Source organism: Bombella pollinis (assembly GCF_026385485.1).
GTDB classification, from domain to species: domain Bacteria; phylum Pseudomonadota; class Alphaproteobacteria; order Acetobacterales; family Acetobacteraceae; genus Bombella; species Bombella pollinis.
This window is the reverse complement of record NZ_JANIDX010000003.1, coordinates 57,672-173,014: the sequence shown is the minus strand read 5'-3', so window position 1 is coordinate 173,014 and position 115,343 is coordinate 57,672. Positions and strand designations below refer to the sequence as shown.

100 protein-coding genes, 1 tRNA gene and 1 riboswitch (2 of these 102 cut by a window edge) are annotated in these 115,343 nt (G+C 53.8%); of the genes, 42 read left to right on the top strand and 59 right to left on the bottom strand.

Translation table 11 applies throughout. The features are described from left to right. A protein-coding gene (locus NQF89_RS04170; RefSeq protein WP_266137579.1) for an aspartate-alanine antiporter-like transporter crosses the window boundary here: on the bottom strand, positions 1–982 show its 5' portion. Its footprint begins 236 nt before the window's first position; 982 of the gene's 1,218 nt are visible here — the first part of the coding sequence; its start codon is at positions 980–982; its stop codon lies beyond the left edge, outside the window. A 58-nt stretch (positions 983–1,040) separates the two neighbouring features. Beyond that, positions 1,041–1,556 (bottom strand): hypothetical protein, encoded by a 516-nt coding sequence (locus tag NQF89_RS04165; RefSeq protein ID WP_155572864.1) that lies wholly within the window; start codon positions 1,554–1,556, stop codon positions 1,041–1,043. Between the two features lie 331 nt (positions 1,557–1,887). Here NQF89_RS04165 and NQF89_RS04160 point away from each other — a divergent pair, with 331 nt between their 5' ends. Then, a complete protein-coding gene (locus NQF89_RS04160) occupies positions 1,888–3,393 on the top strand; it encodes a globin-coupled sensor protein (protein ID WP_155572863.1) in 1,506 nt (501 codons plus the stop codon). A 105-nt stretch (positions 3,394–3,498) separates the two neighbouring features. On the opposite strand, the gene NQF89_RS04155 is transcribed toward NQF89_RS04160, so the two are convergent. Together NQF89_RS04155 and panC are read right to left on the bottom strand one after the other, a co-directional pair. Then, positions 3,499–4,620, bottom strand: a complete 1,122-nt coding sequence (locus NQF89_RS04155) for a glycerol dehydrogenase (protein ID WP_155572862.1) — start codon at positions 4,618–4,620, stop codon at positions 3,499–3,501. Positions 4,621–4,916: 296 nt separating this feature from the next. Then, entirely contained in the window at positions 4,917–5,750 is an 834-nt protein-coding gene (panC, locus tag NQF89_RS04150) for a pantoate--beta-alanine ligase (protein WP_266137578.1), read from the bottom strand. Between the two features lie 177 nt (positions 5,751–5,927). Between panC and NQF89_RS04145 the strand changes: the two genes are divergently transcribed. Together NQF89_RS04145 and NQF89_RS04140 are read left to right on the top strand one after the other, a co-directional pair. Continuing rightward, a complete protein-coding gene (locus NQF89_RS04145; protein ID WP_407652350.1) occupies positions 5,928–7,169 on the top strand; it encodes a TIGR03862 family flavoprotein in 1,242 nt (413 codons plus the stop codon). After that, complete coding sequence (locus NQF89_RS04140) at positions 7,166–8,632, top strand: ATP-binding protein (protein WP_155579117.1); 1,467 nt, start codon at positions 7,166–7,168, stop codon at positions 8,630–8,632. Before NQF89_RS04145 ends, NQF89_RS04140 begins: the two co-directional genes overlap by 4 nt. On the opposite strand, the gene NQF89_RS04135 is transcribed toward NQF89_RS04140, so the two are convergent. From NQF89_RS04135 to tkt, 8 genes are all read right to left on the bottom strand, one after another. Further along, positions 8,629–10,245, bottom strand: a complete 1,617-nt coding sequence (locus tag NQF89_RS04135) for a glycosyltransferase family 61 protein (RefSeq protein ID WP_266137576.1) — start codon at positions 10,243–10,245, stop codon at positions 8,629–8,631. The two genes, NQF89_RS04140 and NQF89_RS04135, sit on opposite strands and share 4 nt — an antisense overlap. A gap of 172 nt (positions 10,246–10,417) precedes the next feature. Further along, positions 10,418–10,984 (bottom strand): gluconokinase, encoded by a 567-nt coding sequence (locus tag NQF89_RS04130; protein ID WP_155572857.1) that lies wholly within the window; start codon positions 10,982–10,984, stop codon positions 10,418–10,420. Beyond that, complete coding sequence (rpiA, locus tag NQF89_RS04125; RefSeq protein ID WP_155579115.1) at positions 10,972–11,658, bottom strand: ribose-5-phosphate isomerase RpiA; 687 nt, start codon at positions 11,656–11,658, stop codon at positions 10,972–10,974. The genes NQF89_RS04130 and rpiA overlap by 13 nt, the downstream gene beginning before the upstream one ends. After that, the gene (gene pgl, locus NQF89_RS04120; RefSeq protein ID WP_155572855.1) at positions 11,655–12,395 is read right to left on the bottom strand and encodes a 6-phosphogluconolactonase; all 741 of its coding nucleotides are present in this window, start codon (positions 12,393–12,395) and stop codon (positions 11,655–11,657) included. Before pgl ends, rpiA begins: the two co-directional genes overlap by 4 nt. A gap of 29 nt (positions 12,396–12,424) precedes the next feature. Next, complete coding sequence (locus NQF89_RS04115; RefSeq protein WP_266137575.1) at positions 12,425–13,252, bottom strand: Cof-type HAD-IIB family hydrolase; 828 nt, start codon at positions 13,250–13,252, stop codon at positions 12,425–12,427. A 72-nt stretch (positions 13,253–13,324) separates the two neighbouring features. Then, the gene (gene gnd / locus NQF89_RS04110) at positions 13,325–14,329 is read right to left on the bottom strand and encodes a phosphogluconate dehydrogenase (NAD(+)-dependent, decarboxylating) (protein WP_155572854.1); all 1,005 of its coding nucleotides are present in this window, start codon (positions 14,327–14,329) and stop codon (positions 13,325–13,327) included. Positions 14,330–14,331: 2 nt separating this feature from the next. Next, positions 14,332–17,178, bottom strand: a complete 2,847-nt coding sequence (locus NQF89_RS04105; protein ID WP_266137574.1) for a bifunctional transaldolase/phosoglucose isomerase — start codon at positions 17,176–17,178, stop codon at positions 14,332–14,334. A 15-nt stretch (positions 17,179–17,193) separates the two neighbouring features. Further along, positions 17,194–19,260: a transketolase gene (gene tkt, locus NQF89_RS04100; RefSeq protein ID WP_266137628.1), complete on the bottom strand. Its 2,067-nt coding sequence runs from the start codon at positions 19,258–19,260 to the stop codon at positions 17,194–17,196. A gap of 319 nt (positions 19,261–19,579) precedes the next feature. Here tkt and NQF89_RS04095 point away from each other — a divergent pair, with 319 nt between their 5' ends. From NQF89_RS04095 to NQF89_RS04075, 5 genes are all read left to right on the top strand, one after another. After that, a complete protein-coding gene (locus NQF89_RS04095) occupies positions 19,580–20,086 on the top strand; it encodes an ankyrin repeat domain-containing protein (protein ID WP_155579112.1) in 507 nt (168 codons plus the stop codon). Further along, positions 20,083–21,147: a histidinol-phosphate transaminase gene (hisC, locus tag NQF89_RS04090; RefSeq protein ID WP_266137573.1), complete on the top strand. Its 1,065-nt coding sequence runs from the start codon at positions 20,083–20,085 to the stop codon at positions 21,145–21,147. The genes NQF89_RS04095 and hisC overlap by 4 nt, the downstream gene beginning before the upstream one ends. Positions 21,148–21,184: 37 nt before the next feature. Continuing rightward, complete coding sequence (locus NQF89_RS04085; RefSeq protein ID WP_266137572.1) at positions 21,185–22,423, top strand: aminopeptidase; 1,239 nt, start codon at positions 21,185–21,187, stop codon at positions 22,421–22,423. A gap of 21 nt (positions 22,424–22,444) precedes the next feature. Continuing rightward, entirely contained in the window at positions 22,445–22,888 is a 444-nt protein-coding gene (locus NQF89_RS04080) for a hypothetical protein (RefSeq protein ID WP_266137571.1), read from the top strand. Positions 22,889–23,369: 481 nt separating this feature from the next. Beyond that, a complete protein-coding gene (locus NQF89_RS04075) occupies positions 23,370–24,134 on the top strand; it encodes a response regulator transcription factor (RefSeq protein WP_155572847.1) in 765 nt (254 codons plus the stop codon). Positions 24,135–24,201: 67 nt separating this feature from the next. Here the strand turns inward: NQF89_RS04075 and glmM are convergent, their stop codons facing one another. The 15 genes from glmM to secA form a co-directional block, all read right to left on the bottom strand. After that, entirely contained in the window at positions 24,202–25,572 is a 1,371-nt protein-coding gene (gene glmM / locus NQF89_RS04070; RefSeq protein WP_266137570.1) for a phosphoglucosamine mutase, read from the bottom strand. A 142-nt stretch (positions 25,573–25,714) separates the two neighbouring features. Continuing rightward, positions 25,715–27,607 (bottom strand): ATP-dependent zinc metalloprotease FtsH, encoded by a 1,893-nt coding sequence (gene ftsH, locus NQF89_RS04065; protein ID WP_266137569.1) that lies wholly within the window; start codon positions 27,605–27,607, stop codon positions 25,715–25,717. 169 nt (positions 27,608–27,776) lie between these two features. Beyond that, the gene (tilS, locus tag NQF89_RS04060) at positions 27,777–29,150 is read right to left on the bottom strand and encodes a tRNA lysidine(34) synthetase TilS (RefSeq protein WP_266137568.1); all 1,374 of its coding nucleotides are present in this window, start codon (positions 29,148–29,150) and stop codon (positions 27,777–27,779) included. Next, the gene (locus NQF89_RS04055; protein ID WP_196424572.1) at positions 29,128–30,093 is read right to left on the bottom strand and encodes a tetratricopeptide repeat protein; all 966 of its coding nucleotides are present in this window, start codon (positions 30,091–30,093) and stop codon (positions 29,128–29,130) included. The genes tilS and NQF89_RS04055 overlap by 23 nt, the downstream gene beginning before the upstream one ends. A gap of 108 nt (positions 30,094–30,201) precedes the next feature. Beyond that, positions 30,202–30,690: a peptidoglycan-associated lipoprotein Pal gene (gene pal / locus NQF89_RS04050; protein WP_266137567.1), complete on the bottom strand. Its 489-nt coding sequence runs from the start codon at positions 30,688–30,690 to the stop codon at positions 30,202–30,204. An 85-nt stretch (positions 30,691–30,775) separates the two neighbouring features. After that, positions 30,776–32,143, bottom strand: a complete 1,368-nt coding sequence (gene tolB / locus NQF89_RS04045) for a Tol-Pal system beta propeller repeat protein TolB (RefSeq protein ID WP_266137566.1) — start codon at positions 32,141–32,143, stop codon at positions 30,776–30,778. 24 nt (positions 32,144–32,167) lie between these two features. Continuing rightward, the gene (locus NQF89_RS04040) at positions 32,168–33,136 is read right to left on the bottom strand and encodes an energy transducer TonB (protein ID WP_155573471.1); all 969 of its coding nucleotides are present in this window, start codon (positions 33,134–33,136) and stop codon (positions 32,168–32,170) included. 64 nt (positions 33,137–33,200) lie between these two features. Further along, positions 33,201–33,629 (bottom strand): protein TolR, encoded by a 429-nt coding sequence (gene tolR / locus NQF89_RS04035; protein WP_266137564.1) that lies wholly within the window; start codon positions 33,627–33,629, stop codon positions 33,201–33,203. 5 nt (positions 33,630–33,634) lie between these two features. After that, positions 33,635–34,366, bottom strand: a complete 732-nt coding sequence (gene tolQ / locus NQF89_RS04030) for a protein TolQ (protein WP_266137563.1) — start codon at positions 34,364–34,366, stop codon at positions 33,635–33,637. A gap of 111 nt (positions 34,367–34,477) precedes the next feature. Beyond that, entirely contained in the window at positions 34,478–34,906 is a 429-nt protein-coding gene (locus NQF89_RS04025) for a YbgC/FadM family acyl-CoA thioesterase (RefSeq protein ID WP_099026213.1), read from the bottom strand. Positions 34,907–34,918: 12 nt separating this feature from the next. Then, on the bottom strand, positions 34,919–35,977 hold the full coding sequence (gene ruvB, locus NQF89_RS04020; protein WP_370513414.1) for a Holliday junction branch migration DNA helicase RuvB: 1,059 nt from the start codon (positions 35,975–35,977) through the stop codon (positions 34,919–34,921). Beyond that, entirely contained in the window at positions 35,974–36,612 is a 639-nt protein-coding gene (ruvA, locus tag NQF89_RS04015) for a Holliday junction branch migration protein RuvA (protein ID WP_155572842.1), read from the bottom strand. Before ruvA ends, ruvB begins: the two co-directional genes overlap by 4 nt. Then, positions 36,609–37,115, bottom strand: a complete 507-nt coding sequence (gene ruvC / locus NQF89_RS04010; protein ID WP_155572841.1) for a crossover junction endodeoxyribonuclease RuvC — start codon at positions 37,113–37,115, stop codon at positions 36,609–36,611. The genes ruvA and ruvC overlap by 4 nt, the downstream gene beginning before the upstream one ends. Continuing rightward, complete coding sequence (locus tag NQF89_RS04005; protein WP_099026216.1) at positions 37,112–37,861, bottom strand: YebC/PmpR family DNA-binding transcriptional regulator; 750 nt, start codon at positions 37,859–37,861, stop codon at positions 37,112–37,114. Before NQF89_RS04005 ends, ruvC begins: the two co-directional genes overlap by 4 nt. 14 nt (positions 37,862–37,875) lie before the next feature. Then, entirely contained in the window at positions 37,876–40,530 is a 2,655-nt protein-coding gene (secA, locus tag NQF89_RS04000) for a preprotein translocase subunit SecA (protein WP_266137627.1), read from the bottom strand. Positions 40,531–40,889: 359 nt separating this feature from the next. On the opposite strand from secA, the gene NQF89_RS03995 reads away from it, so the two are divergent. The 5 genes from NQF89_RS03995 (at position 40,890) to NQF89_RS03975 (ending at position 45,971) form a co-directional block, all read left to right on the top strand. Next, positions 40,890–41,879, top strand: coding sequence for a peptidylprolyl isomerase (locus NQF89_RS03995; protein ID WP_266137562.1), 990 nt, complete (start codon positions 40,890–40,892; stop codon positions 41,877–41,879). Positions 41,880–41,882: 3 nt separating this feature from the next. Further along, complete coding sequence (gene argJ / locus NQF89_RS03990) at positions 41,883–43,118, top strand: bifunctional glutamate N-acetyltransferase/amino-acid acetyltransferase ArgJ (protein WP_266137561.1); 1,236 nt, start codon at positions 41,883–41,885, stop codon at positions 43,116–43,118. A 158-nt stretch (positions 43,119–43,276) separates the two neighbouring features. Next, on the top strand, positions 43,277–44,533 hold the full coding sequence (locus NQF89_RS03985) for an NAD(P)/FAD-dependent oxidoreductase (RefSeq protein ID WP_266137560.1): 1,257 nt from the start codon (positions 43,277–43,279) through the stop codon (positions 44,531–44,533). A 143-nt stretch (positions 44,534–44,676) separates the two neighbouring features. Beyond that, positions 44,677–45,405, top strand: coding sequence for a 2OG-Fe dioxygenase family protein (locus NQF89_RS03980; protein ID WP_266137559.1), 729 nt, complete (start codon positions 44,677–44,679; stop codon positions 45,403–45,405). 53 nt (positions 45,406–45,458) lie between these two features. Beyond that, entirely contained in the window at positions 45,459–45,971 is a 513-nt protein-coding gene (locus NQF89_RS03975; protein ID WP_266137558.1) for a hypothetical protein, read from the top strand. Positions 45,972–46,019: 48 nt separating this feature from the next. Here the strand turns inward: NQF89_RS03975 and NQF89_RS03970 are convergent. Further along, positions 46,020–46,093, bottom strand: a tRNA-Gly gene (locus tag NQF89_RS03970). 121 nt (positions 46,094–46,214) lie between these two features. Next, positions 46,215–46,295, top strand: a riboswitch (SAM riboswitch). An 80-nt stretch (positions 46,296–46,375) separates the two neighbouring features. Between NQF89_RS03970 and metZ the strand changes: the two genes are divergently transcribed. From metZ to ispF, 3 genes are all read left to right on the top strand, one after another. Beyond that, complete coding sequence (metZ, locus tag NQF89_RS03965) at positions 46,376–47,590, top strand: O-succinylhomoserine sulfhydrylase (RefSeq protein ID WP_266137626.1); 1,215 nt, start codon at positions 46,376–46,378, stop codon at positions 47,588–47,590. Positions 47,591–47,728: 138 nt separating this feature from the next. After that, the gene (gene apaG, locus NQF89_RS03960; RefSeq protein WP_155572836.1) at positions 47,729–48,205 is read left to right on the top strand and encodes a Co2+/Mg2+ efflux protein ApaG; all 477 of its coding nucleotides are present in this window, start codon (positions 47,729–47,731) and stop codon (positions 48,203–48,205) included. 27 nt (positions 48,206–48,232) lie between these two features. Continuing rightward, complete coding sequence (gene ispF, locus NQF89_RS03955; RefSeq protein ID WP_155572835.1) at positions 48,233–49,450, top strand: 2-C-methyl-D-erythritol 2,4-cyclodiphosphate synthase; 1,218 nt, start codon at positions 48,233–48,235, stop codon at positions 49,448–49,450. Between the two features lie 13 nt (positions 49,451–49,463). Here the strand turns inward: ispF and NQF89_RS03950 are convergent, their stop codons facing one another. The 8 genes from NQF89_RS03950 to aat form a co-directional block, all read right to left on the bottom strand. Next, positions 49,464–50,162: an ATP12 family protein gene (locus NQF89_RS03950; RefSeq protein ID WP_155572834.1), complete on the bottom strand. Its 699-nt coding sequence runs from the start codon at positions 50,160–50,162 to the stop codon at positions 49,464–49,466. Positions 50,163–50,179: 17 nt separating this feature from the next. Beyond that, complete coding sequence (locus NQF89_RS03945) at positions 50,180–52,909, bottom strand: AsmA family protein (RefSeq protein ID WP_266137557.1); 2,730 nt, start codon at positions 52,907–52,909, stop codon at positions 50,180–50,182. Between the two features lie 59 nt (positions 52,910–52,968). Next, positions 52,969–53,940, bottom strand: coding sequence for an RluA family pseudouridine synthase (locus NQF89_RS03940; protein ID WP_155572832.1), 972 nt, complete (start codon positions 53,938–53,940; stop codon positions 52,969–52,971). After that, positions 53,937–55,301: a replication-associated recombination protein A gene (locus tag NQF89_RS03935; RefSeq protein ID WP_370513413.1), complete on the bottom strand. Its 1,365-nt coding sequence runs from the start codon at positions 55,299–55,301 to the stop codon at positions 53,937–53,939. The genes NQF89_RS03940 and NQF89_RS03935 overlap by 4 nt, the downstream gene beginning before the upstream one ends. Positions 55,302–55,355: 54 nt before the next feature. Next, positions 55,356–58,598, bottom strand: a complete 3,243-nt coding sequence (locus tag NQF89_RS03930) for an AsmA-like C-terminal region-containing protein (protein ID WP_266137556.1) — start codon at positions 58,596–58,598, stop codon at positions 55,356–55,358. Positions 58,599–58,638: 40 nt separating this feature from the next. Then, positions 58,639–59,136 (bottom strand): thioredoxin-dependent thiol peroxidase, encoded by a 498-nt coding sequence (gene bcp, locus NQF89_RS03925; protein ID WP_266137555.1) that lies wholly within the window; start codon positions 59,134–59,136, stop codon positions 58,639–58,641. Positions 59,137–59,139: 3 nt separating this feature from the next. Next, the gene (locus NQF89_RS03920; RefSeq protein ID WP_155572828.1) at positions 59,140–60,006 is read right to left on the bottom strand and encodes a hypothetical protein; all 867 of its coding nucleotides are present in this window, start codon (positions 60,004–60,006) and stop codon (positions 59,140–59,142) included. Positions 60,007–60,101: 95 nt separating this feature from the next. Further along, positions 60,102–60,776, bottom strand: a complete 675-nt coding sequence (gene aat / locus NQF89_RS03915; RefSeq protein ID WP_155579098.1) for a leucyl/phenylalanyl-tRNA--protein transferase — start codon at positions 60,774–60,776, stop codon at positions 60,102–60,104. A 31-nt stretch (positions 60,777–60,807) separates the two neighbouring features. On the opposite strand from aat, the gene NQF89_RS03910 reads away from it, so the two are divergent. After that, positions 60,808–61,008: a hypothetical protein gene (locus NQF89_RS03910; protein ID WP_266137554.1), complete on the top strand. Its 201-nt coding sequence runs from the start codon at positions 60,808–60,810 to the stop codon at positions 61,006–61,008. Here NQF89_RS03910 and NQF89_RS03905 read toward each other — a convergent pair. Continuing rightward, positions 61,005–61,844 (bottom strand): EcsC family protein, encoded by an 840-nt coding sequence (locus NQF89_RS03905; RefSeq protein ID WP_266137553.1) that lies wholly within the window; start codon positions 61,842–61,844, stop codon positions 61,005–61,007. The genes NQF89_RS03910 and NQF89_RS03905 overlap by 4 nt on opposite strands. A gap of 65 nt (positions 61,845–61,909) precedes the next feature. Further along, complete coding sequence (locus tag NQF89_RS03900; protein WP_155579095.1) at positions 61,910–62,326, bottom strand: EVE domain-containing protein; 417 nt, start codon at positions 62,324–62,326, stop codon at positions 61,910–61,912. Positions 62,327–62,489: 163 nt separating this feature from the next. Here NQF89_RS03900 and ccmC point away from each other — a divergent pair, with 163 nt between their 5' ends. The 10 genes from ccmC (at position 62,490) to NQF89_RS03850 (ending at position 71,059) form a co-directional block, all read left to right on the top strand. Further along, entirely contained in the window at positions 62,490–63,230 is a 741-nt protein-coding gene (gene ccmC, locus NQF89_RS03895; protein WP_155572824.1) for a heme ABC transporter permease CcmC, read from the top strand. Continuing rightward, positions 63,227–63,397, top strand: coding sequence for a heme exporter protein CcmD (gene ccmD, locus NQF89_RS03890; protein ID WP_180794174.1), 171 nt, complete (start codon positions 63,227–63,229; stop codon positions 63,395–63,397). The genes ccmC and ccmD overlap by 4 nt, the downstream gene beginning before the upstream one ends. A 27-nt stretch (positions 63,398–63,424) precedes the next feature. After that, positions 63,425–63,952 carry a cytochrome c maturation protein CcmE gene (gene ccmE / locus NQF89_RS03885; protein ID WP_155573465.1) on the top strand — a complete coding sequence of 176 codons (528 nt, stop codon included), beginning with the start codon at positions 63,425–63,427 and terminating at the stop codon, positions 63,950–63,952. A gap of 1 nt (position 63,953) precedes the next feature. Continuing rightward, positions 63,954–65,987 carry a heme lyase CcmF/NrfE family subunit gene (locus NQF89_RS03880; protein WP_266137552.1) on the top strand — a complete coding sequence of 678 codons (2,034 nt, stop codon included), beginning with the start codon at positions 63,954–63,956 and terminating at the stop codon, positions 65,985–65,987. After that, positions 65,978–66,577: a thioredoxin domain-containing protein gene (locus NQF89_RS03875; RefSeq protein WP_266137551.1), complete on the top strand. Its 600-nt coding sequence runs from the start codon at positions 65,978–65,980 to the stop codon at positions 66,575–66,577. Before NQF89_RS03880 ends, NQF89_RS03875 begins: the two co-directional genes overlap by 10 nt. After that, positions 66,574–67,044 carry a cytochrome c-type biogenesis protein gene (locus tag NQF89_RS03870; protein WP_266137550.1) on the top strand — a complete coding sequence of 157 codons (471 nt, stop codon included), beginning with the start codon at positions 66,574–66,576 and terminating at the stop codon, positions 67,042–67,044. The genes NQF89_RS03875 and NQF89_RS03870 overlap by 4 nt, the downstream gene beginning before the upstream one ends. Before the next feature lie 5 nt (positions 67,045–67,049). Further along, positions 67,050–67,505, top strand: coding sequence for a c-type cytochrome biogenesis protein CcmI (gene ccmI / locus NQF89_RS03865; RefSeq protein WP_155572820.1), 456 nt, complete (start codon positions 67,050–67,052; stop codon positions 67,503–67,505). Beyond that, on the top strand, positions 67,502–67,858 hold the full coding sequence (locus NQF89_RS03860; protein ID WP_266137549.1) for a hypothetical protein: 357 nt from the start codon (positions 67,502–67,504) through the stop codon (positions 67,856–67,858). The genes ccmI and NQF89_RS03860 overlap by 4 nt, the downstream gene beginning before the upstream one ends. Before the next feature lie 84 nt (positions 67,859–67,942). Continuing rightward, the gene (locus tag NQF89_RS03855; protein ID WP_266137548.1) at positions 67,943–69,613 is read left to right on the top strand and encodes an NAD-dependent malic enzyme; all 1,671 of its coding nucleotides are present in this window, start codon (positions 67,943–67,945) and stop codon (positions 69,611–69,613) included. Between the two features lie 39 nt (positions 69,614–69,652). After that, the gene (locus tag NQF89_RS03850; RefSeq protein ID WP_155572817.1) at positions 69,653–71,059 is read left to right on the top strand and encodes a class II fumarate hydratase; all 1,407 of its coding nucleotides are present in this window, start codon (positions 69,653–69,655) and stop codon (positions 71,057–71,059) included. Between the two features lie 126 nt (positions 71,060–71,185). Here the strand turns inward: NQF89_RS03850 and NQF89_RS03845 are convergent, their stop codons facing one another. The 4 genes from NQF89_RS03845 to NQF89_RS03830 form a co-directional block, all read right to left on the bottom strand. Further along, positions 71,186–76,135: an autotransporter domain-containing protein gene (locus NQF89_RS03845; RefSeq protein WP_266137547.1), complete on the bottom strand. Its 4,950-nt coding sequence runs from the start codon at positions 76,133–76,135 to the stop codon at positions 71,186–71,188. A gap of 130 nt (positions 76,136–76,265) precedes the next feature. After that, on the bottom strand, positions 76,266–77,705 hold the full coding sequence (purF, locus tag NQF89_RS03840) for an amidophosphoribosyltransferase (protein ID WP_155572815.1): 1,440 nt from the start codon (positions 77,703–77,705) through the stop codon (positions 76,266–76,268). A gap of 71 nt (positions 77,706–77,776) precedes the next feature. Next, positions 77,777–78,331, bottom strand: coding sequence for a CvpA family protein (locus NQF89_RS03835; RefSeq protein WP_266137546.1), 555 nt, complete (start codon positions 78,329–78,331; stop codon positions 77,777–77,779). 33 nt (positions 78,332–78,364) lie between these two features. Beyond that, on the bottom strand, positions 78,365–78,673 hold the full coding sequence (locus NQF89_RS03830; RefSeq protein WP_155572813.1) for a hypothetical protein: 309 nt from the start codon (positions 78,671–78,673) through the stop codon (positions 78,365–78,367). Between the two features lie 271 nt (positions 78,674–78,944). Between NQF89_RS03830 and NQF89_RS03825 the strand changes: the two genes are divergently transcribed. The 3 genes from NQF89_RS03825 to NQF89_RS03815 all read left to right on the top strand — a co-directional run bounded on the left by NQF89_RS03825 (position 78,945) and on the right by NQF89_RS03815 (position 83,347). After that, positions 78,945–80,600 (top strand): Hint domain-containing protein, encoded by a 1,656-nt coding sequence (locus NQF89_RS03825; RefSeq protein WP_266137545.1) that lies wholly within the window; start codon positions 78,945–78,947, stop codon positions 80,598–80,600. A 147-nt stretch (positions 80,601–80,747) separates the two neighbouring features. Further along, on the top strand, positions 80,748–81,449 hold the full coding sequence (locus NQF89_RS03820; RefSeq protein WP_266137544.1) for a hypothetical protein: 702 nt from the start codon (positions 80,748–80,750) through the stop codon (positions 81,447–81,449). Beyond that, positions 81,449–83,347, top strand: coding sequence for a ShlB/FhaC/HecB family hemolysin secretion/activation protein (locus NQF89_RS03815; protein ID WP_266137543.1), 1,899 nt, complete (start codon positions 81,449–81,451; stop codon positions 83,345–83,347). The genes NQF89_RS03820 and NQF89_RS03815 overlap by 1 nt, the downstream gene beginning before the upstream one ends. Here NQF89_RS03815 and hemA read toward each other — a convergent pair. Further along, on the bottom strand, positions 83,344–84,552 hold the full coding sequence (gene hemA, locus NQF89_RS03810; protein WP_266137542.1) for a 5-aminolevulinate synthase: 1,209 nt from the start codon (positions 84,550–84,552) through the stop codon (positions 83,344–83,346). The two genes, NQF89_RS03815 and hemA, sit on opposite strands and share 4 nt — an antisense overlap. Positions 84,553–84,754: 202 nt before the next feature. Here hemA and NQF89_RS03805 point away from each other — a divergent pair, with 202 nt between their 5' ends. Then, positions 84,755–86,011, top strand: a complete 1,257-nt coding sequence (locus tag NQF89_RS03805; protein WP_266137541.1) for an MFS transporter — start codon at positions 84,755–84,757, stop codon at positions 86,009–86,011. 70 nt (positions 86,012–86,081) lie between these two features. On the opposite strand, the gene NQF89_RS03800 is transcribed toward NQF89_RS03805, so the two are convergent. The 6 genes from NQF89_RS03800 to NQF89_RS03775 all read right to left on the bottom strand — a co-directional run bounded on the left by NQF89_RS03800 (position 86,082) and on the right by NQF89_RS03775 (position 93,084). Next, positions 86,082–87,743, bottom strand: coding sequence for an autotransporter family protein (locus NQF89_RS03800; protein ID WP_266137540.1), 1,662 nt, complete (start codon positions 87,741–87,743; stop codon positions 86,082–86,084). Between the two features lie 77 nt (positions 87,744–87,820). Then, on the bottom strand, positions 87,821–89,386 hold the full coding sequence (locus NQF89_RS03795; protein WP_155579079.1) for an autotransporter-associated beta strand repeat-containing protein: 1,566 nt from the start codon (positions 89,384–89,386) through the stop codon (positions 87,821–87,823). After that, a complete protein-coding gene (locus tag NQF89_RS03790) occupies positions 89,347–89,526 on the bottom strand; it encodes a hypothetical protein (RefSeq protein WP_266137539.1) in 180 nt (59 codons plus the stop codon). The genes NQF89_RS03795 and NQF89_RS03790 overlap by 40 nt, the downstream gene beginning before the upstream one ends. 153 nt (positions 89,527–89,679) lie before the next feature. Beyond that, positions 89,680–90,708, bottom strand: coding sequence for a hypothetical protein (locus NQF89_RS03785; protein WP_266137538.1), 1,029 nt, complete (start codon positions 90,706–90,708; stop codon positions 89,680–89,682). Positions 90,709–90,795: 87 nt separating this feature from the next. Continuing rightward, positions 90,796–91,161: a hypothetical protein gene (locus NQF89_RS03780; RefSeq protein ID WP_266137625.1), complete on the bottom strand. Its 366-nt coding sequence runs from the start codon at positions 91,159–91,161 to the stop codon at positions 90,796–90,798. 291 nt (positions 91,162–91,452) lie between these two features. Further along, positions 91,453–93,084 (bottom strand): NAD(P)/FAD-dependent oxidoreductase, encoded by a 1,632-nt coding sequence (locus NQF89_RS03775; protein WP_266137624.1) that lies wholly within the window; start codon positions 93,082–93,084, stop codon positions 91,453–91,455. Between the two features lie 153 nt (positions 93,085–93,237). On the opposite strand from NQF89_RS03775, the gene NQF89_RS03770 reads away from it, so the two are divergent. The 3 genes from NQF89_RS03770 to NQF89_RS03760 all read left to right on the top strand — a co-directional run bounded on the left by NQF89_RS03770 (position 93,238) and on the right by NQF89_RS03760 (position 96,828). Beyond that, positions 93,238–94,284, top strand: coding sequence for a cation diffusion facilitator family transporter (locus NQF89_RS03770; RefSeq protein WP_266137537.1), 1,047 nt, complete (start codon positions 93,238–93,240; stop codon positions 94,282–94,284). A 4-nt stretch (positions 94,285–94,288) separates the two neighbouring features. Then, complete coding sequence (locus tag NQF89_RS03765) at positions 94,289–95,245, top strand: cation diffusion facilitator family transporter (RefSeq protein WP_266137536.1); 957 nt, start codon at positions 94,289–94,291, stop codon at positions 95,243–95,245. 200 nt (positions 95,246–95,445) lie between these two features. After that, on the top strand, positions 95,446–96,828 hold the full coding sequence (locus tag NQF89_RS03760; RefSeq protein WP_155573462.1) for a chloride channel protein: 1,383 nt from the start codon (positions 95,446–95,448) through the stop codon (positions 96,826–96,828). A 25-nt stretch (positions 96,829–96,853) separates the two neighbouring features. On the opposite strand, the gene NQF89_RS03755 is transcribed toward NQF89_RS03760, so the two are convergent. Both NQF89_RS03755 and NQF89_RS03750 read right to left on the bottom strand, forming a co-directional pair. Beyond that, positions 96,854–97,936: a WD40 repeat domain-containing protein gene (locus NQF89_RS03755; RefSeq protein WP_099026252.1), complete on the bottom strand. Its 1,083-nt coding sequence runs from the start codon at positions 97,934–97,936 to the stop codon at positions 96,854–96,856. Next, the gene (locus tag NQF89_RS03750) at positions 97,933–99,000 is read right to left on the bottom strand and encodes a CobW family GTP-binding protein (protein WP_155572802.1); all 1,068 of its coding nucleotides are present in this window, start codon (positions 98,998–99,000) and stop codon (positions 97,933–97,935) included. The genes NQF89_RS03755 and NQF89_RS03750 overlap by 4 nt, the downstream gene beginning before the upstream one ends. A 164-nt stretch (positions 99,001–99,164) precedes the next feature. On the opposite strand from NQF89_RS03750, the gene NQF89_RS03745 reads away from it, so the two are divergent. After that, a complete protein-coding gene (locus tag NQF89_RS03745; protein WP_266137535.1) occupies positions 99,165–100,154 on the top strand; it encodes an aldo/keto reductase in 990 nt (329 codons plus the stop codon). Positions 100,155–100,443: 289 nt separating this feature from the next. Beyond that, positions 100,444–101,298 (top strand): DUF2272 domain-containing protein, encoded by an 855-nt coding sequence (locus NQF89_RS03740; RefSeq protein ID WP_266137623.1) that lies wholly within the window; start codon positions 100,444–100,446, stop codon positions 101,296–101,298. A 12-nt stretch (positions 101,299–101,310) separates the two neighbouring features. On the opposite strand, the gene NQF89_RS03735 is transcribed toward NQF89_RS03740, so the two are convergent. After that, the gene (locus NQF89_RS03735; protein ID WP_155579072.1) at positions 101,311–101,682 is read right to left on the bottom strand and encodes a rhodanese-like domain-containing protein; all 372 of its coding nucleotides are present in this window, start codon (positions 101,680–101,682) and stop codon (positions 101,311–101,313) included. Positions 101,683–101,830: 148 nt separating this feature from the next. On the opposite strand from NQF89_RS03735, the gene NQF89_RS03730 reads away from it, so the two are divergent. Continuing rightward, positions 101,831–102,838, top strand: a complete 1,008-nt coding sequence (locus tag NQF89_RS03730; protein ID WP_266137534.1) for a cysteine synthase A — start codon at positions 101,831–101,833, stop codon at positions 102,836–102,838. A gap of 34 nt (positions 102,839–102,872) precedes the next feature. On the opposite strand, the gene NQF89_RS03725 is transcribed toward NQF89_RS03730, so the two are convergent. Beyond that, a complete protein-coding gene (locus NQF89_RS03725) occupies positions 102,873–104,201 on the bottom strand; it encodes an RsmB/NOP family class I SAM-dependent RNA methyltransferase (RefSeq protein ID WP_266137533.1) in 1,329 nt (442 codons plus the stop codon). 101 nt (positions 104,202–104,302) lie between these two features. Between NQF89_RS03725 and NQF89_RS03720 the strand changes: the two genes are divergently transcribed. The 4 genes from NQF89_RS03720 (at position 104,303) to NQF89_RS03705 (ending at position 108,775) form a co-directional block, all read left to right on the top strand. Continuing rightward, positions 104,303–104,986: a YggS family pyridoxal phosphate-dependent enzyme gene (locus NQF89_RS03720; protein ID WP_099026260.1), complete on the top strand. Its 684-nt coding sequence runs from the start codon at positions 104,303–104,305 to the stop codon at positions 104,984–104,986. A 155-nt stretch (positions 104,987–105,141) separates the two neighbouring features. Further along, complete coding sequence (locus NQF89_RS03715; RefSeq protein WP_155579069.1) at positions 105,142–107,109, top strand: potassium transporter Kup; 1,968 nt, start codon at positions 105,142–105,144, stop codon at positions 107,107–107,109. A gap of 2 nt (positions 107,110–107,111) precedes the next feature. Continuing rightward, positions 107,112–108,278, top strand: coding sequence for a radical SAM family heme chaperone HemW (gene hemW / locus NQF89_RS03710; RefSeq protein WP_266137532.1), 1,167 nt, complete (start codon positions 107,112–107,114; stop codon positions 108,276–108,278). Between the two features lie 44 nt (positions 108,279–108,322). Beyond that, entirely contained in the window at positions 108,323–108,775 is a 453-nt protein-coding gene (locus tag NQF89_RS03705; RefSeq protein WP_099026263.1) for a DUF1489 family protein, read from the top strand. Here NQF89_RS03705 and NQF89_RS03700 read toward each other — a convergent pair. After that, entirely contained in the window at positions 108,767–109,459 is a 693-nt protein-coding gene (locus NQF89_RS03700; protein ID WP_155573460.1) for a 4-hydroxythreonine-4-phosphate dehydrogenase, read from the bottom strand. The two genes, NQF89_RS03705 and NQF89_RS03700, sit on opposite strands and share 9 nt — an antisense overlap. Before the next feature lie 87 nt (positions 109,460–109,546). Between NQF89_RS03700 and pdxH the strand changes: the two genes are divergently transcribed. Further along, positions 109,547–110,203, top strand: coding sequence for a pyridoxamine 5'-phosphate oxidase (pdxH, locus tag NQF89_RS03695; RefSeq protein ID WP_266137531.1), 657 nt, complete (start codon positions 109,547–109,549; stop codon positions 110,201–110,203). A gap of 29 nt (positions 110,204–110,232) precedes the next feature. Here the strand turns inward: pdxH and NQF89_RS03690 are convergent, their stop codons facing one another. The 5 genes from NQF89_RS03690 to rbfA form a co-directional block, all read right to left on the bottom strand. Continuing rightward, positions 110,233–111,660, bottom strand: a complete 1,428-nt coding sequence (locus NQF89_RS03690) for an NAD(P)H-dependent flavin oxidoreductase (protein WP_155572794.1) — start codon at positions 111,658–111,660, stop codon at positions 110,233–110,235. A 72-nt stretch (positions 111,661–111,732) separates the two neighbouring features. Next, positions 111,733–113,883 carry a polyribonucleotide nucleotidyltransferase gene (gene pnp, locus NQF89_RS03685; protein WP_155579067.1) on the bottom strand — a complete coding sequence of 717 codons (2,151 nt, stop codon included), beginning with the start codon at positions 113,881–113,883 and terminating at the stop codon, positions 111,733–111,735. 197 nt (positions 113,884–114,080) lie between these two features. Continuing rightward, complete coding sequence (gene rpsO, locus NQF89_RS03680; protein WP_155572792.1) at positions 114,081–114,350, bottom strand: 30S ribosomal protein S15; 270 nt, start codon at positions 114,348–114,350, stop codon at positions 114,081–114,083. Further along, complete coding sequence (gene truB / locus NQF89_RS03675; protein WP_266137530.1) at positions 114,334–115,308, bottom strand: tRNA pseudouridine(55) synthase TruB; 975 nt, start codon at positions 115,306–115,308, stop codon at positions 114,334–114,336. Before truB ends, rpsO begins: the two co-directional genes overlap by 17 nt. An 8-nt stretch (positions 115,309–115,316) precedes the next feature. After that, positions 115,317–115,343: the 3' end of a 30S ribosome-binding factor RbfA gene (gene rbfA, locus NQF89_RS03670; RefSeq protein WP_155572790.1), read on the bottom strand. The gene runs 429 nt beyond the window's last position; 27 of the gene's 456 nt are visible here — the last part of the coding sequence; its start codon lies off the right edge, out of view — the gene reads right to left on this strand; it ends in the stop codon at positions 115,317–115,319.

Below are 115,343 nucleotides of genomic sequence, written 5' to 3'. Positions count from 1 at the left end.
GCCCCCCTAATAACAGCAACATAACCCCATGCTCTGCAATCACTGCTACGGCGCGTTGCCCAGTTTGCAGGCCCATCACTGCCACAAACCCCGCTAAGCCAAACATGCTCCAAAAGGCACAAACCGATGAGGGCATAGCCCCATAATGAGGGTGCCGCCCTTGCCACCAGCCAAACACCAAGCCAGAGAGCAACGCTCCGCCCCCGCTCCCTAATGTAAGGGGAATATCCCCCCAATGAACCACCACCAATCCCAGCAACAATCCCGCTGCAACGCCGAACATATTATAAACAAGGTCCGTCCCCACTGGCAGAATAACCGGCGGGATGGCTGAATGTTTTGACGTTCCTAGCAAAGCATCCTCAGTAGGGGTAAGCCCTGTATTACGCGCATCCTCCGCTAAAGACCGGCCCATGCAAAAGGGCAGAATATTCACACAAAAAATGATTGTGCCGATAGAGCCAAAAATGTAGGTCACCGCATAACCAATGGCGACATTACCTTGTAATTGCTGTACTTGCGCTAAAGGCAGACCTAACTTTTCTAAGGCCGATCCTGCGGTGCCAATCATCGCAGATTGGGTCAATCCCCCAGCCGCTAAGCCCGCAGCCATCCCTTTATCTAAATGAAATAACCGGCCTAGGATAACAACCGTGCCAAGGCCGCTCATGGCCATAATCACCGCTAAGGCGATTTCCTTACAGGATTGCCGCCCTAAAGAGCGGAAAAAACCCGGCCCGCTGCGATAGCCCACCGCATAGATGAACAAGACAAAAAGGACCGTTTTAAGGTTGGAGCTAATCTGCACACCATATTGACTGAGCAAAACTGCGACTAATAAAGACCCTGCCACCCCACCAAGCTGGAAGGCTCCGACCTTTATACGCCCTACCAAATACCCCAACCCGATAGAGAGGAAAAAGGCCAGCTCCGGGCTTTCAGCAAATAAATGCGAAAGCCCAGAGGCTATAAAATGCAACATCCTAAACCCTTTTCCTCATCGGCTTAATAGGGGGCATAGCACTACCCCCTTGGCGTCGTTACTCCGCCGCTGTAAAAATTTCTTCTAAATGCTCAAGAGAAACTTTCTCCAAGCTATCGGAGATAGACTTCCCATCATGGTCGAGCTTCTCAATCTCATAAACCACAAAACCATCATTATCATAATGAACATGCGTGACGATAAAGCGATCACTCGCTTCGCCTTCCCCACGATGCTCCTCTGTCTTTTTAAGTATTTGTCCCTTTTGGAAGGGGAACTTCTCTAATTTTTCGTCATCAATTTGTCGGACAGCGTGGTTCCACTCTTTAAAAGTCTGCTTAATGACGGAATAAATCTCCGTAATATTGGGGAACTCCTCCACATCTTCCGTTGTCAAAACCTCAACTGTAGCAAGGTCAGACCCGAAATTGGCTTGGAGCTGATAAATGTCTGGGACCACCGTGCGGACAGCCTCCAAAACACGCTCAAGAAACTCTGGCCCATACATAGATGAGTTAAAATTCAACATCTTAGAACGATCAAGCGTAATAGTAATTTTGGCAGTTGTGGCCATAACGCCCTCCTGGATAAAAAATTGCCAACCTCATTTTACCAAATTGCTACCACCCAGCACAGCCCCTACGCTCATAGAAAGGGCATTATACCCAAAAGGCCCCTCCCCCTTTCACGCCGCCATCACTATGAAGTAGATCATAGAAAAATAAATGTATTTTATCACATATATATAATAATCTTATTGTTAATTGTTAGGTAATAATTCCAAAAATATTAATAAATAACTTCATTTAATCTGAAAATATCCTATACCATCAAAAAATACTTTCAAAAAAATCTTATTCATTCATATTCCCCTCCAAAGCTGTAAAGAACGCTTGGAGTGTTTCATGCCAACAATCTCAACCGCCATCACTCACGACAATAAACCTCTTGATGATTCTGTGAACCTACCGTCTCGCCTTCATTTTCTTGGTCTTACTGAAAAAGAATGCCAAATAATCCGGCGGATTGAGCCTTATATTACCAAAGCCATCCCTCATGCGTTGGATATTTTTTACGACCTTGTTGCTAAAGAGCCAAAAACAAAAATATTCTTCTCTTCTAAACAACATATGCAACAGGCCAAACAGGCACAACTTGGCTATTGGCGTCATATTGCTCTGGCTAATTTTGGGACACAATTTGCCGATACAGTCCGGCGTGTTGGTAAAACCCATGCCCGCATTGGGTTAGAGCCCCGTTGGTATATTGGGGGCTATGCCGTTATTTTAAGCCACATTATCCAAGATGTTACCGCACAACTTGTCCCTGCTGTCCCTTTCTTACCGCCAAAACTCCCCCTACGGGAGCTTGCATCTTCTTTCGCCTGCCTCTTAAAAGCAGTCTTTTTAGATGTGGACCTCACTATCTCTATCTATATTGAGGAGACTAAGAGGAGCAATAAAGAAGAAATGGCAAAGCTTGATAACGCTATTGAGCAAGAGCGTCAGTTCGTCACTCAAAGCTTCGGCCATATCATCAACGCATTAGCCGATAAAAACCTCTCCCTCTCTGTGGAAGGTGACCTCCCCACAACCTATCTCCCCATGCGCGATGACCTCAATCACGCCATCGCTACATTATGCCAAACCCTCAATATCATTAAGGAAACAACTGGCAGCATTGATAATACAGCCGATGAGATAAATAGTGCTGCCCGCGACCTTGCTCGCCGGACTGAAAAACAAGCGGCATCTGTCGAGAAAACAGCCGCCGCAGTGGAGCAAATCACCGCAACTGTGTCATCCACCGCCGCCCGCGTGTTAGAAGCTAATCACTTTGTGAAGGACTGCCAAACTGCCACAGAACATTTCGGCACGATGATTCACCGAGCCCATGAGGCAATGAAAGGAATCGAACGCTCTGCCGAAGCGGTGAATAAAATCACCAATGTGATCTCTAATATTGCTACCCAAACCAACCTCCTTGCCCTCAATACAGGGGTAGAGGCGGCTCATGCAGGAGAGGCGGGCAGCGGCTTCCGCGTGCTTGCCCAAGAAATCCGTAAATTAGCCAACCGTGTCGGTAACGCCTCTGAAGAAGTGAAAGAACTTATCAGCACATCCCAAAACCACGTCACCGCAGGCTCCAGTATTATGAAGGATGCCAGTAATGCCGTGGGTACTATCATCTCCAACGTGGCGAACATTAACTCACATCTCCAAGAAATTACTAAAGCTACATCCGAGCAAGCCTCCGCTTTGAAGGATGTAAATAGTGCCATTGCCACCATCGACCAAGGCACGCGGGAAAATGCCGCCATGGTGGAGGAGACATCCGCCGCAACTGCCAATATGGCCCAGCGTACACGCCAGCTCCGCCACCTACTAGGGGAGTTCACCCTACAGAACTAACCTAACACACCATATACATACCCATATAAAAAAAGCCCGGAGCATCTATCCCCGGGCCTTTTTGCAAGGAGGGTGGAAAACTACCCCCCTTTATAGAGCAGAGCCTTATTTGCCCTGATGCTCTGCGCGATAACGCTCACCTAACGCATTAGCCGCTACCATAGCGTGATACACATCATCTGGCGTCACCTTAAAGGGTAGGTTCCCCATTGTGTCGTTCTTATCGCAAGCGATTTCAGCAACTTTGCGCCAATCTGCCTCAACAAACTCTTTTACGCCAAGTTCCTTCAGCGTCATGGGCAGGCCAGCAACCCGCACGACACGCAAGACTTCCTCAATCTCTTCCTTCGGCGCATTCTCAAGGACGAGCTGGGTCATCAAACCAAAGACCACTTTTTCACCATGCTGAGCGTGGTGGAGGTCCTCAATCGCGGTCATACCGTTATGCACCGCATGGGCTGCGGCAAGGCCGCCTGTCTCCGCCCCGGTCCCACTAAGATAGATAGTCGCCTCGACCATCTCCTCCAAAGCGCGGGTCGGCACTTTATTGCGGACGGCATCCATAGCGAGATCCACATTCTTACAGACAAGGTCGTAACACATGCGTGCTAGGCCCAACCCTGTACGGGACGGACGCTTACAAGAAAGGTTCATCCCATCAGCCTGATGGCAAGCCCGTGCCTCAAAATAGGTAGAGAGCGCATCACCAATCCCCGCAGCGAAGAAGCGTACCGGTGCACCAGCGATCACACTTGTATCAGCCACCACAACATCAGGATTCTGCGGCAGGAAGAGATAACGGTCAAACTCACCGGACTCAGTATAAATCACTGCCAGAGCGATACAGGGGGCATCGGTAGATGCAATGGTCGGGTACAGGATGATAGGCAGTTTGTAGTAATGTGCCACAGCCTTACTGGTATCGAGTGTTTTACCACCACCAATACCCACGATGACATTCGCACCCTGCTTTTTGGCTAGCTCACCCAGACGTTTAATCTCGGCATCTGTACATTCGCGATTAAACTTCTCGGCCTTCCCCTTCAGCCCTGCTTTCTCCAGCCCTGCGACAGATTCCTTCTGCACGCGCTCAACGAAGAACTCATCGCTGATGATGAAGGCATTATCGCCGAAATCCTTTACAACATCATGTAGCTGAGCCAGCAGACCCGTACCGATGACAAATTTCTTAGGGGAAGCAACGGTGCGTGGGATATTGTTAACCATACTCAAACTCTCCTATCAAGCATATGAACAATGCTGAATACCCCCTTACGCTACGCCCTTCTTACGCGCTTGACTAGAGGGGGGAGCGTATTTCCCGGCATGACTGCATGTAGTGAACTGCATAGGTTTTTGACTATTACCCTTCTTTACCTGAAAAACTCTCCCTTTCCTTTAATAATGGGACGAAAATACCCCTATTTATAGGCACTCCGCCCTCTCCCTATTATTTTATACAGGACCATCTACGGCCTCATCACCTCCGCAAGGAGAACATAATATTATCCCCTACATCAACCTCATAATAACGGCATATTATCAATCAAACGCACCGCCCCTAGCCGGACTGCTAATAACGCCAAGGCATGAGGCGGGATAATCTCCCCCTCGGTATGAAATGTCTCTGGGTTTACAATCATCGCATAATCAATGTCTGTCAGCCCTTCTGCCTCTAGGACAGAGCGCATTGCCGCCTCCAACACAGTACGGCGATGCTCCCCAGCACGCACACAGTCCCGCGCATGGCACAAAGCCCGATACAAAGCCGGGGCACGTTTGCGGTCCTCCTCCGTTAAGCGGCTATTGCGGCTAGAGCCAGCCAAACCATCTGCCTCCCGCCATGTGGGGGCGGTGATAATCTCTACAGGGCTGTTCACATCCTCCACCAAACGGCGAACAACCGCACATTGCTGCGCGTCTTTCTGCCCAAAATAGGCCCTTTGTGGTTGGATGATGTTAAATAACTTCGTCAGCACCATCGCGACCCCCGCAAAATGACCGGGGCGAGAGGTGCCCTCTAATGCAGCAGCCACACCGCCAAGGGACATCTGCGTTACAAAGCCTTCTGGATATAATTCTGCCACATCAGGGGCGAAAACACACGCCACACCTTCTTGCTGTAACAAGGCCACATCGCGCTCTAACGCACGAGGGTAAGTTGAGAGGTCCTCTGCCGAGCCAAACTGTATGGGATTGACAAAGATGCTCACAATCACCGCATCATTCTCCGCCCGCGCTTGCCTAACGAGGGAGAGATGCCCCTCATGCAAAAAACCCATTGTCGGGACAAAACCTACCGTCCCTAAAGCAGCACGCGCTTGCCGTATGGCTTGGATTGTTGTGCGGAGTTCCATCTCATCATCCCCTTCATCTAACGGCCCTATAAGCCTAGAGGCTCCTCCTTATCCTGTCTTATAAGACGATTCTATAGAGGGTTGCATAGAAAGCCCATCTTTCCCCTCGCTACAGAACAGGCTAACAACAGCTACAGCCTCCTCCTCACACGATATTATCGCCGGATACGCCCCTCTATGTGCCATCATGCTACGGCTCCTACTGCCCCTATTGCGATTATTGGTGCTGGCCCTGCAGGGCTTTTCGCTGCGGAATTATTGAGCAAGCGCGGCTATCAGGTTCATCTTTACGACCATATGGCGCGGCCGGGGCGCAAGCTCCTTATGGCAGGGCGTAGTGGCCTCAACCTCACCCATAGCGAGCCGCTAGAGACCTTCCTCACCCGCTATGGCCCCGCGCGCCATTGGTTAGAACCCGCTTTACGCGCCTTTTCCCCCACAGACCTCCAAAATTGGGCTGAGGGGCTTGGCACGCCTTGTTTTGTGGGCAGCTCTGGCCGGGTATTCCTGCACTCTCTTAAAGCCTCACCCCTTCTGCGCCAATGGCTTGCGCGACTGCAACAGCAAGGGGTGCAGCTCTTTCCCCATCATAAACTCATCGGCCAAGAAGGGCTAACCCTCACCTTCCAGACGCCAAAAGGGGGTGTAACGCAGCCTGCCTCGGCGGTTATCCTCGCCCTTGGGGGAAGTAGCTGGTCCCGCTTGGGCAGTGATGGCCAATGGGCCTCCCTCCTAACCCCTTATTGCACGCCGTTTGCGCCCTCAAATTGTGGCTTTATGCCCGACTGGCCGGATGACGTCCTCACCCGGCATGAGGGCGCCACATTACGCGGGGTTACGCTCAGCTTTGCAGGCCAGACCAAACGTGGGGACCTCATCATCACCAAACGCGGGCTTGAGGGGGCTCCCCTTTATGCCCTCTCGGCCCCTCTGCGTGAGGCCCTGGCGCAGAACCACCCGCGCCCTATCACCCTGCATCTCTCCTTACGCCCTACCTTAAAGGCGGACGCAATAAGGGAGCGTTTGGCACGCCAACGCCTGCGTGAAAGCCGGAGCAATAAGCTCCGCAAAGCCTTAGGGTTAGACCGCACCATGCGCGAGCTGCTCACCCTCCTCTGCCCCGAAGCCCGCAGCCCTGATGAGCTAACACAAGCGATTACGCATCTCCCCCTCACCCTCACCGCACCAGCCGCATTAGACCGTGCTATCTCAACGGCCGGTGGGGTCAAACAGGATGCTTTGGATGAGCATCTCATGTTCCATCATCAGCCCGGCTTATTCGCCTGTGGAGAAATGCTTGATTGGGAGGCTCCAACGGGGGGATATTTGCTCCAAGGGTGTTTTTCGACCGCTTATCTTTGCGCAGAGGGCGTTCATCTCTGGCTCTCTAGCGCATTGCCCGGTAAACTACCTGCATGAGTTCATCACAGTTTGGCCCCCTTCTCCTTGGCACGACCTCCCGCGGTGAGGATGCCCATATTGACCTCCCCGAATTGCTCGCTACGCGTTTGCTCGTGCAGGGTAATTCTGGCTCTGGCAAATCCCACCTCCTCCGCCGGTTATTGGAGCAGAGTGCGACCCTCGTCCAGCAAGTCATCATCGACCCAGAGGGGGACTTCGTCACCCTTGCTGAAAAATACGACCATCTCGTGATTGAGACAGATACACAATCCGAGGCCAGCCTCCGCGCGGCGGGGGAACGCGTGCGTATGCATCGTGCCTCTGTTGTGCTGAATCTGGAACAAAGTGAGGCAGAAGGGCAACTCCGCTCCGTTGGGGCCTTTCTGAGTGGAATGTTCGATACCCCACGCGCTTATTGGTATCCCGTCTTAGTCGTTGTGGATGAGGCGCAACTTTTTGCCCCCATCGCAGGGGGGGATACCTCTGATGAAGCGCGCCGCCTCTCCCTCAATGCCATGACCAACCTCATGTGCCGCGGGCGTAAGCGCGGTATGGCGGGGATTATCGCTACTCAACGCCTTGCCAAGCTTGCGAAGAATGTCGCCGCAGAGGCCTCCAACTTCCTTATGGGGCGGACCTTCCTTGATATTGATATGGCCCGTGCCGCGGACCTCTTAGGGATGGAACGCCGCGCTGCTGAGAGCTTTCGCGACCTTGCCCGCGGGCAATTTATGGCCCTCGGCCCCGCACTCGCCCGCCGGCCTCAACGGGTCACGATTGGCCCGGTGGAAACCGCAAGCCATGCAGGCGGCCCAGCCCTTATGCCCTTAGAGCAACCCTCCATGCCTGTGGAGGAATTACGCGACCTCATCTTAGAGCCTGTTGCCGAGCCAACACCCCGCCCGCGTAAAGAGCCTGCTGCCCCCAAGCCGGACCTCCTCGCCCAACTTGATGCCTATAGTGCAAACCGTGCCGCAGAGGAACAACAGCAAGCCAGCCTCTCCACCGATCCAGACCCAGAGACCCTCTGGCAACTTGTTGCAGAAACAGGGCAGGATAAAGACGCAGCCTATCGCCCGCTTGCTACCTTGTATCAAGACTTCCAAATGCGGGCGCGTTTAGCAGGATTCTCACGCAATTTACTGCCTATGGCGCGCTTCCAAACCATGCTCAGCACCATCCGATGCGGCCTAACGCGCGAGCAAGCTGAGAGCGAAGAATGGCAGGATATTCAACAACGGGCCGGACGCTTACCGGATGATATGCAGCCTGTTTATTTCCTCCTCGCCCGGGCTGCGATGGAGGGCAAGCCATGCCCTGATGATGCCGCCCTTGCCCGCGCTTACGGCACACACTCCTTAGGACGCGCCCGGCGGCAACTCACTTATCTGGAGACATGCGAGGCCATCATCTTACAAGGGACAGGTCGCCACCGCCGTGTTGCGATTATTGGGCCGGGCTGGCAAACCGCGGCTCTTTAATCACGGCTTGTTTCTTCCACCTCATGGAACATACGGTGCCACGCGGCAGCAAGGCCGGTTTGATGCGCGCTCTGCTCATCCCATGTGCCGGAGCGGCATTTATGCCCTAATAAAGTAAGAACCTGCTGCAACCGCCCGCGCGCCCATGTTACATTATGGGGCTGTAGGGTGAATTGCTCCCAATCAAGACGTTCTGTTCCATCACTATGCAAAGGCAGGCCCATATGGGCGGGCGGAGCCTTTAACCATAAGCCTGTTTTGGGATGTTGCAGGCTCACACGCTCTCCCTCCCGGAGGATACGGTAGGAGAGCAGCGGCTCCCGCTCATCATGGACAATATCCAAGCATGGTAAGCAATCATCCTCTGCACAGAGGAAGGCCACATCCCCCACAATAAGAGCCAGAATAGGTACATGCCAACGATTTGTAGAGCCACAACAAGAGACGATCTCGGAAGCAGTATGCAACATCACCGGCTCACCAAGACCAGAATAAAGCTTGAAGATACCAATCCTCTCCCCAAGGGAGGGCGTGGGAAGCATCGCGCGTGATACACGCGGCGCAGGAGGATGTTTCTCCTCCCGCATAAGCTGCGCTAAGCGTACCAAAAGCGCATTAGCGACATCCTCGGGCTTTTCGAACATACAGGCTTCATGAAAGCCATGTGGCGAAGGGACATGCGTTTGCCCGCTAGGCTTTACCTGCACATAAGCGACACGCGCATCATGCACAGCATCCATAAGAGGGAAGGAGCGATAGACGTGGTCATCAAAACATAAAGCAACGCCACGCACATAATCGGTGAAGATGGCCGTATGCCACGCAGACCCCATAAGACCAATAATAGGATGACACGCAAAAAGAGAGATTTGCTCCCGCACACTTAATTGCTCTGGGACCACAATCTTCACCCCGCGCTGCTCCAACGCTTTAATGAGCGCATCCTCATTCACCAACTGGCGGGATCCCGTCTTTAAAGCCGCACGGCTTAAATAAACAGGCTGCACCTTACGCTCTCGCATCTCCTGCGGGAGAGCACGTTCGCCTATCTGCCGGCAGATTTTGCCATAAGTCTCATATATAAAGCCATCCTCGCTAAAAGCCTGCCCGGGGAGGAGCAGCTCCTCCACAATAACGGGTAAATGCGGGATAAGAATCTGCTCGGCTTTAATACCGCAATAAGAGAAAAGCTCTGCCATCCACGGCGTGGCAAAAATCTCCCCCACGGTCATATCACTATGAAACAAAATATGCCGCTCTGGGTCGGGGTTCTGCAAACAATAAACCAAAACACCCAGACATTCCGTAATAAAATGCCCATAATGATTGCCAATAACACCACCGTAAATAATACGCTCTTTAAGGCGCAGCCGGTGCGATGATGTCGTAAGAGATGTTGTGAGACCTTGGCTTTTTACAGTTTGAGGGTAGTTGGAAAATAAAGCATGGTCGAGTATCTGCCGCCCTGTCTCCGAGAAAAGACCAAACGCCGTATCACGCCCTCCATCTGCCCGAGGAACATAAATAACATTACGCCTTATTTGGATCTCAGGCTGCCCGGGGAAAACACTGCCCTGTAGAGCAGGAATGGGGCAATCTACTAATGTCATCATGTTATGTCCCTCAGCCGGTCCCTCTTTATACGCGGTCCTACTGTTTTAGCGTCACAATAGCAAAGCCTCAATTTGATAAAATGATCCCCCTTCCTCACAAAAATAGCGGGGCCGAAACCCCGCTATTTCATCTCGTTAAAAAAACGTCCTAAACCGCATAAGCGGCCTTGAGTTAGAAGTTCTCCGGCGGAGGAACAACACGCAGACGTTCAATCACGCGGTCACGCAATTCCTCTGGGGTAGCATCACCCGGTACGCGGATAACAGGCTCATCATCCGTTGGCTCCTCAAGAGTAGCCAACTGGCTTGGCAGCAAGGAAGGTGGCATATAATGCCCCACGCGATGCTGCAAACGCTCCTCGATAATCTTCGGGTCTACCTTCAGGTAAACGAACTGAACCGGAATATGCTTAGCAAGAGCCTCGCGATATTTCTTCTTCAGCGCGGAGCAGGTCAGCACAGCACCTGTTCCCTTCTCGGCACATTTTGCCAGCCAGTCATGGCATAGCTCCAGCCAAGGCGCGCGATCCTCATCGGTCAACGGGTGGCCAGAACGCATCTTCTCCACATTCGCCTTGGGGTGAAGGTCATCACCTTCCTGAAACGGCCATCCAAGACTCTTAGATAGCAACTCCGCTACAGTCGTCTTACCGTTGCCAGAAACACCCATCACCACAATATAATGCGGAGCGATACCAGCGGCAGCTTTGGCTGCCTCTTGCTCTGTCATGGCGCCCATTGTTCAACCTCCCGTTCGGTTGCAACCAGTACATCGGTTGCCATATTGGGGAACAGTCCATGCTCCACCACACCTACAATCCCATCAAGGCGGGATGCTAATGCCCGCACATCCTCAATAGGGCCAAAGGTACAATCGAGTATTCTATTCCCATTATCGGTAGTAAGAAGCTCACCAGTAAGCTTCCTGCGGGGGCGGATTATCTTTGCCCCCATGGCTTCCAGACGGGCCGCCGTTGCCTCATACCCAAAAGGAACAACCTCCACAGGTACGGGCACCCGCTCGCCAAGCTGGTTCACCGGTTTTGTCGCATCGACAATAACGACAAAACGCCGTGATGCCTGCGCAACAATCTTCTCACGCAGCAAAGCCGCCCCTAGCCCCTTGATGAGATGTAGCGTCTTACGCTCAACCTCATCAGCACCATCAATGGTGATGTCGACTACAGAATGCTCTGCAAATGTTGTGATTTTAATCCCTGCTGCACGAGCTAAAGCAGCCGATTCCTCAGATGTTGGGATGGCTAGAATATCCAGCCCCTCAGCCACACGCTCGCCTAAGCGCTCAATCATGAAGGCGGCAGTACTGCCTGTGCCAAGCCCAACAACCATCCCCGATTCAACGAGGCTGGCAGCATAATGAGCAGCGGCACGTTTGCAGTCATCAACGTTCATGAAGGCTCTCCAGCAGCAGCACTGTCGGCCAGTATGAGGATTTCTCCCTCTGATACAATACACCCTGATGGGATGCTGCCATCCCCCTGACGCAAACGGGCCAACATTGGTACTTTATTTTCCCCCGTCACCAAAAAGACCACTAACTTGCTAGAGGCAATGGCTGGGTATGTCAGGGTAAGACGCTCATGCGGGGCTGTTTTGGGGGCGGATACCCCTACCCAAGCGGTTTTCTCTTGTAAAACAGCCTCACCGGGAAAGAGGGAGGCCGTATGCCCATCTGTCCCTAAGCCCAGCATGACGATATCAAAAAGGGGATGCCCTGCCTCTAATGTCTTACGGCCATAAGCATGTTCCAACACGGTTTGATACTGTGCGGCATCAGCTTGGGCGGTCCCTTTTGTCGGCATAGGATGAATCTGAGCGGCCGGAATCGCTACTTTGGAGAGCAATAATGTCTTAGCACTCGTATGATTGCTATCCTCATGGCCCTCTGGCACATGACGCTCATCCCCATAGAAAATCTCTACGCGTGACCAATCAATTTGTTGCGCTACCTCTGGACGTGCAAGAATCGAGAATAACTTTTTAGGGGTGGACCCACCAGAAAGCGCAATACGGGCCTTACCGTCCCGCTTATTACGCACCGTCTCTATTAATAGCTCTGCCATTTTCATGGCGACAGCATCAGCATCCTTCAACACATCCACAACGGCGTAGCGCATATCTGTTGTCATACCCATAACTCTCCGAATCACTAACTACCCTATTGTGATAGGGCTGCGGGTATAATGAACCTCTCTGCCGCATATGCCCAGCCATCTTCAGCAGGTGTTTTTGTCACATAGCGTGCCTGCGCCTTTACGCCCTCTGGGGCTTGGCCCATCGCAATGCTCATCCCCGCTACGCTCAACATCGGTAAATCATTCGGCGCATCACCCAAAACCGCTACATTCTGCGGGGTTACGCCATAAAGCTGGGCAAGCTCCCTCACCGCATCACCCTTATTGGCTAGGGCGGGCGTAATGTTCAATTTATGTGGTGCTGAACGCAACATACTGGCCCGCCCCCCAAAAGACGCAGGCAATTCAGCCTCTAACCGCGCGATTAAGGCCGTATCCTCCGAGCATACCATCACACGATTCACAGCCTCATCATGTGAGGAAAGTTCAGCAACTTCCCGCGGGGTGATGCTTGTTAAATTATGCTCGCGTTGTACTAAAGCCGTACTTGCATCCCTAACAAGCCATTCACGTTCGGTCTGGAACCATAGCTCTACCGGCAAGGGCGCAAGCCGTGCCAGCAAGGCTGTTACATCCTCGGGTGGGAAACGATAGCTCTTTAAAATTGTGCCATCAGGGGAAAAGAACACCCCCCCATTAAACCCCGCGCACGGCCCCTTTAGCCCTAACTGCCGCACATAAGGCAGAATCGCCGCAGGCAAACGCGCACTTACAAGCGCAACAGGGACATGATGCGCGGCAAGCTGCTCCACCGCTTTGCATGTCGCGGGGGAAAGGCGTTTATCGGGGCCGAGAATGGTGCCATCCATATCTGACAACACCAATTTGATTATGGGGGCTGTATCGCTCATCCTGACCATCCTCCTTAAAGGAGGCTAGGGGCGGATGCCCCCAACCGCCCCTTACGCCCTATACCAGGCCTTTTATTTTTTACGCTCTACATGCCCACCAAAGCCGTAACGCATGGCGGAGAGAGCTTTCTCGGCAAAATTATTACCTGTCCGAGAGCGGAAGCGTGTAAAGAGGGCCGCTGTCATCACAGGAGCGGGCACATCCTCCTCAATCGCTGCCTCAATCGTCCAGCGTCCTTCACCAGAATCCTGCACTTCCCCACTAAACTCGCTTAGGTCGGAAGAGCGGGCAAGAGCCTCGGCTGTGAGGTCTAACAACCAAGAGGAGACGACACTGCCACGACGCCACACCTCTGCAATATCAGCTAGGTGAAGGTCATAACGCTCATCTTCAGGCAATTTGGCAGAGTTCTTGCTGGCGAGAACATCAAACCCCTCGGCAATGGCCTGCATCATGCCATATTCGATGCCGTTATGAATCATCTTCACAAAATGGCCTGCCCCAGCAGGGCCGCAATAAAGATAGCCTTTCTCGGCCCGTTGGTCGTGACGGCCATCATCTTCACGGTCTGGCGTACGCGGCACATCACCAACACCCGGTGCCAATGCATCAAGAATCGGGTCCACATAATCAGCAGCATGTTTCTCGCCGCCATACATCATGCAATAGCCGCGCTCTAACCCCCACACACCGCCAGATGTGCCGACATCAATATAATCAATGCCCCGCTCACCTAGCTCTTTCGCGCGGCGAATATCCTCTTTGTAATAGGTATTGCCACCATCAATGATGATGTCACCCTTCCCCAAGAGAGGGGCAAGCTTTTGGATACAATCCTCAGTGACCTTCCCCGCTGGCAACATGACCCAAATCACGCGGCGTTCTTCCCCAGAGAGAAGCTCCACCATTTTCTCAAAAGTAGGAGCCCCCTGCGCACGCCCTGCCTCGCAACGCTCAACGGTGCGGTCGATAACGGCAGCGGTCCGGTCAAACGCAACGACATCATGGCCTTTACGAGTCAGGCGGACGGCAATATTACCGCCCATACGGCCTAGCCCAATAATTCCGATACGCATCCTCAAGCTCCTTTTAAAATCTCTGTCACCAGTTGAGCGAGACGGTCCAACCCTGCTTGCAACGGCCCTGTAATATGCACGCGTAAAGCACGACGCCCACGCGAGGCAAGAACATCGAAATCCCCTCTGGCCTGGGCGGCTTTGACAACGCCAAAGCTATACGCATAGCCCGGGATAGACAGGTCAGCAGCATCATCTGCCGTTATTTGGAGGAACACACCGCTATTGGGGCCTCCTTTATAGGCCTGACCTGTCGAATGGAGGAAACGCGGGCCAAACTGCGCTGCTGTTGCCACATGGAGCTGCTCTCTCAACGCCACCCTAACCGTCTGCTCCCAAGCGATATGAGCTTTATTTCGCTCAATGTAAGCCAGGAGACCAATATAATCATTCTTCCCTACGCGGTCAAAATGCGCTTTGAGGATGGCTTTGGCATCCTTCCCCGCCAAAGCCTCATGATTACGCTCATCAGCATAAAAAGCGAGGTTGCCATCCTTTGCAAAGGGGGCTTCCTCTGGCAAACGCCCTGTCTCTGCATAAGCTTTTGTCAGTTTCCGCGTCTCAACCTTGCTAAACTCCACATCAGGTTGATCGAACGGGTCAATCCCCAAAACAGAGCCCGCTACGGCTGTTGCAAACTCAAAGACAAAGAAGGCTTGGACAATCTGCTCCACCGTATCAAGATGCAGTGTCACGACTGGGTGACCTGCCTCACGCAGAGCTTTCAGCCCCGGGCTTACAGGCTCATGCCCAAGCCGCAACTCCACAAAGATGCGGTCATCACTATAGACATCCGGCCGGCCCAACGGCTCGCCATCAATAGGGATGAGCCCCGTACCGCTCTTACCCGTACTTTCTGCCAAAAGCTGCTCTAGCCATGCCCCGAGAGAGGCAATCTGCTCAGAGGCAACAAAGGTCACCTTATCCCGCCGGAAGGTCGTTGCCGCCACACCGAGAGCCAAACCAAGATTTATACCCGGATTCGTCACAGGGGGGACAGAGGCATCGCATGCCTCAATCATCAGCTGTGTGCAGTTCAACAACGCACGCACATCATATCCGGCAGCGGCTGCGGGGGTGAGACCAAAGGGGGAGAGAACAGAATACCGCCCCCCAATCTCTGGATTACCGTGGAAGATATGCGCAAAACCGTGATCCTGCGCTACAGTCTCAAGCGAGGAGCCGGGGTCTGTCACCGCTACAAAGCGGTCCCCCGGTTTACGGCCAAGGGCTGTCCCCGCTAAGGCCCAGAAATACGCAAAAAGAATATTTGGCTCGAGCGTGCTGCCCGATTTACTGGAAACGATGAAGAGTGTCTTGGTAGGATCAATCGCCTTAGCAAAGCTCGCAACCTGCTGCGGGTCCGTGCTATCCAGCACATGCAACTTCGGCCCGTCAGATACCTGGCCAAATATCTCCGCCAGAACCTCCGGCCCAAGGCTAGAGCCACCCATCGCAAGGAGCAGCACATCGCTATAACCGCGCTCTTTTACCTCGCGCTGTAAGGCCTCGTAGGCATTAATATGGGCCATGCCATCTTTAACGACATCAAGCCAGCCGAGCCATTTGCTCTCTGGCCCATTTGTCCAAACAGACGCATCGCGCTCCCACAGGCGGCGCACCTTACCATCCTGCGTCCAGCTTTTACCCGCTGCGACAACAGCGTTATCCAACTCATCCGATAATGCTAAGGATACTCGCATAAGACGTCCCCCCAAAACAGCCTCTCGGCGGGCTGCAACCGCACCGAGTAATCCATCAAAAGCAGCTTTAAACGCTGCTACACCTTCGCCCAACAACGTGGTGGTTACCGCTGGGAGATCAAGTCCTAGCCGGTCTGCATCCTCTAGAATCAGGCGCGATTGCTCCACATGATCCGCTAAGCGCGCTTGGGGCACACCATGGTCCCTAAACGCCTCAAGCGTATGTGGTGGTACCGTATTGACAGTATCCTCGCCAATCAGCTCCTCTACATAGAGGACATCACGATAGGTCTTATCTTTTGTACTCGTACTGGCCCAAAGCAAACGCTGGGTTTGCGCGCCCTTTTCTGCCAAAGCTTGCCAACGCGGACTCGCCACAACATGCAAATAATGTTGATACGCCATACGCGCATTGGCAATAGCAACCTTCCCACGCAAACGCTTCAACGCGTCCGCTTGCGGGTCCCTCGCAGCGATGCGCCGGTCTATCATCGCATCAATCCGCCCATCAATGCGACTTACGAAGAAGGATGCCACGCTCCCAATCTGGGCGATGGATTGACCTCTCTGAACGCGCGCCTCTAATCCACGCAGATAAGCCTCCAGCACGTTTTCATACATGGATTGAGCAAAAAGCAGCGTGATATTAACATTTATCCCCTCCGCAATGGCCTGCTCAATCGCTGGGAGGGCGGCCTCTGTCGCGGGGATTTTAATCATCACATTGGGCTGATTAACACGCTGCCATAACCTGCGAGCCTCATGCAACGTGGCCTCAGCATCATCAGCTAGATAGGGTGAAACCTCTAAGCTGACATAACCATCCCGGCCGGATGTCTCATCAAATACAGGGCGCAAGACACGACAAGCTTGGCAGATATCCGCCACCGCTACGGCTTCATACAAGGCACCAGCAGGCAAGCTCTCCTCACACAGTAGCTCCTGCACGGCTTCCTCATATTCCGCCCCTTGGCCGATAGCTTGCTCAAAAATCGCCGGGTTGGAGGTCACCCCTTTAAGGGCATCCTCCTTCACCAGAGAGGCCAAACGGCCTTCTTCAATAAAATCCCGCCTGATAAAATCGAGCCAAATAGATTGGCCGTATCCTGCCAGACGCGTAAGGGGGGTGTCCGGCTTACGCCCCATATCTTTCCTCCTCCATCAAGCCGTTTGTTGGCTCAACAAACGGCGTGCTTGTGTGTACACAGCCTCTACCGTAAAGCCGAACTTCTCCATCAATTCCGCCGCAGCACCAGATTCGCCAAAGCGATTCATCGCGATAACGACACCATCTAGACCGATATAGCGGTCCCACCCAAAGGATGACGCCATCTCAACCCCAACCCGCAAGCGCACCGCAGGTGGCAATACAGCATCACGATAGGCTTTCTCTTGCGCATCGAACAGATCGAAACTCGGCATAGACACCACGCGCGCCTTAACCCCCTCAGCAGAGAGACGCTCATACACTTCTACCACCAAAGAGACCTCAGAGCCTGATGCTAACAGCAAAATCTCTGGCGTGCCTTCACAATCTGCCAAAACATACCCCCCACGCGCCACACCAGCGGCAGAGGCATAGCGGCTACGGTCCAATGTGGGGAGATTCTGGCGCGTAAGAGCAAGAGCCACCGGCCCAGAGCGATGGCCCATCGCAACACGCCAGCTCTCTACCACCTCATTAGCATCAGCAGGGCGCAGCAATGTAAGCCCCGGCATGGAGCGGAACTGGGCAAATTGCTCGATAGGCTGGTGCGTTGGCCCATCCTCCCCCACGCCGATGGAGTCATGTGTCAGCACATAAATCACAGGCAGGTGCATCAACGCGGCAAGACGCATCGCAGGCTTCATGTAATCCGAGAAAATTACAAACCCAGCGCAGAAAGGCCGCAGCCCACTTAAAGCCAGCCCGTTACAAATGGCTGCCATGGCATGTTCACGCACACCAAAATGAACATTACGCCCACCATAATGCCCGCTGCCTTCCCCTTGGTTAGAGGGTGCCTGCAAAGAGAATTCCCCTTTAATCAGGGTCCGTGTCGAAGGCGCAAGGTCCGCCGCTCCCCCCATAAGCCACGGCACATGAGTTGCCATGACATTGAGCACCTCACCAGAACTTTGGCGCGAGGCAATCCCCTTTGCATCTGTGGGATAATGGGGAAAGTTATGCTCCCACCCTTCTGGGAGCGTGCCAGCGAAAATATGCTTTAACTCCCGCCCTTCTTGCGGATATTGCACACAATAAGCCGCAAATTGCTCCTCCCACCGCGCTTGCGCCTCCGCCCCGCGCTTGCCAGAGAGGGCCTCAAAATGCTCCCTTACTCCATCTGGGACGGTAAAATGTGGGGCATCATGCGGCCAACCATAGGCCTTCTTAGCCCCTATAAGGGCCTCCATACCCAGCGGCTCACCATGGGCCGAGGCCGTCCCGGCTTTGCCCGGTGCGCCATAGCCGATGATGGTATTCAGGATAATCAAAGTCGGGCGGTCCGTCTCCTCCCGCCCTTGCTTGAGAGCCGCGCAAATAGCGGGGACGTCATTCCCATCCTCAACTTCCAGGACCTGCCAGCCATAAGCGGCAAAACGTGCAGCAACATCTTCAGTGAAGGTCACATCTGTAGAGCCTTCAATCGAGATGCGATTGCTATCATACACCCATGTCAGATTGCCTAATTTGAGATGCCCTGCAAAAGAGGCCGCCTCACTGGCTACCCCCTCCATCACATCACCATCGCCACAAAAGGCTGTGATGTGATAGCCAAACAAATCAAACCCCGGCCTGCCATAACGCGTTGCCAACCACCGCTCGGCCATCGCCATACCTACGGCACTACTGCACCCTTGGCCTAAAGGCCCTGTGGTCATCTCCACCCCTGCGGTGAGGCCATATTCTGGGTGGCCCGGCGTGCGCGCCTCAAACCGGCGAAAGTTCTTTAAATCCTCCAAGGTAAGTGCGGGACGGTCCACGACCTTTCCGTCCTCTATATCCTTCACACCAGCGAGGAAAATAGTCGCATAAAGCAGGATGGAGGCGTGCCCTCCTGAGAGGATAAATCGATCCCGCCCCGGCCAAAAGGGATCAGCCGGATTATAATACATTGTAAACTGCCAATAAGCATACATAGCCGGAGCCAGAGCCATTGCGGTACCCGGATGGCCGGATTTTGCGCGCTCTACACCATCCATCACCAATGTGCGGATCGTGTCTATGCCAAGTTGAGACAGCATACTATTCACTGATCTAACGTCCTTAAGTCAAAACATCATCCGGTCGCCTGCCATCAGCCCTGTGCCCCTTAACACAGCCCAATGACAGTCCAGACATTCTACAACTGGCCTTATACGGCAAAAGAACGCAATGCCTAACACGCAAATAAGGTTAATTTTCCCTATAATTTCATCCTCATAACAGCAGAGTGACCATTATCGTCCCTCCCTGCACATGCCTGCCGCACCGTCTCCCCCTCTTGACCTTACCGCTCACACGCAAGAGAGTAGATATACTTGTTAATCAGTCTGTTCTCCTTTTTTAAAAAGCACCCTGCCCATGTCCCAACCCACTATGTCCTTCACCCCAGAGCAAATTACCACGCTCTTTATTGATGCTGCCCGTAATGGGGAGACTGACCTTGTTACGCAATTTCTGGACGCTGGGATGCCCGCAGATTGCACCAACAACCAAGGTTATACGCCCCTCATTGTCGCAACCTATAATGAGCAGCTCGATACCGCGCGTTTGCTGCTAGAGCGCGGGGCCGACCCTAATGGCGTGGATGCAAAAGGGGCAACCGCCCTCTCCGGTGTGGCCTTTAAAGGCTTTGAACCCATTGCCCGCCTCCTCTTAGAGCATGGGGCGAAGGTGGATCATCCTAATCATGCAGGGCGGACACCTCTTATGTTCGCCATCATGTTTGGGCGGCAAGCAATGGCGCGCTTCTTGCTAGACCATGGGGCCAACCCAGACCTCCGCGATGCTGAGGGCCTCTCCGCACGCGACCTTGCCCATCGTCAAGGTCTTGGCAGCCTCTTTGAAGCAAAGGCACCAAACCCATGAGCCGCTTTTGGAACCAACGGGTCCATACCCTCAAGCCCTATATCCCCGGCGAGCAGCCACGCATGGCAAAACTGGTTAAGCTCAATACCAACGAATCCCCCTACGGCCCTTCTCCGCGCGCGCTAGAGGCTATCAAAGCCAGTGCTGATGACACGCTGCGCTTGTACCCAGACCCTACCGCCCTAGCCCTGCGTACAGCCATTGCCGCACAAGCAAATGTCCCCGTTGAGTGTATTTTTGTCGGCAATGGGTCTGATGAGGTCCTCGCTCACACATTCCGCGCCTTATTCCAAGATGATGCCCCTGTCCTCTTCAGCGATGTGACATATGGCTTCTACCCCATCTATTGCCAATTATTTGGGCTAACATACCGTACCATCCCACTACGCGATGATTTCACCATCGCGACAGAAGATTATGAGGGGCCTACGGGAGGCATCATCATTGCTAACCCTAATGCCAATACAGGCATCAGCCTGCCTTTACCGGCCATTGAATCACTTCTCCAACGCGTCTCGGAACAGGTTGTGGTGATTGATGAAGCCTATGTGGATTTCGGTGGGGAGAGTGCTATCAGCTTAATCGACCGCTATCCCAATCTTCTTGTCATTCGCACCTTCTCCAAATCATCAGGATTAGCAGGGCTGCGCGTAGGATACGCCATCGGCTCGCCCCCCTTAATTGAAGGGCTGACACGCGTGAAGGATAGCTTCAACTCCTACCCTCTCTCCCGCCCTGCCCAAGTAGGGGCGGAAGCCTCCATCCGTGATGAGGCATGGCTTAAACAAACAACAGCCCGCATCATCACCACGCGCGAGCGCATTATCACGGCTTTGCAAAAGCGTGGGATGGAAGTCCTCCCCTCCACGGCTAATTTTATTTTAGTCCATCATCCCTCTTGCTCTGCGGCGCATATCTTCACCGCCTTGCGGGAACGCGCCATCATTGTCCGCCATCAAGGTGATAGCCCACGCATCAGCGATTGGTTACGCATCACCATCGGCACAGATGAGGAGATGGATAGCCTCCTCACCGCACTTGATGACATACTCCCCCGCTAAACGCCCCCATGCAGCCTCTCCAAAGGATTATATGACGATGCCTACATCTTCTTTCACCCATGACCAGCTTTTAGACCGTCTAGCAGAAGTTGCCGTCCGCACGGGGTTAAATATTACACCCGGCCAGCAGCTTGTTATTACCGCAGGGCTGGAAGCCGTCCCGCTTATCCGGCGCATCACCACCCATGCCTATAAAGCAGGGGCCTCACTCGTCACAACGCTGTATCAGGATGATGAAACCACTCTGGCCCGTTTCCACCACGCCCGTGAGGAGAGCTTTGATACAGCTGCGGGCTGGCTGGCCAATGGCATGGCTGAAGCCTTCCGCAATGGCGCAGCCCGCATGGCCATCACCGGGGGCAACCCCACCCTTCTAAAGGGGCAAAACCCCGAGCATATCTCCCGTGCGAGCCGGGCAAGCTCCGCTGCTCATCGCCCCGCGATGGAGCTTATCACAAGCTTTGATATTAATTGGAACATCATCGCCTGTGCTACCCCCGCTTGGGCGCAGCAGGTCTTCCCCCATCTCCCAGAGGATGAAGCCCTCGCTGCCTTATGGAAAGGCATCTTCCATGCCTCCCGCGTGGATGTTGCAAACCCTGTAGCGGCTTGGGCAGAGCATAATAAAACCCTCCATGCCCGCGCTGCTATGCTCAATGACGCTCGGTTTGATGCCTTGCACTTCACCGGGCCGGGAACGGACCTTACCGTTGGCCTCGCAGATGGGCACCTCTGGACAGGTGGGGCAGAAGCTGCGGGCAATGGTGTGGTCTGCAACCCCAATATCCCAACGGAGGAAGTCTTTACGACTCCCCATTGTGCGCGGGTAGAAGGTACCGTCTCCAGCACGAAGCCGCTGTTTCATCAAGGGTCCCTCATTGATGGGATTCAGGTCCGGTTTGAGAAAGGCCGCATCGTGGAGGCCCATGCTCAAAAGGGCGAAGATGTCCTCCAACGGATTTTGGAGAGTGATGAAGGTGCGCGCCGCATTGGGGAGGTGGCCCTTGTGCCTCATTCCTCACCAATTTCCCAAAGCGGTATTCTCTACCAAAACACCCTTTTTGATGAAAATGCCGCGTGCCATATAGCCCTCGGCCAAGCCTACACAAAATGTATGATCGACCCTGAAGGCTTGAGCGAAGATGAGCTCATCGCCCGTGGGGCCAATCACTCCATGATTCATATTGATTGGATGATTGGCTCTGGCAAGATTGATATTGATGGTGTGAAAGACGGCCAGCGCGTTCCTCTCATGCGTGCAGGGGAATGGGTGTAACGTCAAGCAGGATAAACGCCCATGGCCATTACGCTCGACCCTGCCCATCTACCTAAGTTGGATGTCCTCTCCCTCGCTCAAAACGGTCTCATCCTCCGTGCTGAGCGAGAGACACCAGAAGGGAGCATCCCCTGCTTTCTCACCCGCGCAGGGTGGGAGGAGCTAATAGCGCACCATAAAACCACGCCAGAGGAAACAGAGGCACAAATTGGAGCGCGCCTCCTCCCTGCCTTAGAACGTATTTGCGCTCGCCTCCTCAGTGAAGCCGCCAAAGAGGCCGAGCAACAACATAAAGAGGACGCCACCGTCTTTACCCTCCAAACGGACCTTTTCCCAAGCTCCGCCCAGACACGCCTTGTCTTTGTTGCTGATAAAACCCATCCCGTTGCCTGCGCCTTGATTGGAACGGTCGAACACATCACTCATATATTGGCGATAACGCATAATAATGTCGGGCAGGCTTAAAGCGACTTCACGAAAATGCGATTCGTCTTCATTCACTCCCCTGATAATGGGCTATTTATGGCGAAAAGATGGCATTAAATTGACTTACAAGTAATTGAAAAATCCAATAAATAGACACAAAATAATAAGCATACCCGTTAATTATGTTCACGATATAATAATTTTACGTTAATTTAAAAATTAAATTAGATAATTCTTTTATTAATGAATGTTAAATATTTGATTTAAAACAGATACAAAAAAATTTATATCCGATATACATCATTTAAGGTTTAAATAACTGTTGAAGATACTTTCCCCTTACTTTAGGGGAAAATGTAAAATTATCGTGATTGAACATCACTTTTGCTCGAAACGAGCTAGCAACAAGCTTTCGTAAAACCTATACTTTTAGTTGTGTGATACCCCCATTAAACAATCTAGGGTTGCATTATTGGCAATAAACTCCCCATACTACAACCAGTCTAAGGGAGTTTGAATTATGCGTATTCTTATCGCTGAAAGTGACAGCATCGCTGTAGAACAGCTCATTACCGTGCTGGAACGGTTCTCTTATCAGGTTGAGCATGTCAAATCAGCTAATGAAGCTCTCGACATGTTCAAACATTACCAATACGATCTTTTCATCACCGCTTTGGACTTACCAGACCAGTCCGGTGAGGAATTGATTCGCCAGTTGCGGCGGTCCCGGCTGACGACCCCCATCATGGTTCTCTCATCCCATGCAGATGCTAAAACGAAGGTTGCCGCTTTCTCTGCTGGGGCAGATGACTACGTCACCAAGCCTTTTGATATGAGCGAGACCCAAGCGCGCATCCAAGCTTTAACACGCCGTGCCTATGGGGTGCCAGAGCCACGCCTCACCGCTGGGCCGCTGGAGCTTGACCTTGAGGGACGTATGGTAAGTGTGAATGGCCAATTCCTCAACCTTACCAGCAAGGAATACTCCATCTTAGAGCTTCTCCTCCTCCGTAAAGGGGCTGTGCTTACTAAAGATATGTTCCTAAACCATCTTTATGGCGGCATTGATGAGCCAGAAATGAAGATTATTGATGTCTTTATTTGCAAGCTCCGCCGTAAATTACAGCGGTTTGGTGTGGGCCATATGATTATCACTGTCTGGGGCCGTGGGTATATTCTGCAAGACCCCACAACAACAGCCACCCCAACACCAACCCTCACAGCTACGGCACCGCAAACAGTGGGCCATAGTAATAATGTCGCTGACCTCTGTCATGCTGGCTAACCAGCCTTGACGCTTCACTACTCCCAAGGGGGACATTCTTGTTACAGAATGTCCCCTCTTTTTTACCCTAAGCTGTTGTTAATGTACGAATATACGCACTTACACGCTCTACAACCATATCAACCAACGCCTTATCCTGCGCCTCGACCATAACGCGAATTAAAGGCTCTGTCCCACTCGCCCGCAAAAGAAGCCGCCCCTTCCCAGCAAGCTGCTCCTCCGCCCATTGCACAATCTCTTTTAAATCAGGATGCGTCATCGGGTTCACCTCCTGATACGGCACATTCTGTAAACGCTGCGGATAAGGGGTAAATAACTGACAAAGTTCACTCGCTTTTTTACCCGTCTCGACCAACGCCGCCAGCACTTGCAAGGCCGCTAACAGCCCATCACCCGTTGTCGCATAATCAGACAACACCATATGGCCAGACTGCTCCCCCCCTAGATTCCCCCCTGTTTGGCGCATCCGCTCCACAACATAGCGGTCCCCCACCGCCGTGCGGTATAAGCTTAAACCTTGCGTGGCAAGGTAAGCCTCTAGCCCCATATTGGACATCACTGTTGCGACAATTTCAGTCCCTTTTAAGCAGCCTAACCGCTGCCATAAGGTCGCAATCAGAGCCAAAATCTGGTCTCCGTCCACTATCTCGCCGCGCTCATTTACAATCAACACGCGGTCTGCATCACCATCTAACGCAATGCCGCAATCAGCCTTATGCTCACGCACCGCAGCACATAGGACTTCTGGATGGGTGGAGCCAACGCCATCATTAATATTCAGCCCATCAGGGGAAGCCCCCAAAGTAATGACCTCTGCCCCCAACTCCCACAAAGCGACCGGAGCCACACGATAAGCTGAGCCATGAGCGCAATCCAAAACAATCTTCAACCCATCCAGCCGTAGCCCACGGGGGAAGGATGATTTCACACTCTCAATATAACGCCCTGCAGCGTCATTCAGCCGAGAGGCACGACCAATCGCCGCAGGAGAGGCGAGCTGCCCACTTAAATCCTCCGCCATCAGAGCTTCAATCTCTGCCTCGACAGCATCGGAGAGCTTAAAGCCATCAGGGCCAAAAAGTTTAATGCCATTATCCGTAAACGGGTTATGCGAGGCAGAAATCATCACGCCTAAATCCGCTCGCAAAGACCGCGTTAAAAACGCAACGGCTGGCGTAGGTAAAGGCCCTAACAGCACGACATCCACCCCGGCAGATAAAAAGCCAGAGACCAAAGCACATTCAATCATATAGCCAGAAAGACGCGTATCCTTCCCCACAATAATCGTATGGCGATGTTGGCGGCCTGTCTCACTCTGGCGGCAAAAATACAAGCCAGCCGCTTGGCCTAGGGTCTGGGCGATATCTACCGTCATGGGGGCCATATTCGCCGTACCGCGAATACCATCCGTGCCGAAAAACGTCCGTTTACCTGCCATGCCCTTCCCCTTTATCGACTAAAACACCCATCGCCGCTGTGATGCCAGCCTCCCTTTTAGGACGCAAGGCCTTCCCCTAACAAAACAGGCGCATGACCTCCGCCATACGCCTGCTCTTAACCCTCTTTTTTAAAAGGAATCGTTAAGCCGGTTGTGGAGCTACCGGCCCATCATCCCCAACAGAAGCACTCACCCCTTGAATAAATGAGGGCACAGAAGGCCTACGCCCATGGAAGGACTGATTCTCCTCATCAGTACGGCCTAAAGGCTCCCCACGGATGAGACGACCAATCTCCTCACCTGTTAGAGTTTCATACTCCAACAAGGCCTGCGCAACACGGTGAAACGCCTCCATATGGGTCAGAATGATATGGCGGCATGTAGCATAGGCCTCATCCAGGATTTTGCGGACCTCCTGATCCACCTCCCGTGCTGTGATGCCAGAGAGTGTATCCTGATCAGCATAGTCCATCATGCCCAGCTTATCGCTCATACCCCATCGTGTGACCATCTGCCGAGCAATGCCTGTTGCCGACTGAATATCACCAGCCGCCCCGGCACTTACCTCATCATGCCCAAAGATAACCTCCTCACCAACGCGACCTCCCATACAAATCACAATCCTAGAGAGGCACCATTGCCGCCGGTAGGCAAGATTATCTTTCTCCGGCAAGGACTGCACCATCCCCAAAGCTTGCCCACGCGGAATGATCGTTGCTTTATGCATTGGGTCAGCACTCGGGCTATAATAACTCGCCAAAGCGTGTGCCGCCTCATGATAGGCGGTCATCTTCTTCTCTTCTTCCTCAATAACGGCAGAGCGGCGTTCTGCGCCCATCCGTACCTTATCATGCGCTTCATCAAATTGCGCCATGCTTACTGTCCGCAAGCCCAAACGTGCCGCAAATAACGCCGCCTCATTTACAAGGTTAGCCAGCTCCGCACCAGAGAAGCCAACGGTCCCACGCGCAATCACTTTTGGATTCACATCAGAGGAGAGCGGCAACTTCTTCATATGGACTTGAAGAATCTTCTCACGCCCTCTCACATCCGGGTTCGACACAACCACTTGGCGGTCAAAACGACCGGGACGCAGCAGAGCAGAATCCAAAACATCAGGGCGGTTAGTCGCAGCAATCAGGATGACGCCCTCATTACTATCAAACCCATCCATCTCCACGAGCATTTGATTCAGCGTCTGCTCACGCTCATCATTACCGCCGCCCATGCCTGCGCCGCGATGGCGGCCAACTGCGTCAATCTCATCAATAAAGATAATGCAGGGGGCGTTCTTCTTCCCTTGCTCGAACATATCGCGCACACGCGATGCCCCAACACCGACAAACATCTCCACAAAATCAGAACCGGAAATGCTGAAGAAAGGCACATTCGCCTCCCCCGCAACGGCGCGGGCGAGCAAGGTCTTACCGGTACCGGGCGGGCCAACCAACAACACCCCTTTGGGAATCTTCCCCCCCAGCCGGGTATATTTATGCGGGTCCTTTAGGAAGTCGACAATCTCGACCAGTTCCTCTTTAGCTTCTTCAATCCCAGCAACATCGGCAAAAGTCACACGGCTCTTTTTCTCGACCATCATCTTAGCGCGCGATTTACCAAAGCTCATCGCCCCACGCCCACCGGCACCGCCATTTTGCATCTGACGAAACAACATAAAGCCTAAGCCGAGCAAAAGCAGAATCGGCAGATACGCCATGATATAACGCCAGCCCGAATTATCATCACTCTGCGATGGATGAGCCGTCACCTGCACACCAGCAGAGGTAAGACGCGGGACGAGCATCGGGTCCTCTGGGGCGTATGTCTCAAAAGATGTCCCATTCGTCAGTACACCAGAAATATTCTGGTCCTGAATGGTCACCGAGCGCACCTCATGGCCTTCCACGTCATGCACAAAATCGGAATAAGCAATTTTTTGAGTCACCTGATGACTACCGGGCTGGAATGCTGCCAGCACACCGATGGCTGCCAAAACGATGACCACCCAAATCGCAACATTACGGCCAATGTTGTTCATCTATTTTCATACCCCATTAAATAGGCCATGCAGTTTCACCCCACACGACTCTCTCTAGTCCCCTCAAGATAGGTATTTCTGCCTCGGTTCCTACCCCTTACAACGTAGAAAGGGGACAAAAGACGCTCTTTTTTGCATTTATGTAAGAGATTTCATCTTTACATAGCCTCTATTCAGCGTAGCCACTCTGCCAATCACGCTCACCCGTAACAGGGATTCCCCCCTCCCATACAAAAGCCACACGGGGGACATCAGAGCGCAAACCACGCATAGCCTCTGGCACAGCCACAAGCTCCTCCCCACGCCATAAAGCCGGCAGACTCGGTAAGATGCAGGCAGGCACATCACGCCCCTCACGCCATCGCGTAGCCTGCATGCCTAAAGCAGCAATCACTACATCAGAATATTCCGGCCCGTAATATCGCCATCGCCCATCCCACCATTGCCCTGTATAAGCGGGCATAGCCCCTGCAAGATTGCGTGCCTCACGGTACAACATCCAACCTCGCTCCTGCCCTTTTAACGGGGTAAGACAAGCCCGCCCTAACGCCCCATGCCCAGCACGGCGCAAAGCAGCCACAGCATGCCGCGTAGGAGCATAATCCTGCCCCCCAATGAGCCGAATCAATCGGCCCATCACCTCATCACATAAAGCGGCAAAGCGCGTTTCATCCAGCCCATCATCTATAAAGATATGCGGCCTCTCATGCGCTGTTTGAATCAGAAAAGGAGCCAGCTTTAGCCATCCTTCTGGCTGCCACGCCACCCCATGAGCAAGGAAGCGCGCTACCCATGCGTCATCCTCTTGCTGGGCTATACACGCCTTTTGTTGCAGCTCCCTCATCATACGCCGCTGCGCTGAGGTTATATCTTGCCGCACTTGAACACGGCGAAACCGGCGATTTTGATTAGACGGGTCCTCGCACCAGGCCACACCAGCTTGCTGCAATGTGGCGCGTAAACGCTCTGGCCTGACCCCCAATAATGGCCGTGCCACTATAATCCGCCCACGCGCAGCACGATGGGCCATACCCGCTAGCCCTCGCGTACCGCTGCCACGCTCATGCCGCATCCAGAGTGTTTCTTCTTGGTCAGCCTCATGATGGGCAACCAAAAGAACCGTTGCTCCAGCGTCCACGCATGCTGCCTCCAAAGCAGCAAAACGCCCCTCACGTGCGCGTTGCTGTAGCCCCCCCGCAGCCAACGGCCCTAATGTTAATAACCGCGCGGGAATATCCAACGCCACTAAACGCTCACATGTTAAACGGGCCTCCGCTGCGGACTCTTCACGCAACGCATGGTCCACCACTAACGCAAGAACATGCCGCCGCCATCGCCGCGCTAAAAGGGCAAGGGCCATGGAATCCCCTCCGCCCGATACCGCAATACAAACCGGATGCCCTGCCTCATCAGGCCCTATAGGCTCCACCAACGCCATCAAAGCGCGAAACTCGACCTCTGTAAGCGGCTCTGCCTCCCCAGCCTGTATGAGATGAGGGGGCGATGTCCCTACCCCCGCCTTAATGGCAAGATGCTCTCTCACGGAAGATTTTTTCAGACGCCTTTACCCGTGCAGATGCATTGGGGAACTCTTTATGTAACCGCTGCAATGCCTCGCAGGAGGCCGCTTTATTGCCTAACGCCAACATAGAGGCCGAAACCCCAAGCAGTGATTCCGGCGCGCGGGGAGAGGTCGGTGTACGGCTATAAATATCATAATATGTTAAAGCCGCATTTTTATAAGCTTTCTGCCCCGCTAGAGATTGCGCGAGCAAGAACTGAGCTTCTGTTTTGCTCCACCCCGTTTTACCCTCTTTAATAGCCTGACGGGCCTGCTCCTCAGCCTCTTTGTAATTATGTGCTTTCAAAGCAGCTCGCCCCGCTTGTAAGGCATCTGCCCCATTATGAGGCACAACCGCCGCAGAGGCAGCAGAAGGCGCATCACCCACTACCGCTGGGGTTGCATGGCTCTCCGCCGCATGTGGGGTAGCCGCAGCATGATGGCCATTCTCCAAAGCAAATTGCATATCACCAAGCTGCTTATTCACTGTCGCTTCATCTTGATGGAGTTGATTGCTCATCTGCTCCATCTGCCCGTGCATCTCCCGCACTTGGCCTTCCAACGCCGTGACGCGCTCAAGCAGCGTGGTCACCAGGTCGCTGCTGCCCCTTTGATGCGATGACGCCGCAGCACGGGTTGTCTCCTCGCGCCCCTCTGATGTGCTAGGAGCGGGTGAAGGCAATGTCTCTGGCTCGGCAGTGCTGGCACCGCTATCGCTTAGGTCATCAAGAGCTTCCCCGCCCTCATCCGCATTATGCTCATGTTGTTGAGCAAGAGCTTGATGTTGCTTCATGATCGCCTCGCGCGAGAGGGAATCATCCGCCCATGCCACCGAAGCTACTGCGTAAGATAGCAGGGCAAGCCCCCCTAACCCCCGCATCACCGCACATGTCATGCTTGTCATAGTCTCAGCAGAATGACGCATAATCTCTTTAACTCCCCACCGATGAGCCATCATTACATATAAAATCGGACCGGTCTCTCCAACCGGCCCGATTTCTCCCCATAAGGGGCATCAACCCCCTAACTACTCTTAGCGGACAGAGGTAATCGCGTTACGATTTTGTGCCCATGCATCTGGTGTATCACCATCAGCTGTTGGGCGGTCCTTACCATACGAAATGGTCATGATGCGTGTTGGAGCAACACCCTTGGCCTCCAAATATTCACGCGCCGCATTGGCACGACGCTGCCCCAGAGCAATATTATATTCCTCTGTCCCGCGATCATCACAATTCCCTGCGATGAGAATATTCACCTGCGGATAACGAGCCAACCACTCAGCCTGCTTATCCAATGTTGCGCGAGCATCGCCATCAAGCTGATTCTTATTCAGCTCGAAATAGATGCGATCCCCTGCTGTGGCAACAAGGTCACCCTCACTGCCCGGTGTGGGACCCTGATTATATTGCTGTTGGGATACGTTCTGGCCATTGCCATCACCGTTATCATCTCTATGGCCACCACTACATGCAGCCAAAGCGCAAACCATGCCTAAAGCGGCAATCTTTGTAATTTTCATAACCATTCCTCCAAAATAATCTCCCCCTATATGAGGGAGCCTTCCCCCGCCCGCACTGCGCGAACAAGAAAAACCGAAATACCCCTTACCGCCGTAAAGGAGACCAAGCCGGGTCTGACGCGCCCGTTGTGGTGGGGATGCTATGCTCGTTAAACCCAGCAACATCAATCACCTCAATGGTAGAGGTAAAACCAGATCCCCCCGTTCCAGCGGCATTTTGACGGCAGAAGGCCAAAGCCCGGCCATTAGGCGCAAAACTGGGACTCTCCACCGTGAAGCCTTCTGTCAAGGTCCGCTCACCAACACCATCTGGGCCCATCAACCCTAGGGAGAATCCACCATGACCAATGCGCGTAAAGGCAATTTGATCCCCCCGTGGTGACCATACGGGGGAGCCATAATGCCCATTCCCGTAAGAAATCCGCCGTACATTCCCCCCATCGGCACTCATAACGTAAAGCTGGGGTGAACCACCACGATCGGAGTTGAAGACAATGCTCCGCCCATCAGGGCTAAAGCACGGGCTGGTATCAATCACACCTGGGGTACCTGTCAGCTTACGCCGATGTTGCGTAGCAAGGTCAATGAGATACAAATCCGCCCCGCCATCACGCGTTGTGGCTGAGAGGATAATGCTCCGCCCATCAGGGGAGAAGCGCGGCGCAAAAGAGATACCCTCAAATGTGCCAAGAATCGTCTGCTGCCCGCTATTGAGGTCATAGACATAAACGCGTGGGCGATTATTGGCATAGGAGAGGAACGCAAGCTTCTCGCTAATTGGACTAAAGCGTGGCTCCAACGTCAACCAGCTGCCATTGGTCAGCATATGCGCGTTCGCCCCATCTTGGTCCATAATCGCAAGACGGGTTGTTTGATGCCGCCGCGGGCCTGTCCGCGCGATATAGGCAATCCGCGTATCGAAATACCCGTCCTCACCTAATAACCGCTTGTAAATCTCATCAGCGATGATGTGAGCAATCCGCCGCCAGTTGCTTTGAGAGGCCGTATAAGCACGGCCTGTCATCTGCTGGCCTGCCAATACATCCCACAAGCGCATCTCGACCCTTACATTGTCCGCCCCTGTTGCGCTCCCCGCTACAGCAACGCGCGCGCCACGGGCTTTCAACGCATGAAAATCTGGCTGGCGAGAGGCGGGAACATCACCACCTAATACCTCAAACAACCCTGTGCTGCTAAGGTCTGCGGTAATCACGCTAGAAATCTGATCCCCTAGCCCCGCCCCAAAATTAGGCACCACGATAGGAATCGGTGCCTGATGAGCATTGGCTACAGTAATCTCTGCCGGAGCCGCCTCACCACTGGCATAAGCACGCCCCCCTAAAAGGCCCAGCGGCGTAGCCAAAACACCCCCCGCAGCCACCCCGCCCATAAGGGACCGGCGGGAAAGATGTTTCTGAAGAAAACCAGCTTCAGCATCGGAAAAAAATGACATGACCTACCTCAGATAAATCCAGCCTTAGGGCTTAAAAAGGAAGCGAAACTGCCGCACCTGCCCCAAAAGTCGCTTAGGTACAGGCAAGCGGGAACATACAGGGCTCAACACCGCATCACGCGCGCGCTCAGCCTGAACACGATAAGCCGGGTCCGCCGCCATGCGGGCGCGCGTCTCTGGCAGGAAGGTCACCATACGTGCCTCACCTGTTGCATCGACAGTGACCATCATACGCGCTGAGAAGCTCTGATAATTCCGCGCTAATGTATCTTCTTGATAACAACGCTGCACGGAAGAACCAATGGCATTCTGCTCCCCGCTTGTCAGGGCGGCCGTATCACCATCAACACGCCCACCCCCGTGAGGAGACCCCCCTTGTGCCGGGTTAGGATGCGCTTTAGGCGGCTGCTCCTGCTTTGCTTGGCTACGGAACTCATCCAGCGTGGCCAACAAAGAGCGACTATCAGCTTGCGTTTTCTTCGCCTCATGCGCCTGCTCCGTATGGGAGGGCTGCGCCTTAGTCGGCGGCCTCTCCACCACACGCTCTGGGGCCTTCACCTGCGCCTGCTTACGCGCGGGCACTGGCTGAGGCTTAGGCGTATCACTCACCTCGCCCTTCTCCTGCACGGGAGCCTTTTGCTGCACGGGCGTCTTAGCAGCCACCTGCGCGGGCTCCGGCTCAGCTTGAGCAGGGGGAGGTGGTGGCGGGGCAGGCGGTGGAGGCTCAACAGGCTGTGGCTTTGCAGGCTCTGGCGCGGGGGGAGCTTTCGTCTCTACCGGCGCAGGAGGAGCAGGCACATCGGCTTTCTGCATCGCTTTTGCCGCAGCATGAGGGCCGCCTGTACTCTCATAGACCATAGCAACCGTCTGCTCTGGCTGCGGCTCCGGTGGTAATGGCTGAGGGTGCCACAGTAAAAGGACCAACAACCCACCATGCAGCAAAAGCGAGACCACTACCCCGCCTGTCACCAAGCTGGAAGGCTCTCGCCCCAACCGCGGATAAGGCGGTGGAGCCTCATCAAAAGGTGAAGATGAGGAGAAACTCACAAACAGCTCCTTACTGCCCGCCCTGTGGCTGCTGGGCAAGAAGGGCCACATGAGTAAAGCCCCCAGCGGTAATCTGACCCATGACGCTCATCACCTTACCGTAATCAATCTTCGCATCAGCGCGGACAAAAATCCGCCGCCCGGAATCATTACTCGCTAATTGCTGCAAGTGTGAGACTAACTCCTCCGCACTCACCGAGTCTTCCCCTAGGTAAAGGCTGCCATCGCTCTTAATCGACACGGTAATAGGCTTATTATCCGCATTAACAGGCTTAGCACTCGTCTGCGGGAGGTCCACATTCACACCACTTGTGAGCATCGGTGCTGTAACCATGAAGATGATCAACAACACCAACATCACATCAACCAGCGGCGTCACATTAATATGCGATTCTGGCTTCCGCCGGGTCCGCCGCCCGCTCCGTAAGGAAAACGCCATGACCTTCAGCCCTTCCCGCCGCCACGCTCTTCAGACTGACGGGAGAGGATAGCAGCAAACTCCGTACCAAAACCCTCCATCCGGTCGCCAAAATTATCAATCGCGCGGCTGATAAGGTTGTACGCCACATAGGCAGGGATGGCGGTAATCAAGCCAATCGCTGTAGCAAACAAAGCCTCAGAGATACCCGGGGCTACCACGGCAAGATTCGTGTTATGCATTGAGGCAATAGAGCTAAAAGCGTGCATAATTCCCCAGACTGTCCCAAACAGCCCCACAAAGGGAGCCACCGGGCCAATCGTAGCCAACAGCACAACATAGCGGTTCAGACGGTCCGTCTCGCGGGCAATCGTAATGCCAATGGCACGGTCTATCCGCTCGGACGTACCGCCATGAATCACATCAATCCCCGCAATACGGGAGGACCGCCGCCATTCCCCCATAGCCGCACCAAATACCGCAGCCATAGGATGAACAGGCCGTGCCCCCTCGCTATCATAGAGGTCATCCAACGAGCCACCGGACCAAAAACGGTCCTCAAACGCGCTGGCTTCTTGATTCACACGGCGAAGAAGAAGGAACTTCTCCACAATCACAGCCCAGACGAAGATGCTACATAGCACCAACCCTACCATCACAAGCTGCACCACGAACGAAGCATTCAGGAACAGATGAAGGGGAGACATCCCCGCTGCCCCAGCAGCACCCAGGGCACTCGAACTCACAGCCTGATCCACTCCGCTCTCCTATCTCATAGTCCATCAATTAAAAAACTACTGCTTCATGTTGCAGTAGGATGACCTTTTTTCAATGGCACAAGGGGAGGAAAGAGCAAATATCTTTAATCGTTAATCTTTTGTCAGGTCTTTTAACCCCTCCAACCGCGCTTGATAAACGGCGGGCAGACGCAAGGGGGTCATGCTGGCGAGTTTTAAACACGCTAGCTCTACTTCAATCACCACGGCCTTTTGCCCCGCTCGGCTGTGATTGGTGATGATTTGCCGCAACATCAACCGCGCCCCGCTGGCATGCAGGAGGCTTGTCTCCACCTCTAACAGCTCATCCAACCGCAATGGGGCGTGATAACGGATATTCAACTGCCGGACGACAAAGCCTATCCCATCCTCTGCGGCCATCTCGCCTACAGATAGCCCTAAAGAGCGCAACGCCTCTGCCCGCGCACGCTCTGCAAAGCCAAGATAACGCGCATGATACACAATGCCCCCTGCATCCGTATCCTCATAATAGACACGAAATTGACAATGATGGGCCGCCATACCCTCTCCTTTTTATAAAAACCGTGGCTCTTGTGGCTCTATAGAACTTGCTGGTGGGGTCAAACCCAAATACCGCCATCCCGGCTCCCCCAACATACGCCCGCGCGATGTCCGTAAGACGAGACCTTCCTGAATCAAATAAGGCTCTACAACATCCTCTAATGTATCGCGGGCTTCTGCCAATGCTGCGGCGAGGGTCTCCACCCCTACAGGGCCACCACGATGATGCTCGGCAATACGGCGTAAATACCGCCTATCCATCGCATCCAGCCCGTGGCGATCCACCTCTAAGCGAGAGAGGGCCATATCCGCTAAGTGGCGGTCAATCACATCCTTTTTAGCAACCAACGCGAAATCACGCACACGCCGCAGCAACCGCCCAGCAATACGCGGTGTCCCGCGTGAGCGGCGGGCAATTTCCTCCGCGCCTTCATCTGTAAGGGCCATGCCCAACTTTACAGCCCCACGGCTGACAATCTGCCGCAATTCATCCGGTGTATAAAAAACGAGCCGCAAGGGAATGCCAAAACGATCCCGCAACGGCGTAGCTAACAAGCCAGAACGCGTTGTCGCAGCAACGAGTGTGAAAGGGGCAAGGTCAATCCGTACCGAGCGCGCCGCTGGCCCCTCGCCTATGACAAGGTCAAGCTGAAAATCCTCCATAGCGGGATAGAGGATTTCCTCAATCGCAGGCTGAAGGCGGTGGATTTCATCAATGAACAGCACATCGCGCGGCTGGAGATTCGTCAAAATAGCGGCTAAGTCGCCTGAGCGTTGAATCACAGGCCCAGATGTTGCACGGAAACCTACCCCCAATTCCCGTGCAACAATTTGAGCAAGGGTCGTTTTCCCTAAACCCGGCGGGCCATGCAAAAGGACATGGTCCAACGCTTCCCCACGTTTACGCGCCGCCTCGATAAAGATAGCGAGATTCTCACGGCTCGCTTTTTGCCCCGTAAAATCAGCAAGGCTTTGAGGGCGCAAAGCAACATCTGCCACATCCTCCGCCTGACGTGTTGCATCCGTCTCTGGGGCACGCTGGGGGGGCGTCTCCGGCATAAAGGGTGTCATCGTGCAAGCTCCTTCAAGGCAAGACGAATCACCACATCCAACCCGGCCCCCTCAGTCTCCCCGATAATACGATTAACAATAGGCCATGCCTCAGCACGTTTAAAACCTAACCCCTCCAACGCCATAAGGGCATCTTGCTCAACCCCTCCGTGAGGATGCGCCCCACTTACCCCACCACCGCCGTGGCTCATCGGCGCAAGGGGCTGCCCACTAAGGCTTGCAGGCGCGGGCATCTTGGCGACTTTGGCTTTTAGTTCCGTCAATAGACGCGTTGCTAGCCGCGGCCCAACCCCGGCTGCTTGCGTAAACACCGCTTTATCCTCCGCCTGCACAGCCTGCCATAATAAGGCGGGCCGACTGGCCGATAAAATCGCCAATGCCACGCGCACACCAACGCCTTGAACAGTCGTAAGAAGGCGAAACCACGCTTGCTCATCCGCATCAGCAAAGCCGAAAAGCTGGATGGCATCTTCCCGCACAATTGTCTCCACCAACAGGCGCGCAACCTCTGGCGGGCGTGGCAACTGCCCTAATGTATGGGTAGAGGCCGACACCACATACCCCACCCCGTGCACATCAATCAGGCAATGATCCCCCTCTATATGCGAGACGAGGCCGGTAAGCTGTCCTATCATGCCATGCGCACCCCCATTGCGACATGCTGGGCACTCGCCCGATGATGAGCATGGCAAATCGCAATCGCAAGCGCATCGGAGGCATCAGCACGTTTTATCTCCGCCCCCGGCAAGAGACGGCGCACCATCATGCTCACTTGCTCCTTGGTGGCAGCACCCGTCCCAACAACAGCACGTTTAACCGCCATCGCGCCATATTCATGCACACTTAACCCCGCAAGAGCAGGCACTAACAACGCCACACCACGCGCATAGCCGAGCTTTAATGTCGAGGAGCCATTGCGATTCACGTAAGTTTCCTCCACCGCGGCCTCACTTGGCTGATAACGGCGGATGAGGGTCACCAAACCCTCATGCAGGTCACAAAGGCGGCGGGGGACATCATCACCGGACTGCGTGGCTAATACACCATCAGCCACATGCCGGAGGCGATTGCCCTCCACATCCACCACACCCCAGCCCATAAAGCGTAGGCCGGGGTCAATCCCTATCAGACGAATCAAGCTGCGAGAGCCTCAGCAACCTCATCGGGGAGGTCAAAATTGGCATAAACGGCTTGGACATCGTCATTCTCCTCCAGCACATCAATCAGCTTGAGGACAGAACGCGCTTGGTCTTCATCCAACGTCACGGTCGTTTGGGGACGCCAATCCAGCTTTGCCGAGCGCGGCTCCCCAAAACGGCCCTCCAGCGCATCACGCACGCTCATCAAAGCTTCCATCTCGGTGATAATTTCATGACCATCTTCCGTGGTCTCTACATTATCCGCACCAGCTTCAATAGCGGCTTCTAGCATATCATCTTCGGAGGCTGCTTCCAGCGGATAGGTAATCACCCCAATATGATCGAAACCGAAAGAGACGGAGTTTGTCTCCCCCAAAGAGCCACCATGTTTAGAGAAAGCCGCACGCACCTCGGAGGCTGTACGATTACGGTTATCTGTCAGCCCCTCGATGATGATGGCCACACCAGCGGGGCCATAACCCTCGTACCGCACAGCCACATAATCCTCACCACCGCCGGCACCGCTGGCCTTCTTAATAGCCCGCTCGACCGTATCTTTTGGCATATTCACTTCACGCGCAGCCGTGATCGCAGCACGCAGACGGGGATTCATAGCCGGGTCTGGCATACCAGAGCGTGTCGCCACGGTAATCTCGCGAATCACCTTCGCAAATTGCTTGGCCCGCTTTGCATCCTGCGCGCCCTTACGGTGCATAATATTCTTAAATTGGGAATGTCCTGCCATGGGCCTCTCTCCTCTTAAACCATCTTGCCGTGACAATGTTTAAACTTTAGCCCAGAGCCACAAGGGCATGGGGCATTGCGTGGAACCTCATTCAACCAACGCGCAAATGTGGCTGTATCCAACGCTTCATCCTCTACGGGCTCCTCCACCTGCATCGCCGCAGGAACCTCCGGCATGGTAGGTGCCTCACTAACAGGCTGCACATGGGCAATCGCCTGCACAACGCGCATCCGCATATCTTCCAGCATATATGTAAACATCTGGAAGGCTTCTTGCTTATATTCATTAAGCGGGTCGCGCTGGCCATAAGCCCGCAAGCCAATCCCTTGGCGCACTTGGTCTAGCCCGTGGAGATGCTCCTTCCACGCGCCATCAAAAGATGTGAGCAGAATATGCTTCTCAATCAAGCGCATCATATCCGGCCCGATGGTCGCTGCACGCGCAGCATGAGCCCGCGTGGCGTCTTCCTCAATCCGCTCGATGACGCCTTCTTCGGTCATGCCATCTTCTTGCGCCCATTCTGCAATCGGCAGCTCAAGGTTCAAAACACGCTTAACTTCGCGTGTCAGCCCTTCAATATCCCAAGCTTCAACAAAGGCATTCTCGGGAATATGCGCATGGACAATATCTTCAATCACCTTGCCGCGTATATCCGCAATAACGCCGGAAAGGTCCTTCAAGGCCATATATTCGCGCCGATGGGCATAGACCTCTTTACGCTGTGCATTCATGACATCGTCATATTTCAGCGTGTTTTTCCGCATATCGAAATTACGGGCTTCGACCTTCTTTTGCGCTTTTTCCAAGGCACGATTCAACCAAGGATGCACAATCGCTTCACCGCGCTTTAAGCCCATCTTCTGCATCATCGCGCCCATACGATCCGAGCCGAAAATGCGAATCAAATCATCCTGCAAGGACAAGAAGAAGCGCGAATTACCGGGGTCACCCTGACGGCCAGACCGCCCACGGAGCTGATTATCAACACGCCGGCTCTCATGCCGCTCCGTCCCGATAACATAAAGCCCGCCAAGCTCATGCACACGCTCATGGTCTGCCGCAACTTGCGCCCGCACTTGGGCGGCAACAGCCTCACGCTCGGCTTCATCCTCAATGCCTGCGGTCTTTTCAGCCACCAGCATGTCCACATTACCGCCAAGCTTAATATCTGTCCCGCGCCCGGCCATATTGGTAGCAATCGTAATCGCGCCGGGCACCCCTGCTTGTGCAATAATGCTCGCCTCACGCTCATGATGCCGTGCATTCAACACATTATGGGGGATACGCTTCTGCCGCAAAAGATGTGAGAGAATCTCGCTCTGCTCAATCGAGGCCGTCCCAACAAGGATAGGCTGTTCCCGCTCATGAACCTTACGAATCAACTCCGCTACGGCCTCGTATTTCTCCTCCGCCGTGAGATAGACCTCGTCATTCGCATCCTTACGGCGGACAGGCAGGTTGGTGGGGATTTCCACCACCTCAAGATTGTAGATCTCCGCAAACTCGTCCGCTTCCGTCATCGCGGTACCGGTCATGCCCGCAAGTTTGGGGTAAAGGCGGAAGTAGTTTTGGAAGGTGATAGAAGCAAGCGTTTGATTCTCCTGCTGAATCTCCACCCCTTCTTTCGCCTCTAGGGCCTGATGCAACCCATCGGAGTAACGGCGACCATCCATCATACGGCCCGTAAACTCATCAATGAGCATCACTTTACCATCACGGACGATGTAATCTACATCCCGCGTAAAGAGCGTCCGCGCCCGTAATGATTGCTGAACATGATGCACGACCGAGACATTATGCAGGTCATATAATCCCCCGCCCTGCAATAGCCCCGCCGCATTCAGCATCTCCTCCACAAGGTCAGAGCCATGCTCTGTGAGGGTGACGGTCCGCATCTTCTCATCTTTATCATACACATTTGGCTCCTCAACCAAACGTGCCACAACCTCATCTACATGCCGATAAAGGTCGGAACTATCATCCGCAGGGCCAGAGATAATCAGCGGGGTGCGGGCTTCATCAATGAGGATACTATCCACCTCATCGACAATGGCGAAGTTGAAGTCCCGCTGTACCATCTCCTCTAGCGCGTATTTCATGTTATCGCGCAGATAATCAAAGCCGAACTCGTTATTCGTCCCGTAAGTAATATCCGCCGCATAAGCTGCTCGGCGTTCCTCATCAGAGAGGTTAGGGATAATCACACCAGTTGTGAGGCCGAGGAAGCCGTAAAGACGGGCCATCTCCTCCGCATCACGGCGGGCGAGATAGTCATTCACCGTTACAACATGCACGCCCTTGCCTGTTAGGGCATTTAGGTAAACTGCAAGCGTACCGACAAGGGTTTTACCCTCACCCGTGCGCATCTCGGCAATACGGCCATCATGAAGGACCATCCCGCCAATCAACTGCACATCAAAATGGCGCATCCCCAATACACGGCGAGACGCCTCCCGGCACACCGCAAAAGCCTCGACCTGCAGCTCATCCAGCGTAGCACCATCAGCCAACTTACGGCGGAACTCTGCCGTTTTGGCCTTTAATTCCTCATCCGTAAGAGCCTGTATCTGAGGCTCTAAGGCATTAATCTCCGGCACTCGCCGCTGATATTTCTTCAAAGAGCGGTCGTTAGAATGGCCAAAAAGGGCGCGAGCAAGGCGTGAAAGCATGAGATACCCTGAAAATTTTGCCATCAGCGGCCAGTGTCCCTTCCTCTTTCCTTGAAAGCCGAAAAGGACATGCTACGGATGGTCACAACGCTTTTCATATAGGACCGACATAAGGGCCCTTGCTAGTATGGTCAATGAAAAAGCCTACCTATCCCCCTTATATCCCTACACGCCACCCCCTGCCCAACAACGCCATACACATAATAAAAAGAAGCAGATAGCTCACCACCCCGCCCATAACATGACATAAAATATAGGAAATACTTTGGTTTTTCCGCTCTCATCCCCTTGCAGGGCGTAACGGGCTTTGTCATGGTAATAAAGCTGACTTTTAGTGAACCAAGATAACGAGGTTTTTCATGCGGCTTTCCCGCTCTCTCCTGCTCTGCACAGCCCTTATGGGGGGTATTTCTTCTCTGGCAACGCACGCTATGGCTGCCGATGCCAAGCCTGCAACACCAGCAGCGGCTCCTTCTGCCAATGCAGCAGCTCCCGCAGCCCCTGCGGCGGACCCTAACTTGGTTCTTGCTACCGTCAATGACCAAAAGATTACCCTTGGCGATGTCCAGCGCGCTGCGTTGACCTTACCGCCAGAAGCACGCCAGCTTCAGCCCAGCGTTATCATCCCGCTGATTATCAACCAGCTCGTGGACCAGAAAGCTATCCAGCTACAAGCTGAGAAAGACGGGTTACAGAACAAGCCTGCCGTTAAAGCTGCCATGGATGCTGCCGCTAGCACCGCCCTCCAAAATGCGTATCTGGAAGAGAAAGTCGCCCCTAAATTAACTGATGAAGCCCTAAAGGACTATTATCAGACCCATTATGCCTCCAAAAAGCCTGAAGAAGAGGTCCATGCCCGTCACATCCTTGTTGATAGTGACGCTAAAGCGCAGGATGTCATTCGCCAACTCAATAAAGGGGCTGACTTTGCCAAGCTGGCCAGCCGCCTCTCCACCGATAAAGCCTCTGGTGGCACAAATGGGGGCGACCTTGGTTGGTTTAAACGCGGGGACATGATCCCTGACTTCTCCAATGCTGCTTTCTCCATGAAGTCCGGCACCATCACACAAAAACCGATTCATACTCAATATGGCTGGCATGTTATTCAGGTTCTAGGGACACGCACAGCCCCTGTGCCGAGCTTTGAGCAAGTCCGCGACCAAATCCGCCGCGACCTGATTCGTCAGGAAGTACATAAGGTTGTGGAAGACGCTGAGAAGCAGGCTCGAATCGTTCATTACGATGCGAAAGGCCAGCCCATCACCAACAGCCCAGCCGCTCCGGCTGCCGCTCCTGCCTCCACCCCCGCTCCGGCTCCCGCCGCAGCCCCAGCTAACACGGCACACTAAGCTATGGCACAGTCGTACCCGCGCTCCCCCTTGGCTCTTTCCCTCCCAAAGCTAACCTCCATTGCGGGGGTACGCCTCAGCGGCGTGGAAGCCAATATACGCTATAAAGGGCGAACGGACCTTATGTTGGTTGAGTTTGCTCCGGGTACGACAGCAGCCGGGGTGTTTACCCGTAATCTCTGCCCCGGTGCCCCTATCCCTTGGTGCCGGGGTGCGCTGGCTCATACGCCCCACGCACGGGCTTTGCTGGTTAATTCTGGCAATGCCAACGTCTTTACTGGCCGTGCTGGTGAGGAGGCTGTGGTAGCATGTGCAGGTGAGGTCGCTCATCTACTAGATTGCCCTGTGGAAGACGTATTTCTTGCCTCCACAGGCGTAATTGGGGAGACCCTCCCTTATAAAAAAATTATCGCAGCCCTCCCCGCCGCCATTGAGGGCCTCCATGAGGACCGGTGGGAAGACGCTGCACGCGCTATTATGACGACAGACACCTTCCCCAAGGCGGCACGCCGTGAGGTCGCTATTGGGGATGTGACGGTCTGCCTCCAAGGCATCGCCAAAGGCTCTGGCATGATTGCGCCGGATATGGCGACTATGCTCGCCTATGTCGTCACCGATGCCGCTCTTCCCCAGCCTATATTACAAGCCCTATTGGAAGAAGCTGTAGGGCCGAGCTTTAATTCCATCACTGTGGATTCCGATACATCCACATCAGATATGGTCATGCTCTTTGCCACAGGGCAGGCCAAACATGCCAAAATCACCTCCCTTGAGGATAACGCACTCTCTGCCTTCCGTACGGCATTAAAGGAGCTATTACACGAGCTTGCTTTGCTGGTGGTGCGTGATGGCGAAGGGGCGACAAAGCTCATCCGGGTTGATGTCCAAGAAGCCGAAAGTGATGAATCTGCCCGCAAAATCGCTTTAGCCATTGCTAACTCCCCCTTGGTGAAAACGGCCATTGCTGGTGAAGATGCCAATTGGGGACGCATCGTCATGGCGGTTGGTAAAAGTGGTCAGCCAGCAGACCGCGATAAACTTTCCATCGCCCTTGGGGACCACTGGGTTGCGAATAAGGGCGGTGTTAAAGAGCATGATGTCGCAGCCCTAGAGGCCTATATGCGCCAACAGGAAATCACCATCACGGTGGATATGGGGCTAGGTGCAGGCTCTGCGAGTATTTGGACGTGCGACCTAACCCACGGCTATATTGATATAAATGGCTCGTATCGCAGTTAGGCGAGCCATACCTCCCTATAACCTTAACACCTCCTTAAAAACATGCAGTCTTCTTCTATCGGGGCTTGTATCTCCTGCATGAGAAGGCTACTAAAACACGTTTTACTACCGCGCATGTCCTAATTGCGCTCAGAGCATCAAAAACGAGGGAACGGTTCATGGCCGCGAAGAAACATATCGTCATTCTTGGAGGTGGTGTTGGCGGGCTAGAAGCCGCAACGCAGCTAAGCCATAACCCCCATGTTACAATCACCCTGATTGATAAAAACAACGTCCATTTTTGGAAGCCCTCTCTACACGAGTTCGCATCCGGTACAATCAGCGAGAAAGGCAATTTATTTGCCTTTAATGAGCTTGCGAAACGCTTTGGCTTTAGCTTCATCCAAAGCACGTTAGAGACAATCGACCGCCCTAACCGGACCATGACCTTAGAGAATGGTCAAACCCTCTCTTACGATACGCTAGTGGTCGCCCTTGGCTCTTGCGCTAATGACTTTGGGACACCCGGAGCCAAAGAGAATTGCTTGTTCCTCAACTCCCTTGCTGATGCGACTATTATTCATGACCGTTTCCGCTCTCTCATAGAGCGTGCTCAGCTTACCAACGAGCCTGTGCATTTAGGTATTGTAGGCGGGGGGGCAACAGGCGTGCAACTTGCCGCAGAACTCTGCCAAGCTATTGATAACACACCCGGCCTCGGCCCAGAGACCCGGCGTAGATTGCTCAAACCTACTTTGATTGAGGCAAGCGACCGCCTACTCGCAGCTTTCCCGCCTAAAGTCTCTGAGGAAGCCCAAGCTCAGCTTGAAGCATTAGGCTTTGAGGTCATCACAAAGGGCATGGTCAGCGAAGTTGGTTGCGGTTATATCGCCCTCAAAGATGGGCGGCGAATCGACTCCAACTTCCCCATTTGGGCCGCCGGGGTTAAAGCCTGCGCAGCGACATCCTTGCTCAAAGACCTAGAGCTAAGCCGCAGTGGCCAAATCATGGTCACAGCAACGCTCCAAACTACGAAAGACCCTGCTATTTTCGCTATTGGGGATTGCGCCCGCATGGAGGTCAACCCCGTTGCCCCAACCGCACAAGCCGCCCGCCAAGAAGGACGCTATGTTGGCCGTATTGCTATCCCCCGGCAAATCGCGGGGAAGGCCCCTACACCCTTTGTCTATACAGATCGCGGGGCTGTAGTCGCTTTAGGCCAATATAATGCGTGGGGCATGTGGCCCTCCAAAAAGGAGTTTGGTGGCCATGGCCTAGGGGCCAAACTGGCGCGTTTCATTCATGAAGGGCTTTTCCGTCAACATCAGATGAGCCTAAGTGGTCTTGTCCGCACCCTTGCTTTGACGGTTAAAGAGCATCTCCGCCCTAATAATCCAGACCTCAACGGCAAAGAGGACGAAACAAAAGGCCACTAACGCCGCTCCAATGCTCTCTCCCCTCTTGCCTTACTGTGAGGCGAGAGGGGGAATTGCACCACCTGATACAGACAAGCCCTTATAGTCCGTCTATACTCCTCGACACACACTCCATATCCGTGTTGGAGAGAGATTCGCTTGCCATGACATCCACCCTACGCCACGCCACGCAAAAGCAGCTCCATCAGCAGGGCTTCCTACATCTTCCTGCGGCGGATGCCAAAGCATGGCTACAGCCCTATGGTCTGCGAGACTGGGAAAGCTTCGCCACAAGCTGGAACCATCTAGGGATGGACCGCTACATGGCCGATAATGGGCGTTATCGCCGCCGCCGCTACGGAACCTTTTCCATCAATAAAGGACAGATAACGCGCAAGGAGCATCAACCCCATTATCAGAGCCGTGATTATAACCTCCTCAATGGCGGGGTAGAACGATGGTTCAACCCTATTGAGGAGGCCATTTGTGCCCATCCTGCCCTGCAAGCTATTCTAAAAGCGAGTGCAGTAGTGGCGGATCAACTGGCCCAAGATCATGCACGCCCAGCCTCATGGCATGTGGAGGTTCATCAATTCCGCATCGAAGCCGCCACCGATGCAGCGGGCCGACCAACACCAGAGGGTATGCATCGCGATGGTGTAGATTGGGTCTTTGTGTTTATGATCAACCGTATCAATATTCGCGAGGGCGTTACGAGCATCCATGCCCTAGATAAAGAAACACAGCTCGGCTCTTTTACTTTGAAAGACCCGCTCGATACCGCTATCGTCAATGACCATCGCGTTTATCATGGCGTTACCCCTGTAGAGCCGGAAGACCCGACAAAACCAGCTTATCGTGATGTCCTTGTCGTCACATTGCGTTACGAATAATCACCCTATATACCCCCCTCTCGCCCTGCCTTAGCCACTACAGGAGCATGATTATGATAGGCTTACACCACCGCTCTCTCCGTCGCTTTAATCTTGTTGTGGCCCTCACCGCCATAAGCACACTCACATCTCTGCTCCCTGCCATGGCTAAAACGGCCCCTCATGCGTATCGCGCCCCTAGCACAACCCCGGTAGAACTCACCGCCCACCTCGGTACAGAGCTCGACAAGCAAGCACGCGCTCTTAATGCCGATTTACTAGATGATGCCGCCCGTCATCATGACCAGCCCATCATCCTTACAGGGACAGCTCGACTCTCCCCACGCCAAAAAGAGACGATTCTCTTTGTGCAACTTCAATCCTACCGGCTATGCGGCTCGGCTGGATGCACAACCTCCATCTACCGTAAAGCTGGAAATGACTGGGAGACCTTGCTCGATAGCGTGAATGGCACCATTCGCATCACACGGCGTTATCATAATGGCATGGCGGATTTGCTCATCAATGGGAATGACCGGTGGGTCTTTGATGGCCAACATTATCAAGACACGCTCAACAGCCCGTAAGGCTCTACCTAACGGGCAACGCATCTCATCCAACTTTTAAGGAAATCTTGGAGCGGATGAGGGGAATCGAACCCCCGTATGCAGCTTGGGAAGCTGCCGTTCTACCATTGAACTACATCCGCTCAACGAGGCTCCTTATACTGGGGAGGACAAAACTGTGCAATCCCCTGCATTATATTTTTTCGTAATAGTTATGCTTGACGCCCCCGCACCCCAAGCGCATAGTCAGCATGTAACGGCTAGTGCCATTACCCTCGCGATTTGACAGGCCGGCTTGCGGCGAGGTTAAACAATATGCGCTAAAGAGGCCCTGTTTCTCCCCCGCAGAATCAGGACTTCCAACGGCCTCCATCTTAATAAGGCGGCTCGCTAGGATGCGACTGCCTCTTCAGCTGGAGGAACCCATGCCCTATACCGACCCTACCTTCCTCGCCTCCTGTCGCACAGGTACTCGCCTGCTGCATGACGCGCGCCATCGTACCGAACATGGGGAGACATCCGATGCCATCTTCCCCACATCCGGCTTTGTGTATGATAGTGCCGAGCAAGCCGAGGCTACTTTTGAAGGCACGATTCAACATCTTCAATATTCCCGCTATGGCAATCCCACGGTCGATGCCCTGCAAGACCGTCTCGCCCTGCTAGAAGGAGCCGAGGCCTGCCAAACGACGTCCACCGGCATGGGGGCTGTCTCCTGCGCGTTGCTCGCCCATCTTAAAGCGGGGGACCGTATTGTTGCTTCCAGCGCGCTCTTTGGCTCCACCCATTGGCTGCTCGACAGCTTGCTCCCCTCTTATGGGATTGAGACCGTCATGATTGACGGCACCAACCCCGCAGCGTGGGAGGAAGCCCTCTCCCGCCCTGCCAAGGCTGTGCTGATTGAGACCCCCTCCAACCCTATGCTGGATGTGCTGGATATTCGCCATATTGCCACGCTTGCTCATAAAGCGGGTGCGCTCTTTATGGTCGATAATGTCTTTGCCACCCCTGTCGGCCAAAAACCGTTAGAGCTTGGGGCCGATGTCGTTATCTATTCCTGCACCAAACATATTGATGGGCAAGGCCGTGTGATGGGCGGGGCGATTCTAGGGAGCCAAAAATGGATTACCGAGACGCTGCAACCCTTTGTTCGCAATACAGGTAACACGCTCTCTCCCTTCAATGCGTGGGTTCTCTCTAAGGGGCTAGAGACCTTACAACTCCGCGTTGAGGCTATGGCCCGCAATGCTGCCCGTATTGCTGATGTGCTAGGCGACCTTCCCGGTATTACCGCTGTGCGCTATCCGGGACGGAAGGACCATCCCCAAGCAAAGCTTGCACACACACAAATGAGCAATGGTGGCACACTGATTGCCTTTACCGTTGCAAATGGCAAGAAAGGGGCTTTTGCGTGCCTCAATGCCTTTCAACTCATTGCTATTTCTAACAATCTTGGTGATGCACGCAGCCTTGCTACACATCCTGCCACCACAACACACCGCAAGCTGACGCAAGAGCAACGCAATGCCCTTGGCATTACCGATGGTTCTATCCGCTTCTCTGTTGGTTTAGAGGATGCAGAGGACCTCATCGCAGATATTCGCCGTGGGGCAGAAGCTGCTTTAAGGGCTGGACGCTAACCCCCCTTCTTGTGCTATAAGGAGGTGTGTCCACACACCCCCTAGGCCGTCCATCATTCCCCCATGATGGGCGGCCTTTCTATAAGATGCGGCCCTCATAGCCGTGACAAACTGTTTTAATGAGTCTAGTAAGAGCCTATGTCTGATACATCTTCTCCCACGGACGCTTCTTTGGCTGATACAGACACTGTTGAGCTAGAGCCTATAACCTCCCTCCCCGCTTTTACTGCCCGTACAGGCGATGTCACGGTGAATGTTCGTCCCTTTTGGGTCGATGAACATTCCGACCCTGATGAGCATCGCTATGTGTGGCTCTATCATGTTTTGATAGAAAATAACGGCCAAGAGAGCATCCAACTTCTCTCCCGCAGCTGGACCATCACCGATGAGCGCGGCAGCCAAGAACAAGTGCATGGCGAGGGCGTTGTGGGGGAGCAACCCATCATCGCTGCCAAAAACAGCTACCAATATACATCCGGGGCGGAGCTTAAAACCCCTAGCGGTTTTATGGAGGGCATCTATCACATGATAGCCCCTACAAGCGGCCATCGCTTTGATGTCACCGTGCCAGCTTTTAGCCTAGACAGCCCCCATCATATCGGCATGACCCACTAACCTCCCGGTTTTGCGAAGGACGCCTCCTTGGACGCCACTCCCTCTCCCATCAAACGCAAGCGCGTTGCGGCCCTCCTCCTTGCCGCAGGGCGTGGGCGGCGATTCTCCGCTGGTGCGACAGAAGAACAAGCAGCCATCAGCAAGCAATTCCATCTCCTTGCGGGACAGCCTGTTATTCGTCATGCGGCCCTCGCCCTTTTACCGCATGTTGATTATCTCCAACCTGTAGGCAGTGACCCTCTCCTCCCGCAAGCTCTAGCAGGGCTGGATGTTCTTTCCCCCGTCCCCGGCGGAGCCGAACGTCATGATAGTGTGCGCGCTGGGTTGGAGGCTCTGGCTGCTTTGCCCACGCCCCCTGATATTGTGCTTGTTCATGATGGTGCGCGCCCTTATGTGCCAGCGGCCCTCATTACCCGTGTTTTAGAGGCGTTAAAGCATCATGAAGGCGTTATCCCTGCCCTGCCTGTCAGCGATACGTTAAAGAAGGTCAAAGACGGCATCATCACCGATACCGTCCCGCGTGATGGGCTATGGCGTGCGCAAACCCCGCAGGGCTTCTCCTTTCCTTTATTGTACGCCCTCCATACCCGCCACCGTACAGCCTTAACCGATGATGCCGGACTTTTAGAGGCAGCAGGCCACCCTGTGGCTATCGTTATGGGGGCCGAAGATAATATTAAACTGACCGTTACGGAGGACCTTATGCGGCTTGAACGTGCCATGCAAAGCCAAGAAAACCAGCCTACCCCACCGCTCCTACCGCGTGTTGGGCTGGGTTATGATGTCCATGCTTTTGCTGAGGGGCGTAAGCTCATCCTATGCGGTATTGAGATTCCTCATGAGAAGGGCCTTGCCGGTCACTCTGATGCCGATGTGGGAATCCATACACTTTGCGATGCGATTTACGGTGCCCTTAATGAGGGTGATATTGGCCGGCATTTCCCCCCCACAGATGAGAAATGGCGCGATATGGATTCCGCTCGTTTCCTGATCCATGCCGGGGAGTTAATTCGCTCCAAGGGGGGGATATTGGTGAATGCTGACCTCACCATCATCTGCGAACGCCCCAAAATCGGCCCTCATGCTCAGGCCATGTGCGCTCGTTTGGCCGAGTTGCTCAAGGTCCATCCCAGCCGCATCTCCGTCAAAGCCACAACGTCCGAGCGTCTCGGCTTCACCGGGCGTGAAGAAGGCATCGCCGCTACAGCCGCCGTCAGCGTCATGGTGCCCGATAGCGGGGTGTAATACCCCCGCTATTCTAGCCCTGCATGAGGTTATAGAAACGGAGCGCATCCGCAATATCCGCGTTTTTGCGCTCTAATTGGCGGGCCAGCTCTTTGTCATGGCCCCATTTTGTAAGCTGCTGATGTTCATCTGCATGGGCAAGATGCACAGCGTCATCAAAAGACACGATCCCCCGCACAAGGGCGAGAGGCAGCAGCAAACTGCCCATAATAGGGACCATAACCCCTAACGTGGCCAATAAGGCAGGGTCCATCTTCGCCAGCGTGGCTTTTACTGCCTCTTTGTAGGATTCTGGCTGCTCTAGCGGCATCACCGCCTCAGTCATGTCAGGATGTAACCCTTGCTCCGCTGCCCACGTAAGGATGCGGCTAACTAAAGCCCCATCCTGTGCCTCGCTTTGGTAACAGAGATTATCATCAATCCCATAGCCATAGAGAACGGCCTCTGTCGCGGTACGGTCGGGCAAAATACGCTCAATATAACTCCCGGTAATACGCGTCAGCACCAAATCATCAGGGGTGAAATGCGCCCCTTTAGCAATCTGCTGCCACTCCTCCCCCAGAGCATGAGCCAGGGCGGGTGACGATACCGCCAACACAGCTCCCGCAGGTAAGCGCACGGGCCGGCCATCTAGCAACACGCCTTGTTGCCCATCATCTCCGACCGGCCCAACGGTTACATGCTTCCAAAAGCGTTTACGCGCTTGTACCACGCTCTACCCCCTTCTCTTTAATGCCCACCAAGGCCAAGCGCACGCAGGATACCCCCTGCACCACCGCCATGGTCTTGCTCCCGCTCAGGTAGGGGCAAACCTTGCCGCCCTGCGCGTGCTTGTTGCACAGCATAGGCGCAAGCATCATCACCAAATTTTGCTGTATCAAGCGGGGGCAAAGCGGGGACGCCATCTTTCCCTGCTGTACCGATATGAACGCTTCCCCCTTTACCCTCCAGCAGCAATGGTGTGGAGAAATCCGCCCCAATCACACTAACATGGGGCATAAGCTGAAGCGTATAGCTTTGGTCTGCCAAGGCCATACTGCCCTGCCCAAGGACCGAAAGATGTTTGACCTCCAAAGCCATATCCCCAAAATGAGCCTGCCCATGGTCAAACTGCACCACGCCCGCAGCACAGCGCAGGCCCATAGTGCCATCACCCAACTTGAGCAACCGTGCCGCAGGGCCTGCTAAGGGGGCCAAAACCTCTCTATAAATACGTCCATCCACAACTGAGAGACCCATCTGCCCCTCAATCGCTTGCAAAAGGTCAGATGGATGCGCGCCTTCCGTCCCTAAAGCCCCCACAAGTTGAATTGGCCCCTCCACCGTGACAGGCTGGTTTAACGCCAACTGCACCCAACGTGCGGGCAAAATGAGCGGGTCTGCTTTCATACCCATCCGCAAAGGTGCGGCAGAGCCATCCAACACAATCTCACCCGATAACGGCACTGTCTGCACCGCCCCCCCTAGGACAGAAAGAACAACATGCCCCTCACGCCCTAAAAGATGGAGATGCAAACCCTGATACTCTATCGCCTCAGTTTGGAGATGATCGGCTGTAAAATCCACATCTACAGGCTGGACCGCCATAACCCCTAACCAGCGAGCCAGAGGGCCATCATGGCCGGGTACGTTAGTAAATGCAGCCCCCAACGCATTATCACCCGGTGGATTAGCCTCGACCTCCCTATCATGAGAGCCAGCATATTGCGCCCCCACATACCGATCCCCTGCTGAGCGCGATTCAGTCGAAGGTGCAGCAGCTGGCGGCTCCACTGTTTTTAGCGCAGCACCAAGTGATAAAGTCGGCACAGAAGGTTCCGCTGCGGAACCTGCAAACTCCATAACCGGCGCATAATGGAAACGCGTCCCATCCAAATGGGTAAGATGTATCTGCCCCGTCAACCCAGCGGCCCCTAAAGGCGCGGGAAGCGTCATCGTAGCTGTTCCACCAATCTCTTGACTCTCCAACACGACATCGCGCGCTGTAACGGCAGGCAAGCCCGCCTCCCCTATCGCCCCAAGAGCAAGCTGCCCTTTCAGATGCATATCATGCAGCAAAAGGCCGGAGAACACTCCCCAATCAGGCAACTGCAAAAGGCCCGCTTGGCCAGAGACATCCAGCATGCTGCCCTTCCGCCCCATCTGGCCTTGCAACGCGAACGAAACATGCTCTTGCGCCGCATCGCTCTTTTCTGCCTCGTTTTGGTTAAACAAGCTCGCCAAGGTTTTATCCTGACCTTGGACCTCCATCTTCACCATTACGGGGGCGGATTCATCTGGCAAACCCGCAGCAACGGCCTGTTGTAAGCTCTGCACCTCTCCATTAAGACGCCACGCATAACGCCCCCATATGGCCTTGCTCTGCACAATAAGCGGAGCCTGCCCATTATCAGCATCCAGCTGCACATCCCGTAGCTGAAGCCCCGTTGGAGCTAGTACATGCCCTAAATGGAGATGAATCACATCAGGGCGCAAACGCTCTGGTACATGCAATAGAGCATCTGTCAGCGCGACATCAGCCCCTTTATCAAGCCCAGCATCAACCTTATGCGGAACATCAACTGCATGAAGGCGCAGCGTGCCATCAAGCTGCTCTATCTCTACAGGAAGAAACTGAGGAAAGAAGCGATGCAATCCTTTGAGAGAGGCCCAATGCCCCTCCAACGTAAAGGCTAAACCCTGCAAACGATGCGCATCGCTCATCGCGCCATCTAAAGTAGCGTGATCCTGCTGGGGACCACTCCCTAACGTCATACCAAGGCTGAAAGGCCACGGCCCCTTTTGCTCTGCTTTGGCAGAGAGTAAACGCGCTAACGGCCCTATACGCCCGCGTGCGGTAAAAACTGTATGTTCAGATTGCCCGCTCATATCCACCCACGGGCTGGCACTACGCATGCCATCTAGCTCTAAACGGGTTATCTGAATACGCCCCGTAAAGGGCACCTCACCTGCTGGTACATCATCTTGCCATGAGAGCGTAGCATTCTTTAAATGCAAAGCCCCAAAGCTTACCTTCCAACGCGGATGGACCCGCCCTGCCACAGCGATGGGAGGAGACGCTGCCTCGCCTTGTGATTGGGTCAACACAGGCAACCATGTGGAGCATTGTCCCTCACGCGCCCGATGCACAATAACGCCAGCTCCATCCACTGTGAAATCTTGAAAAGACACTTCACGGTTTAATAAAGCAAATAAAGACATATCCGCATGGACAGACCGCGCCACAACAAAGGGCGAGCAGCCCGGGCGCGTTAACATCACATTCGTTGCTTGGAAAGACGGCCATGGTAAGAGCTGAAAAGACGTCTCTCCCATTTTAAGCTCTAAGCCTGTTTGGGCTTGGAACACCGCCGTCACCCGCTCACGCAAATGGTTTTGGTCTATCAAAAACTGTGGGGCAAGGCTGATGCCTGTCAGCACGACCACCAACCCTATCAGACTGGCTGCTAGTTTTTTCATCAGCCTCTTCCCTTTCCTTCTTTCACATCGGGCTTGGGTAAAACCAACGCCCCACCATCTTAACGGCTACGGCGGGGCTTAGGGGTATCACCTGCGATAAACCCCAACATCTGAAACGTCTCTTGCATATGCGGCGGCAAAGGAGCCGTAACCTCCAACCGCCCCCCTGCTGGGTGGGGGAAGGCCAGCATACGCGCATGAAGATGTAACCGGTCGGGGAAGCCCTCCACATGCGCTGCAGCCCCGCCATAGCGCGGGTCCCCCAAAATAGGTGTGCCTAAGCTCTCTGTATGGACGCGTAATTGATGTGTCCGCCCCGTCCATGGTGAAAGGGCCAGCCAGCTAAACCGCTTACCCGTGGCATCAAGCGTCTCATAAGCACTTTTAGCACTCATCGCATCCTCATCGCCGCGCTCTACTGGCACGATGAGCGAGGCCCCACCAGCCCCTACTTTGGCCAAAGGCTGATCAATAACGCCCTCTGGCGGTGTGGGACGCCCCACCACAACCGCCCAATAGGTCTTGCTCACCTCACGACTACGAAAAGCCGCCGCCAACTTCGCCGCAACGCCGGGCGTCCGCGCCACAAGGAGCAACCCTGATGTATCCCGGTCGATACGGTGAACAAGCCGGGGCTTCTCGCCCCCTTCAGGGCGCAACCCCTCCAACATCATATCCACATGCACGGTAATGCCGGGACCGCCTTGTGTTGCCAGACCAGAGGATTTGTTCAACACAATGAGCTGCTCATCCTCATACAGAATCATATCCCGCATTTGTTGGATAAGCTCTGGGTTAGGCGGTGGCGGCGGGGCTGGGCGGCTTTGGTCTGGCAGAGGCGGGATGCGGATGCTCTGGCCGGGGTAAAGCCGTTTATTAGGTTGTACACGCCCACCATCAACCCGCACCTGCCCTTTACGGCATAATTTCTGCAACCCGCCTTGGGTCAAATTGGGATAATGACGGCGGAACCAGCGATCAAGGCGTAAATCGGCCTCATCCTCACTGACAATACGATTCTGAACACTCATGATTGGCGAGATGCCCGTTTCTGCGTCAACATGTCCAGACGCTCGCGGATTCTTTTTTCAAAACCACGATCAACAGGCTCATAAAGTGTCACGCGCTCCATCCCTTCTGGAAAGTAATTTTGGCCAGAGACACCATCTTCATAATCATGGTCATACTCATAACCTTTATTATAGCCTAGCTCCTTCATCAACGCTGTTGGGGCGTTACGAATATGTGCAGGCGGCATGAGGCTCCCTGTCTGTTTGGCTAAAGCCCGTGCTTGGTTATACGCTTTGTAAACAGCATTCGACTTAGACGCCACAGCAAGATGTACCACAACCTGCGCTAATGCGACCTCCCCCTCTGGCGAGCCAAGACGCTCATAAGCTGTCGCCCCAGCTTGCGCGAGCGGCAGAGAGGTTGGGTCAGCCTCGCCAATATCCTCACTCGCAAAACGCACAAGACGGCGGGCAATATAGCGCGGGTCCTCCCCCCCTTCTAACATACGGGCAAACCAATAAAGGGCCGCGTCAGGATCACTACCACGCAATGATTTATGCAACGCAGAGATAAGATTATAATGCTCATCCCTATCTTTATCATACAAAACAGGACGGCGGGCTAAGGAGCGCGCTAAAGCCTCCGGGGTAAGTGGCTGCGTATCTGCTTTTGTGAGCGATAAAAGCTGCTCCACCATATTAAGCAGATAACGCCCATCCCCATCCGCCATTGCCCTTAGTGAGGCCCGTCCTTCCTTGGTGAGCGGGAGGGTGCGGCCTATCTCCCCCTCGGCACGGCACAATAATTGCTCCAACGCCTCATCATCAAGACGATGCAACACCAAGACCTGACAACGCGATAAAAGAGCGGAGTTCAGCGCAAAGGAGGGGTTCTCCGTTGTCGCTCCCACCAATACGACCGTGCCGCGCTCCACATAGGGGAGGAAGCCATCTTGCTGCGCCCGATTAAAACGGTGAATCTCATCAACAAATAATAGCGTCCCCCGCCCGGTAGCCTCTGCTTTGCGCCGTGCTTCCTCAAACGCCTTTTTTAAATCTGCCACGCCTGAAAAGACGGCTGAGATTTTCGTATAAAACAACCCAGCTTGAGCAGCGAGAAGCTGAGCAATGGTCGTCTTACCACAGCCCGGCCCACCCCAGAGGATTAAGCTTGAGAGATGGCCGCTCTCTAACATCCGTGTCAGCGTGCCTTCCGGCCCTAGGAGATGCTCTTGACCGCGAACATCCCCTAGATGTTGCGGGCGCAATCGGTCTGCTAAAGGCTGTGTCCCCGCCTTATGCCGTATAGCAGCCCCACGGCGTGGCAATGCCGCTCCCGCCTCTGGCTCCTCTGAGGGAGACCCACCAAAGAGATCCGCCATAATCTCCGCCCTCATCCTCTCTCACATTTATTTCTACAGCCTTGATGATAAAAGCTACTCGAACAAACGTCTTAATATAGCCGGCACAAATGCTGAGAGATAATTAACATGCAAGGCAGGTTTGGCAAAACTCCCCTCTAGCTTATAGGTCACCGCCATGGCTCCACTGCCTTTCTTAGCCCCAAAGACGCTCCCTGCGGCCTGATTCACCCCAAAGAATGGCGAGAGCGTCCCTTGCATATGCAGCATCTCCTGCCCGAGATCGACCTGCCCTTTAATCGTTCCCCCAAAGATGGCATTACTGGCGCGGCCATCCTCAACATCCAGACGATTACCCGCCACATGGAACGCGGCCCGAATCTGCACATCCTCAAAACGATCGCGCGAAATCTGCCCCCAATGCAAAGGGGCCGCCAAAGTAGCCACAACTAACGGTGTTGGTGGATGCTCCAAAGCTAAATTATCAATCTTCAAACGCCCCGTAAAAGGCGGCAGACCAAGGCCCACACCCATAGTACGCTCTGCCTCTGTCACAGATCCTCCCGATGCTACGGGCTGACAACGGCCCTCCAAATCCACTGCCCCACCAGTAAATTGCTGATAAATCCCCAAAGAGGCTAGCCAAGCCCCAAAATCCGCTACCGTAAACTTCACATCATACGCGCCCTCCTGCCCGGGGATGGGGGTGAGGTCAAAAGCGAGTGGATTAGGTTGGCGTACATGCAGAGCAAGCTCTGTTACATGGTAAGCTGTCCATTGCGCGCGCACTATGACATGAGAGGCCGTTTTCTCCTTCCCATAAAGGACTTTATTAGCCTCCAGACTCACCTTCCACGTCCCCGCTGGGAGGAAAGATGTGCGCGATTTGGATGGCGATTTACCCGCACCCGCAGGAGGCTTCGCAACAGGTTGCCCCTTCTTCTTCCCCCACCATGGGGTAAGGTCTAAAAGCTCTGCTTGAATATTCGCTTGATAACGTGCTGTCAGATCACCCTTTAAAGGCCAGTCTAACACAGCGTTGCCCTCTGTCCGGCCAAGTTGAAAGTGCGTCAGATGAACACCGCCCACCTGCCCTTGCCGCACGCGCCCCTCCGCCTTTAAAGCAATCTGCGGCCCATGAACTTGCACATCATCCAATCCGATAAGCTGACCATTCTCCCACAGGATCGTCCCTGTTAAGCCTGCATCCGCCCCGGCGGGCTTCTGCCAAAACGAAGCTGTCACAGCAAGCGGCGTAAGATCTAGCTGTAAGTGCGCTGTTGTACGTTTATGCTTGTTGCCTAATCCATATTGCTCATACACAACATGACTTTGCGCTTTACCTTTTAACACGGAAGGCTGCGCAATAGAGGCAGGCACCCCAAGGGTGCGAAACTCCGCTACACCGAGCGGGGCGGTTAAATCAGCCTTCAATAATAAACGCCCTGCAACATTGGATTGGAAACTATCAAACACACTCCCCGCTACTGTAAGACCACGAAAAACCGCTCCGCCTTTAATCGTCAAGCTAGTCTCATTAATAGAAAGCCGTCCCCAGCCTTGTTGTACATGGTCAATACCGGGCATCGCTATCCCAATATCGCGAATGTCAAACGCTGCTCCGAACTGCAACTCCTTCATACTGAGATGCTTTTTGAGCGGTAATTTGATTGTAAAAGTCCCCTTCATCTCGCCCTGCGTTGTCGCCGGGTCAACAGGATGACGGGCTAAGAGATTCAATCGTGGTGCTGACAAAATATATAAAAAAGGTGGTAATTTGCCCTCCATCCCCAAAGAGAACTCACCCATTTGTTCATGATGTAACAAATCACTCAATATAATGCGCCCAGAAGGCAGCAAAACCATACCGCCTTTACCGTCAGCAATATGGCCGTGCTGAAGGTCTATTTGAAATGTCTCTGGCCCTATAAAATGAGCATGAGCATATTCCCCCGTTACTTGGGGCATATTATCTAACCATGTCACATTCAGCCCATGGCCGATCAAATCACCATCCAAAGCATGGACATCCAACCCAGCTAAACCCGTTGTACTGGAGAAATAGAGGATAAGCCGGAGATGATCCCCTCGCCCGGCAGTCATATTGGTTGTCATCCAACGCCGCGCACCGCGAGCGGCTCCTTCTGGCCAGACACTCGCTAATGTTGCAAAATCGAAGGCAGCAACCTTACCATCTACCGTCAAGCTGACATTATGTGCATGCTGTAGATGATCCATTTCGCCATGAGCATCAATAACAAATGGGACAGGAATCTCATGGGAATCCAGAGCAGTTAAATCCGTATGCAAGGCCAATGCCCACGGCTCGGACTTATCAGCATGAGCTGGCCCAAAGGTGAAGTGCGACCGCGCCGATGACACACGGAAAGGCATCTTCCCCGGCCGAATCACCTCTCCCGCCCCAGCGTCAACTGTGCCACTAAGCGTCTCGAACGCCCCTAACACACCGCGTTGTTGAAACTGCCCCTCTAGCTGAAAAGCAAGCGGCAGATTAGCGACTAGAAGCCCTTTCTTCTGCTCATTCGCCACAGGAATCCACGGGGCCAAAGCGGGCAAGCGCATAGGGGAAAGAGTGAAGTGCCAATGGCTTTTCCCGCTCCCCTCTGGGGCAATATCGCCCTTAATCTGCACTGTCCCACGCTCTGTCCCATCCACTAATCCCGGCCCTTGGAGGGAGAACGCAAATTGACCCCGCCAACCGCTCTGCGGCTCATAATCCGCCTGCATCTCCGGCATGCTCATCACCAAAGAGGCATCTGGTTGAGCCTCATCCAGCATGGTGAGATGAAGATCACGCACATCCATATGATACGGCACGAGCGAAGCGAAGGACTCATCCCCCCCAAAGCGATGATGCGTCCGTGCATTACGGCCCATCCCTGCAACCTGCACACGGCCTTGTAGGGTCTTTATCAGAGTTACATTAACCCCTTGCACCTCAAGCGAGCGCGCCCTCACCGTCCCACGCAATAGAGAAGCTAATTTAAAGGTAAACCCCACATGCTCTATATGCTGTATAGGAGCAGAAGGAGCGATGAAGCGAATATTATCAAGCTGCAATAATAATTTGGAGGAGTGACCGCCCTTTTGCGGTTGCCATGCGAGGGTCATGCGCTCCCATTGCAATGTCCCCCCGCCTATATGTGTTAACGCCCCACCCCACCGATGGGATAGACCCGTCACATCCAACGGTCCCTGCGCTAACCGCCCCAAAAGCAGAGCCACAGCCAATAACACCCCAACAAATGGGATTAAAAGACCAAACGCCACACGGCGTACCATTGGCTGCCAGTTCATACTCTAGGAGACCCCCCAAGAAGGACATATCTAAAAAGCCTTATAGCTGTGCTAAAGCCTCTTGCACCCAAGCCACATGCTTTGCAGGGCTGACCTTCCGCTTAAAAGCAGCAATACGCCCCTGCGCATCAATAAGGAAGGAGCTGCGCTCTATCCCCATAAACTCACGCCCATACAGCTTTTTAAGCACCCAAACGCCATAAGCCTCAGCCAATTTATGCTCATGGTCGGAAAGGAGCGTAAAGCTCAGTGCCTGTTTGGTGAGGAACATCTCTAACGCACCAAGAGCATCGGGACTAACACCCAGTACTGTCAGCCCCTCCCCACCGGGGATGCGTAATTCCGCCAAATGGTCACGCAAATCACACGCTTGCGTTGTACAACCCGGCGTAGAAGCCCGCGGGTAGAAGTATAATAAATAAGGTTTACCTTTTAGCGAGGTACTCTCTACCTGCGTTTCCCCTTGTGGACCAACGCCCTCCAACGTGAAGTCTGGCGCGCTCTGCCCAAGCTCTATTACGTGCGTTTCTTGCGTCATGGCTTATTGCCCCTCATTGCTGCTTGTAGGTTGGTCGCTATGGGTAACACTCCCATCCCCTACCGAATCATCAGGGCTATGAGGTTGGTCCCCAGCAGGTTGCTCCACAGCCTCATGCCCCCCACGGCGCATACCCTCCATCGCAGCACCCGGCACGGGCGGCTGGCCTTGCTGAGATTGCTGTGCTTGCTGCGCCTGCTTTTGTGCAAGCTGCTTCTTCATCTTGGCAAATGGATCAAACTTCTGGAACCCAGCTGGAGGCGTAAAAATATCCGCAGGTAAGTCTTTATACTCTACGGCAATGGCCTTTAAACGGCCCGTTAGCCCATCAGCATCCACCCCTTCTTCAGAGAGAATAAGACCATCCTCCGTCACACAGGCTTTTGCTTTGCCGCGCTTGCTATCAATCGTCCAATTCTGGCACGTGACATGAGCAATCTGCTCCGTTCCCTCAGGATGATAAGTCATCCCTAACCCTAAGAAGAACGGATTATGCAACCCATGCATAGGGCGAAACTCAATATAACGCCGCTCTTGCATACTCACGAGCGTCATAATCTGGGTTTGGCGATTTAAAATTGTTGCACTGCGGCCATCGTCAGGGTCTATCCGTAGCCGGTCTCCTGATGCAGCGAAGGATACTTTGACTTGATGCTCCGGCTCACTGCCTTTTTTATCACCCGGCAGCACCTCCGTTTGGAAGCGATACGTCACCACCGCATCCCGCGTGGGAGATAGCGGCGGGTGATCCGCCCCTGCCCATGCAAGAGGCGTATGAGCCCCTACCAGAATCGCCAATGAGGCAGCCGCTATCACACCACCCTTGCCGCATCTATGCTGCCCATCCCGCTTGATACGCCAAAGTGTCATCACTGCCTCTCTTTCTTGCTCGTCTCATTCACAATCTTACCCCCCACCATAATCAGACCAAAAAGAGAGAGCCAGAGAGAAAATGCCCCCGCCCTTCATCTCCCTTTAGAACGCTGGGCCATAAGGGTAATCTCGGCTGCCAAAGCCTCCAAACTTATATCATCAGGCCAATGGCCTTCCTGCATCATGGCCGCCTCAAGCTGCTGTTTATACGCTATAAAGGGAACAGACACCCCACCCAAACGCGCTAAATGAGGGGTGATATATTGCGTATCTAAAAGCTTATACCCCCCACGCCGCAATGCCGCCATGAGATGCACCAGCGCGATTTTGGAGGCATCCCGCACGCGCGAGACCATACTCTCCCCAAAGAACGCCCCATGCAGGGAGACGCCATAAAGCCCGCCGAGCAAAGCCCCGCTCTCTTTAGCGCGCACCTCGACAGAATGAGCATGACCTAAGCGATGCAACTCCCCATAAAGCTGCCGAATCCGCCCGCTAATCCATGTCTCTGGCCGCTCAGCGGTGGCTTGGGCGCAGGCTTGCATCATGCCATCAAAATCTTCATCACTACAAAGGCGATAATGCCCGGCTAAGACGCTCCGCATTAACCGCCGCGGTAGGCGGATGGCCTCCAAAGGCTCTAGCGGGATAATCCCCCGCTCTTGTGGGCAGAACCATTCCAGCTCATCGCTCTGCTCATCTGGAGCCATGGGAAATAAACCTGCCGCATAAGCGCGCAAAACTAACTCAGCCGTGATAGTCTCCATCTCTCACGCAGCCCTTATAGAAAGACTCTTCATGTCCACACGTCAGCCTTCATCCTACCAAACATATATCTACGCTCTCAGCCTAGGGCTGGCTTTTATGCTGCAACTCGCCCGCCCTGCCCTGCGCCCTCTTATGAACATCATTGAGGTTGGCTGCCTTCTTGGCATCCTCATCTTCGCCCCGTTAGAGCTCTACCAGCTCTGCCGTCGTAAAAAGGGCCGATGCGTCTAGCCCTCTGCCCCTGCATGACCCCGATACGCCTCGGCAGCCTCCTGCACGGCCATACCGTGGGTGCGCTCCAACCGCCGGATGGTGAAATGCGCTTTCGCCACCGCACGATAATGCGCCAAAAAGGCGGAGTTAATCGCTGCCCCACATAAGGCCCCCGCTACCGGGACCATCTGCGCCGCTAATTTGCGGGAGAGAGCCATCCCATAATGGCCAGCAACTTCCGCCATAAGCAATACAAGCGGCTGACCGCGCATGAGGCTGCGTGCTGCAAAAAAGCCGAGCTCACCTTGCCCCTCACCCGGCTCGCCGCCCTGTTTGCCGCCCATATTCCGTAGGGCAAAGACTTCCAAACACGCGCGGCGTGTTTCCTCGCTTTGCAAATCCTCCCCATTTTCCTGCGCGATAATGGCAATCTCACGCATAATCGTTAGGGTGGTAAAGCCAATATCCGGCCCCATGCTCATAAGGCCGCCAAAGCCGCCCGCCGCGCCAGAAGCTGCAACAACGGCTTGCCTCATCCTCTCCTTAATCGCGTGCTGAGGCCGCCCCTTTTGCCGCTCCAACCCCAAAATCGCGATGCGATAAGCTTGCTCCAACGCTGTACCGGCAAGGGATTGCACCTTCTCTTGCAGGCCCGGTGCCAAAGAGAGCGTATGCAAGCCCAAATGCGCTGCACGACCAACCGCACCGCCCATCAAATCCGCCAAACGGGTTAGGGTGCTACGCCCTTTCTCAACACCATCAAGCACGGCATGTAATTGGGACAGAGCCTCCGTATCGAGGTCCTGAAACAGAAAAGCCGCGCTGGGCATATGCTCTTTCCGCTCGTTACTCATGCTCTGTACCTCCTTTTAAGAATCGGCTTTTACGCAAAAGCCTCCTCATTGTTACTAACCTTTAATCAGGCTTTTTCCCACTGGCCCTTTTTTGTGAGATACGCAAACTCCTCCTCCCGCACCGGTGCGACCGAAAGACGAGACTGCTTCAATAAAGCCATCTCTGTTAAGGTAGGGTCGGCTTTAATCTCTGCCAATGTGATAGGCTGTACAAAAGCCCCATCTGCTTTAACATCCACACAGACCCAACGCGGATCCTCTGCTGTTGGGTCGGGGTAAGCTTCCTTCACAACCTCTACCACACCGACAATGCGCTTTTCCGTCACGGAATGATAGAACAACGCCTTATCGCCGCATTTCATGGCCTTCAAATTATTCCGCGCTTGATAATTCCGCACGCCTGTCCATGGCTCAACATCATTCTGCACCTGCTCATCCCACGAAAAAGACGCTGGCTCCGATTTAATCAGCCAGAAGGCCATGGCTCCATTCTCCTTATATTCTATACGCTATTGGCCCCACCATGCCCGACTTCATCTCTTTTTCAAAGAGTCGTTTCCTACAGGATGGTGCGAACATGCTTACGGCCCCACCCTTCATATTTTTCATTTTCTTCCGCCCCCTAAAACGTCCATACTAGGGGCTATGCGCATATCCTCATCCCTAACCCGTTGGACAACCAGCCCCACCGCGTGCCTCACACTCATCCGCCGCCTCACCCTCCCTTGCTTATGTGTAGGGTTAAGCATGCTGGCTGTTGGGATGATATGGGGCCTCTTTTTTGCCCCGGCGGACTGGCAACAGGGAGAGACTGTCCGCATCATGTTCCTCCATGTCCCGATGGCATGGCTTGCCAGCTTGGATTACGCCCTCCTCGCCTTATGTGGCTTTCTCTATCTTGTATGGCGCAACCCTCTTATTGGTCTTATCGCTGTGGAGGCAGGGCCGCTAGGGGCTATGGCTGCGGCTTTATGCCTCATCACAGGCTCACTATGGGGCAAACCAAGCTGGGGAACATGGTGGGTATGGGATGCACGGCTCACCTCCGTCCTCATTCTCTTTTGCCTCTATCTTGGTCACATCCTCACCATCCGCGCATTTGATGACCCACTCCGCGGCCAACGCGCAGCGGCCCTGCTGGCCCTTGCCGGGGCGGTAGACCTCCCCATCATCAAATTCAGCGTCCAATGGTGGAATAGCCTGCACCAGCCTGCCAGCATCACCCTTACCAAAGCCCCAACTATGGCTATGAGCTTCTTTTACCCGCTCATAGTCTGTACCATCGGCTTTACCTTTACAGGGGTCGCCCTTTTATTGCTCCGCCTCCATGCCGCCTTGCTCGAACGCCGCGCCCAAGCCCTTGCCATGCAGGACCCCACATTATGACCCCACCCTCATGGCCCCCTCATTGGGGCTTTATCCTCGCCAGCTATGGGCTTACCTGCCTTGCCGTCCTGCTCATCCTCGGTGGTAGCCTCATCCGTTTATATCGTGCAAAACGGCGTCTTGCCCTTATGCACCGCCTCTATAAACCGTCATCCTCTTTAGACTAACGCTCTATGCCCTCATCACGCCCTTTCATGCGCCGTAAGGCTGGCCGGTTTTGGCTCATCATCGCATGCCTAAGCTGCTTCGCTGGGGCGGTGGGATTAATCATGCATGCGCTCTCCAGCACGATTATCTTCTTCATGACCCCTGCACAAATACACGCGCACCCCCCATCCATGCACCAAACCATCCGGCTAGGCGGCATGGTGGTGGCAGGCTCCCTCCATAACCAACCCACCCAAGATGGCACGCCAGATGCCTCCTTTGAGGTCACAGATGGCCAAGCCGCCTTGCGCGTCTCCTATCACGGCATTTTACCCGACCTCTTCCGCGAAGGACAAAGCGTTGTGGCTTTGGGCTATTATCAACCTTCAGGATATTTCCTCGCTTCTGAGGTCCTCGCTAAACATGATGAAACTTACATGCCCAAAGAGGTGGCTGATGCTCTGCAAAAAACCGGCAAATGGGACCCACGCTTTGGCCCCCCACCTGATGCTGCAAGTTGGAACCGTATGACCGCCCCCGCCAAAAGCTCCACCACCCTAAAGAACACACCCTAATATGCAGGCCCTTTTCACCACACTGCTTGCAGCCTTAGCCCCCGTCTTTTCACCAGAAAGCGGGCATTTTGCCCTCGCCCTCGCTTGTGTGCTTGCTGCCCTGCAAGGAATATTACCCCTCATAGGGTTGCGCCGCGCCCATAGCCCGCTTACAGCCTTGGCCCGCCCGCTTGCCCTCAGCCATTGCCTCGCATTGCTCATCTCGTGGGCCTGCCTCATCATCGCTGCTTTAGGGGATGATTTCTCCCTCAAACTCATTGCCGATAACTCTGCCATCAACAAACCATGGCCTTATAAAATAGCCGGATTATGGGGCAATCATGAAGGCTCTCTCCTTTTATGGGTGAGCTTGCTAAGCCTCTATTGCGCCCTCTTAGCCCTCCTCCCCAGCCAAAGCCCCCGCCATCCCGCCGGGTTGCCACCCCGTTTACGCAGCCGCCTCCTCGCCCTTTTAGGCATCGTCAGTGCAGGATTTGAGCTTTTTTGTCTCACAACCTCCAACCCCTTCCTCCGCCTCTGGCCCGTCCCGATAGATGGGCTCGGGATGAACCCCCTACTGCAAGACCCCGGCCTCGCTGTGCACCCACCCCTATTATATAGCGGTTATGTCGGCTTTGCCGTGCCCTTCGCCTTTGCCATAAATGCCTTGCTAGATGGCCGCGCCGATGCGCTTTGGGCACGCTATGCCCGCCCATGGGTCATCAGCGCATGGGCGTTGCTTACATTAGGCATCACATTAGGCGCGTGGTGGTCCTATGCCGTCTTAGGATGGGGGGGCTATTGGTTTTGGGACCCGGTAGAAAATGCCGCGCTCATCCCGTGGTTAACAGGCACAGCCCTCCTCCATAGCGTCATTGTGGTGGAAAAACGCAGCCATTTGCAAAGCTGGTGCCTCTTACTCGCCCTCGCCACCTTCGCGCTCTCACTCTCTGGCACATTCCTTGTTCGCTCGGGGATTCTCAACTCCGTTCATGCCTTTGCGAATGACCCGGCACGCGGCCTTTTTATCCTTGCCTTATTGGGCCTTTATGGCGGGGGTGGATTATTACTTTTCGCCTTGCGCGCGCCTAACCTCCTACCACCAGCAACACCATCCTTCACCCCCCTCTCGCGAGAGGGGGCGTTAGTCCTTAACAACATCCTCCTCTGCACCTTATGCGCCATCGTGCTTACAGGCACGCTCTACCCACCTTTTATGCAACTGCTCTTTGGGCGCACCTTATCGGTCGGTAAACCGTTTTTTGAGGCCACAACAACGCCATTCATCATCCCGCTCCTCCTTCTAATGGGGGGCAGCATGGCCTTACCTTGGCGTTATGCCCCTATAAACCCAACCTTACGCCGTCTTGCTCTGCCTCTATGCTTTACTCTTGGGATCATTCTCCCCGCCTTCTGGCTCTTTCCCACCGCTTTGGCAGCGAGTGTGGCTGTCCTCGCTCTTTGGGTTATCAGCGCAGCTTTAAACGACCTCATCATGCGTTTTTATACAATGCCGCAAGAGCATCGCTGCCTCTCCCGCTTGCCACGCAGCCTTTGGGCAACAAGCCTTGCTCATATTGGGGTCGGCATCACAATGCTGGGCCTATGCGGCATGGCTGGCAGCCAAGAACGCCTCATTGAGGCCCGAATAGGCACGCATCTCCACTTTGGCGGGCATGATTGGGCCCTCACCGCTCTCACCCCTCATCATGGCCCGAATTATGAGGCAGTAGAAGCTCACATCATCATCCGCCGTCATGATGCACATGGTCCCGTGCTAGCCACCCTTGAGCCGCAAATCCGCCTTTTCCCCCAACAGGGGCAAAAAATCCTGCATGTCGCAATCATTCACCGCCCGTTAGAGGACCTCTACGCCGCCTTAGGGAGTGTTAAAGAGGTCCAAACTCCGCAAGGCCAAAACACCTACCGCGTTATTTTACGCGTGCATGAAAATCCCCTCGCCTCTTGGCTATGGTTTGGCGGAATCATCATGGCCATGGGCGGCGTCTTACATCTCATCCCCGCACGCCGTAAGAGGAGGCCCGCATGCGCCTAACACGCCGCCATTATCTCGCTGCTCTACCTGCTTTAGGGGCCGCTGGCTTAGGGGGTGGGTTCCTTTATATGCTCCGCCATGCCACCCAAGGAACATTCGACCCCAAAGCCGTTCGCAACCCACGGCTAGGCCAAGCAGTCCCCGCCTTCTCTCCCCTGCCAGCCTTGCCAGAGCAACCTACCCCTTGCCCCGGCCTCTCATGGCAGGATTTTCACACCCTCACGCAACCTGTCCTCCTGCTCATCTGGGCCTCATGGTGCTTACCTTGTCTGGAGGAAATCCCCTTCCTCCGCCAGCATATCGCGGGGGGGAGTACCACATCCCCGCTCGCTTTATGGGGGGTTTGTTATAAAGATACCCCCTCACAAGCCGCGCACTGGCTAGAGCAAGCGCATCACCCCTTCAGCCGTCTAGGCATGGATTATGACGGCCAATGCGCTATTGAATGGGGCGTAACAGGCGTGCCGGAGAGCTTCCTCATCCTCCCTCATCCTCTAACAGGCAGCCGCATTGTCTGGCACGGGACGGGGAGTTTAACAGAGACCCTCTATCGTGAGCAGATTCAGCCCTTTTTAAGAGGGGCATTATGATGCGCGTCTGCCTAAAGGGCCTACTCCTCCTCGCCATCTGCCTATATGGAAGCTCCATCGGCCATGCTATTGATAGTCCTGATGAAATGCTACCCGACCCGGTATTAGAACAAAAAGCCCAGCATATTGGCCAGCAATTACGCTGCCTCGTCTGCCAAAATGAGAGCATTGAGGAAAGCTCCGCCCCCCTAGCAAAAGACCTCCGCCACATCGTACGTCAGCAACTCCAGCAGGGCCGCTCACCAAAAGACATCACCTTATGGATGACCCAACGCTATGGGGAGTTCATCCGTTTACAACCGCGCTTCTCTGCATCGACAGCCTTGCTCTGGCTTATGCCCTTCCTCAGCCTTATGATAGGCTTCCTCCTAGCACGCCCCCTCTGGGCACGCCGCACCTCTCCCCCGCCAGCCCCCCTCACTGTGGAAGAACGCCAAAAACTCAATCAGTTTTTCAATAAGGACTAGCCTGCATGTCGTTTCTACTCCTCGCCTTTTTATGCTTGTTTATTGGCTTACCGATTGGGATTAGCCTAGCGATGCGCGGCCTTTTAAGTAAACAGACGGAAGATCCCTTCCTCACCCTCCATCAAGAACGACTAGAGGCCCTCGCACGGGATAAACAAGCCGGGCTGATGGACCAACATCATTATGATGCCGCCCGTATTGAGACAGAGCGCGATATTATCAACCATATCTCCACCCCTCCACCAAGCCTCAGCGGGGCAGGGCATGCGCATCGCATCATTGGTATTTCCACCCTCGTCTTAGTCCCGCTTGTGGCCTTGCTGCTCTATGCCCTGCATGGTCAACCCTTCCTCGGCCCGCATCCTGAAGCCGCCCTTCCTGCCGGGGCGTTTCATACCTCGCCTATCACGCCACCAGCCAGCACAATGGCCCCCACCCACGCCTCTGGAGGACAACCATGAAGTCCACTCTACCCCGCACAGCCGCCACCCGGTTGCATAACAGCACGCAGCCTCTACCGCCGCGTAAACTCATCCCATGCCCCTGCTGCCATGAACCCCTCCAACATACGGCCCTCCATTGCGCCCATTGTGGGGCAGAGAAACATTATGGCCCCCGCCTCCATGAGCTTCTCCTCTACGCATTAAGTGGCCTTGCCCTCTGCTTAGCCCTCATTTTCATCCTCACACCACATGCCTTCAGCACAGCATCCTTCTGGCTCTATCCCCTTTTAGGATCCGGGCTAACGGCAGGGTTCCTGTTGGCGCAATTCCGCTTCTCCGGGGAACGATGGATTCAACGCCGTAAAAAGTAAGAACGGGTTCCTTTTCTTTAAACTTCGCCGTATGATTGAGGCGTTATATCCAAGGCTCTGCCACGATTCTGGAGGTTCCTGCCCATGGCTGCCCCGCTCTCCCCTCGCACTATCACCCAACACGGGATGGCCTTATTAGACACGCCTTTACTGAATAAAGGCACAGCCTTCCCCATGGATGAGCGTACAGCTTTTGGGCTTCACGGGCTTCTTCCCCCCGGCATTCATACGCTGGAGGAACAGCTAGAGCGCGCTTATGATTACGTTACAGCCACGCCCGATAGTCTCAATCGCTATGTGCGCTTACGGACAATCCAAGATAATAACGAGACGCTCTTCCACGCCTTACTCCAAAAATATCTCACCGAGCTTATGCCCATCGTCTATACACCCGGCGTTGGGGAGGCGTGTCAGGAGTTCTCCAAAATATGGCAACGCTCACGCGGGTTATTTCTCTCCGCTGCGGACCGTGGACAAATCGCCGATCGCCTCGCAGCCATTCCACAGAATGACGTTCGCCTTATCATCGTAACCGATGGTGAACGCATTTTAGGCTTGGGCGATCTCGGTGCAAATGGGATGGGCATCCCCATTGGTAAGCTCGCCCTCTATACAGCCTGTGCGGGCTTAAACCCGGCCTTTCTCCTCCCTGTCACCTTAGATGTGGGGACAGAGAACATGACACTGCGTAACGACCCTGCCTATATCGGCAATCGTACGCCTCGCCTCCGTGGCCAAGATTATGCCGAGTTTGTGGAGGAGTTTGTCACCGCTATACAGCAACGCTGGCCGGGCATCATCCTCCATTGGGAGGATTTTGCAGGGCGTAATGCCGCCCCTCTCCTTAAACGCTATCGGGACCGCCTACCTAGCTTTAATGACGATATTCAAGGCACGGCCGCCATTGCCGTAGCGGCTATCCTCAGCGGTGTGCAAGCTAATGGGGAACGCCTAAGCCAACAACGCATCGCCATCGCTGGGGGTGGCTCGGCAGGGATTGGCATTGCCGAGCTGCTCCTCACCGCCCTAGAAGCAGAAGGCCTCAGCCGCGAGGACGCCCTAAAACACTTCTATATCGTGGACCGTAACGGCTTACTCACCCACGATATGGCTAATCTTAGCGAGGGGCAGACCCTTTTTGCCCGTCAGGATGAAACCGCTCAAAATGGGCAAGGCCGCCCACTAGGGGAGGTTATCAGCAAATCTGCCCCTACGATTCTGATTGGTGTATCTGGCCAAGCCGGTCTCTTTACGGAAGGGATGATTCGCGAGATGGCCACTCATTGCACCCGCCCGCTCATCTTCCCCCTCTCCAACCCGACAAGCTGTGTGGAAGCCACACCGCAGGACATCCTCACCTGGACGGCAGGGCAAGCGTGGGTCAGCACGGGCGGGCCTTTTGCCCCAGTAGAGCTGGATGGCCGGAATGTCGTGATCGACCAAACCAATAATGCGTATATCTTCCCCGGTTTGGGGCTTGGAGCTTTGGCCTGCAAAGCCAAAACGGTAAGTGAAGGGATGATCATGGCCGCCGCGCAAGCCGTTGCCGCCCTCTCCCCATTGAAGAATGGGGGGACGAATCTCCTTCCACCCCTCGAATCCATTCGCACAACTGCTCTTAAAGTTGCATATGCCGTAGCCCAACAAGCGCAGGCTGAACAACTCTGCCCGGCTTTTGATGATACCGCCCTGCAAAGGGCCATCGCCGCCCTTAGCTGGCAGCCGCGCTACCGCCCCTATCGTCCGGCCTCATAAACGAGGCCCGTCCTTCCCATCCCTTGCTAGAGAGTTCCCATGGCACACCGTATAGAAACCGATGGCCTCGGCCAGATAGAAGTCCCCCAAACAGCCCTATGGGGAGCGCAAACACAACGGTCTCTACGGTATTTTAGCATTGGGAAGGACCTCATGCCGCGCGAGATGATTGAGGCCTATGCCATCCTCAAGCGCGCTTGTGCCATCGCCAACGCGGCGAGTGAGCGGTTAGCAGGCGATAAGGCGGACCTCATCATCCGTATTTGTGATGAAATTATGAGCGGAATGCACGACCGTCACTTCCCGCTACATGTCTGGATGACAGGCTCTGGCACGCAATTCAACATGAATGTTAATGAGGTCATCGCCAATCGTGCAAGCCAAATGACAGGGCAACCTTTAGGGAGCAAAAAACCGCTGCACCCTAATGACCATGTCAATATGGCGCAATCGACAAACGATACCTTCCCCGCTGCTATGTATATTGCCAGCGCACTCACCACCCATCGCCGCCTCCTCCCCGCTTTGGAGCGATTACACGGGGCGATTGCTCATAAGGCAGCGCAATGGAAGCATATCGTCAAAGTCGGCCGTACCCATCTTCAAGATGCTGTCCCCATCACATTAGGGCAGGAATGGGAAGGCTATGCGGGTATGCTGGCCGAAAACATCCAACGTATTGAAGCCGCACGCGATGGCCTTCTCCCACTCGCCTTAGGCGGGACAGCCCTTGGCACAGGGGTAAATACCGACCCACAATTTGCTACACGCGCTTGTAAAGAGATTAACCGCCTCACCCAGCTCGACTTCACAAGTGGGAGCAATAAATTCGCCCTCCAAGGCGCGCATGATGCCCTTGTACATCTCTCCTCCACTTTACGGACCTTAGCAGGCAGCCTCTTTAAAATTGCTAATGACATCCGTTTGCTCGCCTGCGGCCCTCGCGCCGGATTGGGAGAGCTAAACCTTCCGATTAATGAGCCCGGCTCCTCCATCATGCCGGGTAAAATCAACCCCACTCAAGCCGAGGCCCTCACTATGCTCTGCCTCCAAGTGATGGGTAATGATACAGTTGTCGGGATGGGCGGGGCCAGTGGTATGCTGGATATGAACGTCTATAAACCGGTGATGATCCATAACATCATGCAAAGCCTCACCCTGCTCCATGATGGTATGGAAAACTTCCGCCGCTTCCTCATTGAGGGCACAACTGCCAATGAGGAGCATATCCGCCAACAATTAGACCATTCCTTAGTCTTGGTCACAGCCCTCTCCCCCAGCATTGGGTATGACAAAGCCTCTCAGGTAGCGCATCATGCCATGAAGCATGGACTCAGCCCCCGCCAAAGCGCGCTAGATCTCGGTTTTATGAGCGGAGAGGACTATGACCGCGTGGCGGACCCTGCCCTCATGCTCAAACCGAATATTACTCCGCCAAAAGGGTAAAACCCTACGCTACAACCCTACATTGCGTGATACAAAAAGGGCCTGACGGAGCAACTAGTCAGGCCCTTTTTTCTGCCCTCATTCATAAGAAAGGGCCGTCCCGAAAGAACGGCCCTCATAATAGGATCAGAACTTATAGCGGAAGCTCCCAGACCCGCCGGAGCTTGTCTGACGTCCACCATATTGGCCGATATAGTCGAGATTCACATCAATACGATCTGTCAGATGTGCCGCAAAGCCCGTATTAATCTGCGCTGTGTTGGTAGAAAGCGGTGTCCCCTGCACAGCCATGCCATAACCATCGCCTAAGCTGGTAAAGCCTTCCCTCACCATAGCATTCGTCCGACCAAAGGCCCGGCGATATCCAGCCTCTAAATGTGGGGAGAAGATAAGCTTCCCAATACCCACATTAGTGGCCAATTTCACCCCAACGGTGGAGAAACCAATAGAGCTATTTTGCCCCTTCACACGCAAGGATGCATCAGCCCCATGCTCACGATAGCCATCCTGACCATAATTTACATAGGTCATCCGCGCAAAAGGCTCGACCTCAAGCGGAGATTGGCTCCCGCTGGAGAAGACCATACGATACCCCGACTCAACAAATGCCTGTCCTGTGCCTGTGCGGTTATCAGAGGATAGACGACCAGAATAATCGCCATAGCTGAGCCTACGATTTGTATGCAGCATATTCCAAGAGTAACTCACCCCTGTTTTAAAGGTGACGGCTGCATTATCAATCAGCCCCCCAACATGCCACGCATTACCCGCATAAGCCCCAATCGTTGCCGAATTGGAATGAGAAGAAGATGCACGGCCAGATTGCACGCTAAACCAATCGCGCCCGTAGGCCAGAAGCCCACCAACACGCCAGCCGCCTTTTAGGCCCGTATCCGCACCCATAATCCAACCCACGCTGGATTGCCCCATATGAGCCGCTCCCGCACTACTGCCAGACTGGCCACCTCGCTGCCCATATACCGTCCCCCAGACAGAGACATGATGAGCAGGGTCCACATCGCAATAGCCGCTCGTCTGCTGCTTACCATCATGAGCATGAGCCCGCAACGCATCGCCTGCGCAATCCAGACGGTCCACCACAACTTCCTGAACATAGAAGCTATCATTAACCATTGCCGTCTTGGCACTGCCATGAATCTCACCAGAAAGCGCATTATACGCCCCGCGTACTTGGGCCCCTGTCTGCATAGCAGGCCCCAGCAATGCCGTCATAAAAGCAGGGCCTGCACCCGCTTCCGCTGCGCGGTCCAAGGCGGTCGCTACTTGATGCTCATTATGAGTTTGCGCATACGATTCAAAAGGAACAACACGCGTATAACTCATCAACCAACTACGATTATCCGGGGCCTCAAACACGCTCCCCTTTAAAAAGGCCGTATTGAGAGCTTTTGGCGTTTTTGCCAATGTCCCTGTGGCTTCGGCTTGGTCAGCTAAGCGCAAAACTGTCGTCTGATATTGCTTGCCCAATGCTACTTCAGAGAAGTTATGAACCGTTACGCCCACCTGCGCTCCATTAAGCTGATTATTCTTCCCCGTTAGAGTTAAGGGGGTGATAACACCTTTTGCGCCTTCTAACGTAACACCAAGATAAGCATTAGGATCCAGCTTCACGTTGCTGATCGTCCCACTCCCAGAAACAATCGCCCCCTTATCAACATTAAGCGTACCGCCGAGTGTAGTATTGACCTCCAACTCGCCCTGCTTAACATTTGTTGTCCCGGTAAATTGACTATCATCAGCCGTTTTTAAGAGCGTTACAGCCCCGTTCCCCGTCTTATTAAACAAGCCAGAGCCGGTTAGATTGTTCGCCAGGTCACCTCGGCCATCCTCATGAACCGTTAAAGAGCCTACTGGCTTATTAGCCCCAGTATCAGCCCCAGCGATATTAACAGTCCCCTTTCCTAAAGACTGAGGCCCTACAGTTGCAGAAGCACCAGAGCCAATCTCCGTTCCGCCAGCATAATCGCTGGTCCCCATGAGGGTATTATTCTGCCCATTAATAACAAGCTTACCCTGACCAGAAAGACTGCCGTTATAAGCACTCCCATTACCGGATAGAATTAAACTAGCATCCTTACCCAAATAGCCCGGCCCCTCACCTTGGAGCTGACCAATTGTTGCGGTGCCCTTATCCCCAACGGTAAAGCGGTTGCCAGTATCCTGCCCGCCATCAACCTGCAACGGACCACCAATAAAGGCATTGCCAGAGAGATTTAATACGCCAGCTTTCTGCTCAACTTTCCCCGTTACGCTAGCATTATCAATGTTCAACGTACCTGTATTATAAGCGGAGCTACTCTGCCCCCCTCCCTTTAAGGTCGCGGTGCCACCACTATTAGAAAGACCATCTGTCTTACCGGTAATAACCGCCGTCCCATTATTGACGACATACCCTACTGTTCCCTCATTCTCCAACGTCGCTCCTGAAGCAACTGCAACATGGCTTTTGTCGGATAAGGAAGCTCCTGATGCCACATGCAGCGTCCCCCCAACCACACTGGTCGGGCCGGTGTAGCTATTCTGCGCCTGTAGGTTCAGCGTACCATCACCTGTCTTCTGCACACTTGTAGGCGCGTTGCCATTATCAACAATCGTAGAGGCAATCGTACCGCTTTGCTGTGAGGCAGTATTTATAGCAAGGGTATTCTGTCCATTATTCCCCGGAGCGGCCGCCAGAGGTCCACCTTGTATGGTGTACCCACTCTTTTCGAAGTCAATATTAGACGTCACCCTCGGCAGGTTATCACGTGTAATCGTAATCGTCCCCCCCGGCCCGGTGAAGATAGGGGCGGTCTCTAACCTAAAGGGGGTACCATCCGTTACACCTTTTTCCGTCCAATTCGCATCCCCCCATTCCCAAGAAGGCGGCCTTTCCCAGTGCGGGCTAGAAATCACAGCGTCGATCTTTTTCGCCGAATCATCGTACACATAGCGGAACTCTTGGCCTGCGCTTGTAGCAAGCACACTTGGCCGCTCACCTTGCAATAGGCCCGTGTAGTCAATCAAATGATACAGGCCGACATCTACCGCCCCATTCTCACCTTTATTCTGCCCCGCAATCCCCGCTATCTGAATCGTACTACCAAGGTTTACATTACCCGCTACAAAGATATGAGAGTTATAGGCATCCCCAAAATTCCCCTTATCTGTCGTCGTACCTTCATAAAAGGTTGTTGTGCTACCCTTTTCGAGATTTAGGTCACCATATAGCTTCAGCAGCCCCGCTGCTCCACTATTTCCGATATTCAAAGTGCCACCCTTAGCGAGGGTCAAGGAGCCCTTCCGCTCTTGACTGAATGTAGCCCCCTGATTCTCAGCCGTAAGGCCGGCCGGATCCATCCCTGTAACATTGAGCGTCCCGCCATCACCAATAGCGACATTCCCTGCACCATTAGCCCCCCCTAAAACAATGAAGGAGTTGTTAAGATTAAGCCGACCACCTTTATCAACATCAATCTCGCCTGATCCTTGACCACCATCAACCGGGCCAATCCATAACGCTCCCTGCTTGACGGTCAGCGTACTCTGCGCGCCTCTCCCTTCAGTACGGTTAATCTTACGAGACGAATCATAGCCAACAGCATCCCCGGTTATATGAAGCGTACCATGAGCTTCTCCTTCCTCTGGATACGGATTACTCTGGCCATTTGCTGTACGCTGGTCAGGACCATTACCAGCACTATTGCCTAAATAAATACCTCCATTAACCCCACCGCCAGTGACTGTAAGAGAAGCACCATTAGCAAGCCATACCTCCCCAACTGAGGCCCCATAATCAACATGCCAGTCAGAAGCATTGCTAATATCACCCCTCTTCACACCATATTGCTGCCCTACAACAAGCTGAGCAACCCTAACATTAGCCCTGGCATCACTAATCACAAGGTCCGCATTAACGGACTTAACATTCCGAGACTCCTCTGCGGTCTGCGTTCTATAAACAAAACCATCACGCCCACCAGCAACAAGCAACTCACCAACATTAATAATAGATGGACCATGAATTAATACATGCCCCGAATCTCGTGTAACGGTCTTCTTATCTCCAAAATCCCCTGCTGCAGAAATCTCCATCGTCCCAATGTTAGTTACTGTCGCCTTATTTAATTCCGTAAAAACAGAGCCAAGCAGCAACTGACTCGTCCAAAAAGGGGCTCCTTGAGAAAGGCTACCCGACTGATTCATGTTCGGTTCGTTCTTCATGAGGAGCGACACTGAACCCGCATCCCCCAGGCCACCGCCGGAGCCAAGAATTGTTCCAGAAAAATAGCTACCCGAAGCGGATTTATCTGAATCAAATATTTTTAATACAGAGCCTTTAGATGTATTAGGCTCTACCTTAGATGAGGTTTGAAGGACATTTGAAATAGAAATAGTACCTTCACCATGAACACTCTTTAAAACATTATATATATTGTCATGTGTATTATAGATACTTAGCGTACTATTGTTCTTACTAAGATTCATATCAATTTTTGGTTGTACAGTGCCATCAGCACCCTCTATGAGGGAAGCGGGAGTACGACCATTTTGAACATTTTGATTTATTAGAGTACTATTATCGGTTGCTAATGTCCCCCCATTCTCAATCTTTATGAACGTTAATGTCTTTGCTGAGAAGTCTGTACCGGTTGCACCAACCTGAATAACCCCCCCTTGACTCCGCGAGCCTTCTATAAATAACGACTGCGCCGTCACATCAGCAAAGCTGGAATCAGCCTTAGTCGAAAGCAAACCAGCTTGCGTTAATTTGTTATAATCGCTTTCTGTAAGGCCAGCATAATTATTGCCCATTCCGCCAAATACATATGTTCTCGAGCTATCCTCCGGAATCTTCAAAGTAACGTCTTGGCCATCAACTTGGCTGACAAGACTCACCGGCGCCGCATCATCAGCGCGTACAACGCCCGCTGACGCTATCATAAAAGCTAGCGCGCTAACGGACACACTAGCAGAAACGCGGCGACTACGCCCCGTCAACAAACTTCTTACGTAAGCAGCAACACCAGAACCACTATGCCCATGTCGACTAACGGAAGGAGTCTGACCAATCATAACATACACCCCAGAAGTATCGTCCTGGAGTGAACTTATGACAAATTAGTAAACAACGCTACCAATTATTAATTTTTTTATTGATTTTAACTTGCCAGACTACACTCCACACGCGGCTTCCCATCACTTATCATTGGACGAGTTTACCCTCCTTATCCACTAAACTAATGGGATAATCACCGGAGAAACACGCATCACAATTCGTATGGTTAGCCACAGGGCGGCCTTGGTGACCAAGGGCACGGTACAAACCATCAAAGCTAATAAAAGCAAGACTGTCAGCATTAATCGCCTCACGCATTTCCTCTAGTGAATGTCGCGCCGCTAACAGATGTTTCTCCGAAGGGGTATCAATCCCATAAAAGCACGGATGCTTTGTTGGCGGAGAGGTAATGCGCATATGCACCTCCTTCGCCCCAGCAGCGCGCACCATATCGACAATCTTACGTGAGGTTGTTCCCCGTACGATCGAATCATCCACCAAAATAACGCGCCGTCCTTCCAGTACGGCTTTATTAGCGGAATGCTTCATCTTCACACCGAGATTACGTATTTGATCTGTCGGCTGAATAAAGGTGCGCCCCACATAATGATTCCGCACAATACCCATCTCGTAAGGTAGGCCACTTTCATGTGCATAACCAATGGCCGATGGCACGCCAGAATCCGGCACAGGCACGACAATATCCGCTTCTACACCACTCTCCCGCGCTAACTCTCCCCCAATGCGCGTCCGCACTTCATAGACGGACTGACCCTCCAACACAGAATCAGGGCGGGCAAAATAAATATACTCAAAAATACAAAAACGCCGCCCGACATCCCCAAAGGGCCAAAGTGATGTAACACCATCCCCATTGATAACAACAATCTCACCCGGTTCAATATCGCGAACATAATCCGCACCGATAATATCCAGCGCACATGTCTCGCTGGCCAATATCCATCCACCAGCCTTCTTCTCATAACCAGGCATCCGCCCTAACACTAAAGGCCGCACGCCGAGTGGGTCGCGCATCCCCATCATGCCGTTATCAGGTGTTAAAGTAATAAGAGAATAGGCCCCTTTAATCTGCTTCGCAGCATCCATCAGACGGTCAATAGCCGTATCATAAAGAGAAATCGCGATAAGATGGACAATAACCTCTGTATCCATCGTAGAATGGAAGATACAGCCACGCTTTACCAAGGCTTGGCGCAAGGTCGCAGCGTTAGTCAAATTGCCATTATGAGCAACAGCCAACCCCCCAAAGGCATAATCCGCATAAATGGGCTGAACATTACGTACATGCGTCCCGCCCGTTGTGCCGTAGCGGTTATGGCCAATCGCTGCTTCGCCGGGCAAGCCCTCTATAACCGTTTGGCTACCAAACACATCACCCACTAACCCAAGGGCTTTATGTTGATGAAAGGACTCGCCATCAAAACTGACGATGCCCGCCGCCTCCTGACCACGATGTTGCAGAGCATGCAGGCCTAGGGCTGTAAGAGCGGCTGCATTCGGCACACCCCACACACCAAAAACACCACATTCCTCATAAGGACGACTGGACGATTCAGGAAAAGACATAGACAGAGCAAACCTGACGAGCGAATCCCGCTCTTACTGAGTGACACAGCAGCGCATGAAACGCTGCCCCTTCAATGGCTATTTGGAGCCATAATGGCAAGATGTTCCGACCAGGAAAGCGGTACATAACCCTGCAAAAAAGCAACGCCTTGCACAATATAAGGGGAGAGGGTGCTCCCTTTCATCGCAGTTTCCAGCCAATCTTGGGCAAGATACCCTCCTGCGCAAAAAAGCAACACTAAAACCACATAACCACGCACCACACCAAAGCCTGCCCCTAAAAGAGCATCCAGCGGACCAGAGAGAACAACCCGAAGCGCGCGCGCTAACTGCCCTATTACAAAGTTAAGCACAATCAACACCAATACAAAAAGGACTAACCGCCCACCCCAATAAAGCAACGGCGTCCCTTGAAGGGAGGGCACAACCAACGGACCAAGCTTTGCCAAAACAGCACCGCCTGCCCGCATGACAACCCACACACTCCCGACCCAGACCAACAAAGCCCCGCTCTCGCGAGAGACGCCTCGCATCAATCCCCATAATGCCGAAAGCCCAATGAGACTGAGAATCCCCCAATCCATTGGTCCTAGATGCTCTAAAAACGTCCCATGCAGGCCTGCCATAACGACTCTAAAGCCCTCCGCCTCTCACTATAATTAGGGCAATTTGGTAGAACGATACCGCCCACCCTTACGCGCTCTTATGCCACGCTCTAACAAATCTGCCGAGAGGTCGAGCCGCTCTTTTAGTTCCTGCCATATAGCGGCCTCATCAATCCCATGCTGTCGCCATATTTTTTGAAGCTCCTGCAAAAAGAACGCACTATCACTTACCAGAGCCTTTGGATCGCCATAGAGATAATCCAACAAGCAATCAGTCGCCTGCTCTGCAAAGAGCTTGCACTCTTGGCCCGCCTCCAGCTCCACGCGCTCTTTGGTAAGTGTGTCTTTTATGGATTTTTTCATCACGTCATTACTATAGCGATTCCACTACCTTATGCGAAAGAAAAGAAAGCACACGAGGGCGTTACCGCTCTTCCAACAATCAAAAACTCAATCAATCATAAATATTTTTTAAAGATTCGCTTAATAAACATATTTTTTGTTCTATCACACCTTAAAAATATGACTTTCCATAAGAAAGACACCTTGCGTCAGAAATCATATGTTAATATTCTAACCAAGATGACTCAGCAGAATATTCTGCTTTAATCCTTATGATTGATGGCAAAAGCTCATGTCTCTAACTTGGGAAAACTCACAGAATTACAGTAATGATCCAAGCAGCTACTCACCCGGCTTCTGGTTCCATAGGTCATGGTTTCCCGAGGGAAGACCATTTGACCCGGATGAACAACTCTCTCCATTTGACAATTTAACACCTAATTTAACAGCCTATAAGCTTGTCGTGGACGGCAATACGACTGTTTCACCGGGCAATACAGCCCTCGCGTCTCTATATTTCGAAGAGACCCCTTCAATCATAGCAAGAGTAACGCTAAAATATGAAGGTGCCCTTTTCCAGGGGGCTGTTGAACCTAATATCATAGCCGAGCTCCAAATTACGGGCATCTCCTTTGTAGATAGGACAACAGGCAAGCCCGTAACGGTTAGTAATGTCGCGAACCAGGCGAATACCTACTATTCCCCTGACCTATACCAACTCCAACAAAGCATTGCGAATGGCACATTAGCCAATAATTATACCTTCCTACAGCTCGCGCCTGCCGACTCTGCAATCACCGATAGCGAACGAGGCACAGTCAGAGCGGGCCTCCCGGTTGCTGTGGGCCCAAGCCCAGGTTGGCAGCTGCGCGATCCCCCCATTGTGGTTGCCTGCTTCCTCCCCGGCGCTATGATTACAACAGAGGCAGGCCCTAAGGCTGTGGAGGACCTTGCTGTTGGGGACCTTGTCCTTACAGGTCCTATCGGAGATCAGAAGTTAGAGCCTGTCACATGGGTCGGAAAAGGCCATGTATATGTCCTTCCACACCTTCCATGTGATGAAGCAGGGTACTCAATTTGCATTCGCAAGGATGCACTCGGGGAGGGCTGCCCTAATGCGGACCTTTATGTGACATCAGAACATACGCTCTATTTTGAAGGACGGCTCGTCCCGGCGCGTATGCTCGTTAATCATCGGTCCATCTATTACGATCGTGAGCAACTCTCTTATGAGTATTATCATTTTGAGACAGCCTCTCACAGCATCGTGCATGCCAATAATGTGGCCACTGAGAGCTATCTCGATACAGGCAATCGCCGCCATTTCCGGGCGGCACAGCCGCAGCAAGATGGTAATGTGCTTGCCTTCCCAACACCAAAAGAATGGGCAAAGGATGCTTACGCTCCGCTCACGGTGACAGCAGACTTCGTTCAACCGCTTTATCAACGGCTTGAGGAACGAGCTAAATCTCTTGGCTTCGCTTCCCAGCAACCTTCTGCCACTCTTACCTACGACTCCAACATCCATCTCATCACCGATAAAGGGGAGACACTCCACCCCCTACGCCGCGTGAAGGACCGGGTCGTCTTCCATCTGCCAGAAGGGGTGAAAACATTGCGTCTTCGCTCTCGGACAAGTCGCCCTTGCGACACGCTCGGCCCGTATATTGATGACCGCCGTAATCTCGGTGTCCTCGTTGGGGAGATAGAACTCCACCAAGGCGGGCAGGTACACACCATCACCCATCATCTCACAGATCAACATACAGGATGGGATGTAAAGGAGGAGGCTCCTTGCCGCTGGACAAATGGTGATGCTCTCCTCCCCCTCCAAGGGATAGACCTTGCTCGTGAGCATACCATTTTAACCATCCAACTCCTCACAGAAGGGCCTTATCGTGAGAGCCCCGCCCACGGGGAGAACATCTTACAACAGGCTGCCTCATAACCTTGCGGGCCTCTCCTTTCCTCATAAAGGAGAGGCCCAATGGACGATAAACTGCCCAAAATCCTTTTCTCCCCGTGGAGAATCTTCTATACCTCTCCCCTATATGAATGGCGGTTATTGTCTTCTATCATGTGGGGTTCGGTTCTTATGAGTGTATCCGCCACACGCTACCGAGTGTGCTGTGCCTCAGCCATCATCCTCATAGGCAGCCTTCTCTCCCCTCATCACGCATGGGGGCAAGCTACACCCGTTGCAGGCTACTCCCCCGGCGCGCGTAGTGCCACAACCGCCAATACGATGCTTGATAGCGTTGTCGGCAATGCTCACTCTCCGCTTAAAAAACAAACCAGCATCACGGGCGACCTTTACCATATCGCTGCCGATGGCACTGTTACTGCGCCCAATGGGTTAATTGTCCCCCCCAGTGGTTGCCAAACCCCCAGTACGACCCGCCTCCCGACTGGCCAAGCGGCTAGTGCTCCAAACTCCCATTATCAATTTGGCACCGGCCGGCGTGGAAAAGGGTTTGAGACCGTAACCATCGGGGTAAGTGAACAACCTATCCTCGCAACATCCAGTCCCCATCCCCCCACAACACGTCGGGCAACACTCAATGCCTCTTTTGGTCCTACCGGCATTTATATTCTGCCAGAGCCATGCACGCGCTCCCATCCAAGCGACCGCGCCTTAACGTTAGATGCCGCCACCAGCCTTGCCAGTGCCGATGGCAACGCCTTTACTCTAGCGGGTAATCGCTCTCATGAGATCCCCGTCAATACAGCACAACGCTTACCTGATGGGGATATTGACTTAAGCAATAATGCTCTCGCTGGCCCCACCTCTCCGTAATGCCCACTTCTTCCACATCAGAACGGGCCTTAAAAGAGTGGCGCATATGGTCATGGTCTGCTTTATTGGGCTTGCTCCTCATTCCTGCACAAGCCCTTGCCCAAGGTGTTCCCCCTGCCACCACACAAGCCGGTGTGCCCATCACCGCTTTGCCAGAACCATTTGGCCTTTTTAATCGCCATACAATCGGCGGGCCCTCTGCTAATGTCCAAGGTACAACATCAGGCGATAACACCCCCAACACATCCCCGCCTGTAACAGAGCCCATTCCCCAAGGCCCTGCCGGACCAAACCCAACCCCCCATATGGCTAATGATGTGGCTTTGCCGCATCTCCAAGCTGTGGTCCTCCAACCTGCAGGTCAAACTGGCAGCCAACTGGACCAACAGCCCATTTCCTCAGCCGGGCTAAGGCTTAGCCACGCACCGGGGCTTTATAAAATCATCCTGCCTTATATAGGCAAACCCCTTACCTTCCAGAAAATGCACGAACTTACAGGGGCGATTGCCGTCTTTTATCGCCAACATGACCGCCCCTTTATCAGCGTAACGGTTCCGCCGCAGCGCGTGCATAATGGTGTGCTGCATATTGATATTTCCGAATACCATTTGGAGCGCATCACGGTGCATGGCAACCGCTGGACGCCTGCTTGGCAAATCCGGCAGACCAGCACACTCAGCCCCAACCAAACCATGGCCCTCACCTCCCTTCAGACGGAGCTAGACTGGCTTAACCTTAATCCTTTTCACACGGCAGACCTCATCTACCGCCCCGGTACGCACCCCGGCAGTACGGATGTGGATATTAATATCACAGACCGCTTCCCCGTTTATGCTTATGCCGCCATGAATAATCAGGCCGACCGCTCCTTAGGGCGGTTTAACTGGTACACGGGAGCCTCATGGGGAAACGCTTTTGGGCTGGGGCACATCCTGACCTATCAATTCAACCGCACTTTTATGAATCGCTTTGACAACCATACAGGCAGTTGGACCATCCCTCTTTTTGGGCATAATGCGCTCCAAATCTTTGGCAATTACGCCCTCTCTCACCCCACCAGCAACACGCGCGACCTCATCAACCGTGGTCAGAGCGGGCAAGTCTCCCTACGCTGGCTCCATATGTTCGACCATATCGCCCTAGGCCGTAATGCTGGTCTTGATGGCATGATTCAAGTTGGGTTTGATTGGAAGAATACCCATTCCGACCAATTCTACCATGCACGGACCATCACCCTCTCCGAGGCCGATACAGCGCAATTTGTGGTAGGCTATACAGGCTCCCTCCAAGACGCATGGGGGCAGACGCAAATTAATAACCAATTCTTTTACGGTCCCGGCGGCCTACTCCCCAATGATACACGCCGCGCTTATGAGGGCATCTTCCCGAAATCCAGCCCGAATTATGTTTATGACCGCCTCATGCTCACCCGCACACAAAATCTTCCTTACGGGTTTTCCTCCACCACGAAGGTAACCTTCCAACGTGCGAGCAAAAATCTACTCTATAGTGAGCAGCTCATGATTGGGGGAATGGGCAATGCACGCGGTTATTTTGCCAATACATCCTTCGGCAGTAACGGCAATGCTGTAAGCGAGGAGATATTCACCCCCGCCCTCTCTCTCCTCAAACTCGCCCATATCCCCACAGCAGGACAGCCAGATAGCAATAAGCTGGGTATCTTTTGGGATTGGGCAGATAACCGCCAAGTCCGCCATGTCGGCACAGGGCCACGCGCAGCTAGCCTCGCCAGCATTGGCGCAGACCTCACCGGTAGCCTCAATAGGCACATCAACCTTACAGTCGACGCCGGGATACGCCTGCGCCGCATCCATACAACAGAGCTCGCAAATCGCCGTGGGACGTTCTGCGACTTCCAAATTGTGGGGGGATTTTAAGCCCCTGCCCGCGGGAGGTTAAGCTCCTGCCATACATGATTCAACGCACGGACCAAAGAGTCTAAATCTGCCTCTGTATGCAGCGGCCCCGGCGTAAGGCGCAAACGCTCCGTGCCGCGCGGGACAGTCGGGTAATTAATCGGCTGAAGGTAATGACCATGCTCTTTTAAGAGCCGGTCTGTCACCTCACGGCACAAAGCCGCATCCCCCACCATCACCGGCGTAATATGCGATTGCGCGGGCATATAAGGGAGTTTCACTGCCTCTAGCTTCTTCCGCAAAGAGGCTACAGCGGCTTTCTGCCCCTTACGTTCGGCATCGCTATGGCGCAAATGCCGCACACTCGCCAGAACCCCCGCGGCAATCATCGGTGGCAAAGAGGTCGAGAAAATAAAGCCAGAACCAAAAGAGCGCACAAAGTCGCATAACGCCGCCGAGGCTGCAATATAGCCCCCCACCACGCCATAAGCCTTGCCTAATGTGCCTTCAATCACTGTCAGGCGATGCTCCAACCCACGCTCCTGCGCGACACCACCCCCTTGAGGGCCATACATCCCAACCGCATGGACCTCATCAAGATAGGTCATCGCATTATAGCGGTCAGCAATATCGCAAATCTCCTCAATCGGAGCGATATCGCCATTCATGGAATAGACTGATTCAAAAGCCACAATCTTGGGCGTCTCAAGCGGAAACTCTTTTAGCTTCGCTTCTAAATCTTGTAGGTCATTATGCTTGAAGATGCGCTTCTCCGCACGGGAGTGACGAATCCCCTCAATCATGGACGCATGGTTCAATTCGTCAGAAATCACCACACAGCCCGGTAAACGTGCCGCTAATGTTCCTAGTGTAACCCAATTTGATAAATAGCCTGAGTTAAATAATAACGCGCTCTCCTTACCATGGAGAGACGCAAGCTCTCTCTCCAAACTAACATGGTAATGATTAGTGCCAGAGATATTACGCGTTCCCCCCGCGCCAGCCCCGCTTTCATCCAATGATTTATGAATCGCCGCTATAACATCAGGATGTTGCCCCATCCCCAAATAATCGTTAGAGCACCATACCGTCACATCACGCCCAACACCGTGATGAAATGCCTTGGGGAACTTACCTGCATGACGCTCTAACTCCGCAAAATAGCGGTAGCTACCATCAGCACGCAGGCCATCTAATGCGGTTTGAAATAGGGTATCGTAATTCATAAAATAGTTCTCCTTGCGGGCCTCACTTTAGGTCTCACTCCCCAGAAAGCAAGGCTTAAACACTGTTATAGGCGAAAACATGATTACAGAAACCTTAAAAGGGGACCATAAAACTACTATTTTCCTCTCCATTCCGTTATAGCTAACTCCTCTTATGATTCCCCATCACGGGGCTTGCTGCCGGAGGGCCTCTCTTTTGCCTATGTCCGCCTCATCTCACCAAAATGAACATCCCCGTTTTGCTGCTTTACTGCCTTACTGGCAGGTCACACTGGCTGCCTTTAGCGGCTGGTTTTTGGATGCGTTTGACCAAACCGCCCTCATGTTTACCCTCCCCGATATTGCAAAGGATTTCGGCTGTTCATTGGCGATGTTAGGCAGCGTCTTTTTAGCGCAAGCTCTGGGGCGCGCTGTTGGCAACACAGGGTGGGGATGGCTCTCAGACCGCTTCGGACGCAAACCAGCCTTTACATTAGGCGTCCTTTTCTTTGCCCTGTTCGCCGCGTTAACCGGCACAACGCATCATCTCCTCAGCCTCATCATCATTCAATTCCTTTTCGGCATTGGCTTTGGGGGAGAATGGACCGCCTCCGCCACACTCTTGATGGAGAGCGTACCCGCCCCGCTCCGCCCCTTAGCCTCTGCTACAATGATGTCCGGTTATGAAATCGGCTATATGGCCGCAGCAGGGGCGCAGGCTTTAATTCTGCCACATTATAGCTGGCGGCTTATGTTCTTTATCGGCTTACTCCCGGCTTTACTCGTCATCTTTATTCGCCTTGGAGTGGCAGAAAGCCCCCTCTGGCTCGCCACGCAAGAAAAGAAGAAGCACGCAACACATACCTCCCCAACCGCCGAGAAAGGCCCCAGCCTATGGCATATCATACGTGCCTTCTGGAACGGAGCTGCTTTCCAAGCTGTGGCCTTTATGTGCTTCCTAGAGTTCCAAAAAGCAGCATTATACACATTCTACCCCACGATTTTGCGGGAGCATCACCATCTAAGCCCCCAGCTTATCTTCTGGCCCGTAGCACTTTATTGCCTCGGCTCTTTTAGTGGGAAAATCCTATGCGGGGCTTTAGCTGCACGCTTTGGGGAGGCCCGCATCATGCGCCTTGCCCTCCTAACAGTCATACTTTTAATCATCCCCTTCCTCAATGCAGGACCATGGGCCATTTTGCTGGCATCAGCCTTCCTCATCGGGGCGGCCGCATCAGGCGTTTATGCCCTTGTGCCACATTATCTCTCCCAACGCTTCCCTAATGAACGCCGCAGCGCGGGTATGGGCACAAGCTATGCTGTTGGCTCATTAGGGCAAGGCTTAGCAGGTCGCATTGTACCCGCTCTTGGGCCTCTCGTGGCAGGGCTGCCCATCGCTGCAACCATATGCGTGCTCGCTGGTACGATGATGAGCATCGGGGTAACGTTCTTCCGCCCGAAAGATGTGCAAAACTTCTAAGGGATTCAGCACAAAAAAGGCGGCCTTTTTGGGGCCGCCTTTTACATAAGGTCCTTATGACCTCTAGGCCTTAGAAGCTTACATTCACACTACCTGTAGCACCGCTTTCGGTAGAGTGGTTGCCATATTGGCCGATATAGGAGAGGTCCAGATTAATGCGGTTTGTAATCTGTGCCGTAATGCCTGCATCCGTCACAGCGGCATTGCTGGAGAGCAGAACACCAGCAACATCCATCGTGCTTGTTCCACCACCGGCAACAAAGCCTTCATGCAGCCCGGGCTGCAAACGCCCAAACCCATGACGATACCCCGCCATAATATGCGGCATAAAGACAGCCTTACCAATATTCACCCGCGTGGCCGCACGGAAGCCAAAGGTGGAGAAGGTCACACCCTGATCCGTCCCCCGGCTGCGCAAGGCCGCATCATTACCATGCTCACGATAGCTGTTCGTCTGCATATTGACGTAAGCCACATTCATAAAAGGCTCAAACACTGTACGGCCTGCGCGCAGCTTATAGCCAAGCTCCGCATAGGCTTGCGCTGTACCGCCCAGATAGCTGCTCCGCACACGGCTGCCATAATCCCCAACAGCAATCTGACGGCGCGTGTTAATCACATTCCAGCTATAATCGGCCCCTAAACGAAGGTTCAGCCGCCCCCAATGCGTCCCCGCATAGGCCCCAACAGAGATGTTATTGCTGTTACCAGAGGAGGACCGCCCACGCGCCACATTAAATTGAGAATGACCATAGGAGAGCAGCCCACCAACACGCCAATGACTATGGTTGATGGGGGTATCGGCCCCGATGATAAAGCCTGCCGTGTTATGGTGCATCAGCGCGGCATTACCATCCCCGCTATTATGGCCTAAGCCCCCATAAGCTTGGCCCCAGAGGACAGCATGGTCAGAGTAGCAGGCCTCGTTCTTTTTATGCGTTTTGAGGTCATAAACACTCTGCCCATTACGCCCATAATCACAATCTGCATTGGCGAGACGGTTAATCACAGCATTGCGGAGATAGAAGCTATCTTGGATTAACGCTGTGCGGATGGAGGCATGTAACTCACCCGAGAGATTATCAAGCGCGCGGCGAGCTTGGTCTTTGGTCAGGCCCGTTAAGGCTGTCACCAACCCACTCCCTGCACCGACATGGCTTACCCCTCGGCCAGCCGTCACCTCATTATGCGTCCCGCCAATATCACCAAAGCCAGTGCTATTGCGCTTCAACACAATATCGACCGCATCAGCACTATAAGCGAGGGTCGGGTCCAGATACGCATATTGCGCGGCGAGATTGGTCGTTAGGCCATCAAATTGACCGCTCACCCCTTGTGTGGCTGTCAGCACGCGGTACGCCTGCCCATAAGTTAGGCCTGCCCCTGCATTTTTAACAATCAGGTCGAGCGTCCCACCCGCTAAGTTTGCCTTGCCTGCAACGGCCAGACGGTCAGAGGTTAGCTCCTTATACCCAGCCCCCTTTGCCGTGGTCAGGCTCTGGCCTGTCGTGTCGCTAGTGCCATTAATGCGAAGGATGGAGCCTTTCGCCATGCTCACATCACCTGCGACATTCAGGGTAGAAGGCGTGTTAGAGCCAACCGTCCCAGGTGCAATAAGGCCACCCGACTGAACATTTAAACTATGAAGACTACCCGTCCCACGCAATGTACCGCCATTTTGGACATCCGTTAGACCACCAATATAAGGAGATACCTGACCATCTACTTCCAACGTACCTCCATTTTTAATGGTTAAATTGCCAGTAGACGCGTAATAATCATTAAGAACTTCCGTCCCCCCAGCAATGGTTAACCCAGCACCCCCAAAACCCAGCCGTTTATAGCCCCATGGGCCTGTGTTAGAATCAAATTACCGTTTAGGGTCGTTCTGTTACCCTTCCCAGTGTTATATGAAAACGCTGTAACATCATTATCTTTGTCTTTATTAGTATCCCCAAAGACAAAATCACTCTTAGACGATATGTCACCCTCAGCAACGACATTACCTAGAAACGTGGAAGCACCAGCATCGGAAGAAATATTATGTATAGTGGCGTTTCTTATGGTGAGGGCGCCTAAGTTCTTTATATCCCCACCAACACTCACCTTACCTTGCGGCTGATCTCCTATCTTAGTTGTCGTCTCATTCAGCAAGTCCCCAGCAATAGACCCATCTAAGTGGAAATCACCCCCTTTAACATCTGTTAAACCTGTATAGGTATTTTGACCACTAAAGAATACACCTCCTCTGAAGAGATTCACACCACCACTACCAGAAATACTACCAAAATATGGCTTAATATAATTAGCATTCACGATATTTAGTGTATTTTTACCTAATATAACGCTACCAGAGCCACTAATGGTATTCACAGTTTCATCTGATGCCGCCTTACTGATATCAAAACTACCCTGTTGCTCAATATCAATGGAAGCAGACTGGGCAATACTGCCTTGACCAGCAAGGGCGAGGGTACCCTCATTTACATTAGTGGAGCCTGTATAGCTGTTATTGCCTGTTAGGGTCTGCGTGCCCGTACCCACTTTCACGAGGCTACCAGCATTCTTAGAGCTATCATTTTGGATGACGGAATCTAGCGTATCATCCTGATTCAATGCACCAACAGTGAACGTCCCCTTTAATGAGATAGTCCCCCCTCCATTGCCAGAGAGCGAGCCAACACCACTACCCCCAACAGCGTTTATCGCTCCTCCGTTATTTTTAATGGTCGCCGCATCTGCGCGAGAAGAATCGTTAAGATTAATTATACCGCCATTATTATTTGTAATGGTCGATGCACCAACAGAGGACGCATTATTAACATTTAAAACAGCGTTGATCCCATAACCGCCTCTATTATTTATATCTGCATGGCCATTCGTGTCAGCTGAATTAAGATTAATCGTGCCTCCATCATTAATTATACTATGATAACCTAATGTAGCGTGATTATTCACATTAAGTGTCGCATTGCCTACAAAAACGGTGCCGCCATGTGCATCGCTTGATGAGGCCCCAAAAGGGGTATCACTATTAGCGTTAATTGTCGTCTTCGTAGGGAATGAGGCATCATTAAAAGAGCCTTTAAAGTACGTATCCCCCGTATAAGTGTTATTCCCATTAATATTAAGAACAGAGGGATTATCTCGATTACCCCACACTTCGAGCTTCTGTCCCGGCCCAACGATAGAGCCCTTCAACGTACCTGTATGGCCATTTAAGTCCAACCCGGCATAGTTATTAAACGCACCAAGGATAACGGTACGGTTCGTAGTCACATCCCCACCAAGCCGCAAGGTACCGCCATCAATATTCAGAGCTGTCCCAGCAGCCCCTAAACTTTGGTCAGACGCAATTTGGAGTACCCCGCCCATAACGACAGTCCCCCCCCCGTGTAGCTATTCGCCACACTAAGGTTCAACGTCCCTAAATCAGTCTTAACAAGTGTCGTAGAGTTGCCAGACTTATCTGTAATATTTGTACTAATATTTGCAACCGTACCGGTACCCACCATGGTCCCATCCCCCACACGAATCACAGAAACTGCACCGGTTGGGTTATAAAGAAGGCCCGCGTTTTGTGCTGCACTTTGACTTTTTTGATTCGTTACATCAAATGCAGATTGATTATACACCTTCCCATCTAAAACAATATTTGATGATGTACCTTAAGGGATAAGATAATATGATTGTGTATCATTCCCATTATGAGCAGGCGTAAACTGCATACCACCAACATCTACAGTCCCCGCTACTGTAATTGCGCCGTTCTCGGGACTGGAGGCCGTACTATGCTGAAAAATAGCATAACTACCGGCAGCCCACGGCGCACTCTCTGTTCCTGCAGCATTTGTCCAGTTTGTTTGTGCAGTATCGTCCTGCTTCCACACCCCGGAACCACCCTCCACTTGATTCGTAGGGGTCATATGAGTGCCATTCCAGAAAGATAAATTATCGGTCGAATTCGCCTCAACCAAATTGACCTGATGGTGACCTATCTGGAAACTGTCCGTTCCCCCTTGTGGAGTACCATAAACATTGAGACTTAACTTATCTCCCGTTTGGACCGTCCCCTCGTAAAGATAGAGGGTCCGTACCCCTGACCCTACATAATCAAATGACGAATGTGCTAGAACCTCCCCATTTAAAGTAAGATCACCTCCCACTTTAATAAGACCACCATGCTGACTTGTTGTGCGCGTAAAATCTGAGGTACCATCAACTGTTAAATTACCTCCAATTTTCAAATCATCCCATGGATTGGCCGCATAACCAGACTCAATCGTGCCGCCTGTCTGAATATATGTTGTACTATTACGGCTACCGATTGTACCTACACCATTAAGAAGACCGCCATCCTCAATCGTTACATTGCTTGTATTAGGAACACTACCATAGATGTGTAATCTGCCACCATATTTTACAGTAGTCGCACCGCTATAATCCATTTCATTATAAACATCAGTTGCACCAGCATATGTTACAAGATTTAGCTGGCCACTTACATTACCTCCAAATCCTTCTTTAGCATATTGAGCATCTTGACCAGCAAAGACGGTAATCGTCCCACCATTCCCTGTAATATCTGCACCAAGCTTATCATTATTACCCGGGGAGGTGATATTCAGATCCTTAGAGTACATATTAACTGTACCGCTATCGCCGGAAAGGCTTTTAATATTAACCGCCCCCCCCAACGCCAGAGCCCATCAGGTGAAGTGCAAGAACCACAAGCAGACCCAAGGCTAAAGATGCCGCCATTCATGATAACACCGCTAGAGGTCTCAATGCTTCCTTCTATCCCTAAAGCAAGCATACCTTGGGCTAATCGTGGTCGAACCCGTATAGCTATTTGCTGATGCCAATAATGTTGTACCCGGCCCATTTTGCACGACAGAAACCAGCTTGTTCCCATCATCTGTAATGGAATCAATATAAGGGACCATCTTACCTTGGGCAGACGTAAAAATCTTCGTCTCCCCCACTGGTTGAGGCGCCCCATCATCAGCCCACGCTGACGATACCATCGAGGAGAAAGAGGACACACTTGCCAGCAATAACGCACATCGTGCGGATAGTTTTAATGACCGACAAGCAGGCACTATCTCTAATGGCAATCGCATCCCACCTTGAACCTCGCGCATTTTCATCACGAACCTTCTCCCTGAATCGTTATTTAATTAATCAAAAAATGGGAAGAAGCATCTCCTTCATCAGTCAGGCTTGTCTATAAAAAATTACTTACCTCTTCAAATGGAGTAATTTTGTCCTTATGCGTTATTAAAAAAACCCAATGCTGAAAAAAGGATAGGTAACACTGCCTACTTCCTCATTTTTCTAAAGAAATCAGCCTTTTTAGAGGGAAAACTTGCCTTTTTTTTACAATCAAGTGAATACCCCAATAACCTTATTTAAGTACAGCTTAGGCGAAACAGACTCTCTTAGACATCCATATAGGATTGAGCTACCCATTCCGCTACACGGATTCCATCCATCCCAGCAGAGAGGATACCCCCTGCATAGCCAGCCCCTTCCCCCGCCGGGTAAAAGCCACGCACAAGCGGGCTTTGGCCAGTATCATCCCGCAAGATGCGCAGAGGCGAAGAGGTCCGCGTCTCCACCCCCGTCATCACCGCATCATCCATGCTATAGCCCTTAATCTTGCGCTCAAAACGCGGCAGAGCTTCCCGGATGGAGGCCACGACAAAATCTGGCAAACATGTTGTAAGGTCTGTCGGGGTAACACCCGGCTGATAAGACGGCACAACCGCTCCCAAAGAGGTTGAAGCCCGCCCTGCGAGGAAGTCCCCCACTCGTTGAGCTGGGGCCCGATAAGCCCCACCACCCGCTATAAACGCAGCCTTCTCCCAATGACGTTGGAAGGCAATCCCCGCCAAAGGCTCATCGGGAAAATCCACCCCCGGCCGAACCTCCACAACAATGCCGCTATTAGCATTACGCTCCGCACGGGAATATTGGCTCATCCCATTGGTGACGACTTGACCTTCCTCCGAGGTTGCTGCGACAACTTGCCCACCCGGACACATACAAAAAGAATATACACCCCGGCCCGTACTAGCATGATGCACCAGCTTATAATCCGCAGCACCAAGCAGAGGATGCCCCGCTTGCGGGCCAAAACGCGCAACATCTATCACTGATTGAGGATGCTCAATCCGCACCCCAATAGAGAAAGGCTTGGCCTGCATCGGCACGCCACTCTCATGCAGCATAGCAAATGTATCGCGTGCTGAATGCCCCACCGCCAAAATCACCCGCTCCGCAGGTAAAACCTCCCCAGTAGAAAGCCTAACCCCAGTAATCTGCCGCATATCTGGCTTATCTGCACAAGCTGCCGTCTCAATGCCCTCCAGCCGTGTCTCAAACCGATATTCACCACCGAGAGCCTCAATCTGAGCCCGGAGGGACTGCACAACCGTCACTAAACGAAACGTCCCAATATGGGGTTTGGAGAGATATAAAATCTCCTCCGGGGCTCCGGCCTTTACGAACTCCTCCAAAACCTTACGGCCAAGATGACGCGGGTCCGACACGCCAGAATAAAGCTTGCCATCAGAGAATGTACCGGCACCCCCCTCGCCAAATTGTACATTACTTTCCGCTGTAAATTGCGCCTTCCGCCATAGGGCGAATGTATCGGCCGTGCGCTGCCTAACAGCACGACCACGCTCTAAAATAATCGGCTTTAACCCTGCTTGAGCTAAAATAAGAGCCGCCATCAACCCACATGGCCCTGCCCCAACCACAATAGGGCGCGCGGCCCTTTCACGTTGTTCTGCGGTCAATATCGGGGCGACCCAGCGCGTATCGGGGGTAGGGCGAATCTGCTGGTCATCGCCAAAACGCGCTAAAACAGCCTCACAATCCCGCACGTCACAATCGAGCGTATAGACAAGCTGTATATGCCCCCGCCGCCGTGCATCATACCCACGGCGGAAGATATGATAGGCCCGCAAAGCCTCTGCCTCTATGCCCAGACGCGTAATAATCGCCGTGCGTAGCTCATCCTCTGCATGGTCTAGGGGGAGAGCAAGGTTACTCAAACGAAGCATAGGAGAAGAAGCTGTCATGCCCGCTCCTTTACTGCTAGCAACGCGGCTCTGGCAAGCAGGCTCAGCACAAGCAGAGCAGAAAAATGATGCATCGTGAATAAGTTTCCCTTATCATTAGCCTTCCTGTGCTTTCCTCTGCCTATCAGGATATTCATGACGACCACCGCCCATCACCACCATGACCATGACCATCATGACCACCATACGCATACACATGGGCATGGGCATGGGCATGGGCATCATCACGGGGGGCATAGCCATGCGCCAACCTCTTTTGGTGGCACCTTCCTCATCGCCATTCTTCTCAATTCTGCCTATCTGATTGGGGAGGCCGGATGGGGATTTGCCGCCCATTCTCTCTCCCTTTTAGCCGATGCCGGGCATAATCTCTCCGATGTATTAAGCCTACTTGCCGCATGGGGCGCACAAGCCCTCGCCCGCCGCAGCCCCAGCGAACGCTTCACTTACGGTTTTAAACGCGCCACGATTCTCACCGCTCTCCTCAATGCAACCATCCTTTTGCTCGTCACGGGGGGGATTATTTGGGAGGCTATCTGGCATTTCATCCATCCAGAAATCGTCCACGGCCGGACAATCAGCATCGTAGCGGCTATTGGCATCCTCATTAATGGTGGCACGGCTTTATTGCTCATGCGCGGGGCGCATCACGACCTCAATATGCGCGGGGCCTTCCTCCATATGGCCTCCGATGCTCTTATGGCCCTAGGGGTCGTCATCGCAGGGGGGCTTATCACCCTCACAGGCTCTTCCTTCATCGACCCCTTAGCGAGCCTCATCGTCTCTGGGTTGATTATCTGGGGCACATGGTCGCTTCTGACCCACGCACTCGGCCTCGCTTTAGATGCGGTCCCACACAGCATCACACCACGCGCTGTTGAGGATGCCCTACGCGCTATGCCCGCTATTGCGGACCTCCATCACCTCCATATCTGGCCAATCAGCACAACCGAAACTGCTCTAACGGTCCATCTCACCCTCCACCCCTTCCCTGAAGGATACAGCGCGCAAGACGCACAAAGCCAGATTGCGGCAACCCTGCATGAAGCCACCCATCTGTTGCAAGAACGCTTTGCCATCGGCCATCCGACCTTCCAAGTCGAGGCTGCTACGGCTACGGCCTGCTCTGCACCGCATTGCACGCCAGAGGCTCACCATACATCAACCACAACCACGGACTAACCCCATGGCTGCCGCTCTCCCACTCCCAACCCAAGAGGCCCCCCCTTATAACGCCGCAACGAAACTACGTTTGCGGGTTGCACGCCTCTCTATCCTTGTGAGTGTGATTGTCCTGAGCATCAAATACACAGCATGGGCTGTCTCACATTCCGGGGCTTTGCTCTCTGACGCTATCGAGACCATCCTTAACGTCCTTGCTGCCATCGGCACTTTATGGGCCGTTGCCTTCGCTGCACGCCCTGCGGACGACAACCACCCTTACGGACATGGCAAAGCTGAATATGTTTGGGCCGTGATAGAAGGCGTACTCGTTGTCCTCACCGCCCTCGTCATCCTTGCTATTGCAGGGCATGATGCCCTCCATATTCATGCGCCAGAAGCCCCCTTACCCGGCGCGTTGCTCAATGCTTCAGCGGGGGTTATCAACCTCCTCTGGGCACTCATCTTGCGGAGGATGGGCAAAAAGCACCATTCACAAGCACTCAGCTCCGCAGGGGATCATGTTCTCTCCGATGTTTGGGCCAGTATTGCCCTGCTCGTTGGTGTGTGCCTCATCCCTGTCCTTCATTGGCTTTGGTTGGACCCACTCCTCTCCGCCTTTGTGGCCTTAAATGTCCTATGGACAGGCTTTGGCATGATGCGCCATTCCATGACCGGTTTGCTTGATGAGGCCCCCCCGCCGGAGCTTGTCAGCCAAGTGGGCCAGACCATCACCCAAGCTGGCCAAGGCGCATTAGAGGCTCATGACCTCCGTATGCGGCGCGTTGGGGCTCTTTATTTCGTGGAATTCCATCTCATCGTCCCCGATGAAATGCGTATTACGGATGCTCATGATATTTGCGACCGCATCGAACATGCCATCCGCGCCGTATTAGGCCGCTCTTCCATTCATATTCATGTCGAGCCAGAAGACCTCGCCAAACGTCATAAACCCGGTGCGAGCGGTGTGTTGGTGATGTAACACGGCCTCCCCATACGTCCCTCCTGTTACGGTAAGGTCACATCTGCCATGCAAATGCACATCTCCCCTTGACCACACCCCGCCCTGCATCCGAATACGGGACCGAAATCCCTTCACCCTGACCCCGTGGCGGACCCACCCGAACTGTGCCCGATTCTTCCCAACCAACCCCACCTCCTGCCCCAAGCTCACCCCATGCGATGAAGCGGCGTAACCGTATTACGCGCTTTCGCCGCTCGGCACGCACGCATACAACGCATTGGCAACGCTCCCTCATCTTTTGGGCAGGAGCAATTACGGTTGGTATCATTGCATGGCTCTTTGCTCGCGCTGCTGATTATGCCAGCCATCTCTGCCTAAACTTAAACCACTGGAACCCTTATATCATGCTCGCTATCATCCCTAGCGGGCTAGCCCTCTCCATGTGGTTGACCAAACGCTTCTTCCCCGGTGCGCAAGGCTCTGGCATCCCTCAAACAATCGCTACACTGCATATTGAGGACTTCTCCCTCATCAACCGCATTTTGGCGTTACGGATTGCCTTTGGTAAAATCTGCCTCACCACCTTAGGGCTGCTCTGCGGGGCATCCATCGGGCGTGAAGGGCCAACAGTGCAGGTTGGTGCCGCTATTATGCACGCTTATTCCCGCTTTTTGGGTCATGCGAATGTCTCCACACGCCGGGGCGTTATCCTCGCAGGCGGGGCAGCCGGGGTGGCAGCGGCCTTCAACACCCCCCTTGCCGGGATTGTCTTTGCTATTGAGGAACTCTCCAGCTCCTTCCACCAACGGACCTCCGGCTTCATGCTCACAGGGGTTGTAATTGCTGGTGTAACGGCCATTGTCCTAACAGGGGGCAATTATACATATTTCGGCCATGCATCAGTTGATGTCCCTGTTGGCACAGCATGGATCGCCGTCCTCGCATGCGGCATCCTCGGCGGGCTGGGTGGTGGGGCCTTTTCCGCTTTTCTCATCCGTGTGGGGAAGGGGTTGCCGGGTAAAATTGGCCGCATCCAACGCTCCAGGCCTGTTCTCTTTACCGCCCTATGCGGCGTTTTGCTGGCTATTCTCGGCATTGCTAGCCATGGCGAGACATTCGGCACAGGGTATATCCAAGCCCATCACCTCGTTGATGGCTCCCGCCATGGCCATATGTCTTATTTCTTGATGAAATATGCCGCGACCATCATTTCTTATTGCTCTGGCATACCGGGCGGGTTGTTCGCCCCCTCCCTTTCCATTGGGGCCTCCGTCGGGGGGTGGGTAGCACGTTTCCTCCCCCATACCGCCCCCGGTGCAGTGGTTCTGCTCGGCATGGTGGGCTATTTCTCCGGCGTGGTGCAATCGCCCCTCACCGCCACCGTCATTGTGATGGAAATGTGCGATAACCAGCAAATCACCCTTGCTTTGTTGGCCACCGCCTTCCTCGCCTTAGGCGTCTCACGCATGGTCTGCTCCCATTCCCTTTACGGGCAACTCGCCGACCAATTCCTCGCCCGGCAGGAAGGGTATCTACAAAAGCAGCATGACCAAACCCGCCAAGCCTCATCAGACCATTCCACGCCGGAAGAAGCACCATAAGGGCCGCTTCTTCCAGCATCAGCCCTTATGCGTGGGCAGATAAATCCACCACACCGATATAGCCTTCCTCTGTTCCGAAGATGACAGCCCCGCCTTGGGGGGTGAAGGCAATGGCATTTACCGCACCACGGGCCACACCACCGCTACGCTGGCCATTGCATAAGGGCAGGATGCGGTCGGCCCCCGGTGCGTTATCCTCCATTGTAGCGGGGACTTCTGCGAGGAGCACCGTGCCATCCTCAAAACCAATGGCGAGAATATCATCCGTGGGATGAGCACAAACGCAGGTCACAAACAAACCCGGCAGACGTGCTAACTCCATAGGTGGCTTGCCCATTGGTCCCCCGCCAAAGAAAGGCCATAGAACAGCCGCATCCGCCCCCGAAGTCGCCAACCAACGCCCCTTACGCGTAAAGCTCATGGAGGCGATTTTACGCGGATAGCCGCTCATGCGCATATTATGCCCATCGGATAAACGCCACCCATGCAGCTCATTCTCCTGCATGCTCGTCACCAAGGCCTCCCCACCGGGATGTAAGCAAAGGCCCGTATGGCTGCCTTTCCACTCTAGCGCACGCACTCTCGCCTCTTTCGACTGCACGTACCATAGAGAGGCCCCATTATAATGAGATGCCGCTAACTGCTTGCCCTTGGCATCAAAAGCGAGGCCACTCAAAGCAGAGGGATGCTCTAGCACCTTCACCGCCTCTTCATGCCCCGCCTTGTAAAGATGCACCTCCTTCTTACAAGCGCACGCCCAATGAGTTGGCGTACTAGCCAGACAATCCACCCAGCTACGGCCCTTATGACGTTCCTCCATAGTGCCATCAGCACGCGTCTCCACCACGCGGCCATCTTCCCCGCCGCTAAGGAAGCTCTCCGGCTCACATCCCTGTGCAAGAGAGATGGCCCCCTCATGCACAGCCAGCTTACGCCACGTCTCTTGTTGGCGCAGCCCTTCCCGCGGGATGAGATGCAGCTCCCCATCCATCGTCAAGGCTGCGAAAGTCTGCCCACCCCGGCTAGCCTGCACGGCAATAATGGGGGCTTCCGCCTGATGCTCCGCCCCACGTGTTTGTAACAATGTTTTACTTAGCGGGTTGCTCATACAGCCACACACCCTTCAAAACCACGCTGCAACTGGGCACGGTCTAACTTACGCCCGATAAAGACAATGCGTGATTGCTTCGCCTCACCCTCCTTAAACGGGCCAATCATCGCGCCATCGGCCATCATATGCACCGCCTGAAAAGCAAATCGCTCCTCTTGGCCTTTAAAGTGTAAAATCCCTTTAGCTCGCAAAATATCCGGCCCTTGCTCCTGCAAAATAAGCCCTATCCACGCATTAAAGCGTTCTTCATCCAAAGGAGCCGTAACGGTGAAAGAATGGCTCGTTACATCCTCATTATGGGCGTGATGATGCCCCCCTGCCCCATGCTCATGATGATGGTCATGGCCGTGGTGATGGCCGTGTTCATGCTCATGGTCGTGATCGTGATGATGGTGGTGATCATCTTCCTCTAAGAAGTCCGGCATGGTGGTCAAAGCCCGTTTGAGGTCAAACCCACCACGGTTCAGAATATCCTCCAACGCCACATTGCCCCGCTCAGCACGATGAATCCGCACAACGGCGTTAATGGCTTTTAACTTCTGCTCCACCGCGGCAAGGCCCGCCTCATCAAGCAAATCACATTTATTGAGGATAATCACATCCGCAAACGCTACTTGATTCACCGCCTCTGGGCTTTCTTTAAGCGTTTGCAGCACATTATAAGCATCCACCACTGTTACCACAGCATCCAGCTCTGCCTTTTCGCGAATCCCGGCATCAACAAAAAAGGTCTGCGCAACAGGGGCTGGGTCTGCAAGGCCGGTAGTCTCTACAATAATGCCATCAAACTTGCCGCGCCGGCGCAAAAGACGGCTTAGAATCCGGATTAAATCCCCCCGCACCGTGCAGCAGATGCAGCCATTATTCATCTCAAAGACTTCTTCATCCGCATCCACAACGAGGTCATTATCAATGCCCAGCTCGCCAAACTCATTCACCACAACAGCGTAATTACGCCCGTGATCAGCCGTTAGAATATGGTTTAGCAAGGTCGTCTTACCCGCGCCTAAAAAGCCAGTCAGAACGGTAACGGGGATTTTGCGGTCCTGCATATCAGCCATGAGGGTTATCCTTCTCTCCAAAAACGAGGGCCATTATACGCCTCCTCCCGCGCAATACCAAAAAGAAGAACAGACGCTTGCATCACCCCCATCCCCCACCCCATATGGGAAGGAGGCCGTTACCCTCATAAGCACGGCCCTCACTTTCTAATGGAGACAAACCTATGAATGAAAACACCATTCTCATTCCCGGTTTTGACAAACCCGTATCACGCGTTGCCCTAGGCACATGGGCCATTGGTGGCTGGATGTGGGGCGGCCCTGATGATGATAATGCCGTCCGCACCATCCATCGCGCGTTAGATGAAGGGGTGGACCTCATCGATACAGCACCCGTTTATGGGTTTGGTCACTCCGAAGAAGTGGTAGGCCGCGCTTTGGCTGAAAAACCCCATAGAGCCCGCGTTGCCACCAAACTAGCCCTAGATTGGAAGGACGATCACAAGCCTTTCCGCAACTCCAGCCCTGCCCGTATCCGTAAGGAAGTGGAAGATTCCCTCCGCCGCTTACGGGTAGAGACCATCGACCTTGAACACGTCCATTGGCCAGACCCTAACACCCCCATTGAGGACACAGCACGCGAGCTGCAAAAGCTCCATAAAGAGGGCAAGATTCGCGCACTCGGGGTGAGCAATTACTCCCCAGAGCAAATGGACATCTTCCGCGAGGTTGCGCCGCTGGCAAGCGTTCAATCACCTTACAACCTCTTTGAGCGCGAGATTGAAAAAGACGTCCTGCCTTACGCAAAAGAGCATAAACTTGCCCTGCTGGCTTATGGGCCGCTCTGCCGTGGCTTACTGACTGGCAAAATGACAGCGGATAAAACCTTCCCCGAAAGCGACCTCCGCTCTGGTGATCCGAAGTTCCAAAAGGAGCATTTTAAGGACTATCTCGCCGCTGTAGATGATTTGAAGAAAATCGCAGACCGGCACGGTAAGTCGCTCATGGTGCTCGCCATTCGCTGGGTGTTAGACCAAGGCCCAACCATTGCTCTATGGGGCGCACGCAAACCAGAGCAAATTGACGGTGTGGCTGATGTCTTTAACTGGCAGCTCACCGCACAGGATAAGAAGGAGATTGACGCTATCCTTCATCGCCACGTTCCCACACCTATCGCGCCTTCCTTTATGGCACCCCCAGCCCGGAAGGACTAACCCCCCTCTGCGTTATCCAAACGCACAACAGGGCGGCCGGACCTCCCGGCCGCCCTTTTCGTATAGTCTTCCCCTCACTCAAGGTAGCCCTAAAACTTAGCGACCACATCACACATAACGCTTGTCCTAACCCCGTAAAAACAGTTTACTCTCACCCTCATAACCGTCAGAGATAGCTCGCAAGACAACGCAGGACCCCACCATGTACGCAGTTCCCCCCGATCGCCGTTCATCTCCTTTTGGGACAACACGCTCTCTGGCAGGGGTAACCACTTTATGCGGGCTGCTCATGCTCGCAGCCTGCTCTGGCTCTGCTAAGCGGCCTGCCCTTACCCCTATAAGCCAATATGCGGATGGACGTGCAGGCCCGCTAGGCTATGATGATCGCGTCCCCGCTTTTGCAAGCGAAAACTTCGCCCCTTTTAACCGCCAAGATGTCACTGCCATCGCCCTACGTGAATGGCGGATGTTTGGCAGCCCCGTAGCCGATGCAGACCCCCATGACCGGCCAGAACCAACCAGCCCCGCCCTCAAGCCTGAACGCCTCCCCGGCCTATGGCAGCGCATTGGGGAATATTGGTGGATAGGCCAACCCCCTGAGGAGACAGAGAGCCGTTGGACAGGCCGCACAGACGGTGATGGCCGCCTTTTTTCCGCCGCTAAAGATGGTAATTATGCGTGGTCTGCGGCCTTTATCTCTTACGTTATGCGCGTAGGGGGGGCGAATATTCGCTTCCCATATTCACCTAACCACGCCACCTATATCAATATTGCTGCTTCTGGTAATAATCCGGGCATCACAGCGCAAAATCCCGCCTCTTACGCCCCACAACGCGGGGATATACTCTGCGTAGGACGGGGGCGAAGCAGTAGCATCACCTTCTCTATGCTGCCCACCCCTTACGGCTTCCCCGCCCATTGCGGCATTGTTGTTGCCACGGGCCAAAATGCCGAACCTTTCGGGCGGGAAATCAGCATCATTGGCGGGAATGTGGATGATGCTGTCGCCCTCACCCATGTCCCAACCGATGCAAGCGGTCATGTCAGCAGCCCAGAAGGCCAAAGCTATGATAGCCGCTACCCGTGGTGCGTCATCCTTACCCCCCGCTATGAGGCCGAGACAGACCCTAATAGCGGGCAATAAGGCAAAGGAGGCCTATTTTACAGGGAGGCCACAGGCCTTCCACCCCGTGCCGGGGCCGTGCTTATCCTCAAAACCATCAGCGACATTAGTGAGCGTTTGGTACCCAGCCTGTGCAGCTAATGTCGCCGCCTTTTGCGAGCGCACACCAGAGCGACAAATGAAGAAAAGCGGCGTGGCCTTATCTGGCACCGCTTGCTCTAAGGCATGAATAAACTCTGCCTCGCTCCCCGCTCCCCATGTTAAAGCGACAAGCTTCCTGCCTATGTTACCAAGCTCTGGCATGCCCACCTGTGCCCATTCCTCTGGCGTGCGGACATCAACCAACACAGCATGCGGGTCTTCCTGCAAAACGACCCATGTCTCCTGCGCTGTTTTCTGCTTCATCACATTCTTCTCCGTTGAATCAAAAAATAACGATTATATATAGGATATAATACCTTCCACGCTATTTGACGTGGTTCATAATGATGATACCCTATTTCACACGTTAAAAGCGATTCATTCCGTCAATCAGAAATCATCGGATTCTCTCATGCCTCACGCTACACCTTGCCCCTCTTTGATTCAGGCCATCGGCAATACACCGCTCATTCGCCTCCGCCATGCCTCGGAGAGTACGGGCTGTAACATCTACGGCAAAGCAGAGTTCATGAATCCTGGTGGCTCGGTAAAGGACAGAGCCGCTCTCTCCATCATTCAGGATGGTTTTGCCCGTGGCGTGCTGCAAAAAGGCGGTACGATTGTCGAAGGTACGGCAGGTAATACAGGCATCGGCATCACACTCGTTGCCCATGCACTCGACTGCAAAGCTGTTATTGTGGTGCCAGAAACCCAAAGCCGGGAGAAGCTAGACTTCCTGCGGATGATCGGGGCAGACCTCCGCCTCGTCCCCGCTAAACCTTATCGCGACCCCGGCAATTATGTGCATGTCTCCCGCCGTTTAGCCGAAGAAACAGGGGCCTTCTGGGCGAATCAATTTGATAATACCGCCAACCGTGAGGCCCATCGCACCACCACCGCACCAGAGATTTGGTCCCAATTACAGGGTAAAGTCGATGCATTTACCTGCTCCTGCGGCTCTGGTGGAACATTAGCCGGTATGGCCTTCGGCCTGCGCGAACTCGCCCAACGTGATGGTGCAAAAACCCCCGACATCGTCCTTGCCGACCCAGAAGGCTCCGGCCTTTATGGGTGGGTCACGGCAAATGACCTCAGCATAAGCGGGGGCTCCATCACCGAAGGGATTGGCCAATCCCGCGTTACAGCAAACCTAGAAGGTTGCGCCCCTGATCATGCTGAGCGCATCCCCGATGCGGAAGCTTTGGAACAAATCTATCATCTCACAATGGAGGAAGGACTCTCCGTTGGGGGGTCATCAGGCATTAATATTGCTGCGGCTATCCGCACAGCCCGCCGGTTAGGGCCGGGGCATAACATCGTCACTATCCTCAGCGATGGCGGGGCGCGTTATCAATCCAAGCTTTTCAACCCGGATTTCCTCCGCAGTAAGAACCTCCCTACCCCACCTTGGATGTCATAACTTTGGATGTCATAAACCGCTTCACGCTCCGCCCTCACCGGCGAAGCAAACGCGCGGCAAAGAAGCCATCCATGCCCCCTTCTGCAACATTCATCCCCGGATGAGTGCGGAAATAACCTTCCTCCGTCCGTGCGCGCGGTAGGGCAGCAAGCTCCTCCTCCGTAAAGGGAGATAACTCCCACCGCCCATCTTCTAACGCATGGGCAATGCGCTGGGGGCCTTCTTCATCCTGTAATGAACAAACAGCGTAAAGCAACATCCCACCGGGCTTGAGCATCTCATAGGCCGCATCAATAAAACGGTCTTGCCCAGCAGCCAGCGTGGCAATATCGCGTGGCCGTTTAATCCACAACACATCAGGATGCCGCCGCAACGTCCCCGTGGCCGAGCAAGGCGCATCCAACAACACAGCATCCAAGGGGGCTGATGGACGCCAGCGCAGCGCATCCCCCACAACAATCTCCGCTTTTAAACGCAGACGGGCCAGATTGTCGCGCAGCCTCTGGGCACGTGGTTTTTCACGCTCTACAGCCACCACCTCAGCCCCTGCACAAAGGAGCTGCGCTGTCTTGCCCCCCGGAGCTGCGCATAAATCCACCACGCACTTGCCGCTCATATCGCCCATCAACCGCACCGGCATAGCCGCCGCCATATCTTGCGCCCAAAACTGCCCTTCCTCAAAACCGGGTAAGGCAGAAAGTTTCGTCCCCGCAGGGTAACGCACGCTCCCCGTTGGTAAGGTCTTACCCCCTTCTGGGGCCTCACAACCGGGTTTGAGCGTCACATCAAGAGGGGCTTCTTGATAAAAACCTTGCGTAATAGACCGCGCGCGCCGCCCCCATGCGCTCCATAACCACGGCGGCACATCTAACCGCGCATCATCCAGCCCTTCCTTTAGCGTGTCCGCTTCCCGCGCCACACGGCGCAACACAGCATTTGCAAGCCCCGCAAAAGGCGACAGCCCCCGCCGATGCAGCAAATCCACAATCGTGCCGACTGCCGCATGAGGCGGCGTTTGGAGCGGCAAAAGCTGTGCCACACCTAGTAACAATGCACAGCGTACAGGCTCCGGCGGTTGACGCCGCAAAAGCGGTTGGAGCAGCTCCGTCATGCTGCCCAAATGCCGCAAAGTCGCTGCGGCAAGCCGGTGCGCTGCGGCCCTATCGCGCCCTTCACATGGACTACGCTCTAAGGTCGTCTCCAACATCCGGCGATGCTCCACCACACCGCAGACAATATCGAAGGCTAAATCCCGCACCGGGTCTTCATGGCGCGATATAGAGGCAGGACGTACCGTTTTACGGCGGCCTCGCCCCCCTTTAGGGCGTGCAGAGGCAGGACGAGGAGAAGAAGCATGTGTCATGCGCCCGTTTTCGGGAGTTACATATAGAAAAGTCAAGAGGGTTTTTATAGCGACCTCAAGAAGCTCTTGACCCCTCCCCATAAAGAGAGTGCAATCCCCCCATGACGCAGAATCACTCCATCGCCCAAGCCCTCACCGAGATTCGCAACCAGATGGCCACGGCCTGCCATAACGCGCATAGGCAAGCTGATGAGGTTCAGCTTGTTGCTGTCAGCAAGTTCCATCCCCAAGAGGCCGTGCGGGAGGCTCTCAAAGCAGGGCAACGCATTTTTGGTGAGAATCGCGTCCAAGAAGCAGCCGCAAAGTTCCCCGCTTTACGAGAGGAATGGCCGGATCTTAGGCTCCATCTCATCGGCAGCTTACAAACAAATAAAGCCGTTGAAGCCTGCGCTCTCGCCGATGTGATTGAAAGCCTGGATCGCCCCTCCCTCAGCACCGCGCTGGAAAAAGCGGCCCAAAAAACAGGTCGCTTACCGGAGCTTTTTGTTCAGGTCAATATTGGCGATGAGCCACAAAAATCCGGCATTAGCCCCTTAGAGGCTGACCGATTTATCGAAGATGCTCTCTCACGTTTTGGGAGCCACGTTAAAGGATTGATGGCCATCCCGCCTCTCCATGCGGACCCACGGCCTTTCTTCCAAAAGCTTGCTCGCCTCAATCGCCGCCATGGCCTACCAGCACTCTCTATGGGAATGTCGGCTGATTTTGACGTCGCCATTGCTGAAGGGGCTACAATCATCCGTGTTGGCACCGCCATTTTTGGAGACCGTCCCGCCAGCCCATAACGACATAAAAGAGAGTTTTTTGCCCTTTCCGTCTTGCATTTTACATAAAAAAACTGTCATGAAGCCAGAATCATAGTCAGTGCCTCTAGCGGGGCGTTACTGCCTGTCTTCCTGCGGGGGATGGGTGTCTATCAGTCAAACAGGATGATTTCTCCATGTCTGAACAAGATGGCATATCCCTCAAGGATTCATCAGCCGATGCACGCTATCCCGATTCCACGGGCCAGCCTACGTCCATCCCTCCCCAAGCCGAGGGGGGGCATGTGCGCCCCAAAGGGCTCGGGGCTATGCTCGCAGCGTTGGGCGTGGTGTATGGTGATATCGGGACCAGCCCGCTCTATGCTCTGCAATCCTCTATCCGCACCGTGGGGACAGAAACTCATCCCGCCCAAACATGGGAGGTTATCGGTCTTACCAGCCTGACCTTCTGGGCTTTGATGCTCATTGTGACCATCAAATACGTTATGCTCGTTATGCGGGCCGACCATAATAAAGAGGGTGGGATTATTGCCCTCATGGCCTTGGCACAACGCGTTTGCAAATCCACCTATTTCCGCTGGGTGTTTGGTTTAATTGGGATTGCCGGGGCCTGCCTCTTTTTTGGTGATGGCATTATTACACCCGCTATCTCCGTTCTCTCTGCCGTGGAAGGGGTGGAAGTCTCCGTCCCTGAGGCCTCACCCTTCATCATTCCCGCCGCGATTATGGTGCTACTGGGCTTATTTGCAGCCCAAGCCCTCGGTACCGGGAAGATTGGGCGTGCCTTTGGCCCGATTATGTTGGTCTGGTTTATTACCATCGCCCTCTTAGGCGCGCGCGCCATTACGCTGCATCCGGGGATTATACTCGCTCTCTCCCCCCTAGAGGCTATTCGCTTCATCGTCACACACGGGAAGCTTTCCTTCGTTGCACTCGGCTCTGTTGTGCTGTCCGTTACAGGTGCGGAGGCCCTTTATGCGGATATGGGGCATTTTGGTCGCTCCCCTATTCGTTATGTCTGGATATTCCTCGTACTACCGGCTTTGACGCTCAATTACTTTGGGCAAGCGGCCATGATTATCCATAACCCCACGACCTTGGCGAACCCCTTCTACTACCTTGCTCCGCATTGGATGCAAATCCCAATGCTGCTGCTGGCTACATGCGCTACCATTATTGCTAGTCAGGCTGGTATTTCGGGCAGCTTCTCACTCTGCCGGCAACTCATTCAACTGGGATACTTGCCTCGTACACGCATTATTCACACCAACCCGCATGAGGAAGCGCAAATCTACCTGCCCTCCTTCAACTGGATGTTGGCCTTTGGGGCTGTTGTCCTTGTGCTTGCCTTCCGCTCCTCCTCTGCCTTGGCATCTGCTTATGGTATCGCTGTGACGGGGACCTTCCTCTGCACCTGTGTGCTTGCCATGGTCGTGTTCCACCGCGTCTTCCAATGGAAAAGCTACGCTGTGGGAGTTGTGTTCGGCTTCTTCTTCCTCCTTGATGGCGTGTTCTTCTCCGCCAATGTGATGAAGATTCCAGAGGGCGGATGGGTGCCGCTCAGCATCGCAGCGGGAAGCACACTCATCATGACCACATGGCAGCGGGGCCGTCAGCTCATCCGTAATACAAAGAAACGCGACGCCGTGCCGATGGGCTCCTTCATCACACGCCTTACCCAATCTCGTACCATCCGCGTGCCCGGTCTTGCGGTCTTTCTGACCTCCGACCCGGAGATGGTCCCCGATGCCCTCCTTTATAACCTGCGCCATAACAAGGTTCTTCATCAAACGGTCTTGTTTGTAACGGTCCAAACACTTGACCAACCAGAGGTTGAAGCTGCCGAGCGCATGACTGTTAAGGAGCTCTCACCGGGCATCCGCCGTGTTATCCTGCGTTATGGGTTTATGGAGATGCCAAATCTCCCCGTTACCCTCGCCCAGATGACTGAAATGGACTTCGACCCCATTCAGGCCTCTTACTTCACCTCTCATGACCTCGTCTTTCGCTCCAAAGTGCCGAAGATGTCGCTCTGGCGGATGTGGATTTTCCTTTATTTGCTCAATAACGCGACCTCTATTTCGGAGTTCTTCCGTATTCCACCAGAGCGCGTTATGGAGTTCGGGGTGCGGGTCGCGATTTAAGCGTGACCTCACCCTTACCCCTCGCCCTTTATATTCATTGGCCTTTTTGCCTCTCTAAATGCCCGTATTGTGACTTCAACTCCCATGTACGGGAGACCATCCCGCAGGAGCGTTTTACACAAGCCCTGCGGGATGAATTACGCTATGAAGCCGCTCTTTTAACACAAGATGCTCCCCGCCATCTTGTCTCCATCTTCTTCGGCGGGGGGACGCCCTCCCTCATGCAGCCAGAAGCTGTTCATCAACTTATTGAGGATGCGCGCCAGCTTTTCCCTAGCGTGAATGACCTAGAGGTCACGTTAGAGGCCAACCCCACCAGTGTGGAAGCTGATAAGTTCCGTGCTTTTGCCCAAGCCGGGGTTAATCGCCTCTCCCTCGGCGTGCAGAGCCTACATGATGCAGACCTCGCCACGCTTGGCCGCCAACATTCCGCACAGCAAGCACTTACCGCGCTAGAGCTTGGACGTCGCTTATTCCCGCGCCTCTCTTTCGACCTCATCTATGCCCGCCCCGGCCAAACAGAAGCTCACTGGCAAGCAGAGCTCCGCACAGCCCTCGCCCTCGCCGCGGACCATCTCTCCCTGTATCAACTCACCATCGAGCCCGGCACGGTATTTGAGACCCGTCATCGGCGCGGTGCCCTTACCCTCCCAGAAGATGACCTCGCCGCCCGCCTCTATGAAATGACGCGTCATGAGGCCGCCACCTATGGCTTGCGCGATTATGAAATCTCCAACTACGCTATCCCCGGTGCCGAGAGCCGCCATAACCTTACCTATTGGCATTATAATGATTATCTCGGTATTGGCCCCGGTGCCCATAGCCGCCTTACCCGCCAAGGCCAGCTCTACGCAACACGCCGCCATCGCGCCCCAGAGCCATGGGCGGAGCGTGTTGCCCATTATGGCCATGGCACACGCATACAAGAAACCCTCACCCCGGAGATGAAAGCACGAGAGGCTCTCCTCATGGGCTTACGCCTCCGCGAGGGTATTAACAAAGCCCATTTCGCCCAGCGTACGGGCCTCCCTCTCCAAGACTGTCTCGAGCCTGTAATTCTACAAGCCTGCTTGGAGGAAGACTATCTACAGCAGGATGAACATACACTCCGCGCCACAGAATCCGGGCGTCTCCTGCTAGAGGCCATGCTCAGCCAACTCGTCCTCTAAAACGGGGCTTCACACACACGCAGCGCAGCCTTATCTTTAAAGCTATGCCCAACCAAGCTTCAACGCCGCTCCATCTCATCAAATTGATTGTCGGCTGCACATCACCGGAGATGCTGCAAGACTGGGTCGCTATAGAGCGTCATAACGGCATTGCTTATGTCCGCACCCGCACTATGCCCAAACGCGCAGAGGAGATTCTCCAAACGAAAGGATCGATTTATCGCGTCATAAACGGCCTCATTATGTGCCGACAACCCATTATTGGCTTTGATACCTACACGCGTGATGATGGTCACCAAGGCACGCTCATCCTCGTCTCTGATGAGGTCATCCCTACCCAACCACGCCCGATGCGCCCCTTCCAAGGCTGGCGTTACTTCAAAGCAGAGGACGCCCCGCCTGACCTCAACCACACTGCAACAGGCGTGGCGGATGACGGGGTCAGCTCCCTCCCTATCGCCTTACGCAACCGCCTCTCGGAGCTGGGATTACTTTAATGCCGCTACTGTCTCACAACAGGCCATAACGGCGCGTAATTGGTCCTCTAACTGCGCACTCTTGGCCGGGAAGACGCCCTCAAAAACCGCTGTCCCCACAGTAAACCCCGCTGCCCCAGCACGCCGTACCACCTCAATTTGCTCCGGCGTGCTGATGGACCCTGCAACAATCACTGGTTTTTCCACCGCAGCACAACTCGCCCGGATGACCTCTGGCACATCCCCATCATTGCGGTAAGCGAGCAGGTCCAGCCCTGCCACAGCGGAATGAGCCGCCCATTCAGCCGCATTACGGGCAATCTCCTCCGGTGTGCCTTTCAACACGCTAGGATGCCCCACCACATGCCCCGCAAAGGGATAATAGGCGACATTATGCCCCTCTAGCAGGGGCAGAACATCAGGCACATGCGTCCCGCCCATCAGACAATCCACCCCTAACGCTAACCCCGCCTTCACCGAGTCCAATTCTCGCTGACGATCAGGCGAGACAACCTCCAAATACACACGCGCCCCAGCAGAGCGAATAACCTCAGCCAAACGCTGCAAGGCGGGGATAGGTAAACCAATATCTTTAAAGCCGATGTCTTTTATCCCCAGGCGCAACGCCGTCTCCACCACAGTGAGAGCATGCTCTACCGTGCGGTCATCCTTTGTGAGCATGAAAATAAACCGAAAACTCTCCATCACACACACCCTCCATAAAGCTGGACATCCAAGCGTCGCGCTTTCATGATTATCTCACCCCCTTATCACTATGCCAAGGATACCCCCATGACGGACGCCCCACGCATCCCCCCTCATCATGAAATTGAGACCGCTTTTGAAGAGGATAATCACACTATCAGCGGTGAAAATCCCTTCCTTCTCTTTCAGGATTGGATGAACTTAGCCGAGGCAAAAGAACCTAACGACCCTAACGCCATGGCCCTCGCCACGGTTGATGCCACCGGCCTGCCCGATGCGCGTATGGTGTTGCTCAAAGGCTTTGATGATGAAGGCTTCGTCTTTTACACCAATAGCGAATCCGCCAAAGGGCGCGAGTTAGACCATAATATGCAGGCCGCTCTACTTTTCCACTGGAAGTCCCTGCGGCGGCAAGTGCGCATCCGAGGGACGGTCTCGCTCTTACCAGCAGCAGAGGCGGACGTCTATTTCCAATCCCGCCCGCGTGCAAGCCGCATTGGCGCATGGGCTAGCCAGCAATCCCGCCCTATTGAGAGCCGTAAAGCCCTCTGGCAGGTGGTGACAAAAGAGGCCGCCCGTTTCGCTATTGGAAGCATCCCCCGCCCCCCTTATTGGAATGGCTATCGCGTCCGTCCCTCCACTATTGAGTTCTGGATGGATAAACCCTTCCGCTTACATGACCGCGTTCTCTTTACCCGCAGCCCAGATGGGAAAGACTGGACAACCCAACGTCTCTTCCCCTAAGAGGCGGCCTCAAAGGATATGACGGGCTTTTACCGGCCTGTCATAATCCGCTCGACCAGCTCCTTCACTGTCGGGATATGCCCATTGGCATAGAATGGGTCTGTCGCAAAACGCCACGCATTCGTCCCACCAAAAACGAGATTATGATCCACAATCTGCCGTTGTTCTTCCAAAGGCACATCCTGAATATGAGAAATCTCCTGCAAGGTCTTTTGGATGCAGAAAGAACGCGGATCCGCCCGCTGCCCCGTATTAAAGGCGGGGCCTTTCTGGCTCCAATTTGAGAAGCGACATTGCGAGAGGCACCCCATACAGGCCGCTTGGTCAGCCAAAACCTGCCGCGCTGTCTCTAAAGTCTCAAACACCACCGTATCATCAGGTGTACGCATCGGCTGGGTATAACCCGCCTCTTTCCATCGTGCGATGCGCTCTACATCCTCAGCTTGGACAAAAACCTCACGGCCCCGCCCACCTAAACAAACAGGCGTATCAAACACGCCTTCTGCTGCGCTCTTAAATGCAACCTGACGCTCAGACCGTTCCCGCAAACCACGCAAAAAGCTGTTCTGCACCGCAGAAGAATAAAAACCCGTTGGCGAGAAGCGATTTAGGTAAACATCCCCCTCCTTTAGCGTAAGGAGCAGCTGCTTCCATGCCTCTGGGATGGGGCTTTCTTTTGTTAAAAGTGGGCGCGTCCCAAACTGGAAGGCGATCAGGCCAATCTCTGGGTTATCAAGCCAATCATTCCACTCTTCCAGATGCCACACACCACCTGCCATGATAATGGGCACATGCTGTAGGCCAAAGCCATTCAAGACCTTCCGTAGAGCAACCACACGATGATAAGGCTCCTCCGGGGCGAGAGGGTTCTCAGTATTGGAGAGGCCATTATGCCCCCCAGCCCGCCATGGGTCCTCGTACACAACCCCACCGAGCAGCTCCGCTGAACGGACATAAGAGCGTTTCCAAAGTGCACTAAATGCCCGACCGGAAGATACAATCGGGTAATAAGGCACCCCAAAACGCGCAGCAATCTCCGAGAGGCGATAGGGCATCCCCGCACCGCATGTCAGACCATGAATCAGCCCCGGTGCCCCCTCCAAAATCCCCGTAATAACATCCTCTGCCGCGCCCATCTCCCACAAGAAATTGGCATGGATACGACCACGACCGCCAGAGATATCGTGCGCTATCTTTGCTTGAGCAATGCCGCCCTCAATAGCATAGCGCACCAACTCGCCCTGCCGTTCGCGGCGCGTCTTGCCATGGTAAAGCTGCGGAACGGGACGCCCCTGCTCATCATAACTATCAGCATTAACGGCAGAAATCGTCCCGACTCCTCCCGCCGCAGCCCAGTAACCGGCAGAAATACCATTGGAGACAGAAACACCCTTGCCCCCTTCAATCAGAGGCAAAACCTCCTGACCACCAAAACGGACGGCATTGATCGACTTCATAGAGGTCAGACGTCCCCGCTATGCAACCACAAAAAAACCACGAGAGGGGGCACACCCCCTCCCACACAAAACTCACTCCGCATCACGGCGTGGACGACCCGGCTTAGCACCGACAGTCTCGGTAATATCCTCACCAGTCTCTTGGTCCACAACCCGCATGGAGAGCTTTACCTTACCACGGTCATCAAAGCCAATCACCTTGACCTTAACAGCATCACCTTGCTTGACGACATCCGTCGTCCGCCCTACGCGCCCCTCAGCAAGCTCAGAAATATGTACTAAACCATCTTTAGGACCAAGGAAGTTAACAAACGCGCCAAAATCAGCCGTCTTAACAACTTTACCGTCATAAATCCGGCCAATTTCTGGCTCTGCTACAATGCCCTCAATCCGGCTAATGGCTTTTTGCGCCTGCTCATCATTGGCCGCAGCAATCTTGATGACACCATCATCACCAATATCGACCTTCGCCCCAGAATATTCGCAAATCTCGCGAATCACCTTCCCGCCAGAGCCAATCACATCGCGAATCTTCGCCACAGGCACCGTCATCGTGGTAATCTTCGGCGCATTACCGGCAACATCTGTCCGGCCTTCGGCCAGAGCCTTGCTCATTTCGCCGAGAATATGCAATCGCCCTTCCCGCGCCTGCTCCAAGGCAACCTTCATAATCTCTGGCGTAATGGAGGTAATCTTGATGTCCATCTGCAAGGCTGTCACACCCTCAGACGTCCCTGCCACCTTGAAGTCCATATCCCCAAGATGATCCTCATCACCCAAAATGTCCGTCAGCACAGCATGGCCGCGCTCTTCTTTAATCAGACCCATCGCAATCCCTGCCACAGGGCGTGGCATCGGTACACCCGCATCCATCAGGGAGAGAGAGGTCCCGCACACAGTCGCCATAGAGGAAGAGCCGTTACTCTCTGTAATCTCAGAGACAACACGCAATGTATAAGGGAACTCCTCCTTAGAAGGAAGAAGCGGATTAATCGCACGCCATGCCAACTTACCATGGCCAATCTCGCGCCGCCCCGGTGAACCCATACGACCACATTCCCCAACGGAGAAAGGCGGGAAGTTGTAATGCAGCATAAAGCGGGAGCGATATTCCCCCTCCAACGCATCAATCACCTGCTCATCTTGGCCCGTGCCCAAGGTCGCCACAACAAGAGCCTGCGTCTCCCCACGGGTAAAGAGAGCCGACCCATGAGAGCGCGGCAGCACACCAACTTCCGCCATAATAGGACGCACTGTCTTTGTATCGCGACCATCAATACGGATGCCGGTCTTTAAGATGGCACCACGCACCACCTGCGCTTCCAAATCCTTAATCATCGGTTTAGCAAGCTCGGGGTCGAAGCCTTCTTCCTCCAGCGTTGCAACAATCTTCTCACGCGCCGCAGAGACCTTCTCCACACGCGCTTGCTTGCTGCGCTCCTTATAGGCTTCGGCAATCAGCTTATTACCTACCTTATCAACACGCTTGCGCAGAGCCACTTCCTCTTTGGAAATCTCCGGCAAATCCCACGGTGCGCGTGCCGCATGCTCGGCAAGGTCAATAATCGCGTCAATCACAGGTTGGAAGGCCGTATGGCCCAGCATGACGGCCTCGAGCATCTCCTCCTCGGAGAGCTCTTGCGCCTCAGACTCAACCATCAACACGCCTTCAGCCGTCCCTGCTACAACGAGGTCCAAACTGCTATCAGTCACCTCGCTCAGGGTCGGATTGACAACAAATTTGCCATCAAGACGACCAATGCGCGCAGCCCCAACCGGACCAAAGAAAGGAATACCCGACAATGTCAACGCCGCAGAACAACCGATGAGCGAAACCAGAGCCGGATCATTCTCCATATCATGGCTTAAAACAGTCGCCACGACCTGTACTTCGTTACGGAAATTATCCGGGAAAAGCGGACGAATCGGACGATCGATTAAGCGCGATGTCAGCACTTCATTCTCAGAAGGACGCCCCTCCCGCTTGAAGAACCCACCCGGAATCTTCCCCGCGGCGTAAGCTTTCTCCTGATAATTCACTGTCAGAGGGAAGAAATCCTGCCCCGGCTTTACCGTCTTAGCCCCTACAGCGGTACATAACACGACTGTATCACCATAAGTAACCATGACCGCACCATCAGCCTGACGAGCAATCTTCCCCGTCTCGAACACTAGCGGACGGCCCGCCCACTCAATCTCTTTGCGGAAATAATTATCAAACATTCTGTCTTCCTCCGGAAGCAATTCTAAAAAGCCCTGCTCGCCCCAGTCTTGAACAGCGTTTCGGACGGCATGGCGGAGATGATGCACCAACGCACCATGACACCATGTGGCCTGAAACGCCGAAAAAACGTTCCCTGGCGGCTATAATGCAAGGCCAAAACCCGGAGAGAGTTCCCCTCCGGGCCATGGATGAAATCTCAGCGGCGCAGGCCGAGACGTTCAATCAGCGTCTTATAACGCTCATCACTCTTACGCTTTAGATAATCCAACAGCGCGCGGCGGCGACCAACAAGCATCAACAACCCACGGCGGGAGTGGAAGTCCTTTTTATGGGTCTTCATATGCTCGGTAAGATTCACAATCCGCTCGGTCAGCAAGGCAACCTGCACTTCCGGGGAGCCTGTATCATCCTCAGCACGGCGATATTCAGCAATAAGCTGGCTGCGGCGTTCAGCAGTGATCGACATCGTGTTCTCCAAAAAACAAATGGTTTTCCAACATTCTGACTGCCCGTAACCGCCCTTCAGCCGCCCGGCACAGCCCGATAACATGCCCCCCTACCGTAACCCGCCACAATGGAACATCCTCCATATTAGCAGGCACGTCCCCTTCAAGATGAGCCAACGTCACCGCTTGCCCACAAATCAGGGCCTTCCCCTCTGCTTCTGTAACGGCCAACGCCGGGATGTCGACCAGCGCGGTCGCCGCATCCAGCAAAGGAACCGGAAGGGCATATGCCTTGTCTCTAGTTTTGGCCGATTTGTCTAGTGCTAACTGCTCAATCTCATAAGCATGAGAGAGATCAAACGGCCCACATTTCGTCCGCCGCAAGACCGAGATATGCCCTACCGTGCCACAAGCTAGAGCAATATCCCGTGCTAAAGAGCGCATATAAACACCCTTGCCCGACTGCACCTCGAACACAGCTGTATCCGCATCTGGCCGCTCAATCAGCGTAATCGAATCGATCCGCGCTGGGCGAGGCGGCAAATCTGGTGGGCGACCTGCACGGGCTAGGTCGTAAGCACGTTGCCCCCCCACACGCAGGGCAGAAAACACAGGCGGCACCTGCATCACATCCCCACATAATGCAGGAAGAACAGCCCGTATCTCCTCATCAGATGGCCGTTTATCAGAGCGCGCAAGGACCTCGCCCTCACGGTCATCCGTTGTACGGCTTTCCCCAAAAGATAACGTAAAGCGATACCGCTTTGTCGCATCCATAATATAAGGAATCGTGCTCGTAGCCTTACCAAAAGCAATAGGCAAAACGCCAGAAGCCAACGGGTCCAGCGTCCCCCCATGCCCGGCTTTACGCCCATCAAAAAGGCGTAACACCCGGCTTACCATCGCTGTAGAGCTCGGCCCTAATGGCTTATCAAGAATCAACCAGCCATGTATATCGCGCCCTGTCTTACGCGCCATAACGCGCCTTATTCTGCATCATCAGAATTAGACGA

Excerpts from the sequence above, each read along its gene's own strand:
- NQF89_RS04105 (WP_266137574.1), bottom strand. The coding sequence starts at position 17,178 with ATGGGGCGTAAGCCGGACACCCCCCTTACGCGTCTGGCAGGATACGGC.
- NQF89_RS03845 (WP_266137547.1), bottom strand. The coding sequence starts at position 76,135 with ATGATTGGTCAGACTCCTTCCGTTAGTCGACATGGGCATAGTGGTTCT.
- NQF89_RS04155 (WP_155572862.1), bottom strand. The coding sequence starts at position 4,620 with ATGGTTAACAATATCCCACGCACCGTTGCTTCCCCTAAGAAATTTGTC.
- NQF89_RS03935 (WP_370513413.1), bottom strand. The coding sequence starts at position 55,301 with ATGGCGGATCTCTTTGGTGGGTCTCCCTCAGAGGAGCCAGAGGCGGGA.
- NQF89_RS03760 (WP_155573462.1), top strand. The coding sequence starts at position 95,446 with ATGAAGCGGCGTAACCGTATTACGCGCTTTCGCCGCTCGGCACGCACG.
- pnp (WP_155579067.1), bottom strand. The coding sequence starts at position 113,883 with ATGTTTGATAATTATTTCCGCAAAGAGATTGAGTGGGCGGGCCGTCCG.
- hisC (WP_266137573.1), top strand. The coding sequence starts at position 20,083 with ATGAGCCGCTTTTGGAACCAACGGGTCCATACCCTCAAGCCCTATATC.
- purF (WP_155572815.1), bottom strand. The coding sequence starts at position 77,705 with ATGTCTTTTCCTGAATCGTCCAGTCGTCCTTATGAGGAATGTGGTGTT.
- NQF89_RS04145 (WP_407652350.1), top strand. The coding sequence starts at position 5,928 with ATGTGCCATCATGCTACGGCTCCTACTGCCCCTATTGCGATTATTGGT.
- NQF89_RS04075 (WP_155572847.1), top strand. The coding sequence starts at position 23,370 with ATGCGTATTCTTATCGCTGAAAGTGACAGCATCGCTGTAGAACAGCTC.
- NQF89_RS03750 (WP_155572802.1), bottom strand. The coding sequence starts at position 99,000 with ATGGCTGATATGCAGGACCGCAAAATCCCCGTTACCGTTCTGACTGGC.
- ccmE (WP_155573465.1), top strand. The coding sequence starts at position 63,425 with ATGCGCCGTAAGGCTGGCCGGTTTTGGCTCATCATCGCATGCCTAAGC.
- ccmC (WP_155572824.1), top strand. The coding sequence starts at position 62,490 with ATGCGCATATCCTCATCCCTAACCCGTTGGACAACCAGCCCCACCGCG.
- bcp (WP_266137555.1), bottom strand. The coding sequence starts at position 59,136 with ATGACGCAAGAAACGCACGTAATAGAGCTTGGGCAGAGCGCGCCAGAC.
- tolR (WP_266137564.1), bottom strand. The coding sequence starts at position 33,629 with ATGGCGTTTTCCTTACGGAGCGGGCGGCGGACCCGGCGGAAGCCAGAA.
- NQF89_RS03910 (WP_266137554.1), top strand. The coding sequence starts at position 60,808 with ATGTCCACACGTCAGCCTTCATCCTACCAAACATATATCTACGCTCTC.
- NQF89_RS04160 (WP_155572863.1), top strand. The coding sequence starts at position 1,888 with ATGCCAACAATCTCAACCGCCATCACTCACGACAATAAACCTCTTGAT.
- NQF89_RS03755 (WP_099026252.1), bottom strand. The coding sequence starts at position 97,936 with ATGAGCAACCCGCTAAGTAAAACATTGTTACAAACACGTGGGGCGGAG.
- hemA (WP_266137542.1), bottom strand. The coding sequence starts at position 84,552 with ATGAATTACGATACCCTATTTCAAACCGCATTAGATGGCCTGCGTGCT.
- ccmD (WP_180794174.1), top strand. The coding sequence starts at position 63,227 with ATGACCCCACCCTCATGGCCCCCTCATTGGGGCTTTATCCTCGCCAGC.
- NQF89_RS03940 (WP_155572832.1), bottom strand. The coding sequence starts at position 53,940 with ATGAGTGTTCAGAATCGTATTGTCAGTGAGGATGAGGCCGATTTACGC.
- NQF89_RS03740 (WP_266137623.1), top strand. The coding sequence starts at position 100,444 with ATGCTCGCAGCCTGCTCTGGCTCTGCTAAGCGGCCTGCCCTTACCCCT.
- ccmI (WP_155572820.1), top strand. The coding sequence starts at position 67,050 with ATGTCGTTTCTACTCCTCGCCTTTTTATGCTTGTTTATTGGCTTACCG.
- NQF89_RS04080 (WP_266137571.1), top strand. The coding sequence starts at position 22,445 with ATGGCCATTACGCTCGACCCTGCCCATCTACCTAAGTTGGATGTCCTC.
- NQF89_RS03775 (WP_266137624.1), bottom strand. The coding sequence starts at position 93,084 with ATGCTTCGTTTGAGTAACCTTGCTCTCCCCCTAGACCATGCAGAGGAT.
- NQF89_RS03795 (WP_155579079.1), bottom strand. The coding sequence starts at position 89,386 with ATGGGCGGGGTACTCCAAATTGCGTCTGACCAAAGTTTAGGGGCTGCT.
- rpsO (WP_155572792.1), bottom strand. The coding sequence starts at position 114,350 with ATGTCGATCACTGCTGAACGCCGCAGCCAGCTTATTGCTGAATATCGC.
- NQF89_RS04140 (WP_155579117.1), top strand. The coding sequence starts at position 7,166 with ATGAGTTCATCACAGTTTGGCCCCCTTCTCCTTGGCACGACCTCCCGC.
- NQF89_RS04130 (WP_155572857.1), bottom strand. The coding sequence starts at position 10,984 with ATGGGCGCCATGACAGAGCAAGAGGCAGCCAAAGCTGCCGCTGGTATC.
- NQF89_RS04095 (WP_155579112.1), top strand. The coding sequence starts at position 19,580 with ATGTCCCAACCCACTATGTCCTTCACCCCAGAGCAAATTACCACGCTC.
- NQF89_RS03930 (WP_266137556.1), bottom strand. The coding sequence starts at position 58,598 with ATGAACTGGCAGCCAATGGTACGCCGTGTGGCGTTTGGTCTTTTAATC.
- NQF89_RS04085 (WP_266137572.1), top strand. The coding sequence starts at position 21,185 with ATGCCTACATCTTCTTTCACCCATGACCAGCTTTTAGACCGTCTAGCA.
- NQF89_RS04135 (WP_266137576.1), bottom strand. The coding sequence starts at position 10,245 with ATGATGACATTAGTAGATTGCCCCATTCCTGCTCTACAGGGCAGTGTT.
- NQF89_RS03855 (WP_266137548.1), top strand. The coding sequence starts at position 67,943 with ATGGCTGCCCCGCTCTCCCCTCGCACTATCACCCAACACGGGATGGCC.
- truB (WP_266137530.1), bottom strand. The coding sequence starts at position 115,308 with ATGGCGCGTAAGACAGGGCGCGATATACATGGCTGGTTGATTCTTGAT.
- NQF89_RS03765 (WP_266137536.1), top strand. The coding sequence starts at position 94,289 with ATGGCTGCCGCTCTCCCACTCCCAACCCAAGAGGCCCCCCCTTATAAC.
- NQF89_RS03705 (WP_099026263.1), top strand. The coding sequence starts at position 108,323 with ATGCCCAACCAAGCTTCAACGCCGCTCCATCTCATCAAATTGATTGTC.
- gnd (WP_155572854.1), bottom strand. The coding sequence starts at position 14,329 with ATGCGTATCGGAATTATTGGGCTAGGCCGTATGGGCGGTAATATTGCC.
- ruvA (WP_155572842.1), bottom strand. The coding sequence starts at position 36,612 with ATGATAGGACAGCTTACCGGCCTCGTCTCGCATATAGAGGGGGATCAT.
- NQF89_RS03730 (WP_266137534.1), top strand. The coding sequence starts at position 101,831 with ATGCCTCACGCTACACCTTGCCCCTCTTTGATTCAGGCCATCGGCAAT.
- NQF89_RS03985 (WP_266137560.1), top strand. The coding sequence starts at position 43,277 with ATGGCCGCGAAGAAACATATCGTCATTCTTGGAGGTGGTGTTGGCGGG.
- NQF89_RS03745 (WP_266137535.1), top strand. The coding sequence starts at position 99,165 with ATGAATGAAAACACCATTCTCATTCCCGGTTTTGACAAACCCGTATCA.
- NQF89_RS03975 (WP_266137558.1), top strand. The coding sequence starts at position 45,459 with ATGATAGGCTTACACCACCGCTCTCTCCGTCGCTTTAATCTTGTTGTG.
- NQF89_RS03880 (WP_266137552.1), top strand. The coding sequence starts at position 63,954 with ATGCAGGCCCTTTTCACCACACTGCTTGCAGCCTTAGCCCCCGTCTTT.
- NQF89_RS03790 (WP_266137539.1), bottom strand. The coding sequence starts at position 89,526 with ATGGTGGGTACCGGTACGGTTGCAAATATTAGTACAAATATTACAGAT.
- tkt (WP_266137628.1), bottom strand. The coding sequence starts at position 19,260 with ATGCTGTCTCAACTTGGCATAGACACGATCCGCACATTGGTGATGGAT.
- NQF89_RS03980 (WP_266137559.1), top strand. The coding sequence starts at position 44,677 with ATGACATCCACCCTACGCCACGCCACGCAAAAGCAGCTCCATCAGCAG.
- NQF89_RS03995 (WP_266137562.1), top strand. The coding sequence starts at position 40,890 with ATGCGGCTTTCCCGCTCTCTCCTGCTCTGCACAGCCCTTATGGGGGGT.
- NQF89_RS03780 (WP_266137625.1), bottom strand. The coding sequence starts at position 91,161 with ATGAAAATGCGCGAGGTTCAAGGTGGGATGCGATTGCCATTAGAGATA.
- pal (WP_266137567.1), bottom strand. The coding sequence starts at position 30,690 with ATGAAAATTACAAAGATTGCCGCTTTAGGCATGGTTTGCGCTTTGGCT.
- metZ (WP_266137626.1), top strand. The coding sequence starts at position 46,376 with ATGCCCTATACCGACCCTACCTTCCTCGCCTCCTGTCGCACAGGTACT.
- NQF89_RS03725 (WP_266137533.1), bottom strand. The coding sequence starts at position 104,201 with ATGACACATGCTTCTTCTCCTCGTCCTGCCTCTGCACGCCCTAAAGGG.
- apaG (WP_155572836.1), top strand. The coding sequence starts at position 47,729 with ATGTCTGATACATCTTCTCCCACGGACGCTTCTTTGGCTGATACAGAC.
- panC (WP_266137578.1), bottom strand. The coding sequence starts at position 5,750 with ATGGAACTCCGCACAACAATCCAAGCCATACGGCAAGCGCGTGCTGCT.
- NQF89_RS03805 (WP_266137541.1), top strand. The coding sequence starts at position 84,755 with ATGTCCGCCTCATCTCACCAAAATGAACATCCCCGTTTTGCTGCTTTA.
- NQF89_RS03945 (WP_266137557.1), bottom strand. The coding sequence starts at position 52,909 with ATGAAAAAACTAGCAGCCAGTCTGATAGGGTTGGTGGTCGTGCTGACA.
- NQF89_RS04165 (WP_155572864.1), bottom strand. The coding sequence starts at position 1,556 with ATGGCCACAACTGCCAAAATTACTATTACGCTTGATCGTTCTAAGATG.
- NQF89_RS04055 (WP_196424572.1), bottom strand. The coding sequence starts at position 30,093 with ATGCGTCATTCTGCTGAGACTATGACAAGCATGACATGTGCGGTGATG.
- NQF89_RS03735 (WP_155579072.1), bottom strand. The coding sequence starts at position 101,682 with ATGAAGCAGAAAACAGCGCAGGAGACATGGGTCGTTTTGCAGGAAGAC.
- NQF89_RS03870 (WP_266137550.1), top strand. The coding sequence starts at position 66,574 with ATGATGCGCGTCTGCCTAAAGGGCCTACTCCTCCTCGCCATCTGCCTA.
- NQF89_RS03905 (WP_266137553.1), bottom strand. The coding sequence starts at position 61,844 with ATGAGTAACGAGCGGAAAGAGCATATGCCCAGCGCGGCTTTTCTGTTT.
- ftsH (WP_266137569.1), bottom strand. The coding sequence starts at position 27,607 with ATGAACAACATTGGCCGTAATGTTGCGATTTGGGTGGTCATCGTTTTG.
- NQF89_RS03830 (WP_155572813.1), bottom strand. The coding sequence starts at position 78,673 with ATGAAAAAATCCATAAAAGACACACTTACCAAAGAGCGCGTGGAGCTG.
- rpiA (WP_155579115.1), bottom strand. The coding sequence starts at position 11,658 with ATGAACGTTGATGACTGCAAACGTGCCGCTGCTCATTATGCTGCCAGC.
- NQF89_RS03770 (WP_266137537.1), top strand. The coding sequence starts at position 93,238 with ATGACGACCACCGCCCATCACCACCATGACCATGACCATCATGACCAC.
- tolB (WP_266137566.1), bottom strand. The coding sequence starts at position 32,143 with ATGTCATTTTTTTCCGATGCTGAAGCTGGTTTTCTTCAGAAACATCTT.
- NQF89_RS04115 (WP_266137575.1), bottom strand. The coding sequence starts at position 13,252 with ATGAGCGATACAGCCCCCATAATCAAATTGGTGTTGTCAGATATGGAT.
- NQF89_RS04005 (WP_099026216.1), bottom strand. The coding sequence starts at position 37,861 with ATGGCAGGACATTCCCAATTTAAGAATATTATGCACCGTAAGGGCGCG.
- NQF89_RS03875 (WP_266137551.1), top strand. The coding sequence starts at position 65,978 with ATGCGCCTAACACGCCGCCATTATCTCGCTGCTCTACCTGCTTTAGGG.
- NQF89_RS03825 (WP_266137545.1), top strand. The coding sequence starts at position 78,945 with ATGTCTCTAACTTGGGAAAACTCACAGAATTACAGTAATGATCCAAGC.
- pdxH (WP_266137531.1), top strand. The coding sequence starts at position 109,547 with ATGACGGACGCCCCACGCATCCCCCCTCATCATGAAATTGAGACCGCT.
- NQF89_RS03700 (WP_155573460.1), bottom strand. The coding sequence starts at position 109,459 with ATGGAGAGTTTTCGGTTTATTTTCATGCTCACAAAGGATGACCGCACG.
- secA (WP_266137627.1), bottom strand. The coding sequence starts at position 40,530 with ATGCTTTCACGCCTTGCTCGCGCCCTTTTTGGCCATTCTAACGACCGC.
- NQF89_RS03900 (WP_155579095.1), bottom strand. The coding sequence starts at position 62,326 with ATGGCCTTCTGGCTGATTAAATCGGAGCCAGCGTCTTTTTCGTGGGAT.
- pgl (WP_155572855.1), bottom strand. The coding sequence starts at position 12,395 with ATGACAACAGATATGCGCTACGCCGTTGTGGATGTGTTGAAGGATGCT.
- NQF89_RS04025 (WP_099026213.1), bottom strand. The coding sequence starts at position 34,906 with ATGGCGGCCCATCATTGTCAATTTCGTGTCTATTATGAGGATACGGAT.
- aat (WP_155579098.1), bottom strand. The coding sequence starts at position 60,776 with ATGGAGACTATCACGGCTGAGTTAGTTTTGCGCGCTTATGCGGCAGGT.
- argJ (WP_266137561.1), top strand. The coding sequence starts at position 41,883 with ATGGCACAGTCGTACCCGCGCTCCCCCTTGGCTCTTTCCCTCCCAAAG.
- NQF89_RS03690 (WP_155572794.1), bottom strand. The coding sequence starts at position 111,660 with ATGAAGTCGATCAATGCCGTCCGTTTTGGTGGTCAGGAGGTTTTGCCT.
- NQF89_RS03715 (WP_155579069.1), top strand. The coding sequence starts at position 105,142 with ATGTCTGAACAAGATGGCATATCCCTCAAGGATTCATCAGCCGATGCA.
- NQF89_RS03850 (WP_155572817.1), top strand. The coding sequence starts at position 69,653 with ATGGCACACCGTATAGAAACCGATGGCCTCGGCCAGATAGAAGTCCCC.
- NQF89_RS03860 (WP_266137549.1), top strand. The coding sequence starts at position 67,502 with ATGAAGTCCACTCTACCCCGCACAGCCGCCACCCGGTTGCATAACAGC.
- glmM (WP_266137570.1), bottom strand. The coding sequence starts at position 25,572 with ATGGCAGGTAAACGGACGTTTTTCGGCACGGATGGTATTCGCGGTACG.
- NQF89_RS03920 (WP_155572828.1), bottom strand. The coding sequence starts at position 60,006 with ATGACACTTTGGCGTATCAAGCGGGATGGGCAGCATAGATGCGGCAAG.
- NQF89_RS03820 (WP_266137544.1), top strand. The coding sequence starts at position 80,748 with ATGAGTGTATCCGCCACACGCTACCGAGTGTGCTGTGCCTCAGCCATC.
- NQF89_RS03815 (WP_266137543.1), top strand. The coding sequence starts at position 81,449 with ATGCCCACTTCTTCCACATCAGAACGGGCCTTAAAAGAGTGGCGCATA.
- NQF89_RS03835 (WP_266137546.1), bottom strand. The coding sequence starts at position 78,331 with ATGGCAGGCCTGCATGGGACGTTTTTAGAGCATCTAGGACCAATGGAT.
- NQF89_RS03720 (WP_099026260.1), top strand. The coding sequence starts at position 104,303 with ATGACGCAGAATCACTCCATCGCCCAAGCCCTCACCGAGATTCGCAAC.
- ruvB (WP_370513414.1), bottom strand. The coding sequence starts at position 35,977 with ATGACACCCTTTATGCCGGAGACGCCCCCCCAGCGTGCCCCAGAGACG.